Annotated in this window: 98 protein-coding genes, 1 tRNA gene, 3 pseudogenes and 1 riboswitch (2 of these 103 only partly in view); of the genes and pseudogenes, 61 read left to right on the top strand and 41 right to left on the bottom strand. The window is 57.4% G+C overall.

The features are described from left to right. A protein-coding gene (locus GS612_RS01240; RefSeq protein WP_171638829.1) for an AAA family ATPase crosses the window boundary here: on the bottom strand, window positions 1–1,922 show its 5' portion. It extends 724 nt beyond the left edge of the window; 1,922 of the gene's 2,646 nt are visible here — the first part of the coding sequence; its start codon is at window positions 1,920–1,922; its stop codon lies beyond the left edge, outside the window. Between the two features lie 412 nt (window positions 1,923–2,334). Here GS612_RS01240 and GS612_RS01235 point away from each other — a divergent pair, with 412 nt between their 5' ends. The 4 genes and pseudogenes from GS612_RS01235 (at window position 2,335) to GS612_RS01225 (ending at window position 4,835) form a co-directional block, all read left to right on the top strand. Beyond that, the gene (locus GS612_RS01235) at window positions 2,335–2,856 is read left to right on the top strand and encodes a hypothetical protein (protein WP_171638828.1); all 522 of its coding nucleotides are present in this window, start codon (window positions 2,335–2,337) and stop codon (window positions 2,854–2,856) included. Between the two features lie 81 nt (window positions 2,857–2,937). Continuing rightward, a complete protein-coding gene (locus GS612_RS01230) occupies window positions 2,938–3,528 on the top strand; it encodes a hypothetical protein (RefSeq protein WP_171638827.1) in 591 nt (196 codons plus the stop codon). Window positions 3,529–3,699: 171 nt separating this feature from the next. Then, window positions 3,700–3,834: pseudogene (locus tag GS612_RS20675) on the top strand (helix-turn-helix domain-containing protein); the annotation flags it as partial. A 17-nt stretch (window positions 3,835–3,851) separates the two neighbouring features. After that, window positions 3,852–4,835: a tyrosine-type recombinase/integrase gene (locus GS612_RS01225; protein ID WP_171638826.1), complete on the top strand. Its 984-nt coding sequence runs from the start codon at window positions 3,852–3,854 to the stop codon at window positions 4,833–4,835. Between the two features lie 70 nt (window positions 4,836–4,905). On the opposite strand, the gene GS612_RS01220 is transcribed toward GS612_RS01225, so the two are convergent. Next, window positions 4,906–4,982, bottom strand: a tRNA-Pro gene (locus GS612_RS01220). Window positions 4,983–5,373: 391 nt separating this feature from the next. Further along, complete coding sequence (locus GS612_RS01210) at window positions 5,374–6,489, bottom strand: class I SAM-dependent RNA methyltransferase (RefSeq protein ID WP_171638824.1); 1,116 nt, start codon at window positions 6,487–6,489, stop codon at window positions 5,374–5,376. 297 nt (window positions 6,490–6,786) lie between these two features. Here GS612_RS01210 and GS612_RS01205 point away from each other — a divergent pair, with 297 nt between their 5' ends. The 6 genes from GS612_RS01205 to nqrF are packed head-to-tail and all read left to right on the top strand — an operon-like array spanning window position 6,787 to window position 12,659. Further along, window positions 6,787–8,130, top strand: coding sequence for a Na(+)-translocating NADH-quinone reductase subunit A (locus tag GS612_RS01205; protein WP_171638823.1), 1,344 nt, complete (start codon window positions 6,787–6,789; stop codon window positions 8,128–8,130). A gap of 5 nt (window positions 8,131–8,135) precedes the next feature. Then, window positions 8,136–9,344 (top strand): NADH:ubiquinone reductase (Na(+)-transporting) subunit B, encoded by a 1,209-nt coding sequence (locus GS612_RS01200; RefSeq protein WP_171169456.1) that lies wholly within the window; start codon window positions 8,136–8,138, stop codon window positions 9,342–9,344. Further along, window positions 9,337–10,164, top strand: a complete 828-nt coding sequence (locus GS612_RS01195) for a Na(+)-translocating NADH-quinone reductase subunit C (protein WP_171230372.1) — start codon at window positions 9,337–9,339, stop codon at window positions 10,162–10,164. Before GS612_RS01200 ends, GS612_RS01195 begins: the two co-directional genes overlap by 8 nt. After that, window positions 10,164–10,817, top strand: a complete 654-nt coding sequence (locus GS612_RS01190) for an NADH:ubiquinone reductase (Na(+)-transporting) subunit D (protein WP_152460184.1) — start codon at window positions 10,164–10,166, stop codon at window positions 10,815–10,817. Before GS612_RS01195 ends, GS612_RS01190 begins: the two co-directional genes overlap by 1 nt. Continuing rightward, window positions 10,817–11,425, top strand: a complete 609-nt coding sequence (nqrE, locus tag GS612_RS01185) for an NADH:ubiquinone reductase (Na(+)-transporting) subunit E (RefSeq protein WP_050603817.1) — start codon at window positions 10,817–10,819, stop codon at window positions 11,423–11,425. The genes GS612_RS01190 and nqrE overlap by 1 nt, the downstream gene beginning before the upstream one ends. A gap of 10 nt (window positions 11,426–11,435) precedes the next feature. Continuing rightward, entirely contained in the window at window positions 11,436–12,659 is a 1,224-nt protein-coding gene (gene nqrF / locus GS612_RS01180; RefSeq protein ID WP_171638822.1) for an NADH:ubiquinone reductase (Na(+)-transporting) subunit F, read from the top strand. A gap of 59 nt (window positions 12,660–12,718) precedes the next feature. Here the strand turns inward: nqrF and GS612_RS01175 are convergent, their stop codons facing one another. After that, window positions 12,719–13,732 carry an NAD-dependent epimerase/dehydratase family protein gene (locus GS612_RS01175; protein ID WP_171638821.1) on the bottom strand — a complete coding sequence of 338 codons (1,014 nt, stop codon included), beginning with the start codon at window positions 13,730–13,732 and terminating at the stop codon, window positions 12,719–12,721. A gap of 184 nt (window positions 13,733–13,916) precedes the next feature. Here GS612_RS01175 and GS612_RS01170 point away from each other — a divergent pair, with 184 nt between their 5' ends. Beyond that, window positions 13,917–14,681, top strand: coding sequence for a metallophosphoesterase family protein (locus GS612_RS01170; protein WP_171638820.1), 765 nt, complete (start codon window positions 13,917–13,919; stop codon window positions 14,679–14,681). Between the two features lie 11 nt (window positions 14,682–14,692). On the opposite strand, the gene GS612_RS01165 is transcribed toward GS612_RS01170, so the two are convergent. Further along, window positions 14,693–15,217, bottom strand: coding sequence for a CBS domain-containing protein (locus GS612_RS01165; protein ID WP_171119143.1), 525 nt, complete (start codon window positions 15,215–15,217; stop codon window positions 14,693–14,695). Window positions 15,218–15,340: 123 nt separating this feature from the next. Here GS612_RS01165 and GS612_RS01160 point away from each other — a divergent pair, with 123 nt between their 5' ends. The 7 genes from GS612_RS01160 (at window position 15,341) to GS612_RS01130 (ending at window position 22,796) form a co-directional block, all read left to right on the top strand. Continuing rightward, window positions 15,341–15,526: a hypothetical protein gene (locus GS612_RS01160; RefSeq protein WP_152460190.1), complete on the top strand. Its 186-nt coding sequence runs from the start codon at window positions 15,341–15,343 to the stop codon at window positions 15,524–15,526. Window positions 15,527–15,592: 66 nt separating this feature from the next. Next, entirely contained in the window at window positions 15,593–16,618 is a 1,026-nt protein-coding gene (locus GS612_RS01155) for an FAD:protein FMN transferase (RefSeq protein WP_253286083.1), read from the top strand. Window positions 16,619–16,633: 15 nt separating this feature from the next. Beyond that, window positions 16,634–16,870, top strand: a complete 237-nt coding sequence (gene nqrM, locus GS612_RS01150; protein WP_152460192.1) for a (Na+)-NQR maturation NqrM — start codon at window positions 16,634–16,636, stop codon at window positions 16,868–16,870. Window positions 16,871–16,941: 71 nt separating this feature from the next. Next, window positions 16,942–18,612 (top strand): sulfatase-like hydrolase/transferase, encoded by a 1,671-nt coding sequence (locus tag GS612_RS01145; RefSeq protein ID WP_171638818.1) that lies wholly within the window; start codon window positions 16,942–16,944, stop codon window positions 18,610–18,612. A gap of 192 nt (window positions 18,613–18,804) precedes the next feature. After that, entirely contained in the window at window positions 18,805–20,322 is a 1,518-nt protein-coding gene (gpmI, locus tag GS612_RS01140) for a 2,3-bisphosphoglycerate-independent phosphoglycerate mutase (protein WP_171638817.1), read from the top strand. After that, window positions 20,319–21,449, top strand: a complete 1,131-nt coding sequence (locus GS612_RS01135; RefSeq protein WP_171232278.1) for a murein hydrolase activator EnvC — start codon at window positions 20,319–20,321, stop codon at window positions 21,447–21,449. Before gpmI ends, GS612_RS01135 begins: the two co-directional genes overlap by 4 nt. A gap of 6 nt (window positions 21,450–21,455) precedes the next feature. Further along, window positions 21,456–22,796, top strand: coding sequence for a S41 family peptidase (locus GS612_RS01130; protein ID WP_171119151.1), 1,341 nt, complete (start codon window positions 21,456–21,458; stop codon window positions 22,794–22,796). A gap of 42 nt (window positions 22,797–22,838) precedes the next feature. Here the strand turns inward: GS612_RS01130 and GS612_RS01125 are convergent, their stop codons facing one another. The 3 genes from GS612_RS01125 to GS612_RS01115 all read right to left on the bottom strand — a co-directional run bounded on the left by GS612_RS01125 (window position 22,839) and on the right by GS612_RS01115 (window position 25,576). Further along, entirely contained in the window at window positions 22,839–24,365 is a 1,527-nt protein-coding gene (locus tag GS612_RS01125; RefSeq protein WP_171638816.1) for an MFS transporter, read from the bottom strand. Window positions 24,366–24,443: 78 nt separating this feature from the next. Continuing rightward, complete coding sequence (locus GS612_RS01120) at window positions 24,444–24,803, bottom strand: hypothetical protein (RefSeq protein WP_152460198.1); 360 nt, start codon at window positions 24,801–24,803, stop codon at window positions 24,444–24,446. 11 nt (window positions 24,804–24,814) lie between these two features. Next, window positions 24,815–25,576, bottom strand: a complete 762-nt coding sequence (locus tag GS612_RS01115; protein ID WP_171638815.1) for a DUF6478 family protein — start codon at window positions 25,574–25,576, stop codon at window positions 24,815–24,817. Window positions 25,577–25,828: 252 nt separating this feature from the next. On the opposite strand from GS612_RS01115, the gene GS612_RS01110 reads away from it, so the two are divergent. The 4 genes from GS612_RS01110 to GS612_RS01095 are packed head-to-tail and all read left to right on the top strand — an operon-like array spanning window position 25,829 to window position 32,074. Next, window positions 25,829–28,936, top strand: a complete 3,108-nt coding sequence (locus tag GS612_RS01110; protein ID WP_171638814.1) for an ABC transporter transmembrane domain-containing protein — start codon at window positions 25,829–25,831, stop codon at window positions 28,934–28,936. Further along, window positions 28,929–29,813 (top strand): CPBP family intramembrane glutamic endopeptidase, encoded by an 885-nt coding sequence (locus tag GS612_RS01105; protein WP_171638813.1) that lies wholly within the window; start codon window positions 28,929–28,931, stop codon window positions 29,811–29,813. Before GS612_RS01110 ends, GS612_RS01105 begins: the two co-directional genes overlap by 8 nt. A 60-nt stretch (window positions 29,814–29,873) precedes the next feature. Beyond that, the gene (gene accD, locus GS612_RS01100) at window positions 29,874–30,803 is read left to right on the top strand and encodes an acetyl-CoA carboxylase, carboxyltransferase subunit beta (RefSeq protein ID WP_171205075.1); all 930 of its coding nucleotides are present in this window, start codon (window positions 29,874–29,876) and stop codon (window positions 30,801–30,803) included. After that, window positions 30,800–32,074, top strand: a complete 1,275-nt coding sequence (locus GS612_RS01095) for a folylpolyglutamate synthase/dihydrofolate synthase family protein (protein ID WP_171638812.1) — start codon at window positions 30,800–30,802, stop codon at window positions 32,072–32,074. Before accD ends, GS612_RS01095 begins: the two co-directional genes overlap by 4 nt. A gap of 13 nt (window positions 32,075–32,087) precedes the next feature. Here the strand turns inward: GS612_RS01095 and zapE are convergent, their stop codons facing one another. Next, window positions 32,088–33,203, bottom strand: a complete 1,116-nt coding sequence (gene zapE / locus GS612_RS01090; protein ID WP_171638811.1) for a cell division protein ZapE — start codon at window positions 33,201–33,203, stop codon at window positions 32,088–32,090. A gap of 148 nt (window positions 33,204–33,351) precedes the next feature. On the opposite strand from zapE, the pseudogene GS612_RS01085 reads away from it, so the two are divergent. Then, window positions 33,352–34,594: pseudogene (locus GS612_RS01085) on the top strand (MFS transporter). Window positions 34,595–34,639: 45 nt separating this feature from the next. Here GS612_RS01085 and GS612_RS01080 read toward each other — a convergent pair. From GS612_RS01080 to GS612_RS01055, 6 genes are all read right to left on the bottom strand, one after another. Then, window positions 34,640–36,679: a bifunctional aldolase/short-chain dehydrogenase gene (locus GS612_RS01080; protein ID WP_216603489.1), complete on the bottom strand. Its 2,040-nt coding sequence runs from the start codon at window positions 36,677–36,679 to the stop codon at window positions 34,640–34,642. Between the two features lie 75 nt (window positions 36,680–36,754). Continuing rightward, the gene (mtnA, locus tag GS612_RS01075; RefSeq protein ID WP_171638810.1) at window positions 36,755–37,849 is read right to left on the bottom strand and encodes an S-methyl-5-thioribose-1-phosphate isomerase; all 1,095 of its coding nucleotides are present in this window, start codon (window positions 37,847–37,849) and stop codon (window positions 36,755–36,757) included. Window positions 37,850–37,970: 121 nt separating this feature from the next. Next, entirely contained in the window at window positions 37,971–38,426 is a 456-nt protein-coding gene (locus GS612_RS01070; protein WP_171232267.1) for a YaiI/YqxD family protein, read from the bottom strand. Next, the gene (gene sthA / locus GS612_RS01065; RefSeq protein ID WP_171638809.1) at window positions 38,423–39,880 is read right to left on the bottom strand and encodes a Si-specific NAD(P)(+) transhydrogenase; all 1,458 of its coding nucleotides are present in this window, start codon (window positions 39,878–39,880) and stop codon (window positions 38,423–38,425) included. Before sthA ends, GS612_RS01070 begins: the two co-directional genes overlap by 4 nt. Before the next feature lie 3 nt (window positions 39,881–39,883). Then, on the bottom strand, window positions 39,884–40,717 hold the full coding sequence (gene fghA / locus GS612_RS01060; protein WP_171638807.1) for an S-formylglutathione hydrolase: 834 nt from the start codon (window positions 40,715–40,717) through the stop codon (window positions 39,884–39,886). Window positions 40,718–40,820: 103 nt separating this feature from the next. After that, window positions 40,821–41,750 carry an AEC family transporter gene (locus tag GS612_RS01055; RefSeq protein ID WP_171638806.1) on the bottom strand — a complete coding sequence of 310 codons (930 nt, stop codon included), beginning with the start codon at window positions 41,748–41,750 and terminating at the stop codon, window positions 40,821–40,823. Between the two features lie 145 nt (window positions 41,751–41,895). On the opposite strand from GS612_RS01055, the gene GS612_RS01050 reads away from it, so the two are divergent. Beyond that, window positions 41,896–42,513, top strand: coding sequence for a TetR/AcrR family transcriptional regulator (locus tag GS612_RS01050; RefSeq protein ID WP_152460211.1), 618 nt, complete (start codon window positions 41,896–41,898; stop codon window positions 42,511–42,513). Between the two features lie 389 nt (window positions 42,514–42,902). Here GS612_RS01050 and GS612_RS01045 read toward each other — a convergent pair whose 3' ends face one another. After that, window positions 42,903–43,520 (bottom strand): CHRD domain-containing protein, encoded by a 618-nt coding sequence (locus GS612_RS01045; protein ID WP_171638804.1) that lies wholly within the window; start codon window positions 43,518–43,520, stop codon window positions 42,903–42,905. Between GS612_RS01045 and GS612_RS01040 the strand changes: the two genes are divergently transcribed. Beyond that, a complete protein-coding gene (locus tag GS612_RS01040; protein ID WP_171638802.1) occupies window positions 43,504–44,199 on the top strand; it encodes a LysR family transcriptional regulator in 696 nt (231 codons plus the stop codon). The two genes, GS612_RS01045 and GS612_RS01040, sit on opposite strands and share 17 nt — an antisense overlap. Before the next feature lie 91 nt (window positions 44,200–44,290). On the opposite strand, the gene GS612_RS01035 is transcribed toward GS612_RS01040, so the two are convergent. Both GS612_RS01035 and GS612_RS01030 read right to left on the bottom strand, forming a co-directional pair. Then, complete coding sequence (locus tag GS612_RS01035; RefSeq protein ID WP_171638801.1) at window positions 44,291–44,992, bottom strand: UTRA domain-containing protein; 702 nt, start codon at window positions 44,990–44,992, stop codon at window positions 44,291–44,293. Between the two features lie 78 nt (window positions 44,993–45,070). Next, entirely contained in the window at window positions 45,071–46,432 is a 1,362-nt protein-coding gene (locus GS612_RS01030) for a formimidoylglutamate deiminase (RefSeq protein WP_171638799.1), read from the bottom strand. A gap of 82 nt (window positions 46,433–46,514) precedes the next feature. Here GS612_RS01030 and hutI point away from each other — a divergent pair, with 82 nt between their 5' ends. From hutI to GS612_RS00965, 13 genes are all read left to right on the top strand, one after another. Further along, complete coding sequence (gene hutI, locus GS612_RS01025) at window positions 46,515–47,726, top strand: imidazolonepropionase (protein WP_171638797.1); 1,212 nt, start codon at window positions 46,515–46,517, stop codon at window positions 47,724–47,726. Next, window positions 47,723–49,261 carry a histidine ammonia-lyase gene (hutH, locus tag GS612_RS01020; protein WP_171638796.1) on the top strand — a complete coding sequence of 513 codons (1,539 nt, stop codon included), beginning with the start codon at window positions 47,723–47,725 and terminating at the stop codon, window positions 49,259–49,261. The genes hutI and hutH overlap by 4 nt, the downstream gene beginning before the upstream one ends. Continuing rightward, window positions 49,258–50,052: an N-formylglutamate deformylase gene (gene hutG / locus GS612_RS01015; RefSeq protein ID WP_171638795.1), complete on the top strand. Its 795-nt coding sequence runs from the start codon at window positions 49,258–49,260 to the stop codon at window positions 50,050–50,052. The genes hutH and hutG overlap by 4 nt, the downstream gene beginning before the upstream one ends. Then, the gene (gene hutU, locus GS612_RS01010; RefSeq protein ID WP_171638793.1) at window positions 50,049–51,731 is read left to right on the top strand and encodes a urocanate hydratase; all 1,683 of its coding nucleotides are present in this window, start codon (window positions 50,049–50,051) and stop codon (window positions 51,729–51,731) included. The genes hutG and hutU overlap by 4 nt, the downstream gene beginning before the upstream one ends. A gap of 142 nt (window positions 51,732–51,873) precedes the next feature. Beyond that, window positions 51,874–52,923 carry a quinolinate synthase NadA gene (nadA, locus tag GS612_RS01005; protein ID WP_171638792.1) on the top strand — a complete coding sequence of 350 codons (1,050 nt, stop codon included), beginning with the start codon at window positions 51,874–51,876 and terminating at the stop codon, window positions 52,921–52,923. Between the two features lie 6 nt (window positions 52,924–52,929). Further along, entirely contained in the window at window positions 52,930–54,498 is a 1,569-nt protein-coding gene (locus GS612_RS01000; protein ID WP_171638791.1) for an L-aspartate oxidase, read from the top strand. Continuing rightward, window positions 54,495–55,343 carry a carboxylating nicotinate-nucleotide diphosphorylase gene (gene nadC / locus GS612_RS00995; protein WP_171638790.1) on the top strand — a complete coding sequence of 283 codons (849 nt, stop codon included), beginning with the start codon at window positions 54,495–54,497 and terminating at the stop codon, window positions 55,341–55,343. The genes GS612_RS01000 and nadC overlap by 4 nt, the downstream gene beginning before the upstream one ends. 126 nt (window positions 55,344–55,469) lie before the next feature. After that, window positions 55,470–56,450 (top strand): biotin synthase BioB, encoded by a 981-nt coding sequence (bioB, locus tag GS612_RS00990; protein WP_171638789.1) that lies wholly within the window; start codon window positions 55,470–55,472, stop codon window positions 56,448–56,450. After that, window positions 56,447–57,580: an 8-amino-7-oxononanoate synthase gene (locus tag GS612_RS00985; protein ID WP_171638788.1), complete on the top strand. Its 1,134-nt coding sequence runs from the start codon at window positions 56,447–56,449 to the stop codon at window positions 57,578–57,580. The genes bioB and GS612_RS00985 overlap by 4 nt, the downstream gene beginning before the upstream one ends. Then, window positions 57,577–58,197: a dethiobiotin synthase gene (bioD, locus tag GS612_RS00980; protein ID WP_171638787.1), complete on the top strand. Its 621-nt coding sequence runs from the start codon at window positions 57,577–57,579 to the stop codon at window positions 58,195–58,197. Before GS612_RS00985 ends, bioD begins: the two co-directional genes overlap by 4 nt. After that, window positions 58,194–59,480 (top strand): adenosylmethionine--8-amino-7-oxononanoate transaminase, encoded by a 1,287-nt coding sequence (bioA, locus tag GS612_RS00975; RefSeq protein ID WP_171638786.1) that lies wholly within the window; start codon window positions 58,194–58,196, stop codon window positions 59,478–59,480. Before bioD ends, bioA begins: the two co-directional genes overlap by 4 nt. Beyond that, a complete protein-coding gene (locus GS612_RS00970) occupies window positions 59,477–60,097 on the top strand; it encodes a DUF452 family protein (protein ID WP_171638785.1) in 621 nt (206 codons plus the stop codon). The genes bioA and GS612_RS00970 overlap by 4 nt, the downstream gene beginning before the upstream one ends. Continuing rightward, on the top strand, window positions 60,094–60,849 hold the full coding sequence (locus GS612_RS00965) for a methyltransferase (RefSeq protein ID WP_171638784.1): 756 nt from the start codon (window positions 60,094–60,096) through the stop codon (window positions 60,847–60,849). Before GS612_RS00970 ends, GS612_RS00965 begins: the two co-directional genes overlap by 4 nt. A gap of 4 nt (window positions 60,850–60,853) precedes the next feature. Here GS612_RS00965 and GS612_RS00960 read toward each other — a convergent pair whose 3' ends face one another. Continuing rightward, window positions 60,854–61,627, bottom strand: coding sequence for a DeoR/GlpR family DNA-binding transcription regulator (locus GS612_RS00960; RefSeq protein ID WP_171638782.1), 774 nt, complete (start codon window positions 61,625–61,627; stop codon window positions 60,854–60,856). Window positions 61,628–61,855: 228 nt separating this feature from the next. Between GS612_RS00960 and GS612_RS00955 the strand changes: the two genes are divergently transcribed. The 6 genes from GS612_RS00955 (at window position 61,856) to GS612_RS00930 (ending at window position 70,256) form a co-directional block, all read left to right on the top strand. Then, window positions 61,856–62,788, top strand: a complete 933-nt coding sequence (locus tag GS612_RS00955; RefSeq protein ID WP_253286081.1) for an ABC transporter substrate-binding protein — start codon at window positions 61,856–61,858, stop codon at window positions 62,786–62,788. A 74-nt stretch (window positions 62,789–62,862) separates the two neighbouring features. Next, window positions 62,863–63,885, top strand: coding sequence for a glycine betaine/L-proline ABC transporter ATP-binding protein (locus tag GS612_RS00950; RefSeq protein WP_171639888.1), 1,023 nt, complete (start codon window positions 62,863–62,865; stop codon window positions 63,883–63,885). Beyond that, entirely contained in the window at window positions 63,882–65,873 is a 1,992-nt protein-coding gene (locus GS612_RS00945) for a proline/glycine betaine ABC transporter permease (protein ID WP_171638780.1), read from the top strand. Before GS612_RS00950 ends, GS612_RS00945 begins: the two co-directional genes overlap by 4 nt. A 1-nt stretch (window position 65,874) precedes the next feature. Then, window positions 65,875–66,756: a phosphotransferase gene (locus GS612_RS00940; RefSeq protein ID WP_152460234.1), complete on the top strand. Its 882-nt coding sequence runs from the start codon at window positions 65,875–65,877 to the stop codon at window positions 66,754–66,756. A gap of 8 nt (window positions 66,757–66,764) precedes the next feature. Beyond that, window positions 66,765–69,209, top strand: a complete 2,445-nt coding sequence (locus GS612_RS00935) for an FAD-dependent oxidoreductase (protein ID WP_171638779.1) — start codon at window positions 66,765–66,767, stop codon at window positions 69,207–69,209. Between the two features lie 267 nt (window positions 69,210–69,476). Beyond that, on the top strand, window positions 69,477–70,256 hold the full coding sequence (locus GS612_RS00930; RefSeq protein ID WP_171638778.1) for an inositol monophosphatase family protein: 780 nt from the start codon (window positions 69,477–69,479) through the stop codon (window positions 70,254–70,256). 23 nt (window positions 70,257–70,279) lie between these two features. Here GS612_RS00930 and GS612_RS00925 read toward each other — a convergent pair whose 3' ends face one another. The 9 genes and pseudogenes from GS612_RS00925 to GS612_RS00890 all read right to left on the bottom strand — a co-directional run bounded on the left by GS612_RS00925 (window position 70,280) and on the right by GS612_RS00890 (window position 78,789). Continuing rightward, window positions 70,280–71,290, bottom strand: coding sequence for an iron ABC transporter permease (locus tag GS612_RS00925; protein ID WP_152460237.1), 1,011 nt, complete (start codon window positions 71,288–71,290; stop codon window positions 70,280–70,282). A gap of 1 nt (window position 71,291) precedes the next feature. After that, complete coding sequence (locus GS612_RS00920; protein ID WP_253286080.1) at window positions 71,292–72,242, bottom strand: ABC transporter substrate-binding protein; 951 nt, start codon at window positions 72,240–72,242, stop codon at window positions 71,292–71,294. Window positions 72,243–72,258: 16 nt separating this feature from the next. Beyond that, complete coding sequence (locus GS612_RS00915; RefSeq protein ID WP_170345324.1) at window positions 72,259–73,032, bottom strand: ABC transporter ATP-binding protein; 774 nt, start codon at window positions 73,030–73,032, stop codon at window positions 72,259–72,261. Continuing rightward, a complete protein-coding gene (locus tag GS612_RS00910) occupies window positions 73,029–73,385 on the bottom strand; it encodes a DUF1636 domain-containing protein (RefSeq protein ID WP_170345325.1) in 357 nt (118 codons plus the stop codon). Before GS612_RS00910 ends, GS612_RS00915 begins: the two co-directional genes overlap by 4 nt. Before the next feature lie 96 nt (window positions 73,386–73,481). Beyond that, window positions 73,482–73,679: riboswitch (cobalamin riboswitch) on the bottom strand. Between the two features lie 99 nt (window positions 73,680–73,778). Further along, window positions 73,779–74,444, bottom strand: a complete 666-nt coding sequence (locus GS612_RS00905; RefSeq protein WP_170345326.1) for a D-lyxose/D-mannose family sugar isomerase — start codon at window positions 74,442–74,444, stop codon at window positions 73,779–73,781. A 16-nt stretch (window positions 74,445–74,460) separates the two neighbouring features. After that, window positions 74,461–75,387 carry a carbohydrate kinase gene (locus GS612_RS00900; RefSeq protein WP_171638777.1) on the bottom strand — a complete coding sequence of 309 codons (927 nt, stop codon included), beginning with the start codon at window positions 75,385–75,387 and terminating at the stop codon, window positions 74,461–74,463. A gap of 40 nt (window positions 75,388–75,427) precedes the next feature. Then, window positions 75,428–76,477, bottom strand: a complete 1,050-nt coding sequence (locus GS612_RS20465) for an ROK family protein (RefSeq protein ID WP_253286121.1) — start codon at window positions 76,475–76,477, stop codon at window positions 75,428–75,430. Further along, window positions 76,454–77,755, bottom strand: a pseudogene (locus GS612_RS20460) (GH1 family beta-glucosidase); the annotation flags it as partial. The gene GS612_RS20465 and the pseudogene GS612_RS20460, both read right to left, overlap by 24 nt. Beyond that, window positions 77,752–78,789 (bottom strand): LacI family DNA-binding transcriptional regulator, encoded by a 1,038-nt coding sequence (locus tag GS612_RS00890; RefSeq protein WP_171638775.1) that lies wholly within the window; start codon window positions 78,787–78,789, stop codon window positions 77,752–77,754. The gene GS612_RS00890 and the pseudogene GS612_RS20460, both read right to left, overlap by 4 nt. Before the next feature lie 220 nt (window positions 78,790–79,009). On the opposite strand from GS612_RS00890, the gene GS612_RS00885 reads away from it, so the two are divergent. The 14 genes from GS612_RS00885 to GS612_RS00820 all read left to right on the top strand — a co-directional run bounded on the left by GS612_RS00885 (window position 79,010) and on the right by GS612_RS00820 (window position 96,347). Continuing rightward, window positions 79,010–80,368, top strand: a complete 1,359-nt coding sequence (locus GS612_RS00885) for an ABC transporter substrate-binding protein (protein ID WP_171638774.1) — start codon at window positions 79,010–79,012, stop codon at window positions 80,366–80,368. A 55-nt stretch (window positions 80,369–80,423) separates the two neighbouring features. Continuing rightward, window positions 80,424–81,431 (top strand): carbohydrate ABC transporter permease, encoded by a 1,008-nt coding sequence (locus tag GS612_RS00880; RefSeq protein WP_171638772.1) that lies wholly within the window; start codon window positions 80,424–80,426, stop codon window positions 81,429–81,431. Window positions 81,432–81,434: 3 nt separating this feature from the next. Further along, entirely contained in the window at window positions 81,435–82,583 is a 1,149-nt protein-coding gene (locus tag GS612_RS00875; RefSeq protein WP_171638771.1) for a carbohydrate ABC transporter permease, read from the top strand. Window positions 82,584–82,592: 9 nt separating this feature from the next. After that, entirely contained in the window at window positions 82,593–84,248 is a 1,656-nt protein-coding gene (locus GS612_RS00870; RefSeq protein ID WP_171638770.1) for an alpha-glucosidase, read from the top strand. A gap of 3 nt (window positions 84,249–84,251) precedes the next feature. After that, window positions 84,252–85,334, top strand: coding sequence for an ABC transporter ATP-binding protein (locus tag GS612_RS00865; protein WP_171169562.1), 1,083 nt, complete (start codon window positions 84,252–84,254; stop codon window positions 85,332–85,334). Between the two features lie 71 nt (window positions 85,335–85,405). After that, window positions 85,406–86,155, top strand: coding sequence for a sugar phosphate isomerase/epimerase (locus GS612_RS00860; protein WP_171638769.1), 750 nt, complete (start codon window positions 85,406–85,408; stop codon window positions 86,153–86,155). Next, on the top strand, window positions 86,155–87,201 hold the full coding sequence (locus GS612_RS00855) for a LacI family DNA-binding transcriptional regulator (protein WP_171169566.1): 1,047 nt from the start codon (window positions 86,155–86,157) through the stop codon (window positions 87,199–87,201). The genes GS612_RS00860 and GS612_RS00855 overlap by 1 nt, the downstream gene beginning before the upstream one ends. A gap of 22 nt (window positions 87,202–87,223) precedes the next feature. Continuing rightward, window positions 87,224–87,973, top strand: coding sequence for a basic amino acid ABC transporter substrate-binding protein (locus GS612_RS00850; protein ID WP_171638768.1), 750 nt, complete (start codon window positions 87,224–87,226; stop codon window positions 87,971–87,973). A 64-nt stretch (window positions 87,974–88,037) separates the two neighbouring features. Further along, on the top strand, window positions 88,038–89,684 hold the full coding sequence (locus GS612_RS00845) for an amino acid ABC transporter permease (RefSeq protein ID WP_171638767.1): 1,647 nt from the start codon (window positions 88,038–88,040) through the stop codon (window positions 89,682–89,684). Next, window positions 89,681–91,645, top strand: a complete 1,965-nt coding sequence (locus GS612_RS00840) for a beta-galactosidase (protein ID WP_171638766.1) — start codon at window positions 89,681–89,683, stop codon at window positions 91,643–91,645. Before GS612_RS00845 ends, GS612_RS00840 begins: the two co-directional genes overlap by 4 nt. A 147-nt stretch (window positions 91,646–91,792) precedes the next feature. Further along, a complete protein-coding gene (locus GS612_RS00835) occupies window positions 91,793–92,917 on the top strand; it encodes an extracellular solute-binding protein (RefSeq protein ID WP_152460253.1) in 1,125 nt (374 codons plus the stop codon). A gap of 116 nt (window positions 92,918–93,033) precedes the next feature. Further along, window positions 93,034–94,146: an ABC transporter ATP-binding protein gene (locus GS612_RS00830; RefSeq protein ID WP_171638765.1), complete on the top strand. Its 1,113-nt coding sequence runs from the start codon at window positions 93,034–93,036 to the stop codon at window positions 94,144–94,146. Window positions 94,147–94,158: 12 nt separating this feature from the next. Then, a complete protein-coding gene (locus GS612_RS00825; RefSeq protein WP_171119259.1) occupies window positions 94,159–95,079 on the top strand; it encodes an ABC transporter permease in 921 nt (306 codons plus the stop codon). Further along, complete coding sequence (locus GS612_RS00820; protein ID WP_171638764.1) at window positions 95,076–96,347, top strand: ABC transporter permease; 1,272 nt, start codon at window positions 95,076–95,078, stop codon at window positions 96,345–96,347. The genes GS612_RS00825 and GS612_RS00820 overlap by 4 nt, the downstream gene beginning before the upstream one ends. A gap of 40 nt (window positions 96,348–96,387) precedes the next feature. Here GS612_RS00820 and GS612_RS00815 read toward each other — a convergent pair whose 3' ends face one another. From GS612_RS00815 to GS612_RS00770, 10 genes are all read right to left on the bottom strand, one after another. Further along, entirely contained in the window at window positions 96,388–98,304 is a 1,917-nt protein-coding gene (locus tag GS612_RS00815) for a beta-galactosidase (RefSeq protein ID WP_171638763.1), read from the bottom strand. Continuing rightward, a complete protein-coding gene (locus tag GS612_RS00810) occupies window positions 98,301–99,161 on the bottom strand; it encodes an SMP-30/gluconolactonase/LRE family protein (RefSeq protein WP_171638762.1) in 861 nt (286 codons plus the stop codon). The genes GS612_RS00815 and GS612_RS00810 overlap by 4 nt, the downstream gene beginning before the upstream one ends. Continuing rightward, complete coding sequence (locus GS612_RS00805; RefSeq protein ID WP_171638761.1) at window positions 99,158–99,763, bottom strand: 2-dehydro-3-deoxy-6-phosphogalactonate aldolase; 606 nt, start codon at window positions 99,761–99,763, stop codon at window positions 99,158–99,160. Before GS612_RS00805 ends, GS612_RS00810 begins: the two co-directional genes overlap by 4 nt. Beyond that, window positions 99,760–100,653, bottom strand: coding sequence for a 2-dehydro-3-deoxygalactonokinase (locus GS612_RS00800; protein WP_171638760.1), 894 nt, complete (start codon window positions 100,651–100,653; stop codon window positions 99,760–99,762). The genes GS612_RS00805 and GS612_RS00800 overlap by 4 nt, the downstream gene beginning before the upstream one ends. A gap of 4 nt (window positions 100,654–100,657) precedes the next feature. After that, a complete protein-coding gene (locus GS612_RS00795; protein ID WP_171638759.1) occupies window positions 100,658–101,422 on the bottom strand; it encodes an SDR family NAD(P)-dependent oxidoreductase in 765 nt (254 codons plus the stop codon). Continuing rightward, on the bottom strand, window positions 101,422–103,128 hold the full coding sequence (locus GS612_RS00790) for an IlvD/Edd family dehydratase (RefSeq protein ID WP_171638758.1): 1,707 nt from the start codon (window positions 103,126–103,128) through the stop codon (window positions 101,422–101,424). The genes GS612_RS00795 and GS612_RS00790 overlap by 1 nt, the downstream gene beginning before the upstream one ends. Window positions 103,129–103,186: 58 nt before the next feature. Next, window positions 103,187–104,527 (bottom strand): alpha-glucosidase/alpha-galactosidase, encoded by a 1,341-nt coding sequence (locus GS612_RS00785; RefSeq protein ID WP_171638757.1) that lies wholly within the window; start codon window positions 104,525–104,527, stop codon window positions 103,187–103,189. Continuing rightward, a complete protein-coding gene (locus tag GS612_RS00780; RefSeq protein WP_152460264.1) occupies window positions 104,524–105,372 on the bottom strand; it encodes a carbohydrate ABC transporter permease in 849 nt (282 codons plus the stop codon). Before GS612_RS00780 ends, GS612_RS00785 begins: the two co-directional genes overlap by 4 nt. Window position 105,373: 1 nt before the next feature. Beyond that, on the bottom strand, window positions 105,374–106,300 hold the full coding sequence (locus GS612_RS00775) for a carbohydrate ABC transporter permease (protein WP_171119269.1): 927 nt from the start codon (window positions 106,298–106,300) through the stop codon (window positions 105,374–105,376). A gap of 92 nt (window positions 106,301–106,392) precedes the next feature. Next, window positions 106,393–107,652, bottom strand: coding sequence for an ABC transporter substrate-binding protein (locus GS612_RS00770; protein ID WP_171638756.1), 1,260 nt, complete (start codon window positions 107,650–107,652; stop codon window positions 106,393–106,395). Between the two features lie 141 nt (window positions 107,653–107,793). Between GS612_RS00770 and GS612_RS00765 the strand changes: the two genes are divergently transcribed. The 3 genes from GS612_RS00765 to GS612_RS00755 all read left to right on the top strand — a co-directional run bounded on the left by GS612_RS00765 (window position 107,794) and on the right by GS612_RS00755 (window position 112,187). Beyond that, a complete protein-coding gene (locus GS612_RS00765; RefSeq protein WP_152460267.1) occupies window positions 107,794–108,600 on the top strand; it encodes an IclR family transcriptional regulator in 807 nt (268 codons plus the stop codon). Then, complete coding sequence (locus tag GS612_RS00760) at window positions 108,597–109,655, top strand: ABC transporter ATP-binding protein (RefSeq protein ID WP_171364331.1); 1,059 nt, start codon at window positions 108,597–108,599, stop codon at window positions 109,653–109,655. Before GS612_RS00765 ends, GS612_RS00760 begins: the two co-directional genes overlap by 4 nt. 318 nt (window positions 109,656–109,973) lie before the next feature. After that, a complete protein-coding gene (locus tag GS612_RS00755; RefSeq protein ID WP_171638755.1) occupies window positions 109,974–112,187 on the top strand; it encodes an NADP-dependent isocitrate dehydrogenase in 2,214 nt (737 codons plus the stop codon). A gap of 574 nt (window positions 112,188–112,761) precedes the next feature. Here GS612_RS00755 and GS612_RS00750 read toward each other — a convergent pair. The 3 genes from GS612_RS00750 to GS612_RS00740 all read right to left on the bottom strand — a co-directional run. Then, window positions 112,762–113,796: a glycosyltransferase family 2 protein gene (locus GS612_RS00750; protein WP_171639884.1), complete on the bottom strand. Its 1,035-nt coding sequence runs from the start codon at window positions 113,794–113,796 to the stop codon at window positions 112,762–112,764. A 193-nt stretch (window positions 113,797–113,989) separates the two neighbouring features. After that, entirely contained in the window at window positions 113,990–115,099 is a 1,110-nt protein-coding gene (locus GS612_RS00745; RefSeq protein WP_152460270.1) for a LysM peptidoglycan-binding domain-containing protein, read from the bottom strand. A gap of 44 nt (window positions 115,100–115,143) precedes the next feature. Continuing rightward, window positions 115,144–115,343: the final stretch of a transporter substrate-binding domain-containing protein gene (locus GS612_RS00740; protein ID WP_171638754.1), read on the bottom strand. Its footprint extends 1,063 nt past the window's final position; the window shows 200 of its 1,263 coding nt (coding positions 1,064–1,263); the start codon falls outside the window, past its right edge; it ends in the stop codon at window positions 115,144–115,146.

The raw sequence follows: 115,343 nt of genomic DNA, 5'->3' as shown, positions 1-115,343 counted from the left end.
TGCTCGCCCTCGCTTAGAATTTTCGAGGTTACATTCGTTAACGTGGTCTGGGTGTCGACCTCATATTCAGCTTTTGTTTGCCCACTTTTGCGGGCAAGACCCACTTTCAAATGCTTTATGTCGAATTTTCCGCGCTCAGCTTCAAATCGATCTACAACAGCGGTTGTCAGGTGTTTGTCTAACAACTTATTAGCCTGCTGAGTGATACCTCTTGTCTGCACTTCAGCGAGCGCCGCTGTATACGCCGCATCGAGCTTGAGCAAATCTCTGCGCTTAAAAAGTGTGCTGCGATTTTCAGAGATAAGCTTGCGATCTTCGAGTTCAGCCTTTTCTGCCGCGAGTTCTTCCCGTTCTTTTTCACCATGCGCACTTTCCAATTTATCTTTCTCGAGTTCGAGAGCACGGGCCAATGCTTGCAATTCGGCGTGTGGCGAAACCGCTTCTGGTTCTGCTGCATGGTCATTTCCGTCAAGTCTAGCCTGTGCTGATAAACGACGTTCTTGAACTGCCTTCTTAAAGGCCACGATTTTGGCGGCGAGATTGGCTTCACGTTTTCGGATTTGCTCAAGATGACCCGGAAATTCAGCTGCTCGTAGTAACTTCAACTCGGGGATTTCAGTTTTAGCTTCACTTACTGCCATTTCAGCAGCCGAGGCTGTGCGATCAAGAGTGCCATCCATATAGTCTTGAAAACGCTGCATTCGGTTAACTCCGTCTTCAAGCAGCGGTTGTTGGCAAAGGACGCACGCAGCAACTTTTTCACCGTTAGCAACTTTGGGGAACTCCTCCCCGAAATATGCCTCTTTTACAGAATAGTCGCGGGCGGCGTGCCAAAGCGCTCGCCATGTTTCGCTACCTATTCCTTCTAGGGGTTCGTCATTGAAGAGCTCGCTTGCTGATAGCTCTGCTGCTTTGCGGGCGGCCTTGGCTCTTTCCTTTAACCTTGTCATTGAAGCAAGAGCTACATCGTCGAAAGATTTGAGTGCGGCCTCACATTCGGCTGCAATCGAGTTAATCCACGTCATCAAAGCCGTCAGATCTGCTGAAGCGGCTGCGCTCGATGAAAGAACCTTTACAAGTTGATTGAGCTTTTCTTGATCTTCCTGTGAAAAATTGGTCGCATTTTGAATTTCTGTGTCCGATGTATCTTTGGTTAAGTTCCGGTCGAACAATTGCGAGTTCGTCTCCCGTTGCACAGGGAGTGAAATCGAAGCCAACTCCACCTTGCTGCCGACTGCGGTTTCACGTTCAGCTTCAATGCGTTCCTTGAGCGTAAGGCATACTGTGTTTAGTCTGTGCGGTAGGGCGAGGCCAAATGGCAGAAAGCGAATTTGATTACCACCATCGACATATAGCTGCGCTGACATTGTGTCGAAAACTGTAACTTGGGAAAGCTGTGGAAGCGCTGACTTGCCCGATTGCCAAGCAATAGCAACGTCACCACTACCTTCATCAATGATAATTTCAGCGGTTTGCGGACCATCGCTGCCGCCATACACGTCTCTTAGGATCTCCAGTTTTGCCGAGTGCTCGATCCGCGTGCGGCAAGCGGTCCTGAGAATTCGCACGAAGCCGCTTTTTCCACTACCGTTTCGACCGTAAACCACGGTCAACGCTTTTGGACAAAACTCTAGGGACGCATTCGAAGCCAATCGGTTTACGTTCTCAACCTTGCCGATACCCTTGAGAACGATAGGTTTGTGTTTGCTGCCACCAAAGTGAGCCTTTTCGAACACAACCGGTTCTTTTGCGGGACTATCCAGTTCAAAACCCACTTGGTGTTTGATCATAGCTAAGAGCTCAGAAATGTCGGTCTCTTCCAGCTCTGTGCTCACTGCCAATCGACGGAGGCAGTCCTGTCGCCAAGGTGACTGTTTCTTAGACCAAGCTTCAATTTCGTCTATTGGTGTTGAAATCGTCATAGTTCCCATCTCAAATTCTTAATAAGGTCGCCAACGGCCCAAAGCTCGATTTTCTAGTTTCTCAAAATCATTGAACAAGATCAGATTTTCGGTTTCGATGAAAAACACTACCCTGTTCGAGCTACTGTTTTGCTCAAATGCCAAGGTGGCGTATGCACGTATTAGTTGCAACGACTAACCTTCTTCCAGAGCTTTTTTCACCGGACTAATTGCCCTCGGCATACTAGCGATATTTTGACAACACAACTTTGATTAATCGACGCAAAATGGGTCATTCCGTAGCGATTTTTGTTTGGCTTGACCGGCCACCGGTAAGGTTTGCGGTTTCCTGAATCTTTGAAGCAAAAAACCATTGTAACGGTAACGTGTATGTGTTACTTTAGTAAAAGATTGACGCATTTGAGGATATAAAATGCCGCTAACACCCGCAGAAAAGCAAAAGGCTTATCGGGAGAGAAAAAAGGCTCGCCAAAAAGCCGCGCAGGAGGGCACCGCGCCATACCTAGAAACGCCGTTTAGTGAACTTTGGAACGAGAGCGCCGGGTTCACAGATTTTGAACAGGCGTTGCAGCTCGCGGGAATCGAACCACCGAGTTTCGAAGATGAGCGCAATCCGGAAGATGTGACCTTGGAAGCCGAAGCAATAGGCATTGACCAGTATGGCGTCGATGCAATCTACGGCAACCGCAAAGGTGCCATCGGGCGCGCTGAGGTGATCATCGGGAGCTTGATCGACGCCGCAGTCGAGCTTTCTTCCATCGTCAATCGCTACAAGAGAACAGAAATCGAAACGCGTCTAGCGGAGTTGGAGAACTCCGACGAAACCGATGTAGCGACTGCAATGGAACAAGCGGTGAAGCTCAACAAATTACTCGATCAGCTTAACAAACAGGTTCGCAGAAGTTTCCCTCAGTGGGAAGTAACGAGCGTTTAGAAGCTCTAGGTTGCGGCGTGGCCCCGGTCGGCAAACTGAAACCACGCCGCAGTTCAATGTTCGAAAAAGGAGAACATCATCATGGACACTAACATTATTGAACTGGCTACGGCAAATTCGGACTGGGCAGCCATAGAGCTTTCCAAACCCTATTGGCACGAAGCAGGTCACGCTGTGATTGCTCGGCTGATTGGATTCCCTGTGGCGTGGGTTTCGGTAGATCAGAAATTCATCAGATCGAACGATTTGGCGATCAAGAATGAAAGCTCTGAATGCCCGGCAGTCTGTATGACCATCTCGTCCGATCGTTTGACACCCATTCTTGAGAAACGCTCAATTCTTTCGAAGAAAGAAAAAGAAACCGTCGTCGGTTACTGCATGCATGTGTTGGCAGGGCCTTATGTGGAAGAGTGTTTGGATCCGGAGTCATTTAACCCTGATCTGTCGGTGCGCGACTACCATCAGGTAGGGATGGTTTTGAGGATGGTGGACCCGAGATTTGCGGGAAGAAAAAAGCTCTATGTGGCTGCAAGGCGTCGTTTGAAAAAAATGGTGAACCAGAATTGGGACAAGATCCATCTCGTCGCCGATGCTCTATTTCATAGACAGACTGTGATGCGCGACGAGCTTGATGAACTGTTGCTTGCTACCCCGCTCAAAGTGGCCGCGTAGCACCCAAAGGTAGCGAGCAAGCGTTTCTTTGCGGGACCAGGAAGGGTCGTTCACGGTGGCCTGTGTCCATTGCATCTTTGCAGCCTGAAGTTTCGAGGAGCTTTCCCTCGAAGCTTACCCGTTCATCGAAACGCTATAATTGAAGAAATCAATTGAGAAGGAGGGTGAACCATGTCCCCGCCCTATACTCCCAAGACCCTTGCAGATCGCTGGAATTGTAGTTCTGAAACCGTTCGTCAGCTCTGTAAGTCCGGCCAGCTCGAATGCTTCAGAGTTGGCCGTCAGTTTCGCATACCGGCACACAAAGTAGAGGAGTTCGAGCAGTGCAGGAATACAACATTGGCCGTCTCAACGGCCGCTTCGTCGTTGTCTGGTATGAGGAGGATGGACGCAGACGCCGGTATCGTCTTGACGCGGAAACCCTCGAATGCGCCGAGGCGGAAGCCCGTGACGTCCTCCTCGCCCAGGCAGCTGGAAAGGGCGAACTGACGGTGGAGACGATCTGGAAATCCTACAGCGCGACAGTAGAGGGTCGGCCGGTGCATGAAAGCATGGAATACACCGGCCGTTCCGTGCTGCCCTGGTTTGGCGCCCTTCGCCCGGATCAGATCGGCGCGCACGACTGCAAGGCCTACATCTCGGATCGACGGCAGGCTGGCATTCAGGACGGCACGATCTGGACACAGCTCGGTAAGTTGAGGACTTGTTTGAATTGGGCCGAGAAGACCGGGTTGATCGACAGGGCACCCTTCATCGAGCGCCCAAGTAAGCCGGCTCCCAAAGAGAGGTATCTAACACGCCAGGAGATCGCACAGCTCCTTGCGGTCGAGTGTGCTCCTCATACCAAGCTGGCGATCCGACTGATGTTGTCTACGGCTGCCCGGGTGACTGCAGTTCTGGAGCTGACCTGGGAGCGTGTGGACTTTGAGCGTGGTCAGATCAACCTCCGCACGGACGAAGGGCAGAGAAAGGGCCGCGCCATCGTTCCTATGACTAAGGGTCTGCGCACCGCACTCGTTGAAGCGCGAAAGGCCGCGTTGTCCAACTACGTCATAGAATGGGCTGGAGGGCCTGTGAAATCTATCAAGAAGGGCTTCAAGGCGGCAGCAATCGCGGCGGGCCTGCCTGATGTGTCACCGCACGTGCTGCGGCACACAGCGGCGGTCCACATGGCCGAGGCAGGCATCTCGATGGAGGAAATCGCACAATTTCTCGGTCATTCTGACTCGCGGATCACAGCGTCCGTATATGCGCGTTACAGCCCGGAACACCTCCGTAAGGCCGCTAGCGCGTTGGAGTTCGACTAGACTCAGGTTCAACGAACCTCGGATCACTGTCTTGAAAACAACAAAGGCGTCCTTGGACGCCTTGTTTTATTGGTCGGAGTGAGAGGATTCGAACCTCCGACCCCTGCCTCCCGAAGACAGTGCTCTACCAGGCTGAGCTACACTCCGACCGTGGCGGGTGATCTATACGCGGCGTGTCTGATGCGCAAGAGGATTCTGTATTTCGATCACTCGAATCTTTCGAACGCAACAACCAAAAAAGGGCGGCGCACCGATAAGGTCGGAACCCGGTAATTCGAGCAGGTCTTCACGATTCGAAAAAATCGAGCGGTTGCTTGTCTGCGTTCTTCTGGTTGACCAGCGCGCAAGGGTGTCCGCCAACCTGTTCGCCCCTGCCGGGCAGGTCACGATTGCGCCGGCGCCAAGATGTCGAGAGGTTCACAGGCACGTTGAGAAATAAGGGTATCGCCCCCCTTTGAAGCGGAAACCCTGTGGTTTTCTTGCCCGCTCTTGCCCGCGCAGCCATCGTCATGAATTGGTTGTGAAGCGTCCCAGGCAATCACGGCAAGGGGTCTGTTTTGTACAGACGAATTTTGGTTCCACCATGGTCGACGACCGGTCCTGGCGCCAGCAAAGGCAGACGTGTGGCCCGGGCAAGCCCCGGAGCGCTGGTGATCACGCCGACCCGCCATCCCCGGAACCGGTTCATCAAGGTCTTGCCCATCGCACCATAGACCGAACGCAAGCGTCTTTCGTCACCAATCCGCGCCCCGTAGGGCGGATTCACAATGACCAGCCCCGCAGGACCTTCGGGGGGTTTTATGTCACTGACGGAACGCTGTTGAAACCGCGTCACAGCAGCGACTTGCGCCCTTTCGGCATTGGCAGTCGCCGCATCGACTGCGCCCGAGTTGCGATCCGAGCCGTAGAAGGTAAGCGCGCATTCCGCCGTCTTCGTTTCCTGCCGCATTTCCAGCCACTGATCAGCGTCAAAGCCCGCGAGGTCCTCGAATGCAAAACTGCGGGAGCGGCCGGGGCGCAGGCCCAGAGCGATCTCGGCGGCCTCGATCACGAAGGTACCGGATCCACACATCGGGTCCAGTACAGGTTCATCGCCCGAGTAGCCACACTCTCTGAGGAACATGGCGGCCATTGTTTCGCGCATTGGGGCCTTGGCAATGGCTTCCTTGTGACCGCGTTTGTGCAACGGCTCGCCGGAGCTGTCGACCGAGATGGTGCAGATGTCTTTCTCGATTCGAAGCAAGACCCGAAGGGTTGCGTCGGGTGATATCGAGGCGCCCAATGTTTCGGATATTGCCCGCTCGATCCTCTGACGAGCTGCACCGGCGTGATAAATTCTGGATTTGCGGCTGATGGCTTCGACCTTGACCGGCACGTCAGGACGCAAAACGGTGCCCCAGGGAAATTTCCGGGCACGTTTGTCCAATTGGGCAAGGTGCACGGCGGGGAAACTGCCCAGCCGCACCAGAACCTTGTTGGCGCCGCGCAGTGTCAGGTTGGCGCGCCAGACCTCGGGCCATGTCCCCCGGCATGTCACGCCGCCCGGTACAGTTCTGACCTGTGCGAATCCGTTGAATCGCGCCTCGTCAGCAAGAGGCGCTTCGAGGCCCGGCGTGGCAACCAGAAAGATTTCCAAATCTGTGTCTTTTTCCATTCCGGTTGCTTACACTGGAACCTTGGTGGGCGCGATATGCAATAATACGGCATGGTTTCAGAGGAAATGACCGATCAATCGCAGGTTTGTGTGGTTCATCCTCAAGTTTTGGCGGTAACAGGTTTGCGTTTGTGACCTTCCCCGCGTAAAGGGTCCTTGATCGGAAATACGCCTGCGGATTTTGGACCGTTTTCGACGCTTTTGCGACGGAGGTTCGAAAAAACCGCGCTATTGCATGACCCCGAAAGGGCGTTGGCAGAGCTGGCGCAGAAAAGAGGCTTGGAAGAACGTAGCAACATGCAAACTTTCAAACTGAAAAAGGGGCTGGATCTGCCGGTGGAAGGCGCTCCTGACCAGACCATTCACCCGGGCCCGGAATACTCGACCGTGGGCGTTTTGGGCGGTGACTACATCGGCCTGAAACCCAAGATGCTGGTGCAGGAAGGCGACAGCGTCGTACGTGGCGCGCCGCTGTTCTGTCACAAGGACGCGCCTGACGCGATGATGGTCGCACCGGTAAGTGGCAGGGTCGTCGCGATCAACCGTGGTGCCCGTCGGGTGCTGCAAAGCGTCGTGATCGAAGTGACAGATGCCAATGACGCCGGTGTCGATTTCTCGGGCATAGGGGATGCCGACAGCGCCGAAGGCGTGACGGCCAAGCTGTGCGCCGCCGGCCTGTGGACGTCATTCCGCACGCGGCCCTATTCGAAAATGCCGAACCCCGGCGTCAAACCGGATGCGATCTTTGTCACCGCCATGGACAGTGACCCGCTGGCCGCTGACGCTGCCACGATCATTGCCGAGGCGGCCGAAGAATTTACCGCCGGTTTGGCGGCAGTCAGCACATTGACCGAGGGCAAAACCTATCTTTGCCAGAAAGAGGGTGACACGATACCCGGCGCAGATGTCGCCGGTGTCGAAACTGCATCTTTCGCAGGCCCGCACCCATCGGGGCTGGCCGGAACGCATATTCACTTCCTCGAACCCCTTGCAGGCGACAAGCAGGTCTGGACCATCGGGTATCAAGATGTCATCGCCATTGGCCGCCTGATGCTGACCGGCCATCTGGATCCGAATGTCGTGATTGCCCTGACGGGGCCGGGTGCGCGTCGACCACGTTTGATCCGTACCGTGATGGGCGCATCAACTGACGATCTGACCCGCGACGAAGTCGAATTGGACGGTACGCCCCGTGTCATTTCGGGTTCGATCCTGTCGGGCCGGCACGCTGAGGGTCCGACCGCCTATCTGGGCCGGTTCGCGCGCCAGATCAGCATCATCCGTGAAGATCCCGATCAAATCCCGTTGGGCTGGATTCGTCCGATGCCGTCGAAATACGCGGTCCAGCCTGTATTAGGTTCGGCATTCGCCAAGAAGCTGTATGCCTTCACGTCCAACCTGAACGGCGGGCGTCGGGCCATGGTGCCCACAGGTGTTTTCGAAGACCTGATGCCGCAGGACTATCTGCCCACTCAGTTGCTGCGGGCGCTGCTGGTAATGGATACGGACACTGCCCAAGCCCTGGGTGCGCTGGAGCTGGACGAAGAGGATCTGGGCCTTGTGGGCTTTGCCTGTCCGGCAAAATATGAATACGGGCTGGCGCTGCGCGACTGCCTGAGCAAAATTGAAAAGGAGGGCTGAGCCGAATGGGTTTGCGCAGCTTCTTTGACAGAATCGAGCCGAACTTCACCAAGGGCGGCAAGTACGAAAAGTACTTCCCCATCTACGAGATGGTGGAAAGCTTCATCTACACTCCAAAAACCGTGACCACGGTGGCGCCGCACGCGCGGTCTTATGTGGATATGAAGCGGATCATGACCTATGTCGTGATCGCGACGATCCCCTGCATCCTGTGGGGGATGTGGAACACCGGCTATCAGGCAAACTCGGCGATTGCTTTGCTGGGGCCGGAATCGGCCACCGGCTGGCGGATTGCTTTGTTGCAGATGTTCGGGATTTCGCTGGACCCGTCCAGCATCTTTGCCAACGTCATGCATGGTCTGATGTATTTCCTTCCGATCTACATCGTCACGCTTGTCGCGGGCGGTATCTTCGAGGTCATCTTTGCCACCGTGCGCGGCCATGAGGTGAACGAAGGCTTCCTTGTTACATCAATGCTTTACACGCTGATCATGCCTGCTTCGACGCCCCTGTGGCAGGTGGCATTGGGCATCATCTTCGGCGTCGTGATCGGTAAGGAAGTGTTCGGGGGCACCGGCAAGAACTTTCTCAACCCCGCGCTTGTGGGGCGGGCGTTTTTGTATTTCGCCTATCCGGCGCAGATGTCGGGGGATGCAGTCTGGACACCCGTTGACGGGTTCTCGGGCGCAACTGCATTGGGCGTGTCTGCGGCCGAAGGTGTGCAGGCACTGGCCGCCGAAGGCATCACTTGGTCGAGCGCGTTTTTCGGCACCATTCAGGGCAGCTTTGGCGAAACATCGACACTGGCCTGCATGATCGGTCTGGCTTTCCTTCTGATGACCAGGATCGCCAACTACCGCCTGATTGTGGGCTGCCTAGCGGGCACCATCGGCTTTACCCTGCTGTTGAACCTGATCGGATCGGATACCAACCCGATGTTCGCGATGCCGTGGTACTGGCATATCGTGTTGGGCGGTTACGCTTTCGGGCTGGCCTTTATGGTGACGGAACCGGTTTCGGCCAGCCACACCAATGTAGGGCGTTATATCTACGGCGCTCTGATCGGTGTCATGGTCGTGATGATCCGCGTGATCAACCCGGCCTTCCCCGAAGGGATGATGCTGGCAATCCTGTTCGGCAACGTCTTTGCACCGCTGATCGATTATTTCGTCGTGCAAGCCAACATCAAACGGAGGGCGCGTCGCCATGTCTGATACGCAATCCCCAGATAAAAACGAGGCACCCAAGGGCGCATTGGCCAAATTCCTGGCGGCGTCGCCGGATTCTGTTGGCAAGACGATCTTCATCGCCGTTGCCGTCTGTCTGGTCGCCTCGATGGTTGTGTCCGCAGCCGCAGTCAGCCTGCGCCCGGTGCAAGAAGCCAACCGGCTGAAGGACAAACAGGTAAACGTTCTGCAAGTTGCGGGCGTGTTTGAGCCGGGCATCGACGTGACAGAGGCTTTTGCCGCCTTCGAACCACATGTGCTGGAGCTGTCCACAGGCACCTTCGTCGATGATCAGTTTGATCCGACCACGTTTGACGACATCACCGCCGCCAGCGATCCAGAGCTGAGCGTCGCGCTGGACAATGACCCAGCCGGTATCGGCCGCAAATCCAAGTACCGTGTTATCTATCTGCTGCGCGATGATGCGGGTGATCTGGACAAGGTGATCCTGCCTCTGCACGGATACGGCCTGTGGTCGACGCTCTATGGATTTATCGCGCTTGAAAACAACGGCAACGATATCTACGGCCTGCAATTCTATCAGCATGGTGAAACTCCGGGTCTTGGGGCCGAGGTGGACAACCCGCGCTGGAAAGCCTTGTGGAACGGGAAAAAGCTGCGCGACGAAGCAGGTGATCTGCAAATCACCGTTGCCAAATCGCAGCCCGCAGCCGGGCCAGATTTCTACGTGGATGCGTTGGCGGGGGCCACGCTGACCTCGGTCGGCGTCGATAACCTTGTGAAATTCTGGATGGGCGATGCGGGCTATGGTCCCTTCCTGGCCAAACTTCAAGCAGGAGAGATTTGATGTCCCAGACCAAGAAAGAGATGCTGGTCGACCCGCTTGTCGACAACAATCCGATCACATTGCAGGTGCTGGGCATCTGTTCAGCACTTGCGGTGACATCATCGTTGCAAGTGTCGATGGTGATGGCGCTGGCGGTGATCTTCGTGACCTCGTTTTCGTCCTTCTTCATTTCATGCCTGCGCAACCAGATCCCCGGTTCGATCCGGATCATCGTTCAGATGGTGATCATCGCGTCGTTGGTGATCCTGGTGGACCAGATCCTGAAAGCCTATGCTTTCGAGATTTCGAAAACCCTGTCGGTTTTCGTCGGCCTGATCATCACCAACTGCATCGTGATGGGCCGCGCCGAGGCGTTTGCGATGAAGAACCCCCCGGTTGCGTCCTTCATCGACGGCATGGGCAACGGCATGGGCTATGGCCTGATCCTGCTGCTGGTCGGCTTCATTCGCGAGCTGTTCGGCGCGGGGTCGCTGTTCGGGGTCACCATTCTGGAAACCGTCAACAATGGCGGCTGGTACGTGCCCAACGGCATGCTGCTGCTGCCGCCTTCGGCGTTCTTCATCATCGGTCTGATCATCTGGGCCTTCCGCACCTGGAAACCGAACCAGGTGGAAGAGCGTGAATACAAAATTCAGCAGGTAGAGGCCCACTGATGGAAGGTCTGATTTCACTGGCCGTAAAGGCCATCTTTGTCGAAAACCTTGCGCTAAGCTTTTTTCTTGGCATGTGCACTTTCATCGCCGTGTCCAAGAAGATTTCGACAGCGCTGGGGCTGGGGATTTCGGTCATGGTCGTGCAGGCCATCACCGTGCCTGCCAACAACCTGCTGCTGAATTACCTGCTGAAACCGGGCGCGCTGGCCTGGGCCGGGTTCCCGGATGTGGACCTGACCTTCCTTGGCCTGATTTCCTATATCGGCGTGATCGCGGCGATGGTGCAGATACTCGAGATGGTTTTGGACAAGTATTTCCCACCGCTTTACAACGCGCTGGGGATCTTTCTGCCACTGATCACGGTGAACTGCGCCATCCTTGGCGGGTCGCTGTTCATGGTGGAGCGTGACTATAACTTTGCCGAGGCGGCGACTTATGGCTTGTCTTCCGGTTTTGGCTGGGCACTGGCAATCACCGCAATGGCCGGAGTTCGGGAAAAGCTGAAATATTCGGACATTCCCGATGGTCTGCAAGGTCTGGGCATCACTTTCATTACCGCGGGTCTGATGGCTATGGCCTTCATGTCCTTCTCGGGCGTGAAACTGTAAGGGGGCGTTGATGGAAACCTTTACCTTAGGCGTAGCTCTTTTCACCTTAATCGTTCTGGCATTGGTGGCCATCATCATGGCCGCCCGATCCAAGCTGGTATCGACTGGAAACGTCAACATTACGATCAACGGCGAAAAGACCATTTCCGTTCCGGCAGGTGGCAAGCTGCTACAGACGCTGGCTGCCGAGAAGCTGTTTGTCCCTTCGGCCTGCGGTGGCGGCGGCACCTGTGCGCAGTGCCGGGTGCGGGTGCATTCGGGGGGCGGATCGATCCTGCCAACCGAAGAAAGCCATATCACGAAACGTGAAGCGTCATGTGGTGATCGCCTGTCTTGCCAGGTGGCCGTCAAGCAGGACATGGATATCGAAGTTCCGGAAGAAGTCTTCGGCGTCAAGAAATGGGAATGTACCGTTCGGTCGAACGAAAACGTAGCGACCTTCATCAAGGCGTTGATCCTGGACCTGCCCGAGGGCGAGGATGTGAACTTCCGCGCCGGTGGCTACATCCAGATCGAAGCACCAGCACACCAGTTGAAATACACGGACTTCGACATTGAAGAGGAATATCGCGAGGATTGGGATCGCTTCAATCTGTGGCAATATGAATCGGTGGTGACCGAACCCATCGAGCGCGCCTATTCGATGGCCAACTATCCGGACGAAAAAGGCATGATCATGCTGAACGTCCGCGTGGCCTCGCCGCCGCCGGGGTCCGAGGGCATTCCGCCGGGTCAGATGTCGTCCTACATCTTCAACTTGAAGCCGGGCGACAAGGTCACCATTTCAGGCCCATTCGGCGAGTTCTTTGCCCGTGAAACTGACAAAGAGATGGTCTTCATTGGCGGCGGCGCCGGTATGGCACCGATGCGCAGCCATATCTTTGATCAGCTCAAGCGTCTTCAGAACCGCAACCGCAAGATCAGCTTCTGGTACGGTGCGCGGTCGAAGAAAGAGATGTTCTTTGTCGAAGACTTCGACAGTCTGGCTGAAGAATTCGACAATTTCGAATGGCATGTGGCCTTGTCGGACGCGCAGCCCGAGGACAATTGGAAAGGCTATACCGGCTTCATCCACAACGTATTGTTCGAAGAGTACCTCAAGAACCACCCCGCGCCTGAGGATTGCGAATACTACATGTGTGGTCCGCCAATCATGAACCAGTCGGTCATCAACATGCTGCTGGATCTGGGCGTGGACCGCGAAGACATCATGCTCGACGATTTCGGCGGGTAAGGAACAAAAAAGAACCGGCGTTGAAGACGCCGGTTCTTTCATTTGGCGATAGGCCTGCGTTATTTTCCGTAATAATCTCGGTACCACGCAACGAACTGGGTGATGCCGTCTTTCAGGTCTGTCCGGGGACGATAGTTCGTCAGTCTTTGTAGCAGCCGATTGTCCGCCCAGGTGGCATGAACATCACCCATCTGCATCGGCATGAAGTTCTTGATCGCCTTCTGCCCCACTGCCTGTTCGATGGCTTCGATGAAATCCATCAGGCGCACTTTTTCTCCGTTGCCGATATTCACGATGCGGTAGGGCGCGACGGGGGACAGGCTGTCTCCGTCCTCGATATCCTCACGGTTGGCTGGCCGTACCGGAGGCACATCGATCAGCAATCTGACGCCGCGTACAAGGTCTTGGACATGGGTGAAATCCCGGCACATGTCGCCGTGATTGTAAATGTCGATCGGGCGGCCATCCAGGATGGCGGCGACAAATTTGAAATACGCCAGATCCGGCCGTCCCCAGGTGCCGTAGACGGTAAAGAAGCGGAACATGGTCGTCGGCAAATCCCACAGATGCGCATAGGAATGCCCCATCACCTCATTCGCCTTCTTTGTCGCGGAATAGATGGTCAGTTGGGTGTCGGCTTTTTCCGTCTCGGTAAACGGCATGTCTTCGTTGGCACCGTATATCGAAGAGGTCGATGCCATCAAAAGGTGATCCACCTTATGCTGACGTGCAATTTCCATCACGTTGAATGTTCCAACGACATTCGATTCAACATAGCTGCGGGGATGTTCCAAACTGTGTCTCACACCGGCCTGAGCCGCCAGATGAACGATGACTTCCGGCTGAAATTCCTCGGCGACCTGCATCAACCGATCAAAATTTTCCAACCGATCCTCGGTTGCCGTGAACCCGGGTGTCTGAAGCAGAATTTGATGCCGACGCTGTTTCAAGACCACATCATAGTAATCCGTCATCCCGTCGTATCCATGCACGCGGAACCCTTCCTGTAACAGCAGCTTTGCCAGATGGAACCCGATGAACCCCGCAGAGCCCGTAATCAAAACCCGTTTCATAGAACCCTCAAAACGCCCTGCACGATCATCGCCGAACAAAAGGTTCTGCCGCTGTTGCCGGGTCAAACATTTTGAACTGCGCCGAAGGTCATATCGAACATCCAGACGTCATTGGTCAACTCTTTGCTGATTCAATCAGATGCTCATTGCCGCCAATGGGCGAGAAGGATAGGGATCAACGTGTATGATTACGAACTGGATCAGACGGTGGTTCGACCGCAGGGCGGAGCGAACAACGAACGCGGTGTCTTGCGACATCGCTCCGGCCGAGAAAGTGACGGCCGTGGGCGATATCCATGGTCGTCTGGACTTGTTGCAGGCGTTGTTGCCCAGACTGGACGATCAGAGCTTGCTGGTGTTTGTCGGAGATTACATCGACCGAGGGCCATACAGCGCGCAGGTGCTGCGCCACCTGTTTCACCTGAGCGAGACGTCAGGAGGACGCGTTCAATGTCTTCTTGGAAACCACGAAGAGTTTCTGTTGCAATTCTTGGAGGCGCCGGAAGGCAACGCTCGGCTCTGGTTTCAAAATGGGGGCGTGCAAACGCTGGCGTCTTTCGGGTTGAAGCCGCCCGGGGATATCGACAACAACCAGCAGGTTCGAAAACTGGCGGATGATCTTCGCCTGAAGATGGGCGAAAGCCTGATCAACTGGCTAGCCGACCGGCCATTGACCTGGACCACCGGCAACGTCACTTTCGTTCATGCGGCGCTGGACCCCCGACTGCCGATTGAGGCCCAAGATCGCCAGATTTGTCTTTGGGGACATCCCATGTTTCCCAGGCTGGCCCGCAGCGATGGCCAATGGGTGGTACACGGCCACACCATCGTGGACCTGCCCCGGATCAGGAACCGGGTGGTATCGATTGACACGGGCGCTTTCGCTTCGGGTCGATTGACAGCCGCCGAGATCAACGCCGGTTGTGTTCGGTTCACCTCGACCGGATGAACAGTGGGCCTTTAACCGACGATCATTTGCTTCATGCGAAGCGCTTCATATTCCAACTCTTTGAGACGGAAGTGGACAACGTCTCCGATCGTGATGACGCCGCACAAGTGACCGTCGCGCAGCACCGGCATATGGCGAAAACGACCCTCGGTCATTGTTTTCAGAACTTCATTCAGCAGATCATCCGGTGTGCAGGTCTTAACATCCCTGGTCATGAGGTCTTCGACGGATTGCGGAAGGGTCTGGCCGGGTGTGTCTGCCATGCGCCGAACGATGTCGCGTTCTGACAAAATCCCCTGCAACGCCCCGTTCTGATCCGTCACGAGAACAGCACCGATCCGCTTTTCCTTCAGCGTGTTGACCACAGAATGGATGGTGTCATTTGGCCGCACCGAAAACACCGCGTCCCCTTTCCCTTCAAGCAGCTTGGCCACGGTTGTCTGCGAATGCGACAGGTTCGATTCCGCAGACTGGCTGTACGTCGTCTTGTCAGCCTTGTCGCCACGCGAAGGCGACTGGTAAGAGGTTGGAGCCATGGGCAATCTCCTTGTGGTTCTTGCAAAGTCTTTCCCTTTTACCTTAGCGCAGCTAAACGACCTGTATAGGGTGCAATTGCGCCGATCGGCAAAAACGCGGGCCCGGAAAGGACGTTCAAGCCATTGAGTGAACTCTATCTTACGCCACCCATAGCGGCATTGATCTTCTTTGCCGTTGTTGTTTGTGGCCACAATTTCCGCATGGCGTGGAAGCAACAGCCGCCGGGTTGGCAAAAACGTGCGTGGTTGTTCGGCGTGCCGGCGGGGGTCGGCCTTTTGATGCTGGGTTTCCTGCCGCTGAAGATGTGATCGCAGTTTGACTCTGGCCGGGGCCACTGGCATATGCCGGGCACAGAATTTCCCGGAGATCGCCCGATGCGTCTTATGCCTTTACTGGCCGTTGCCACCCTTCTTTCCGGCTGTTTGTTCGACAAAGAACCCGAGGTGGTTCGTCTGTCGGGCGAAACGATGGGCACGACCTTCAACATAACCGCGATCGGCGAAGATCTTGATGAGGCCGCATTGGCCGCAGCCGTCGAAGAGACGCTGGCCGAGGTGAACGCCAAAATGTCCAACTGGGATCCAGAATCCGAGGTGTCCGTCTTTTCGGCGTCAACCAGCACAGCCCCCGTTCCGGTCTCGGACGAACTCGCATTGGTCCTTTCGGCCGCCAATGACGTGCACGAAAAAACCGGTGGGACTTTTGATGTAACTCTGGGCCCGCTGATCGAACTTTGGGGCTTTGGCCCACGCAAGCCCGAGGATCCGGTGCCCTCGGATGCTGAAATCGAGGCCGCGTTGAGCGGCGTCGGGCAAGCCCGTTTGCTGACGCTCGACACCGCAGCCGGCACGCTGTCGAAGGCTGATCCGCAGGTGGGCATCAACCTGTCGGCGATTGCGAAGGGCTATGGCATCGATGCGGTTGCCGGCGCTTTGCAGGATGCCGGTATCGACGATTACCTTGTCGAGATTGGAGGTGATCTTGTCGCCAAAGGCAAGAATGAGCAGGGCGAAGCCTGGCGCATTGGCATCGAAAAGCCTGAAACGGGCGCTCAGAGCATTCAACTGATCGTTTCCCTGGATGATCGCGGCATGGCCAGCTCGGGCGATTACAAGAATTTCTTCGAACAGGACGGTGTGCGGTATTCGCATATCATCGATCCGACAACGGGACGCCCGATCACACATCGCACGACCTCTGTCACGGTCCTGGCGGAAAACGCAATGTTGGCGGATGCCTGGGCAACGGCCATGCTGGCTTTGGGTCAGGAAAAGGGAATGGATATTGCGGAAAAGCATAAACTTGCCGTGTACTTCATCTCGCGGGATGTGACAGGCGGCGAAGATGCCTATATTACGTCGCACAGCACCGCGTTCAAAGACGCTTTGGGAACCAACTGACAGGCAGGAACCGAGATGAGCACTTTTATTCTGGCCTTTATACTTTTGGCGCTTGTCATGGTCGGTATGTCATTGGGTGTCATGCTGATGGGCAAGACCATCAAAGGCAGCTGCGGTGGCCTGAATGCGATCTCGGGCGCCGATAAATGCGTTGTGTGTCAAAAGGATGTCGATCCGGACAGCCCGCTGCGCGATCAGTTGCAGTGCAAACGTGCCAGGAAGATGTTGGAACAGATGGAGCATCAGGCCTGAAGCAAGTTTTGCTTCGCTCTGCGAACGGAAGTGGCTAACTAGGTCCCCATGACTTTCGGGGAGGCACCGCGTTGGCCAAGGCAAAAAATATCCTGTTCATCATGTTCGACCAGCTGCGCTGGGATTATCTGAGCTGTTACGGGCATCCACATCTGCATACTCCGAATATCGATCGTCTGGCCGCGCGCGGTGTCCGTTTTGACCGGGCCTATATCCAGTCACCGATTTGCGGCAGTTCCCGCATGTCGACCTATACCGGGCGCTATGTGCACTCCCATGGGGCCTCATGGAACAACATTCCCCTCAAAGTGGGTGAGATCACGTTGGGCGACCACCTGCGCAAGGCGGGAATGGATTGCTGGCTGGTCGGCAAGACCCATATGGCAGCCGATGCCGAGGGGATGGCCCGTCTTGGGCTGGAGCCCGACAGCATCATCGGGGCCCGCGTCGCGGAATGCGGGTTTGACGTGTTCGAACGCGATGACGGGTTGCGCGCAGAGGGTCCGGACGGATTCTATGACCCGGACGGGGCAAAGAAATACAACAATTACCTTGCAGACAAGGGATACGAGAGCGACAATCCGTGGCATGATTTTGCCAATTCCGGTCTGGATGCCGATGGCAACGTGCTGTCGGGGTGGTTCCTGAAGAATTCATCCGAACCTGCAAATATCGCGGAAGAGGACAGTGAAACACCATATCTGACCACCCGTGGAATCGAGTTCATTGACAGCCATGACGGACCATGGTGCTGTCACCTCAGCTACATCAAGCCTCACTGGCCTTACATCGTGCCGGAACCTTATGCCTCGATGTACGGGCCCGAACATGTCGTGCCCGTGGTCCGCTCGGAAGCTGAGCGAAAGAATGCCCACCCCGTCCTGAAGGCCTTCATGGACACCAAGGTCGGGCAGGCATTTTCGCGCGAGGATGTCCGCGAGGCGGTGATCCCGGCTTACATGGGGCTGATCAAACAAGCGGATGACCAGATGGGTCGTCTGTTCGACTGGATGGAGAAAACCGGGCGGATGGACGACACGATGATCGTGCTGACCTCGGATCACGGTGATTTTCTGGGCGACCACTGGATGGGTGAGAAGACTTTCTTCCACGATGCCTCCACCAAAATGCCGCTGATCATTTATGACCCGTCACCCGAAGCGGACGTCACGCGCGGTACCACCTGCGACGCGCTGGTCGAGTCGATCGATCTGGCGCCAACGTTTCTGGAACTGGCAGGCGGCGAAAAAGCCGGGCATATTCTCGAGGGGCATTCTCTGCTGCCGATCCTGCATGGTCAGTCCGACAAAACGCCCCGACAGGTCGCGATTTGCGAGTATGACTATTCCGCGTCCCCCATCGCGCAGCGACTGAATGCATCGGTTCGAGATGCGGTGATGTTCATGGTCGCGAATGAAAAGTGGAAGCTCATCCATTGCGAGGGCGGGTACAGGCCGATCCTGTTCGATCTGGAAAACGACCCCGATGAACTGGTGGATCTGGGTGACAGCGCGGATCATTCGGAAGTCATCGCGCAAATGTACGATCACCTGTTTGCCTGGGCGCGGCGCCCGTCACAGCGCACCACCCGGTCCGAACAGCAGTTGATCGATATGCGGACCCGAAGCGGGGGCACGGGCATCATGATCGGCATCTACGACGAAAACGACACGCCGCTGGAACTGACGGTCAAATATCGCAACCGCAAGGCGAAGCCATACACGCGTTACCTCAAAGACTAGTCTCGTCCGGGTTTTCCCCGATAAAACCATGATGGCTTTGCGTCGAAAAATGCAGCGGCTCATTGTCCGCCAGCGATGGGCCGAAGCCGCCAGGCCGTTTGATTAATTCTGCGTAAATTGCCGCAAAGATGGTTCACCCCTTGCCGGCCAGACGCTAGAAGAAGACCCAAGAGCAGTAATCGGAGATTTTCAATGCCAACCCCCAAACCCGTTGTTCTGTGCATTCTTGATGGGTGGGGCGTGTCAGACGACACACAGGCGAATGCGCCCTATCTGGCGAACACGCCGACCTTTGACGCGATCATGGCCAAATGCCCGCACGCCACGCTGACAACGCATGGCCCGGACGTAGGTCTGCCCAGTGGGCAGATGGGTAACTCCGAAGTCGGTCATACAAACATAGGTGCGGGCCGCGTTGTGGCCATGGATCTGGGTCAGATCGACCTGGCCATCGAAGACGGTTCGTTCTTTGACAATGAGGCATTGCAGGCATTCATTTCCAAGGTCAAATCCTCAGGGGGTACGGCTCATCTCATGGGGTTGGTCTCGGATGGTGGTGTTCACGGGCACCTGAACCACATCATCGCTGCAACCAAGGCCATTACGGATGCCGGTGTTCCGGTCGCCCTTCATGCGGTCACGGATGGGCGCGACGTGGCCCCAAAATCTGCGCTGACCTATTTTTCCCAGTTGGAAGAACGGCTGCCCGAGGGGGCACGTGTCGTCACGGTAAGCGGTCGCTATTTCGCCATGGATCGCGACAATCGCTGGGAACGGATCGCAGAAGCTTATGACGCGATGATCAACGGCAAGGGCAGGGCGGCCGACACCGCACATGGCGCTGTGGACTATGCCTACAACCAGTCTGAGTCTGACGAATTCATTACGCCGACCGTGTTGCAAGGATACAAGGGCGTATCCGACGGCGATGGCTTTTTCTGTCTAAATTTCCGTGCAGATCGTGCTCGCGAAATCCTGCGCGCGATTGGTGAACCGGGCTTTGCCGATTTCGAAACCGGGCCGCGGCCGAAACTGTCGGCGCTGCTGGGCATGGTAGAGTATTCGGACGGTCACAACGAATATATGACCGCGGTTTTTCCGAAACGGGCGATTGTGAACACGCTCGGGGAATGGGTCGCCAAGCAGGGGTTGCGTCAGTTCCGGCTGGCTGAAACCGAAAAATACCCCCATGTCACTTTTTTCCTGAACGGGGGCAAGGAGACCCCTGAAAAAGGTGAAGATCGCTATATGCCCAAATCACCCAAGGTTGCGACCTATGATTTGCAACCCGAGATGTCCTCGGCCGAGGTCACAGCCAAGTTTGTCGAGGCGATCGAACAAGGTTACGACCTGATCGTAACCAATTACGCCAACCCTGATATGGTCGGGCATACCGGCGACCTTCAAGCTGCGATTAAGGCATGCGAAGCCGTTGATGCAGGATTGGCTCAGGTCGTTGCTGCCTTGGAAAAAGCAGGCGGCGCAATGATCGTCACCGCCGATCACGGTAACTGTGAAGTGATGGTTGATCCGGAAACCGGCGGTCCGCATACGGCGCACACGCTGAACCCGGTGCCTATAGCTTTGGTCGGAGGGCCAGAAGGCGCGCAGGTACGTCAGGGGCGGTTGTCTGATCTGGCGCCGACCCTGCTTGATTTGATGAACCTGCCCAAACCGCCGGAAATGACCGGAGAAAGCCTGCTGTCATGAGGCTGACCGCCCTTGCGATTGTGCTGCTTTCAGCTTGTCAGGCCTTTGCTCAGGACGACGCTTCTCGGGCAGCACTGGATGCGGCAAGGATGCTGGAACAGGCGTCGATCTCGCTGAGCGAAGCAGACGGCGCAAGGGATCGGGTGCGGGCGCTGACCGAAACGATACAAGCCTATGAGGCCGGGCTGAGCGCGATGCGGACCGGTCTGCGCAAGGCTGCAACACGCGAAGCGCAACTGAGCGCGCAATTGAGCGCGCGTGAAAAGGACGTCAGGCAGTTGCTGGGCATTTTGCAGACCATCGAAACGACCGCACCGCCAGTGCTGATGCTGCACCCGTCAGGCCCATTGGGCGCGGCGCGGGCCGGAATGATGCTGTCCGAGGTGACGCCTGGGCTCAATGCAAAAGCGCAAGCGCTGGCACAGGACCTGCAAGAGGTTCAGACCCTGCGTCTGCTGCAACAAAGCGCCTCGGAAACTTTGACCGAAGGGCTGCGCGGTGTGCAGGATGCCCGCACGCGGTTGAGCGAAGCGATTGCCGACCGCACTGATTTGCCGCGTCGGTTTGTCGAAGACCCGGTGCGCACGGCCATTCTGATTTCTTCGACCGAGACTCTGGATGGTTTTGCAAGCGGTCTGTCAGAGATTTCAGAAGGCGAGATCATTGAAACCGACGCAAGCATCCTGGATCAGAAAGGACAGATTCCCTTGCCGGTGCAGGGCATCCTGCTGCACAAGGCCGGTGAACCGGACGCTGCAGGGGTCGCCCGCGCTGGTCTGGTCATCGGCACCCGTTCCCGTGCGCTTGTAACATCCCCCACTGCGGCCACGATCCGCTATCGCGGGCCATTGCTGGATTTGGGAAACCTTGTCATTCTGGAGCCGCAACCGGGCCTGTTGTTCGTGTTTTCGGGCTTGCAAGAGGTCTATGGTCAACCCGGGCAGGTGATCCCCAAAGGCACTCCGGTTGGCCTGATGCCGGGTGAAACGCCGGAAATCGGCGCAATATTGTCAACAAGCGGTGATGGCACTGGAACTGATCGCCCAGAAACGCTCTATATAGAGGTAAGAGAAGACAACACCCCGGTGGACCCGGAAACTTGGTTTCGGACCGACAAGGATGGATAAACGAGTATGAAGAAATTTGTGATGGCCGGTTTGGCCGGAACTGTGGCAGGCATTCTTGCGACAACGCAGATCGCAGGCCCCCTGCTGGCGCAAGAGGCTGTGAACAAGGCCAGCGTCTATGAGCAGCTTGACCTGTTCGGTGACATTTTCGAACGCATCCGTGCGCAATATGTCGAAGAGGTCGAGCCCGAAGAACTTATCGAGGCGGCAATCGATGGTATGCTGACCTCTCTTGATCCGCATTCCAGTTATCTTTCGCCCGATGATGCGGAACAGATGCGCGTGCAGACCCGGGGCGAGTTCGGTGGACTGGGTATCGAGGTCACGCAGGAAGACGGTTTTGTCAAAGTCGTGTCACCCATCGACGACACACCCGCTGACGAGGCCGGGATCGAAGCCGGAGATTTCATCACACATGTGGATGGCGAAAGCATTCTGGGCCTGACGCTGGACAAGGCGGTGGATCTGATGCGGGGTCCGGTCGGCTCCGAGATTGTTATTACCGTCGTGCGTGAAGGCGAACCTGATCCCTTCGATGTCACCATCATCCGTGACACGATCAAGCTGACCGCCGTTCGCGCCCGCACCGAGGGCACAAGTGTCGTGCTGCGGGTAACGACCTTCAATGATCAGACTTTCCCCAACCTACAGGAAGGGTTGAAGGAACAGATCGAAGAAGCTGGTGGCATCGACAAGGTCAATGGTGTCGTACTGGACCTGCGCAACAACCCGGGCGGCCTGTTAACACAGGCCATCAAAGTTTCGGATGCGTTCCTGAACGAAGGGGAAATCGTCTCGACCCGTGGACGGGACCCGGAAGAGGGTGAGCGTTTCAACGCCACCCCCGGCGATCTGGCGGAAGGCAAACCCATTGTCGTGTTGATCAATGGTGGTTCGGCCTCGGCATCTGAAATCGTCGCGGGCGCGCTTCAGGATCATCGCCGGGCCATCGTCGTCGGCACCAAAAGCTTCGGCAAGGGGTCGGTTCAGACGGTGATGCCGCTGCGGGGTGATGGTGCGATGCGCCTGACCACGTCCCGGTATTACACCCCATCAGGGCGGTCGATTCAGGCTCTGGGTGTCAGCCCTGATATCATCGTGGAACAACCCCGTCCGGCGCCAGAACCGGAAGAGGAAGAAACCAACGCCCGTTCGCGCTCCGAGGCCGATCTGCGCGGCAGCCTCAACAATGACAGCCTCAGCGAAGATGAGATTCGCCAGATCGAAGAAGATCGCGCCAAGGCCGAGGCAACCGCAGAGCTGAGGGAAGAGGATTATCAGTTGGCCTATGCTATCGATATCCTGAAGGGGCTGTCGGCTTTCAACCCCAACGGGCCGTCACAGTAAAACAGTAAGGGCTGCGGATGTCGCAGCCCTTGGCTCCCGACTTCAGCTTTCGATCCGGTGCAGTTTTTTTTCGTCGAGAAGCAGCGCCAGAACGAGACCGACCGAGACGGACAAGGCCGAAAAGACGAAAGCCATACTCATCCCGCTGTCAAACGCCGCCGACAATGCCCGTTGAACCGTCTCTGCCTCGCTGGATGACAACCGGCTGATGACCGCGTGGGCGGACGGCGTATCAAGTGTTCCGCCGTTGATCGTGCGAAGCTCTGCTTCGGTCAACTTGATACCCGAAGCGGCCACATTCTGGCGAAGCTCAGACAGGCTGACGACGTACATGATGGCCGTGGCACAGGCGACAGAGATTGCGCCGTAAACCAGGTGGGTCATGAAGCTCAGGCCGCCAACCAGACCAGCCCGTTCCGGCTTTACGGCGCACATAGCAGCAGTGCCGGACGGCCCAACCGTCAAAGTTGCGCCCAGTCCGATCATCGCCATGCCGGGCAGGATGCGAAAGTACCCCAGATCACCGGGCAGCACGACAATGGTCGCAGCGCCGATCGTTGCGATCAGATATCCCCAGAACAGCAGCCGCTTGGGGCCGAAATCATTGTAAAGCGTGCCCGAAACAATTGATCCCACGGCAAGCAACACGGTCAGCGGCGCCAAGCCCAGTGCCGATTCAAACGTCGACCAGCCCAGCACCTTTTGCATGTATTGGGGAAAATACAGCAGCCCCACAAATGCTGCGGACACGTTGAACATGTTAAGGCCAAGGGTGATGCGAAACTCGCGGTTTTGCATCATCTGCGGCAAAAGCAGCGGCTCTGTTACGCGTTTTTCGACTTTGGGGAACAGAATGAAAAGCGCAGCGCTGGTGAAAAACAGCATCAACAACGGAACGGATGTCCATCCCCAGTCCGCGCCCACATCCAAACCGTAAAGCAGCAGCAAAACGGCAAAGGACAACACACCCATTCCGGCGAGGTCGAGGTGTTCATCCGGTTTGTGCTGTGTTTCGCGCTCCATCAGGATCAGCGCGGTGGCCATCGAAATGCAAGAAAAGACCACATTGGCAAGGAAAAAGTAGCGCCACTCTCCCAGGTTCACGGCCAATCCGCTGATCATCGGACCAAACACATTGCCGGTGGTCACACCTGCCAGAATTAGCCCCATCACCAAGGCTCGATGCTCTGGTTTTGACACTTTGGTTGCCCCGAAGGCCAGTGTGCAGGGCCATACACAACCCGCGCCGATGCCTTGCAGCGCACGCGCAATGACAAGAAAATCAAGACTGGGCGAAACAAAGCACATGACTGAGGAAAACAGAAAGATCGACAGGCCAAAAAGCATCATTCGGCGGTGGCCATACATGTCGCCAAGCCGCCCGCCTGCGACCATGGTCATGGCGAAAAACAAGGCATAGATGTTCAGAACCCATTGGGTGCTGGTAATATCGGCGTCAAAGCTGCTTTCGATCGCAGGCACCAGCATCAGGGCGCCGGTAAAATCAATACCGATGCCAAATCCGGTAACCATCAAAGCGATGACTTTGACTATGCTGCTGCGATCCATGACAAGGCGCGATCCGCTCTGAAAACGCCAATGATGCACGAATCTGGCAAGATTGACAGGAAAACCAGCAGGAACGGATTAGGGGTCGTCTCGGCAAATCCGGCGGAAAGCGCGTTTCAGCATATCCAGTTCAGCCCGCAGCAAATCAATTTCGGCCCTTAGATCATCTGCGGCGGGCTCACCGGCAATCACCGTGAAGCTTCCCAGTTTTTCGGTTGTGGCTGCATCTGCAACGACGAACGTGTGCACGCCTTCGGATAGGGCTGCAACAGGCACCTGTATGCGCAAGTCCCATCCGTCTTCTGCGGGCGACAGGTCAACATCGCTCAGGGTTTCGCCCTGATAGCTTACCTCGGGGTTAGGCGTACTGCTGGCTTGAATGTGGCCTTGCCAGATTCCGTTTTCGAACCGTATGAAGGTTAGCTTGGTCTGCGTCATGACTGATCTTCTCACAAATCGGCACGATGAAAACGGCAAAACGTAAGATCCCGCACCACCATGCGATTCATCTCGGGCGTTTCAAAAATCAAATCCAGCCAGATTTTTTCGATCCTGCGCTCATTCAGGGGGAGATGCGCCAGATCAAAATCCACGGCCTTTGATACCTCGCTGGGATCAAGGCTTCGCAACACCTGTTCCATATTGGGCCCGTGCTGAATGTTGAGGCGCGCGAAAACGCCCGATGGCTTTTCACACTCGATCAGGGTTTCCAGCCTCACAAGATGCTCGCGCGTTAGATGAATTGCAGCATCCTCAGGCAATTCAACCGAAACGGACAGGAAGGACCCCCCAAAGCTGAAAACCTCGATCACGAGACTGAACGGAGCCAGATCTCTGTCCCCTCTGTTCCGGACTTGCCGAACGGCAATTTCAGAAAGCGGGCAGTCGTGGAACACGCTGACCTGACTGTCCAGAACGGTCTTTCGCGGGGCCGAAGCCACACCCGGTTGCGTCAGGGGCGCACGCCATAGGTCGGGGCGGCAGCTCCAGTCTGTTCCGACGGGTTTGGGAAACTGCGTTGACCCAATCGTTGGCCGGATCAGGCGACGGTCTGCCTGCTGTATCAAATGATCAAGATGCCTGCGCAAACCGCGGGCCTGATCCCGTAGCAAGCGCAAGTCTGCCTGGGTGGCATACGGCGCCTGATGCGCGGCCCGACGCCAGCGCCCCAGAATCTTGCGATGAAAATAGCGATCCAGAATCCTGCCCATGGCCACGTCGTCCAATAATGCCCGGCCTTAGTCAAGGACAACAGCAAGAACAAAACCGCAATAACGGAATTGCTAGCGAAGCCTTGTGTTTTCCTGTTGGGGTCCCTCCACAATTTGGTTAGGCGCAACATGCTGAAACTGAACTGGTCTATTCTTGCAATGTACCGGGTCAGTGCTTACCGTTTGGCTCCTGCAAAGTGGGTCATCCCAAGAACAGCCACACAACAGTTTAGCGCATGACAAGGCCGGGTTATGGAGTCCACTTTATTTGCCTTCATTTGGAAATATTCGAAGAAACAGCAACTTGTTCTTCTTCTGCTGACGGTCCTGTCGTTCCCGTTTCTTTACGCCTCGCTGGAATTGCCCAAACAAATCATCAACGACGCAATCGGCGCGCCGGGTGACACGGTAACCATCTGGAACTTCACCGTGACGCAGGTTCAGTATCTGATGCTACTGTGTGTTGCATTCCTGGCGACGGTGATCGCGAGCGGTGTCATGAAGATGCGCATCAACACGATGAAGGGCGTCCTTGCCGAGCGCATGCTGCGGCGCCTGCGCTATACGTTGATCCAACGGTCGATGCGGTTTCCGAAATCCTATTTTGCGACCACCAGCCAGGGTGAGCTGGTATCGATGATCACGTCCGAGGCCGAACCGATGGGTGGCCTGATGGGGGATGCCATCGCGCAGCCGGTTTTCCAGTTCGGCCAGATGATGACGATCGTCACGTTCCTGTTCATGCAAAGCGTTTGGTTCGGACTTGCCAGTATCGCGCTGATCCCGCTTCAGGCTTGGCTGATCCCCAAGCTTCAGCGGCAAATCAACCTTCTGAACAAGGACCGCATTCAGGAAGTTCGACGTCTGAGCTCAGAGATCGGCGAAACTGCGGCGGGTATCAGCGATCTGCGTACCAACGGAGGGTGGCGCTATCGCCTTGCGCAATTCAGCCATCGGCTGGGGAAACTGTTCGAGATCCGTTTTAAGATCTACAACAAAAAATTCTTCATGAAGTTCCTCAACAACCTGATAACTCAGATGACACCCTTCCTTTTTTATTCAGTGGGTGGATATCTGGCGATCACCGGCGAGGTGACCGTCGGTGCGCTGGTTGCCGCGTTGGGCGCCTACAAGGATCTGAGCGGCCCATGGAAGGATCTGCTGACCTATTACAATCAGGTACAGGACATGTCTTTGCGGTGGGAAATCGTCACCGAGAGATTTGCACCGGACAACATGATACCGGAAGAACTTTTCGAGGGTGAGCCTGAAACCATCCCGCGTCTGACTGGCGACATAGAGCTGCGAAATGTGACTGTTCGCGATAGCGATGGCAAAACCGTTCTCGAAGATCTCGATCTGACCATTCCGCGCGGCGCGCGCGTCGCAATTCAGTCTGGACAGGCGTCGGAACGCAGCGCGTTGGGTCAGCTTTTGACTCGTGAGGTGTTGCCGGCTCAGGGTGAGGTGATCATAGCCGGACATAATCTGCGCGGTCTGCATCAGGCCGTCATCGCGGCCCGGTTCGGCTATGCCTATTCGCGCCCTTACCTGTTTGACGGGACCTTGGGCGACAACCTCATGATGCCTTTGCGCACGCATCCACGACATCAAGCAGATACGCTCAAGGCCCCGACGCGGTGGCAAATCGAAGCTGTTCGTGCAGGCAATTCACCGGATTCTCTGGACGATGAATGGATTGACCCGGGCCTTGCCGGTCTTGACGATATCGACGACATACGTGACTGGTGGTTCCAGCTAGTGGAAGCGATGGGTATCGACGAGTTCATGTTCCGCCGCACTTTGCGTACGCAGTTCGACCCGGAAATTCACCCGGTTCTGGCACAGGAAGTTGTCAATTTACGAGGAACCATCGCCGAGCGCCTGGCAGAAAAGGGGCTTGATCGATATGTGTACCGGTTCGACCCTGATCGCTTTAACCCGGCAGTTCCGCTGGGCGGAAACTTGTTGTTCGCGGCGCCATCCAAGGACATTTCTCCGGATATATTGGCGGGTGACGAACGGTTCGTTCAGATGCTCAGCGCCCATGATCTGGTTGAAGACGTGATCAGCATCTCTCAGGCCGTCATGGACACGCTCAGCAAGACCTTCGGGCGGGACGGGGCGGATCACCCGCTTTTCCTTAGGCTTGGCATGTCCAAGGACATGTATCACAAATTGCTGGATATCGAAGAACGGCGCAAAGCCAAGGGTGATATGGCCGTGAGCGACCAGGAGCGCGCATTGCTACTGACGGTACCGTTCCTGTTGACGGCCGAGCAGATCGGCCCAAACTTCCCGGAAGAATACAAGGAAAAGATTCTTGCCATCCGCAAAAGTCAGGCCAAGCGGCTGCTGGATGCGATGAGCGGCATGTTCATGTCAGTTGCGCCGGACATCTATGTGCCACGTCTGACCGTGATGGAAAATGCGATCTACGGCCGGGTTTCGTTGATGGCCGGTGCACACGCGGACGAGATAGAAGACGTCGTGGCCGAAGCCATGAACGAAGCCGGCCTGCGACGCCGTGCAGCTGCCATCATCTACGATCTGCCAGCAGGCCTGGGCGGGAACAATCTGCCGACCGTCTTTCAGGAGCGTGCCGCATTCTCACGCGCGGGTATCAAACGGCCTGACGTCCTGATTCTGGACAGGGCTCTGGCAAGTCACGATTCCGAAAGCCGGTTGCGCACCCGCCTGAAACTGCGGGAATTGTTGCCGGATTCCATTATGATCTTTATGGAAGACCACTTTGCACATCCCGAAGCGTATGATCTGTTTGTGGAAATCAAGGATGGCCGTATCGATGGTGTGTCACGATCCAAATCCCCGCAAGAAGACAGCACGTCGGACGATCTGAGCCGCAAGCTCGAGATCATTTCGGCGACCGAGTTGTTTTCCGGCGTGGATGGCCGCAACCAGCGGTTGTTGGCGTTCTCAGCGCAATGGTACGAAGCAGCAGCGGGGCAAGTCATCTTCTCGCGTGGTCAGGCGCCCGACGCGGCGTATCTGTGCGTCTCAGGGCAGGCCAGGCTGGACTGGCCCACGGATGATGGACAAAAACGCCCGATCTCGATCATCGAACCCGGGCGGCTGATCGGTGATCTCTCGATCATAACAGGAGAGCCCAGACAACTGAATCTGGTCGCCACCGAAGATTGCTGTTTCCTGCGTATCGGCGCCGAGGAACTGCGTGCCGTGGTCGAAAGCGACGCTTCGGTTGCTACGCAATTGCTACAGACTGTTGCGGGATATCTGACTACGTTGTCCACAAGAATCAATGCGGCGCAGAACCCCGAGGAGCTGCTCCCGACCATTACGGATCAGGCGATTCAGGAAAGCACGGACAATAATGCCTAAAGCATATTCCGCTCATGACCATCTGGTCGAAACCGCACGCGGCAAACCGGAAATCTGGCGCCTGTTGCTGGGGCTCTTGCTGGTTGCCGTGCTGGTCAGCGTTCTGAACATGGTGTTTTTTACCGTGGTTGCCGGGATGGGTCCGGAAAGCTGGGCGCAGACGCTTCTGTTGGGCGGTTCACCCCTTGCGCTGCTGTTGCTGTTGGCCAGTTTCGGTTTCATCATTCTGGGCGTGGCCGTCGCCGCCCGGCAGGTTCAGCACAGGTCTTTGGTGTCCATCGTGGGCGGGTACCGATTGGCGGCGGGCCAATTCCTTAAAGTGTTGAAAGCACTTCTTATTCTGGGCGTTGTCGGGTTCCTGCTGCCGCCTTATGGCTTTGGCGGATCTCTGTCGCAGAACCTGCCATTGTCAACCTGGCTTCTTCTTTTGCCGGTTTCGGCCTTGGTTGTTCTGGTGCAGACCAGCGCCGAAGAGCTGTTGTTCAGAGGCTATATTCAGCAAACCCTGGCAGCCAGATTCCAATCGCCTGTCATCTGGATGGGGGTGCCATCCATCCTGTTTGCAATTGGACATTACACACCGGACATGGCTGGCGACAACGCGTTGCTGATTGCGCTGTGGGCTTGCGTTTTCGGTCTACTGACGTCGGACCTGACGGCACGGGCCGGAACATTGGGGCCAGCTATTGCCTTGCATTTTTTCAACAACATCATTGCGTTGCTGTTTATCTCGTTGCCCGACAACCTGAACGGGCTGGCGCTGTTCACCCTTCCGTTTGATGCATCCGACGCCGAACAGCTTCGCCCCTGGCTTCTGGTGGACCTTGCCGTGATGTTCGTTTGCTGGCTGGCTGCGCGACTTGCGCTCAGGCGTTGATTGCAATTCCTTCCGTGGCGTCCTATTTGACGTCAACACCGCACAAGCCAAGGTTCCGACATGAACTGGATCACAAACTACGTCCGCCCCCGGATCAACTCGATCTTCTCACGCCGCGAAGTGCCTGAAAACCTCTGGCACAAATGCGACGAATGCGGAACGATGCTGTTCCATCGCGAGCTGGCGGAAAACCAGAATGTCTGCACACAGTGCGACCACCACATGGCGATCACACCGCGTGAGCGGTTCAAGCACTTGTTTGACGGCGGCATCTTTACCGAACTTGAAGTGCCCGCGCCAAAAGACGACCCGTTGCAATTCCGCGATCAGAAGAAATACCCCGACCGCATGAAGGCAGCGCAGAAGAAGACCGGCGAAAAAGAAGCCATGCTGGTCGCCCTGGGTGAAATCGGCCGCACCCCCATTGTGGCCGCCGCGCAGGATTTTTCGTTCATGGGCGGATCGATGGGCATGTATGTCGGCAACGCGATCATCGCCGCCGCGCAGGAGGCGGTAAAACTCAAACGGCCGCTGATCCTATTCTCGGCCGCCGGTGGCGCCCGTATGCAGGAGGGTATCCTCAGCCTGATGCAGATGCCGCGCACCACTGTGGCAGTCGAGATGCTGAAAGAAGCCAACCTGCCATATATCGTGGTACTGACTCATCCGACAACCGGTGGCGTTACCGCGTCTTATGCGATGCTGGGCGATGTCCATATCTCGGAACCCAATGCGCTGATCTGCTTTGCCGGGCCTCGCGTGATCGAGCAGACGATCCGCGAAAAACTGCCCGAAGGCTTTCAACGCGCCGAATACCTGCTGGATCACGGGATGTTGGACCGTGTCACCAGACGTACCGAAATGCGCGATGAACTGATTACCATCACGCGGATGCTGATGAATCTGCCGCCAGCGATCAAGGGCGATCTGCCTGCACCGGAACCAACCGACGCAATCGAGGCCCCCGCCGAAGAGACAGATCAGAAATGACGGCTAAGACGTCCGACGCCATCCTCGACCGGATGATGGCGCTGCACCCCAAGATCATTGATCTGACCTTGGACCGTGTCTGGCGTCTGCTGGAGGCACTGGACAATCCGCAGCTGAAATTGCCGCCGGTCATCCATATTGCCGGGACCAACGGCAAGGGCTCAACTCAGGCGATGATCAGAGCGGGGCTGGAAGGGGCGGGGCGCTCGGTACATGCCTATACCTCGCCGCATCTGGCCCGTTTTCATGAACGTATTCGATTGGTCGGAGAGCTGATCTCGGAGCCAGAACTGAAGGCGGTTCTGGATGAATGCTACGCTGCGAATGGCGGCGAAAACATCACTTATTTCGAGATCACCACATGCGCCGCCCTGTTGGCCTTTGCCCGCGCCAAGGCAGATTTCACATTGCTCGAGGTCGGGCTGGGCGGGCGTCTGGACGCCACAAACGTGATTGAAAACCCAGCCGTCACGGTTATTACCCCCGTATCCATCGACCATGAACAGTTCCTGGGTGATACTTTGGGCAAGATCGCGGCGGAAAAAGCGGGCATCATCAAGCCCGGCGTTCCGTGCATTGTCGGCCCGCAACAGGACGAAGCGCTTGAGGTCATCGAATACACGGCCGCCCGATTGGGTGCGCCTTTGTTGGTTCATGGTCAGCACTGGCACGTGCAGGAAGAAAACGGGCGTCTGATCTATCAGGACGAAACCGGTTTGCGGGATGTGCCTCTGCCCAACCTTCTGGGCGCACATCAGATTCAGAATGCAGGCGCGGCGTTGGCGGTTCTGCGCCATCTGAACATGGGCGACGACGCATACGAAGCTGCCGTGACCAAGGCCGAATGGCCGGCGCGAATGCAGCGTCTGAAATCCGGCCCGCTCGTCGATCAGGCGCCGCAGGCCGAGATTTGGCTGGATGGTGGTCACAACGCCGCCGCCGGAATCGCGTTGGCGGACGTGCTGACGAACCTGCCGCAAAAACCCACGCACATGATCTGCGGCATGCTCAACACCAAGGATGTGACAGGGTATCTGGCACCTCTGGCCGAGAAAGCGACAAGTCTGACAGCCGTATCCATTCCGGGTGAGACCGCAACGCTCAGCGCGGAAGAAACCGCTGCGGCTGCGGCCAAGGTGAACCTTCCCGCATCCACCGCTGACAGCGTGGCGGACGCATTGAAAGTGATCACGGACACTGACCCGCAGGCGCGTGTTCTGATCTGCGGCTCGCTCTATCTGGCTGGAAAAATTCTGCAAGAAAACGCGTAGGTGCGTTCCGGCCTCATGATCTGGCTGACACACTGTCTTGGCGCGGGCGATACGGGCGGATCAGCGCCCCTGTCGCCCCCCAATCCTGATCCTGCATTTCCCGCAGGCGTGATGCCGTGCGTTCAAATTCGAAGGTTCCTTCGCCTTCGACGTACAGCATCTCGGGTTCGGCGGCAGCCGAGCAGATCAAACGCACCCTGGCTTCGTAAAGCGCATCAATCAGGGTGACAAAACGTTTGGCCTCGTTGAAATTGTTGCGTGACAGGCGTGGGATGTCCTCAAGCACCAGTACTTTTACCTCTTCGGCGATCGCCAGATAATCACCCGGCCCAAGCATGCGGCCACACAGATCATAGAATGAAGCCCGCGCCACCCCGTTGCGAAAGGCGGGCAATTCAACGGCCCGGCCTTTGACGTGCAACACAAGCGGATCAGCGGGTCCACCAGCAAGATCTGTCCAGACTTCTCTGATCTTCTGCCGGGCTTCTGGGCCAATCGGAGTGAAATAGACCGGGGCACCCTCCAACCGGTTCTGCCGATAGTCCGTGGGCGACACCAATTCCCACACCTGCAACTGCTCTTTGATATGGGCGATGAAGGGCAGGAACAGCTGCCGGTTCAGCCCATCCTTGTACAGATCGTCGGGATGCCTGTTCGACGTGGTAACCACGACCACGCCGCCCTCGTGCAACAAGTCAAACAGCCGCCCGACAATCATTGCGTCCGTAATGTCGGTGATCTGCATTTCGTCAAACGCGAGCAAGCGAACTGAATTGACCACCTCCTGCGCCACCGGTGCCAGGGCATCCTCGACATTCTGTTGCCGGGCCTTGTGCATTCCAGCGTGAATCTCCTGCATGAAAGCGTGAAAATGCACGCGCCGTGCTGGGATATTGCCCAGCGTATCGACGAACATGTCCATCAGCATGGATTTCCCACGCCCGACACCGCCCCACAGGTACAGTCCTTTAGGTGGCGGAGGCGCCTTGCGAAAGAGTCCTCGTTTTACCGGCTTGGACAGCGCCGCCCGGATGCGTTCGAATTGGGGCAGAACGGCCTCTTGCGCGTCGTCGCGTGTCAGCGTTCCGTCCGCAATGCGGGCCTCGTAAAGCGAAATAAGATCCGTCATGAATCCGAGCCTTACCCGTCGTCTCGGCCGTTGAAAAGAAGCCATTTTTGGCGACACATCAATTTTGTTTATCCGTGACCGCAAATCTGCTGAATTGACGGTGACACCAAAAGTAATACGGTCCTTCGGACGTAACGCCTGAGGTCCCATGTCTCAATCCGCCCGCTTGTTGAATCCGATTCTGATTGTCGGATGTATCATCATCACGGTCAGCTTCGCTATTCGTGCGTCGTTCGGCGTATTCCAGATTCCGATAGCCGATGAGTTCGGCTGGCTGCGGACCGGTTTCTCGATGGCGATTGCAATTCAGAATCTGGCCTGGGGCATCGGGCAGCCGATCTTTGCTGCGATTGCCGAAAAGGTGGGCGACCGCCGAGCCATCATCCTCGGCGCTCTCACTTACGCGGCTGGCATGGTGCTGACGGCGTGGTCCGTTACGCCGTTCGAGCATCAGATATACGCGTGGCTGGTGGGTTTCGGCATCGCCGGGACCGGGTTTGGTGTGGTTCTGGCGGTTGTCGGACGCGCGTCCACCGATGAAAACCGGTCCATGTCGCTGGCCATCGTTACCGCTGCGGGCAGCTTTGGGCAGGTTCTGGGGGCGCCGACCGCCGAATGGCTGCTGACTTTCCTGCCTTGGCAGCAGGTTTTTGTCCTGTTCGCCGCGGCAATTCTTGCCCTTGTGCTAACCTTGCCCTTAATGCGTGCACCACAGCCCGTTTCGAAGGCAGAGATGCAAGAAAGCATGAGCGAGATACTGGGAAAGGCGTTCCGCGACCCTTCCTATGCGCTGATATTTCTGGGTTTTTTCAGCTGCGGATACCAGCTGGGTTTCATCACCGCGCATTTCCCGGCTTTCGTGACCGAGATGTGTGGACCAATCCAGCCCGGAGGCGTACTGCATTCCATCGGGATCACCTCCACATCCGCACTTGGTGCGGTGTCGATTTCATTGATCGGTCTGGCCAATATCGGCGGTACGCTGCTGGCGGGTTGGGCCGGCAACCACTTTCCGAAAAAGTACCTTCTGGCCGCAGTTTATACGGGCCGGACGATTGCGGCGGCTTTGTTCATCGTGTTCCCGATCACACCCCTTACGGTTTACGGTAATCGTGTTCTCGCTGGTGATGGGATCGCTTTGGCTGGCCACCGTGCCGCTGACCTCCGGGCTCGTCGCGCATCTATACGGTCTGCGCTATATGGGAACGCTCTATGGCTTTATCTTCTTGAGCCACCAGATCGGCAGCTTCCTGGGCGTCTGGCTTGGCGGGCGCATGTATGACCAGTATGGAGACTACAACATGGTTTGGTGGATCGGGGTCGCGATCGGTGCTTTCAGCGCCATAGTCCACCTGCCGATCCGCGAGAACCGAACGGCAGTTCCTGCCTGAGGCACATCGATACGCCAAAGGCAGGGAACCAATCGGGCAAAGGCGTTACCGAAGTTCGGCCTCGGTATTGCCGCCATCCACCGTCACGACATGACCGGTGGTGCGTTCCATCAGCGCCAGCGCAACAAAGGCGTTTGCGACATGCTTCGCCTCGACTTCGCGGCCCAGCAGGTTGCCTGACATATAGATCTCCTGGGAAACGCCACGTGCGGCAGCGCGTTCCTGAATGAAACCATCCGTCAGCAGGCCAGACCGAATTCGATCTGCATTCACCCCGTTCACACGGATTCCATATTCGGCCAATTCAAGCGTCAGCTGGCGCAACAGGAACAGTGTGGCGGCTTTTGGCGTGCCATAAGCCCCCATGTTCCGGCCCGGGTTGATCGCCTGTTTGGAGATATTGAACAGGATCTGACCGCCGCGGCCCTGAGCTTGCATCACTCGGGCAGCCTGTGTCGCAAATGCCTTGTGCGCGAAGAAATTCAGTTCAAAAGCCGCGCGGAACTCGTCGTCACCAAGATCCATCAAAGCGCCCGAAGTCGCCGACCCGGCATTCGATACCATTACATCGATCCCACCAAACCGGTGTATCGCCGCCGCAATCGCGGCATCTGCGGCGCCTCTCTCGGTTACGTCGCAGGCATATGTCGAATGCCATGTGCCAAGTGTCGATTTGGCTTCGGCCAACGCCCGTTCATCTTGATCCACCAGAACGACATTTGCACCGGCGTCAGCAAAGGCCTTGGCGGTGGCCAGACCTATCGCCCCTGCACCGCCGGTCACCATCACAATCCTGCCCTGAAGCGGAGGTGGTGAGCTTTTGCCCAGCTTCGCCTGTTCCAATGACCAGTATTCACAATCAAAGCGATCTTTTTCATTGATGGGAAAAAAACCGCCCGCGTCTTCGCCCACTGTTCGAACGCGCAGGTTTTGTTCCGCAAGATCTGCCGCTGCCGAGGCAGCCTTTGCGTTCGGGCCCATTCCCAGGATCCCCACGCCCTCGATCCAGGCATGCTTGGGGTCTTGGGGCAGCAGTTTCTTGGGTTCGTCGGCCTGCGGCGACTGCCGTTCAAAATACGCCCGATAGTCTTTGGCAAACTCTTCGACCTTTGCCTTGATCCGCGCCCGCCCCCCAGACAAATCCGACGCGCGCAATACAAGCGGGCAGCCTTTTGTCCGCAACACGTGATCCGGCGACGCCATGCCCCGCTGGGCCAATGAGTCAATATCCGGACGATCGAAAAACTGCATGACATCCGGCCCGTTGCGGAGGTCAAAAACCGGCATCGGGTCATCCCGTTGGGCCGCCACTTCGGCGATGACCCCGCGCAGGATCGGCAACACCTCAAGATTCTCAGCCGGATCGCGACGACCAATTGTCGTCAGGTCCTTCATTCCGAAATAGGCAGCAACCTCGTTGGTATGCGCCACGATCCGGTCATAACTTTCCTGCGCCGTCGCGCCGAACGTGAAATGCCCGTGCTGAAGCAGCAGAAGCCCTTCGACATTCGGGTTTTCGTCAAATACCTCGGCCGCCTTTTTGGCCAACCCGAAGCCAGGCATGATATAGGGCACAATGCCCAGTCGGTCGCCAAAAATCTCGCGGCAGACGTCCTTGGCATTTGGCAGATTGGCGAGCACCAGAAAGGGTGTCGCATGCGTATGATCCACATATTTGTGCGGCAGAAATGCATGCAACAGAGTTTCCACAGAGGGGTTCGGAGAACCCGAATCCAACAGATTGGCGCGCTGAACATTGACCATCTGCGCATCTGACAGATGGTCCAATGCGCGCAGTTTCATCAAAGGATCAAGCCACACGCCCGGCAGGCCCGGTGCCTCGATGCTGTCCAGATCCCACCCAGATCCCTTGACATGCAGAACGCGCTGCGGATCACCGAACAGATCAGGGCGTTCCAGTTTGACCGACGTGTTGCCTCCTCCGTGCATCAGGAGGTCCGGGTTCTGACCGATCAGCCGCGAGGTATAGACACGTTCGCCCAGTTCCTGATCTGCGGGGTCTGTTCCGGCCCGATCACGCCATTTACGTGCCTCGTCGGCCCTGTACCAGTTTTCAATCATCATTCATTCTCAGCAAGTTAAGCGGGTGCATGATCCGCGGGGGCGATTGCACAATTCAGGACTGTGATAAACAAAGTGTTAACCAGCCCGTTCGGGAAACAACCGGGCAAGCCCGTCAGCAGACGCCTCGCTGACGCCGCGCTCGGTGATAAGCCCCGTCACCAGCCGGTTTGGGGTGACATCAAAGGCAGGATTGCCACCTTCCGTGCCATCTGGCGTCACGCGTACATCCGAGATGTTCCCCTGCCCATCAACCCCCATGACATGGGAGACTTCCCTGGAATCACGTTCTTCGATCGGGATTTCGGCCACACCGTCGCGAACGGTCCAGTCAATCGTAGGGGAGGGCAGGGCGACGTAAAATGGCACACCGTTGTCCCGCGCAGCCAAAGCTTTCAGATAGGTCCCGATCTTGTTGCAAACATCACCTTGGGCCGTGGTTCGGTCCGTGCCCGTAATCACCAAATCAACCAGGCCGTGCTGCATCAAATGACCGCCGGCATTGTCCACGATGTAACGATGTGGAATGCCATGTTCGCCCAATTCCCAGGATGTCAGCGCGCCCTGGTTGCGCGGTCTGGTTTCATCCACCCAGACGTGCAAGGGGATGCCAACGTCATGTGCGTGATACATCGGGCTTGTGGCCGTGCCCCAATCCACAGTCGCCAGCCATCCCGCATTGCAATGCGTCAGCAACCGAACCGGCTCACCGGCGGGTTTTCGGGCCGCGATATCCTTGATCAGTTCCAACCCGTGCCGGCCGATTGAGGCGTTGATCTCGACATCTTCGTCTGCAATCTCCTGCGCCAGCGACCAGGCGCGCTCGACACGGTCACCCGGAGCAAGCGGCATCAGCGCTTCTCGGCATCTGTCCAATGCCCAGCGCAGGTTGATTGCCGTGGGTCGGGTTGCATGCAAAACGTCATACGCGGCATCAAAGGAGGCTTCGGAGCTGTCCCGAGACATCTGCTCGGCAATCCCAAACGCAGCGGTCGCGCCTATCAAGGGTGCGCCCCTGACCCACATATCCCGTATCGCAGCTGCAAATTCATCAAGCGTTTTCAGGGTTACGACCCGAAAATCATGCGGCAACCACCTTTGGTCGATGATCCGAACCACGCCTGCCGGTTTGTCCCACCAAATAGACCGATAATGGGTGCCTTGTACTTTCATAACGCAGTCTCCGTGTTCGAAAAGCCTGATCGGAATTCAAGCACAGGGTGCGTTCTAATGAGGTACTTGTAAACGGGCGTTTCTGAATTCGGGTCAGTATTTGATCTGGCAAAAGGAATGATCATCCCTTTCTGGCGGCACGTATTTCCCGTTCCAAGGCGTCCAGAAACCGCGAGCGGTCGGCTTTGCCGAAGGGTCGCCCACCGCCGCCGGTTCCCAACGGATTGGCCGCGCGCAGATCGGCCATCAAGTCACGCATTGCCAGTTGTTGGCCAATATTTGCCGCAGTGAAGGTTTCACCATTCGGGCGCAGCACGCGTGCGCCCGCTTCGACGCATTTTGCGGCCAAAGGGATGTCAGACGTTATGACGACATCCCCTTCTCCACAGCGTTCGGCAATCCATTTGTCGGCCTCATCCGCGCCTTCGGAAACGACAATGACCTGTACCAGCGGGTTGGCCGATGGACGAAGCCCGCCATTGGACACCAGCGCCATCGGCACTTTGTGCCGCGTAGCGACCCGTTCGGCCTCGGTTTTTACGGGACAGGCATCGCCATCGACATACAGCGTCGTCACGTCTTTTTTGCCTCTTTCTTTGCTGGTTCCACCGGTTTCTTTTTGACCTTGAATTCCTCGGGTATAGGCATGCGGTTGAACGCATCTAGGCCCGCGATTTTATACGCTTCGGCAAGGGTCGGGTAGTTGAACGTGTTCTGAACGAAGTAGTCCACCGTACCTTTCAGGTTCAGCACGGCCTGCGCGATATGGATCAACTCCGTCGCGCCTTCACCAACGATCTGGACACCCAACACTCTGCGGGTCTTGAGCGAGAACAGCATTTTCAACATGCCGTGTTCCAGCCCCATGATATGCCCGCGTGACGTCTCGCGGAATCGCGCGACACCGACCTCGTAGGGGATGTTGCGCTCCTGCAATTCTTCTTCCGACATTCCGCAGGTTGATATTTCAGGCACTGAATAGATGCCATAGGGGTACCACGGGCTTTCCGGCAGCGTGGGCGTTTCAAGCGCGTGACAGGCAGCCACGCGCCCCTGCTGCAAAGAGGTCGATGCCAGCGACGGATGTCCGATCACATCGCCCGTGGCATAGATATGCGGCACCGCCGTTTGATATGTCTTGCGGTCTACCTTGATCCGGTTGCGGTGGTCTGTTTCCAGCCCGACGGCATCCAGATTGAGTTTGGACGTCGCCCCCATGCGTCCGGCCGCAAACAGAAGCATTTCAGCGCGAACGTGGCGACCGTTTTCAAGGGTCACTTCCACATGTTCACCGGCGTCTTCAATTTTCTCGACAGCCGAGCCCAAACGCAGGTCGACACCGTTTTCCCGGATCTGATGGGTAAAGTCGTGGATCAACCGGCTGTCGATGAAATCCAGAAACGTGTCGCGGGGTTCAATCAGCGTCACACGCACGTCCAGGGCTGAAAACATCGTGGCATATTCTACGCCAATGACCCCGGCACCGATAACGACCAACGAGCGCGGAATCTCTGCCATTTCCAGAAATTCGTCACCATCCACCACCGTCTTGCCGTTGAACGGGACATAATCCGGGCGATAGGTTTTCGTGCCTGTCGCAATCAGGAACTTCGCGGCCGTCACACGCGTTGTTTCCCCGGCATCGGTTGCGACCTCTACTTCGTGCGGCCCGACAAATCTGGCCAGACCGTCCAAGGTTTCGACGTGGTTCCTGTTGAACTGATGCTCCAACACATCGACTTCATGGTCGAGGGTCATATGCAGGCGGGCTTTCAAGTCTTCTGCCCGGATCTGATCCTTTACCCGGTATGAACGCCCGTAAAAGCTGCGCTCGCGCCAGCCCGACAGGTTTAGAACCGTTTCGCGCAGGGTCTTGGACGGAATCGTACCGGTGTGGACAGAGACGCCACCAAAACGGTCTTTGCGGTCGATGACCAGCACACGCCGTTTCAGTTTGCCTGCCTGAATCGCCGCAGAACGCCCTGAAGGCCCCGACCCTATGATGATCAGGTCATAATCGTAGCTGCTCATCCCTCAATCTCCGTATAGTGCCTCGGCATGGAAGATGACGTGATCTTCCATAAACGTGGACACAAAGAAGTACGAATGATCGTAACCCGGCTGGAAGCGATACGTCGCTTGCTGGCGACGTTCGGCGATGGCTTGCGCCAACGCTTCGGGGCGCAGAAAATCCATGTACTGATCGTTTGCACCGGTGTCGATCAGGATCGGACCGTCGAAGCCGGTTTTCTTCATCAACAAGGACGCATCGTGTTTTGACCAAAGCGCTTCGTCGTCACCAAGGTAGGCGCTCAGCTGTTTGCGGCCCCAATCCGCTCCGGTCGGGTTCGAGATCGGCGCAAAGGCTGACACCGAACGGAAGCGTCCGGGCAGGTTCATGGCAAGTGTCAGGGCGCCGTGCCCCCCCATGGAATGGCCCGTTATGGCCTGGCGTTCGCTGTCGATGGCGAAGTTTTCGAACAGCAGGGCGGGCAGCTCTTCGGCGACATAGTCCCACATCCGGAAATGCGGCGCCCAGGGTTCCTGTGTCGCATTCACATAGAACCCCGCGCCCTGACCCAGGTCGTAATCTTCGTGATCTGCGACGCCGTCACCACGCGGTGACGTATCCGGAAACACCACGGCAATTCCCTGTTCCGCAGCCCACGCCTGAGCCCCGGCTTTGGTCATCGCGTTTTCATGGGTGCAGGTCAATCCCGACAAATACCAAAGAACCGGGACCGGGCCGTCCCTGGCCTCGGCTGGAAGAAACAGGCCAAAAGTCATGTCACATTTGCACGACGAGGAGGCGTGGCGGTACACGCCCTGCACACCGCCGAAACAGGCATTTTCCGAAAGGGTTTCCATCAGGCACCGTCCTTGTTTTCGAGTCGCAACATGGCTAACGATCCGCGGACCCGGCGTAAAGTCTGGGCGCCTTCGTTGAGAGTATTTTTCGAAAAGGTGAAGGTCAGAATGTGCCCGCCCAGGCGATCACCGTCGGCACGGTGAGAATACTGACGACAGTGGATAGAAGGATTGCCGCCGACGCGCGATGCGGGGCAATGCCGTAATGCGCGGCCAGCATGTAAACATTGCCCGCCACAGGCAAAGCAGCGGCAGAGATGGCAACAGTTGCGGGAAAAGTTTCAATCGGTATCAGCCATAACAGAGCGACCGTAACGCAGGCCGGGTGGATCACCAGTTTGCAGAAGCTCAACCATGCCGCGATCTGGACACGTTCAGCCGACTTGTCCGCCAATGACGCGCCAATGGCGAACAATGCACCCGGAGTTGCTGCCCCACCGAGAATGATAAGAAAATCGCCAAGAGGTTCAGGAACAGGCAATTGCAGCGAGGACCAGATGAGACCGGCCGAGATGGATACGATCATGGGATTGCGGACCAAACCCAGTCCGATCAGCTTGAAGGTGGTCGGGGTCAATCTACCGTCACGGCCGCCGTTGATCAGGATCACGATCAGGGAAGAGAACACGACCAGATCGACGGTCAGGACCAGCATCACAGGCCCGATCGCAGCCTCGGAAAACAAAAGGGAAAGCATGGGCAGCCCGAGGAACCCGACATTGCCGATGGCCGCGCACTGAGCCTCGACCGCAGCCGTCGGAATATCGAGCCCGCGAAGCCAGGCGATGGCCGACGCCAGAACGTAAACGGTCATGGTTCCCAGTAGATATCCAAGGATGAGCCGGGCATTGAAAATCTCGGCAAAGGGAAGGGTGGCGGCAAAGCGAAACAGCATCGCCGACAATGCAAAGAAAAAGACGAACTTGGTCAGATATGCCGTGGCTTCAGCCGTGAAGAACCGCGTGCGCCCCGCCCAAAAGCCCAGGCCGATAATCGCGAAAAAGGGAAGGGTGCGCAGAAAGATTTCGACCATGGGCCAGTCCTAGCACGGTTTGAACGCGCTGCAAGTCCTCGGCATCAAAGCAAATGCAACCTCCGCTTCGCTGAAATATTCGAGAATCGTTGTATCTAAACCGAACGGTTTATAAACTGGCGCGGCTATCGATCGAGGAGAAGACATGACCCAGACCGCCACCATCCTGCGCACCGGCCGGAAATTCGACCAGGTTCTGCGCGGGGCTCGAGAGGTTTTCATGGCGGATGGGTTTGAAGGGGCAAGTGTGGATGACATTGCCCGCGCGGCTGGCGTGTCAAAAGCAACGCTTTACAGCTATTTCCCGGACAAGCGCCTTTTGTTCATGGAAGTGGCCCAGACAGAATGTTGCCTGATGGCCGAGCGGGTCCTCTCGATGATCGACGAAACCAAGCCTGCCCGCGAAGTGCTTCAGATCACGGCGACGCAGTTGACGGCCTTCCTCGTGTCGGATTTCGCGCAGCAGGTTTTCAGGATCTGCGTTGCCGAACGCGACCGGTTTCCCGAGCTTGGTCGTGCGTTTTACGAGGCAGGGCCGCAAAACGGCCAGCGACAGATGGCCGAGTATCTGGAAAAAGCCGTGGCCAAGGGTGAATTGGCCATTGATGATGTACATATCGCTGCCGAGCAGTTTTCCGAACTGTGCAAAGTGCGGATCTGGACCCGGGCGGCTTTTGGCATTCAGAACACGTTTACCCAGGAAGAAATAGATCAGGTCGCTGCTCAGGCTGTTGACATGTTTCTTGCCCGTTACGGGGTCTGATCCACAAAAGTGATGGCCCGCGCCCGGAACAGGGGCGCAGACCATCGCTCACTCACCAAAACACTCGATACACAACAGTTTAAAGCTGTAAGTCTTGTAAAACCCTTTACTCGATGAAAGTGCTGGCCAGACCCTCGCTGACAGGCTGTGCCAGATACGCAATCACCGCGCGTTCGCCTGTGTTGACGAACAGGTCTTCGGGCTGGCCGGGGACCAAGTCCAAAGCCGCCACTTCGTCTGATTGCTGATCGTTCAGTTTGATCCAGGTCTTGAATTAGCTCTGGCCCGTGCGTTCATCCTTGAATGCGTCGGCTGAGATATCAAAGAGGGAACCCCGGGCCTCGGGCACATCGGCCTGCGCAAAAGCCGAGAAACGAATCCGTGTGGCCTTACCGATTTTCAGCTTGTTGATGTCGCCGGGATTGATCCGGGCCGAAATAGCCGAATTGCAACTGATCCAGCCCGGTTTCAAAATCCTCAACGACGTCGTTGCCGAAATTTACGCCAAACTGGAACGTATCTGCGCCCGAGCCACCGACAAGGGTGTCGTCGCCGCCTTTACCGATCAGCGCATTGGTCAGATCGCTGCCGACAATCACGTCGCCATCATCCGAGCCAATGACGTTCTCAATTGAAAACAGACCATCGGTTTCGACCTGGTTCGAGATCACGTCCTGACCGATGACACCGGTGCCCCCTGATGCGTTCACATTCAGCGTGGCGCCTGCCTCCACCAGCGTGTCCTGTACAACCGGGCCGTTTGGGCCGGCCGGCCCATTGTGCAGATGGATGGCCGAAACCGCGCCGGGGATGGGCGTGTTCAGGTCAGCTTCGTTCCACCCGACAACGCTCAGTTCGCTGGAATACGAGACTTCTCCGGCCGCCGGATTCTGGGTGATGACTACGGTCGCGTGGCCGGTGACCTTGCTGTCCAAGGCCGGTCCGGGCTCTTGCTCCGCGTTCAGGCTGCCGCTCAGGGTGACGGTGAGAATGTCACCCTTGGCCAACCAGATCGAAAAGCTTGAACAGGAATTGGGAACCGGTCTGTTCCTGCGCCTCAACAACGAGGTGCGCCCGACACTGTACGGTGCCCGTGTCGTTGAACGGGCTGGGCGCCTTCTGAACAATGCGCAGAAAATCCGTGACACCGCGACCGAGTTCCGCGACCCCGAAACAGTTCCTTTGACTGTCGGAATGAATCCAACTCTGGCCCCTTATCTGACCGGGTATCTCTCTGAACCCTTCAGCTCGCTGTTTCCGTGGATGCGGGTCACGCTGGTCGAGGGTCTGCCTGAAAACATGTTGCGTATGGTCGATGATCACTTGCTGGACATGGCGCTTGCGGCGAAGATTAACAGCAGCGCAACTTTGGATTTCACTTCAATCTGGTCTGAACCATTGTTTCTGGCCCTTCGAAAAGGGCACCCGCTTTGCACCTTGCCATCCATCACCCCAGAGGATGCTCCGCCGTATGATTTCATCCGGCTTACACACTGTTTCGGATACGAACTTGAGGTGAGGCTTCCCAAACAAGATGGATCAAGCCGCATCAGCAAAGGTTTCGACCTGACCACGCTGAGGTTCGAGTCGATCTGCCGCCATATTTGCCGTTCCGACGATTGTACAATTGTCTCTGCCCTGGCCGCTGAACAAAGAGAACCAAATCTCTGCTGCTTCGGAAGCTGAGCGGGCAAAGGTGACTGCCACGACAGTCAGGAAGGTGGGATCGAAGCGATGAGGTTTTGCTCATATGTCAAACCTGTTCGGTGCTCTGGCCTCAATACGTGGTGCGCATCTGGTATCCCTGGTGGAAAGTCATGCGCACGAAAGTAACCGGATCGCTGCGAAACCAAGTCGTGCGTTCCAGCTGAAACAACGGTGTTCCGGGCGGTACCGCCAGAAACTCCTGCAAATGCCCTGTTGCCGGGACGGCAGAGAAGGCAATTTCAGCGTTTGAAAACGGCACCTCGGACAGCAGCCACTCATTCGGCCCGGTGGTCAGGAAATCTTCGTCGAGAACCTGAGGCACGGTGCTGACGTTGATCCAGCGTTCCTCGAACTGGAACGGGCGGTTGTCGGCGTGGTGCATGCATTGCAGATGGACGACCTGCGCACCTTCCGGGATGTTCAGCTTTGCCTGCAACCACGCGGGGCAATCGATCAGTGTTCGGCTGACCAGAGCATAGCGGTATTCGGCGTTCATTTCTTCGATGGTCTGCCGAACGACAGTGATCGGCAATTTCGCCTGCTTTACCGGTGTGGTCACGACACGCGTGCCACCTTTGCGTTTGCGGGTGACAATTCCCTGTTCGGCAAGTTCCCGCAGCGCCCGATTGACCGTTGCCCGCGCAACACCGAATTCGGCTGCCAGTTCCATCTCGGTGGGCAACAGGCTGCCCTGTGGCCAGACACGGGTTTGAATGCGGTTCACGACTTCGTCCCGAATGTCCTGAAAGCCGAGATGTTTTTGATCGGTCACTTGGTGTTCATCCAATTACGTACAAACATATTGCTATTATGAGGCCATTTTTGTCAGCCCGTAAAGGCGACAGCAAGCTCAAAGCTTCGGCATGAGATCAGCCATGGCCTGCCGATAGCCAGATACGATCCGATCCCGAGCAATATGGCGGCCCTGGCGTACCTGATGGCGGCCAGCCGACCACAGATCGGTCACTACGTGATCCTTCGCGGCAAAGACCAACCCGTCGAGCAATTGTTCAGGACGCAGGGCGCACAGCGCGGGATCCTGGCTGTCAATGGCAACAAGATCCGCCAGCATTCCTTCTGCGATCTGGCCCGCCGCGCGCCCCAGGGCCTGCGCACCGCCCAAAGCCGCGTTGCAATACAGTGTCTGCCCAACCGAACCGTCCCCTTCGACCAGGACATTGCGCGACAGGTCTCGCAGGCGTTGGGAATACTCCAGCGTACGCAGTTCCTCTGTCATCGAAACCAACACGTTTGAATCCGACCCGACCCCGAAACGACCACCGGCTTCAAGAAAGGCGGCGCCATTGAAGGGGCCATCCCCCAAATTGGCCTCGGTGATCGGGCAAAGCCCCGCGACCGCGCCCGTTGCGGCCATATCGCGGGTTTCCTTTTCCGTCATATGAGTGGCGTGGATGAGGCACCAGCGATGGTTTACCGTTGCATTGCTCAGCAGCCATTCCACCGGGCGGGCGCCCAGACCCTCGTGAACCTGCTCGACTTCCATGGGTTGTTCCGCAATGTGAATATGGACAGGTCCCGTCTTTTTTGCGTCCAGAACCCGGGCAAGATCTTGCGGTGATGTCGCGCGCAAGGAATGCGGGGCAATGCCTATCTGGCAGTCATCCGGCAGTTCGCCCAGTGCCGCCTGCGCCTGTTCGACCAACGCCAGATAGCGGTCCACATCATTGCCAAATCGTTGCTGTCCCGATTCCAACGGTTGTTCGCCGACCCCTGCGTAAGAATAAAGTACGGGCAGATGCGTCAGCCCGATTCCCGTCTCGGCCGCAGCAGCCATGATCCGCTGGGACAGCTCTGCAAGATCGTCATAAGGTGTGCCGTCTGGCTGGTGATGCAGATAATGGAATTCACCAACCGAGGCATAGCCGGCTTCCTGCATCTCCATATAGACCAGAGCGGCAATCGCCTGCATCTGATCAGGCATCAGATGGGCGGTGAAACGATACATCAGTTCCCGCCACGTCCAGAAACTGTCGCGACCGGCCTTTCGATATTCGGTCATACCCGCCATCGCGCGCTGAAATGCGTGGCTGTGCAGATTGGCCAATGCGGGCAGCAAGGTGTCGACGCAAGTGTCACCCTCTTGCGCCGTCGCGCCCTGTTGCAGCGACACTATCAGCCCTTGCCTGATTTCTACCCGCAGGTTCGTAGCCCAACCGGTGCTCAGTAAAGCGCGATTAGCGAAGATAGCCATTTTTCACCTCATTTTATGCATAGACATATAAATGATAGAAATGTACTAGAAAAGTAGGAAATGCACGGAGGGTGCGTGTCACATGCAGACGCAAACGCGGGTTTTGACGGATCTTGATGCCGCAACGATGACCGAAGGCGGTGGGCCATACGGTTTGGTCCCGGATGCCGCGATCGCGTTGCAGGACGGGCGCATCGCATGGGTCGGCCCTGTTGTGGATCTTCCATCACGTTTCGCCGACCAGCCAAGGGCTCGAATGGGTGGGCGCCTGGTTACGCCCGCCTTGATCGATTGCCACACCCATGTGGTTCACGGTGGCCATCGCGCGGCAGAGTTCGAAATGCGCCTGAACGGCGCGAGCTATGAAGAGGTCGCGCGCGCCGGTGGCGGGATCATCTCGACGGTAAGGGCCACGCGCGCAGCCGGAGTGGAGGAGTTGGTCGCACAGGCATTGCCGCGAGTTGATGCGATGCTGGCCGAAGGGGTATCGGTCATCGAAGTGAAGTCCGGTTACGGATTGGATGACGACACCGAATTGAACATGTTGCGCGCGGCTCGTGCGTTGCCGGATCATCGTCCCGTCCGCGTTCTGACCAGCTTTTTGGGGGCTCATGCGGTGCCTCGGGACTATGAGGGCAGGGCGTCGGACTACATTCATCAGGTCTGCATTCCCACGCTTCGCGCTGCTTATGCCGAGGGATTGGTCGACGCGGTCGATGCCTTCTGTGAAGGCATCGCTTTTCAACCGGAAGAGTTGATCCCGCTTTTTGATGTCGCGACAGAGCTTGGCCTGCCGATCAAGATCCACGCCGAACAATTGTCGAATTTGGGCGGCGCAAAACTGGCTGCCAGATACGGCGCGCTGTCGGCTGATCATATTGAGTACCTTGATGAAGCGGGTGTTCTGGATATGGCGCAGGCCGGTACCGTCGGTGTTATTCTGCCGGGGGCGTTCTACACCTTGCGCGAAACACAGGCGCCACCGATTGACCTGTTGCGCCGGCATGCTGTGCCCATGGCCCTTGCCACGGATTGCAATCCCGGTTCGGCGCCGATGACCTCGCTGTTGCTGGCGATGAACATGGGATGCACCCTGTTTCGCATGACGCCAGAGGAGGCCCTGCAAGGCGTGACGGTTCACGCGGCTCGTGCTCTCGGGTTGGCTGACTGCGGTCAGATCTCAGTCGGGCGGCGCGCTGATCTGGCGGTTTGGAATGTCGAACACCCCGCGGAATTGGCCTATCGCATCGGCTTCAACCCTCTTCATACCCGCATATTCGGAGGTATATTTTGACGACCCTCACCCTTACCCCGGGCACCGTTACCCTGTCGCAGCTGGAACAGGTCTTTCGCGAAGAGTGCGCAGTTCGGTTGGACCCCGCCTGCCGCCCGGCCGTCGAAGAAGCGCACAAGCGCATCGCCGATGCGGCGGCGGGAGAGGCCGCCGTATATGGCGTGAATACAGGGTTCGGGAAACTGGCAAGCGTCAAAATCGCGGCCGAGGACACGGCAACCTTGCAGCGCAACCTGATCCTCAGCCATTGCTGCGGCGTGGGCCCTGCGATCCCGCGCGCCCTTGCCAGATTGATGATGGTTCTGAAATTGCTGAGCCTGGGGCGCGGGGCCTCGGGGGTTCGGCCAGAAGTGATCACCCTGCTGGAAGGGATGTTGTCCAAGGGTGTGACCCCGGTGATCCCGGCGCAGGGTTCGGTCGGTGCTTCGGGTGATCTTGCGCCCTTGTCCCACATGGCTGCCGTCATGATGGGCGCTGGTGAGGCCGAGTTTGGCGGCGATGTGATGCCCGGGGACGCTGCGCTGTCCAAAGCGGGTCTGCGCCCGATCGAACTGGGCCCCAAAGAAGGGCTGGCGCTGATCAATGGCACCCAGTTTTCGACGGCCTTTGCACTGTCCGGCTTGTTTGGCGCATGGCAGGCGGCGCAAAGCGCGCTGGTTACCTCGGCGCTGACGACGGATGCGATCATGGGTTCGACCGCCCCGTTGCAACCGGAAATCCACACGTTGCGCGGGCATCGCGGGCAGATCGAGGCCGGCGTGACCATGCGGGCGCTGCTGGCCGGGTCTGTCATTCGTGAAAGCCATCGGGATGGCGATACCCGGGTTCAGGATCCGTATTGTATCCGCTGCCAGCCTCAGGTGGTGGGGGCCGCGATGGATGTGCTGAGGCAGGCCGCTACAACGCTGGAAATCGAGGCCAACGCGGCGACGGACAATCCTCTGGTTCTATCGGAAACCGGCCTGATCGTTTCGGGCGGGAATTTTCACGCCGAACCCGTTGGGTTTGCCGCAGACATGATCGCGCTTGCCGTGGCCGAGATCGGGGCAATTGCGCAACGCCGCATTGCGTTGATCGTCGATCCGGCGCTCAGCTTTGATCTACCGCCATTTCTGACGCCCAATCCGGGCCTGAATTCGGGCTATATGATCGCTGAGGTGACGACTGCCGCACTGATGAGCGAAAACAAGCATCTGGCCAATCCATGCGTGACGGACTCGACGCCCACATCGGCTAATCAGGAAGATCACGTTTCGATGGCGGCCCATGGTGCGCGGCGATTGGGGCAGATGGTTACCAATCTGGAACGCATTCTAGGGGTCGAACTGCTGTGTGCCACACAAGGGGTCGAGTTCCGTGCGCCGCTGCCTACGAGCGAAACGTTGCAGGCCGTGATGGCACGGCTGCGCGCCGTGGTGCCGGCCTTGGGTGACGATCGCTATATGGCACCCGAGATCGAAGCAGCCTCGGCCCTGATTGCCAGTGGTGAGATTGCCCGTGGCACGGGCATCGCCATGCCGGAACTTGGCGCATGAGCGGCCCGGTCGAGATTTCGCGCGGTGACGGTCCGATCGTGCTGGGTCTGCCGCATACCGGCACCCATGTTCCGGCCACGATCGAGGCCAAGTTGAATGCGCGGGGCAAGGCTCTGGCGGATACGGATTGGCATGTTCACACCTTGTATGAAGGACTTCTGCCCGGTGCGACGACGGTTCGGGCGACCTTCCACCGATATGTGATCGACGCCAACCGGGACCCGACGGGCGTGTCGCTTTATCCCGGCCAGAACACGACCTCTCTTGTGCCGCTGACGGATTTTGACGGCCAGGGCATCTGGGACATCCCGCCTTCGGAAAAGGATATCCTCGAACGACGGGAAGCTTTTCATGCACCGTATCATGCCGCCCTGAAGGCCGAGCTGGAACGCGTGAAGGCGGCGCATGGGGTTGCGGTGCTGTATGATTGCCACTCGATCCGCAGCCATATTCCTTTTCTGTTCGAAGATACTCTGCCCGATATGAGCATCGGCACGAACAATGGGGCGACCTGCGCGCCGGAAATCGAAGCCATAGCGCATGAATTCGCGGCGTCCTCGCCCTGTGCGGCTGTTCTGAATGGGCGGTTCAAGGGCGGATGGACAACGCGCCATTATGGGCGCCCCTCGGAAGGGGTTCACGCGATCCAGATGGAGCTGGCTCAGTCGACCTACCTGAAAACTGAAGCGCCGCCCTGGGCTTTTGACACCGACAAAGCCGACCGCCTGCGCCGGTGGCTCAAAGACATTCTTGACGCTATCCATGACACTGCATTGGAGCTTGCCGGATGACCGATCCTCGCAAAAATACCCGTGACATCTATCCCCCGACAGGGCCCGAACTGAACGCCAAAAGCTGGATGACCGAAGCCCCGATGCGGATGCTGATGAACAATCTGCACCCGGATGTGGCCGAGAACCCGCATGAGCTGGTTGTCTATGGCGGCATCGGCCGCGCCGCGCGGACATGGAAAGATTTTGACACCATCGTTGCCAGCCTCAAGGACCTGGAGGAAGATGAAACTCTGGTGGTGCAATCCGGCAAACCGGTCGCCATCGTTCGGACGCATGCGGATGCACCTCGGGTGCTGATCGCGAACTCGAACCTCGTGCCGCATTGGGCCAACTGGGACCACTTCAACGAGCTCGATAAGAAGGGCCTGATGATGTACGGCCAGATGACTGCCGGTTCGTGGATCTATATCGGGACGCAAGGCATCGTTCAGGGCACCTACGAAACCTTCGCCGAGGCGGGACGCCAACACTATGACGGGGACCTGAACGGCAAGTGGATTCTGACTGGCGGTCTGGGCGGCATGGGTGGTGCGCAACCTCTGGCGGCGGTCTTTGCAGGGGCGTGTTGCCTGGCTGTCGAGTGCAATCCAGACAGCATCGATTTCCGCCTGCGTACCAAGTATCTCGACGAAAAGGCCGAGTCGCTGGACGAAGCGCTGGAAATGATCGACCGCTGGACCAGGGCGGGCGAGGCGAAATCGGTCGGTTTGCTGGGCAATGCGGCCGAGATTTTCCCCGAAATCTACCGGCGGATGCAGGCGGGCGGGATGCGCCCTGACATCGTGACCGACCAGACCAGCGCCCATGATCCGGTCAACGGCTATCTGCCATTGGGCTGGGGCATGGCGCAGTGGAAAGACAAGAGGGAAAGCGACCCCAAGGCCGTGGAAAAGGCAGCCCGAGCGTCGATGAAGCAACACGTGGCCGCCATGGTCGATTTCTGGAACGCGGGTGTGCCAACCCTGGACTATGGCAACAACATCCGGCAGGTGGCGCAGGACGAAGGCTTGGAAAACGCCTTTGCCTTCCCCGGTTTCGTGCCCGCCTATATCCGCCCGTTGTTCTGCCGCGGCATTGGCCCGTTCCGCTGGTGTGCGCTGTCGGGTGATCCCGAGGATATCTACAAAACTGACGCAAAGATGAAGGAACTGTTCCCCGAAAATACCCATCTGCACAATTGGCTCGACATGGCGCAGGAGCGCATCGCCTTTCAGGGCCTGCCCGCGCGCATCTGCTGGATCGGACTGGGTGACCGCCACAAGGCTGGGCTGGCATTCAACGAGATGGTCAAAACCGGAGAATTGAAGGCGCCGGTCGTCATCGGTCGCGACCACCTCGACAGCGGCTCGGTCGCGTCGCCGAACCGCGAAACCGAGGCGATGAAGGACGGCTCGGACGCGGTGTCGGATTGGCCGCTGCTGAATGCGCTGGTCAATACCGCCTCGGGCGCGACATGGGTCTCGCTGCACCACGGAGGCGGCGTTGGCATGGGTTTCAGTCAACATGCGGGTGTCGTGATTTGTGCCGACGGAACCGATGCAGCGGCCAGACGTCTCGAACGGGTTCTGTGGAACGATCCGGCTTCTGGCGTCTGGCGTCACGCAGATGCGGGTTATGCGGATGCCAAGGCCTGCGCACGTAAACACGGGCTGCGTCTGCCGGGGATTCTGGGCTGATTTGCCATTCATCTTTGAATTTGTCTGCATGGCTTAGCGCTAACGTCTCATTTTCCGGTTTCGAACCGGGGATGTTTCCGCTAGGGCTAAGCCGTTAAGCAGCCCGCCAGGCTAACGACAACTGACAAAGGTGGCTCGCCCGTTGCTCGATATTGCACAAGTCCGCACTGTTCTTTCGGACGTCTATGACCTCGCCCCATCGGCCACGTTGGCCAATGAGATGAAAGACACGTTTGCCCGTATGGATCGTGTGATCAGCCCGCCGGATTGGGCGATCTATGCGCCCTATGTGCGGGCGATCAACGCGCTCAAGAAAGAGCGTAACGCCGTGATCCTTGGGCACAATTACATGACACCGGAAATCTATCATGGTGTGTCCGATTTCGTGGGTGACAGCCTGCAACTGGCGATCAAGGCCAGCGAGGTGGAAGAGGATGTGATCGTTCAGGCCGGGGTTCATTTCATGGCCGAGACATCGAAAATTCTGAGCCCCGGGAAAACTGTTCTGATGCCCGACATGGATGCCGGCTGTTCTTTGGCAGAATCGATTACTGCCGAAGGAATCGACGAAATGCGGGCCAAATACCCAGGTGCGCCGGTTGTGTCTTACGTGAACACCACTGCCGAGGTCAAAGCGGCCTCGGATATCTGCTGCACCTCGTCGAACGCCTTGCAGATCGTGAATGCCATGGAGAGCGACACGGTCATCATGACGCCGGATCAATATCTGGCTCAAAACGTGGCGAATGAAAGCCACAAGAACGTGGTGTACTGGCCCGGTTCCTGCATCGTGCATGAACAATACACCGCACAGGACCTGCGCGACTTCCGGGAATGGAACCCCGGAACACGCCTGATTGCGCACCCGGAATGCCCGCCGGATGTGGTGGCCGAGGCGGATTTTTCCGGTTCAACCAGCGGGATCATCAAATATGTGCATGATGAGAAACCCGAAAAAGCGATGCTGATCACCGAATGTTCGATGGCGTCGAACATCGCGGATGAACTGCCCGAGGTCGATTTCGTAGGGCCGTGCAATATGTGCCCGTACATGAAAAAGATCACGCTGGAAAAGATCCTCTATGCGTTGCACACGATGGAAGGCCAGGTCGAGGTCGCCGAAGACGTGGCAAAGAAGGCGCGCAAATCTGTTCAGGCGATGATTGATCTGTCCCGCAAGCTCGGCATCTGATCGGCAATGACCGACATCACCACGGATCGCGTCGTTATTGTCGGGGCCGGGATTGGCGCGCTTTATGCTGCGCTGAAACTGGCGCCGCGCCCGGTGGTGATCATCTCGCCTGATCCTTTGGGCGAAGGTGCAAGTTCGGCATGGGCGCAGGGCGGCGTGGCGGCAGCGATGGACCTGGCCGACAGCCCGGAAAGCCACGCCGTTGATACCGTCAATGCCGGGGCAGGCACTGTCGAGCCTGACGTTGCGGATTTGGTGACGCGAGAGGCGCGGGATTATATTCTGGACCTGACCACTTTGGGCACACCATTTGATCGCACCGAGGGTGGCGGGTATGTCCTGTCCCGAGAAGCCGCGCACAGTTTTGCCCGTGTCGTGCGGGTAAAGGGCGATCAGGCCGGCAGTGAAATCATGGCCGCCCTGATCGAACGAGTGCGCGAAACTCCGTCAGTGCAGGTGTTGGAAGGGGTCCTTGCCGTTGCGCTAGAAGTGACGGATGGGCGCGTGGTGGGCGTGGTTTTGCAGGAGGCCTCGGAAAGCGGATCCGCGCCCGTGACGCTTCGTGCACCTGCCGTATTGTTGGCGGGTGGCGGTTCTGGCGGGCTTTATGCCCTGACGACCAATCCGGCCCGCATCCGGGGGCAGGTTATCGGAATGGCCGCACGGGCGGGGGCGCTGATCGCCGATGCCGAATTCGTGCAGTTCCACCCCACCGCCATGGACGTGGGTGAAGATCCGGCCCCGCTGGCGACCGAGGCCCTGCGCGGAGAAGGGGCAATACTGATAAACAAGCACGGCGAGCGTTTCATGCAGGCCGTTCACCCTGATGCCGAGCTTGCCCCGCGCGACGTTGTGGCCCGGGCGATATTTGCCGAGGTACAGGCCGGCAACCGCCCGATGCTGGACACCCGCAAGGCTTTGGGCGCGCAAATCAATGAACTTTTCCCGGCGGTTGCCGCATATTGCGCGCGCAACGGAATCGATCCGGTCCGGGATGCGATCCCGGTTGCTCCAGCAGCGCATTACCACATGGGCGGGATTGCCACAGGCACTGATGGCCGCGCGACGCTGGATCGGTTGTGGGTGTGCGGCGAGGCGTCTTCGACCGGCCTTCACGGCGCCAACCGGCTGGCCTCGAACGGTTTGCTCGAAGCGTTGGTGTTTGCACGCATCTGTGCCCAGAACATTGCGCGTTCGATACCGGACACTTCCGCGTCGGAACCTGTGGCCCTTCGATTTGATCAAGCTGACATCCCTGATACGTCCGATGCGGTCAGTATGTTGCGCACGACCATGTCGCGCGATGTTGGCGTTGTCCGGGACCGCGCCGGGTTATGCCGGGCATTGCGCAGGATTGCCACGCTCGAAGAGCAGCATGGCACATGCCCGTCCTTCAGAAACATGTGTGCCACAGCAACCTTGATCGCCGCGGCGGCATTGCAGCGCGAAGAAAGCCGCGGCGCGCATGAGCGATCCGACTTTCCGGAAGCTGCCGATGGCCCCGGCAAACGATCCCAGATATATCTTAGCGACGCGCTGCACATTCGCGCCGAAGCCTGCAAGGAAATATCATGAGTTTTGCGACCCTGCCCGATCTGATCCTCGAACCCGTCATCCGCGCGGCGCTGATGGAGGATCTGGGAGCATACGGTGATGTGACCACCCGCGCCGTGATCCCACCGAACGCGACCTATACGGCCCGGCTGAATGCGCGTGAGGATGCCGTCGTTTCGGGCATGCAGGTGGCGACGATAGCGTTCCGGCTGGTCGACCCGACGCTTGAGGTTGAGGTGCATGTCAAGGATGGCCAGCCTTGTCGGCGCGGCGACACGCTGATGACCATCAAAGGTTCTGCGGCCTCGATCCTGTCGGGTGAGCGGGTCGCGCTGAATTTTGCCGGTCGTCTGACCGGTATTGCCACAAAAACAGCCAGCTTTGTTCAGCAGACAAAGGGCACGAATGCCCGCATGACCTGTACCCGCAAAACCACGCCCGGACTTCGCATCGTGGAAAAACAGGCCGTGCTGCATGGCGGCGGTTTCAATCATCGCTACTCTTTGTCCGACGCGATCCTGATCAAGGACAACCACATCGCCGCCGCCGGGGGTGTGCGTCAGGTTCTTGAGGCCGCCAAAGCGCAAGCCAGCCACATGATGGCCGTCGAGATCGAAGTCGATCGACCGGACCAGCTGGCCGAAGTCCTCAGGATTGGCGGCGCGTCCGTCGTATTGCTGGACAACATGGATGACGAGATGCTGCGCGAAGCGGTTGCCATGGTGGACGGGCGGATGAAGACCGAAGCCAGCGGTAATGTGACGTTGGATCGGGTTGCATCAATTGCGGCGACCGGGGTCGATTACATCTCGTCCGGGGCGCTGACGCATTCCGCCCGAACCGTTGATCTGGGTCTTGATTTCTGAAAAATTTCTGAAAAGCGCGGCATTTCTGCTTGATTTGAGATCGTTTGCGCCAACACGGTTGCGCCTTCAGGTTTTATCGATAATAAATCCTCGGCAACGCAAGATGCAGGAAGTTTTATAGATAAAATGATCATCCCTCATTCCGGCTGGACCCGAAAGTCTGCGCAAGCTGTTCATGACCTCCCGTTGATGGACCTTCTGTTCCGGGCACAGACCGTGCACCGCGAGAACTTTGATCCGAACAAGGTCCAGACCTCTAAGCTGCTGTCGATCAAAACCGGCGGGTGCGCCGAGGATTGCGCCTATTGCTCGCAATCGGCCCGCAACGGATCCACCCTGCCTGCATCGAAGCTGATCGAAGTTCAGCGTGTACTGGCCGAGGCCAAAAAGGCCCGCGACGGTGGCGCGACCCGGTTCTGCATGGGGGCCGCCTGGCGCGAGCCCAAGCCGCGCGATATGCCTGCCCTGATTGCCATGGTGGAAGGCGTCAAGGCGATGGGCATGGAAACCTGCATGACGCTGGGCATGCTGGATGACACCCAGGTGGTTCAACTGCGCGATGCCGGGTTGGACTATTACAACCACAATATCGACACGTCCGAACGCTATTATTCCGAAGTGATCACCACCCGTACTTTCGCGGACCGGATCGACACGATGAACCGGGTGCAGGAAGCCGGAATCAAGGTCTGCTCGGGTGGTATTCTGGGGATGGGTGAACACACTGGTGACCGTATCGATATGTTGCTGACTTTGGCCAACATGACCCCGCCGCCAGATTCGGTGCCGATCAACATGCTGATGCCACAGGCTGATACCCCGCTGGCTGATGCGGAACCTGTTGATCCAATCGACTTTGTGCGGATCATCGCAACCGCTCGCATCCTGATGCCTAAAGCCTATGTTCGGTTGTCCGCCGGGCGCAGCGACATGAGCGACGAGATGCAGGCGATGTGCTTCTTCGCCGGAGCAAATTCCATCTTTGTCGGTGAAACTCTTTTGACGGCGGAAAACCCCGAAGAAGACACCGACTCGATCCTGTTTGCAAAACTTGGCCTTCAGGCCGAAACGGCTGAAGACCATAAGCGCACGGAAGCCGCCGAATGAAAGCAGTCGAACGACTGGAATCCATGCTGGGTGCGCTGGAAGCCCGGCACCGCCGCCGGGTTTTGATCCCGGCGCGCGGGCTGGATTTTGCGTCCAACGACTATTTGGGGTTGGCCGGGTCAAGCCTGTTGCAAGTGGCCGCACAGGCGGCGCTGGCGCGCGGCGTGCCCGTAGGCTCGGGCGGCTCGCGGCTGCTGCGGGGAAATCACCCAGAGCATGAGGCGCTGGAACACGAAGCAGCTGTGTACTTTGGGGCCGAGGCCGCATTGTTCATGGGTGGAGGGTTTCAGGCCAATCAGGCAATCTTTTCCACCCTGCCGGCTGCCGAGGATCTGGTTTTGTATGATGAACTGGTTCACGCCAGCGCCCACGAGGGGATGCGCGCCAGCCGAGCGGATCTGCGCGCTTTTCGTCACAACGACGTCGCGGATGCGCGAAACGTTCTGACCGAATGGCGATCCGCTGGTGGGCAGGGTCAGGTTTGGATTGCTGTTGAAAGCGTCTATTCCATGGAGGGCGATCTGGCTCCGCTGGAAGATTTGTCATGTTTGGCGCGTGAAGCCCAAGCTGTTCTGATCGTGGATGAGGCGCACGCCACCGGCGTTTTCGGGGCAAATGGCAAAGGTTTGGCGCATGATCTGAACGCTGACCTTCTGACCCTGCACACCTGCGGCAAGGGACTTGGAGTTTCCGGCGGGCTGATCTGTGGCCCGCGGGCGATGATCGATACCCTGATCAACCGCGCACGGCCCTTTATCTTTGCAACGGCGCCGTCCCCTCTGAATGCTGCGCTGGTACGGGCTGTCCTGCGTGAACTGGCCGGGAATGATGATTTGGTCACTGCTGCACGCAAACGTCTGCGCCATGCACATAAGGCGGCCCGCGAAACAGGGTTGCCTGACGCGGCCTTGAACAGCCAGATCATTCCCGTCGTTCTTGGGGACGAGGTCCGCACGATGGCGATGGCACAGGCATTGCAACATCAGGGGTTCGACATTCGCGGCATTCGCCCGCCCACCGTTCCAAAAGGCACATCCCGTCTGCGCGTCTCGATCACCGGGAATGTCAGTCCTGAGGACATTTCGGCCCTGTTTGCAACCATCTCCAGCCATCAGTCGGAGGCCGCATGAGCGCTCTGGTCATTGTCGGAACCGACACGGGCGTCGGAAAAACAGTTTTTTCGGCTGGCCTGACGGCGGCCCTGAACGCCACTTACTGGAAGCCGGTTCAATCGGGGCTCGAGGATGCGACGGACACGGAAACCGTCTGCACCTTGTCCGGTGTGGACGTGTTGCCCGAGGCGTATCGCCTGAACATGCCTGCCTCACCCCATCTTTCTGCCGAGGATATGGGCATAGAGATCGATCTGTCCCGGCTCGCGCTGCCGCAAGTTGACGGGCCGCTGGTTGTGGAAGGGGCAGGGGGGCTGATGGTGCCTCTGAACCGCAAATCCTACTATCTGGATCTGATTGCCCAATGGCAGGCCCCGGTCGTTCTGGTCGCACGCACGGCGTTGGGAACGATCAACCACACCACGTTGTCCTTGATGGCGCTTCGAAGCGCTGGGTGCGAGGTGGTCGGCGTTGCCTTTGTCGGAGATCCGGAGCCCGACGTGGAACAAACCATCGTCGAAATGAGCAAGGTGCGACACCTCGGACGTTTGCCTTATCTTGGCGACCTGACGCAGCAAAGCTTGTTAGAAGCTTTCTCGTCCATAGACGTGGCGACCATACGGAGGTTTCTGTGACCCCGCTGGAGTTTGACGCCCACCACCTTTGGCATCCCTATACCAACGTGGCCGATCCCGGTGCGATGCATCTTATCGACCGGGCCGAGGGCGTGTATCTTTATCGGGAGGACGGCGCAAAGATGATAGACGCCATGTCGTCATGGTGGTGCGCCATCCACGGCCACAAGCATCCCGAAATTACGTCCGCCATGCAGTCCCAGCTGGAAAAGATGCCTCATGTGATGTTCGGGGGGATGACACACCATCCGGCCATTGATCTGGGGCGCAGGATGGTCGACATGTTGCCCGAGGGGCTGGACCGCATTTTCTATTGCGACAGTGGGTCTGTCTCGGTCGAAGTGTCGATGAAGATGGCGGTGCAGTATCAAATGGCCCATGGCCGCACCCGCAAATTCGAATTTGCCACAATTCGGGGCGGCTATCACGGTGACACGTGGAAAGCGATGAGCGTCTGTGACCCTGTGACGGGTATGCACGGGCTGTTCCGAGGGGCTTTGTCGATCCAGCACTTCCTGCCGCGTCCCCAGGTTCGGTTGGGGGATGACTGGCCCGAAGACCCGGCGTTGAACGGATTGGAGGCGCTGGAACGACTGTTGGCCGACAAGGGCGATCACCTCGCGGCCCTGATCCTTGAGCCCGTGGTTCAAGGCGCCGGGGGCATGTATTTCTATCATCCCCAATGGCTGCGCGCGGCACGCGCCATGTGCGATGCTCATGACGTGCTGATCATTTTTGACGAGATCGCAACCGGGTTTGGCCGAACCGGCAAGCTGTTTGCCACCGATCATGCGGGCATCACCCCGGATATAATGTGTTTGGGCAAGGCATTGACCGGTGGGCATATCTCGTTTGCTGCTACCGTGACCAGCAAGCAGGTGGCGTATGGCATTGGCAACAGTGAGGCCGGAGTGTTCATGCACGGCCCGACCTTTATGGCCAACCCTCTGGCCTGTGCCGCTGGTTCGGCCAGCCTCAGACTGCTTGCCGAGGGGGACTGGCAGCGCCAGGTGGCCGATATCGAAGACCAGATGCGGACCGAACTGGAGCCAGCGCGCAGTTTGCCGGGCGTTGCAGATGTCAGGGTTCTTGGCGCTATTGGCGTTATTGAAATGAAGGAATCGGTTGATCCTTCGGTTGCTCATCGGCTGGCACCTGAAACCGGAGTGTGGCTGCGCCCCTTTGCGCGAAACATCTATTGCATGCCGCCTTACATTGTTTCGCCTGATGAACTCAGCCGGATCACCAGCGCGATGGTCGCTTTGGCCGCGGGGCAGCAATGAGACACCAGTGGCTGGCGCAATCGGATGACAGCAAGCTGACACTGGTTTTCGGGGGGTGGGCGCTGGGTGCTGCCCCGTTCCGCGGGCTGACCGGAAGCGGATCTGTTCTGCTGGTGGGTGACTATACCCGGCTTGATGATCCCTTGCCCGATCTGACCGGGTTTGACCGCGTCGAAATGCTTGCGTTTTCCTTCGGTGTCGCATCCGCGGCCCATTGGCTGGCCAGCACAGGGTTTCGCCCTGACCGGCTGGTTGCCGTCAGTGGTACGTTGCATCCTGCCTGCGCAGACCGGGGCATCGCGCCCGATATTGTCCGGGCCACGGCGGATCAGCTGTCATCGGCAAGTTTCGTCAAATTTTGCCGACGCGCCGGACTGTCTGCTGACATACCTGAACTGGACATCGAGCAGGCAAGAAAGGAACTTCACGCGGTCATCGAACGTGGCTCGGCGCCTGATCCCGGCTTTGATCGGGTTTGGATATCAGAGCGGGACCGGATCATTCCGACCAATGCTCAGAGGGCGGCCTGGGCCGCAACCCCGGATGTGGTCAAGGGCGTTGCCGCTCCGCACGTGCCATTTGAACCGGGCCAAAGCTGGGCGGAGTGGATGTCATGACGGCGCAATTGGCGGACAAGGTTCAGCGAAGCTTCAGCCGAAGCTTCCAGACTTACAACGATACAGCCAGCCAGCAGGCCTGGGTTGCCCGCAAGCTGGTTTCCGAGATGCACCGGGTTGGCGCGCCGAACCGGTTTGATGTGGCCTTCGAGCTGGGATGCGGCACTGGCCATCTGACCCGGTTGCTGCGGCAGAACTTTGACCTTCCCGATTTTCACGTGAACGATATAGCGCCGCAGGCTCGGGCGACGGCAGATGCGGAAAATGCGGCCTTCATTGCCGGAGACGTCCGCCTGGTCGAATGGCCCGCAAAGTTGGATTTGGTCGCGTCGGCCTCGATGATCCAATGGATGGAGGATCCGGCCGGTTTGCTGCAACAGGTTGCCGAAGCGCTTGAACCCGGAGGGTGGCTGGCCGTTTCCGGGTTTGGCCCAATGCAATATCAAGAGCTTGCGCAAATCGGTTCGACAGCCCGTGCACCGGGCCTATGCCTGCCTGACACCCTTGCAACCGCCATAGATAGGCCGTTCAAGATTCTGACGGTTGGCCAAAGCGTTCGGCCATCCTACTTTGACACGCCGAGAGAAGTGCTGAAACATTTGCGCAGTACAGGGGTAAATGGCCGGGCTCAGGGTGCATGGACCCGGTCCACCTTGGCCCGGTTCGAAGCTGACTACGTGCAGAAGTTCGCAGAAGACGGCAGGGTTCCTCTGACTTACCATCCGGTGTGGGTCATTGCCGAAAAGCGCTAGGCACTTATTCGGCAATGACAAGGTCGATTTCATTCGCCGACAGCATCTGGCAGATGCCCTCGGGCGGGTTCACATCGGTAAAGAACAGATTGATCTTGTCGGCAGGTTCCAATGTGACCGGCGCGCGCTTTCCCAGCTTTTCGCCATCGGCCACGACAATGCGGACCTGTGCGTTTTGAATGGCGACGCGGGCCAAGTTTGCTTCTTGCAGGTCGTGCAGCATAAAGCCCGGGTCCGCATTGACCGCCCCGACTGAAAGAACGGCGAAACGGACGTTCAAACGTTTGATCAGGTCCTGAGCTTCAACGCCGAATGCGCCCCCATCGTGCGACCGCAGCTCGCCACCAGCCATGAAGACCCGGTTGTTGTTTCGTGAAGCCAATGCCTGCGCCACAAAAACCGAGTTCGTTACGACAAAGAGATCGCTGTGGTTGCCAAGCGCCTGCGCCACATAAGCGGTAGTAGAGCCGATATCGAGGAAAACGGAGTCGCCGTCACTGATGACCTCGGCAACCGCCTTCGCCAGCTTCTCTTTCGCGTCAACCTTCTTGTCCAGGCGGCTTTGCAGCGACGGTTCCAGAATGTCTTCGAGAAGATGAACCCCGCCATGGACCTTGCGCACGATGCCGCGTTCTTCCAGATTGCGGACGTTTCGCCGAATGGTTTCCAGGCTGACCCCAAGTTCATTCGCCAGAACGCTTACGCGGCACGAACCGCCCGCGCGAAAAAGGGCGCGCAGGATTTCTTCTTCTCGTTGGTTTGTGGTTGGCAGGTTCATGTTTCGCGCTCTGATGGCATTGTCATAAGGGACGTTAAGCCATACCACAATACCCACATAAAGCAACGTTACCCAAGGGTATGGCTTTAGAAATTTGCTTCAAACAGGAAATAATGTGGCTTTACGTGGTTTTTATTGACACAAAAGCCCACGATGTGGTCGTCTGTATTCAATACCACCGATTCATCGAAAAAATCACGACAGGGAGAAGGTGTTATGAATTGTAAAATGGGAATTTCTGCGCTGGCCATCATGGCCGCCGGAGCCGCAACAACTGCATGGGCTGTTGAGTCCACGGACCCAATCAAACTGACGCTGCACGACTGGTCGGGGCAGTTGATCAATACCAAGATCATGGGTTCGATCCTGGAAGAAGCCGGGTACAACGTTGAATATGTTCAGGCGGATTACATTGCTCAGTTCGCCGGTCTGAAAACGGGTGACCTGCATCTGGCAATGGAAATCTGGGAAACCACCGGACGCGAAGCGCTGGACGAGGCAACCGGCACCGGCAAGGTCGTCAGTGTTGGCGAAACCGGCCTGATGGCGATCGAAGAATGGTGGTATCCCAGCTACATGAAGGAACGGTGCCCGGGATTGCCGAATTGGGAGGCGCTGAAAGACTGCGCCGAGGAATTCGCGACGGCGGAAACTGCTCCGAACGGGCGTTATGTCGGCGGCCCGGTGACCTGGGGTGGCTTCGATGACGAACGTGTCGAAGCGCTTGAACTGGATTTCGAAGTCGTCCATGCGGGCACCGACGCGGCCCTGTTTGCAGAATTGGAATCCGCTTATCAAAGGCAGGATCCAATTGTTCTGTGGGTCTACGTCCCGCACTGGGCACCGGCGAAATACGAAGGCGAGTTCGTCGAGTTCCCGCCATTTACGCCAGAGTGTTACAGCGACCCTTCTGTCGGTGTGAACCCGAACATGGCCTATGATTGCGGCAAGCCGCGTGGCCCGATCTGGAAAGCCGCCTGGTCTGGCCTGCAAGAAAAATGGCCGGGCGCTTATGACATCATCGAAGCCTACAAAATCAACAATGATGAAATGAGCGCCATGGTCGGCAAGGCAGACCTGGACGGCGTGGAAATCGACAGCGTTGTTGCAGAGTGGATGGAGACCAACAAAGACCGCTGGTCTGGCTGGATCTCGAAGTAATCCACTGGCCAGAGCGGGCCTGTCGCTCTCTCGGACCGCTCTGGCCTTTTTCGCGAATGAACCGGACCACCCTGATGCCCCCCAAGACCAAACTGTCGTGCCGAAACGTCTGGAAGCTTTATGGCCCCAACGCAGATCGGTTGCTGCGGACAACCCCCGAACCTACGGCAGAAGAAATTCGCAAGGCAGGCGTGATCGGCGCAGTGCGCAACGCCAATATCGAGATCTTGGAAGGTGAGATTTTCGTCATCATGGGCCTGTCGGGGTCCGGCAAATCCACTCTGGTACGGTGTTTGTCCCGGTTGATCGAGCCAACCGCCGGAGAAGTTCTGTTCGACGATGCTGACCTTTTGCGCGCCAGCGAGAATGAGCTGATCGAAATCCGGCGTCACAAGATGGGCATGGTGTTCCAGCATTTCGCGTTGCTGCCGCATCTGACCGTTTTGCAGAATGTGATGTTTCCGTTGACGATTCAGGCCACACCCAAACCCGAAGCCGACGCCAAGGCCCGCGAGGTGGTGGAACTGGTCGGTTTGAAGGGGCGCGAGGATTATTACCCGCGTGAGCTGTCCGGCGGCCAGCAGCAGCGCGTCGGCATTGCCCGCTCCTTGGTGACCGAGCCTGATCTATGGTTTCTGGACGAGCCGTTCTCGGCCCTCGACCCGCTGATCCGGCGCGAGATGCAGGATGAGTTCCTTAGGTTGCAGGAGCGGTTGCACAAGACCATCGTTTTCATCACCCATGATTTCGAAGAGGCCGTTCGCCTGGCCGACCGCATCGCCATCATGAAGGACGGAGAGGTGATCCAGATCGCCACGCCGGAAGAGTTGGTGATGCACCCGGCCACAGACTATGTGGCTGAATTTACGAAACATATCCCCCGTTCCAAGGTCCTGACTGTCGGCGGTGTCATGGCCCCCGGCGCTGTTGGCGAGGGCAATCCGATCTCTCAATCCACGCGCATCTCGGACGTGGCGGAACGGATTATCGCGGCAGATGCGCCGATCCCTGTCGTGGATGCAGAGGGCCAACCCGTCGGAGCGATTGACCGCAAGGCCGTTGCGCATGTGCTGTTCGGCGGCGGAGACACGGCATGATCCGCCTGACCCGCAGCCAGATGGCAATTCTGCTGCTTGTTCTGATCACCATCGTGCTTGGCTATTTCGGTCGTGATTTGAGCAAGGCGCTGGATGCGCGCTGGTTGACCAAGTTCCCTTCGGCCTGGGTGATCCCGTTCAAAACCTACATTTCCTCGGCGATGACATGGCTGATCGAGGATGCCGCCATCGGGCCGGTGTCCTTCACCGATGTCACCCGCGCCATCGCGTGGTTGATCGAGCAGCCCTACAATCTGGTATTGGCTCTGCTGGCCGACGGCTTTGTCAGCGGTCAGGGAAATGACGCGCAGGTCATCCTGCCTGCGATCAGCTGGATCGTGGTCATCACCGCCGTTGTCGCCTTGGGTCAATATTGCCGTGACTGGGGATTGGCCGTTCTGGTCGGGGCTTGCTTCGTCTATCTTGCAGTTTTCGGACAATGGGACAGTGCTATGGTGACGCTGGCCTCGGTCCTGATCGCGGTGCCGATTGGAGCGGGCGGCGGGTTGCTGTTGGGCATTCTCGCCTATCGCCATCCGCTTTTTGAAAAGATCATCTCACCAATACTGGACCTGATGCAGACGATCCCGATCTTTGCCTATCTGGTGCCGATCCTGTTCATGTTTGGCTTTGGCCCGATCTCTGCCTTGGTCGCGACGATCATCTATGCGACCCCGCCGATGGTGCGGATCACAACGTTGGCGCTGAAAGGTGTGGATCCTGAGATCCTGGATTTCGGACGCATGGCGGGCACGACCCGTCGGCAGTTGATGTGGCGCGTGCTTGTGCCCTCGGCCAGCCACAGCCTGATGGTGGGCGTCAATCAGGTGATCATGCTGACCCTGAACATGGTCATCATCGCCTCGATGATCGGGGCTGGGGGGCTGGGCTTTGACGTCCTCGCCGCGCTGCGCCGTCTGGACATTGGGGCAGGGTTCGAAGCCGGCATCGCCATCGTGGTACTGGCCATCGCCATCGACCGTCTGAGCCAGGCCTTTGCCGAACGGATGGGGCAGGTGCATCATGAGGTCCCCGGCTCGTGGATCGCGCGTCATCGCCGGACGTTTCTGGTCGTGGTCCTGATGCTGCTGACCTGGGTGCTGGGACAGTTCTCGCCTCTGTTGCTGGAATATCCTGAAAGTCAAACCATCACCACCGGCGCGTTCTGGGACAACACGGTCGAATACCTGAACGTCAACTATTTCGACGCGTTCGAGGCCATCAAAGTTTTCTTCCTGACCTGGTTCATGATCCCGATCAAAACGGTTCTGCTGGGCATCCCGTGGCCATGGGCCATCGCGATGCTGTTCCTGTTGGGCTGGCACGCAGGCGGTTGGCGGCTGGCGTTGCTGTGTGGCGGAATGGCGTCGCTGATACTTGTGTCGGGCCTGTGGTCAAAGGCGATGGTGACAGTGTATCTGTGCGGCGCATCTGTCATTCTGGCGACGCTGATCGGGGTGCCTCTGGGTGTTCTGGCGGCACTGAACAAACGCGCTGGAACGGCCATCAACCTGCTGATCGACACGCTGCAAACCCTGCCCAGCTTTGTTTATCTGATCCCTGTCGTCATGCTGTTCCGGGTCGGCGATTTCACCGCCCTGATTGCCATCGTTCTCTATGCGCTGGCCCCGGCGGTCCGTTATGCCGCCCATGGTGTGCGCTCGGTAAGTGAGGAACTGATCGAGGCGGGTCTGGTTTCGGGCTGCACCCGCAAACAACTGCTGCGCCATATCCGCCTGCCGATGGCGTTGCCTGAAATCCTGCTGGGCGTCAATCAGACGATCATGCTGGCGCTGTCGATGCTGGTGATCACCGCCCTCGTCGGCACCCGCGATCTGGGGCAGGAGGTCTATATCGCCCTGACCAAGGCCGATACCGGCCGCGGTCTGGTGGCCGGCCTGTCGATTGCCTTCATCGCCATCATCGCTGATCGGTTGATCAATGCCAGTGCCCGCCAGGCCCGCATCCGCTTTGGACTGGAGAGTTGATATGAGCCATCCCGACCTGATGACCCGCATCCGCGCTCTGCCGATCTGGCAGGGAGAGATCGAGGCCACTCCGCTGACCGGTGGCATCACCAATGTGAACTACAAGGTCACGGACGGCAGCGGGTCTTATGTGGTTCGTGTGGGCGACGACATCCCCCTGCATCAGGTGATGCGGTTCAATGAGCTGGCCGCCAGCAAAGCAGCCAATGCGGCGGGTCTGTCGCCTGCCGTGCTGCATTCCTCGGGCGATTTGACAGTGCTGGAATTCATCGAAAGCCGCACATTGACGGAAGAAGATGTACGCCACCCGAACATGCTGCCCCGAGTTCTGGAATTGGTGAAGGCCTGTCATGTCGAAGTGCCGAAACACCTGCGCGGGCCGTCGCTGGTATTCTGGGTGTTCCATGTCATCCAGGACTATGCCGCAACGCTAACCGAGAATGACAGCGCCCATGCAAAGCTGATCCCCGATCTGATAGACGCAGGCACGCTGCTGGAACGTGAGGCAAGGCCGTATGACATCGTGTTCGGCCATAACGACCTGCTCTGCGGCAATTTTCTGGACGACGGCAACCGCCTTTGGCTGATCGATTTCGACTATGCCGGGTTCAATTCTCCGCTGTTCGATCTGGGCGGGCTGGCGTCGAACAATGGCCTGTCGTCTGAACAGGAAGACTGGGTGTTGGAGAGCTATTTTGAAGCCCCGGTCACCGACGATCTGCGCCACCGCTATGCGGCGATGAAATGTGCCTCGCTGCTGCGGGAAACCATGTGGAGCATGGTGTCCGAGATCACCTCGGATATCGACTTTGATTACGCAGCCTACACAGCTGAAAATCTGGCGCGGTTCCGCGCGGCCCTTACCGATTTCAAAAATACCTGAGGACAGACATGACCGACCTTCCGACAACAGCCAAAGCCGTCATTATCGGTGGCGGGATCATCGGCTGCTCGACCGCGTATCACCTGGCCAAGCTGGGCTGGACGGATACGGTGCTGCTGGAGCGCAAGAAGCTGACCTCGGGCACCACTTTCCACGCCGCGGGTCTGGTGGGGCAGTTGCGTTCGAACGCCAATATCACGCAATTGCTGGGTTATTCCGTCGATCTGTACAACAAGATCGAAGAGGAAACAGGGCTTGGCACTGGCTGGAAGATGAACGGCGGCTTGCGTCTGGCCTGCAACGAAGAGCGCTGGACCGAGGTGAAACGCCAGGCCACTACGGCGCATTCCTTTGGTCTGGACATGCAGCTTCTGACCCCATCCGAGGCGCAGGAGCTGTGGCCCTTGATGGATGTCTCTGACGTGATCGGCGCGGCTTACCTGCCGACTGACGGTCAGGCGAACCCGTCAGATATCACGCAGGCATTGGCCAAGGGCGCCCGCATGGCCGGGGCGAAGATATTCGAAGATACCAAAGTCACCGATATCGAGATCGAAGATGGCAAAATTCGCGCGGTGATTACTGAACATGGTCGGATCGAGTGTGAAAAGGTGATCTGCTGCGCCGGGCAATGGTCCCGCACCTTTGCCAGCCGCTTTGGCGTCAACGTTCCTCTGGTTCCGATGGAGCACCAGTACATGGTGACTGAACCTTTCGGCGTGCCCGGCAATCTGCCCACTCTGCGCGATCCCGACCGGCTGACCTACTACAAGGAAGAAGTCGGAGGTCTGGTCATGGGCGGCTATGAGCCGAACCCGATCCCCTGGGCCTCCAAGGGTATTCCGCAAGGCTTCCACTATACCCTGCTTGACAGCAACTTCGATCATTTCGAACAGCTTATGGAACTTGCGCTGGGTCGCGTGCCCGCGTTGGAGAACGCTGGCGTCAAGACGCTGACCAACGGGCCGGAAAGCTTCACGCCCGACGGCAATTTCATCATCGGCGAAGCGCCCGAGTTGAGGAACTTCTTCGTCGGTGCTGGCTTCAATGCCTTTGGCATCGCGGCTGGCGGTGGTGCGGGCATGGCGCTGGCGGAATGGGTGCATAAGGGCGAGCCGCCCTTCGATTTGTGGTCTGCCGATATCCGTCGCTTTGGCCGCCCGCATTTCGACACCGACTGGGTTCGCACCCGTACTGTCGAGGCATATGGCAAACACTACACGATGGGTTGGCCGCATGAGGAACATGACTCGGGCCGCCCCTGCCGAAAATCGCCGCTTTATGACACGCTGAAAAAGCAGGGCGCGTGTTTTGGCGAGAAACTGGGCTGGGAACGCCCCAACTGGTACGCGGACGCGTCAAAGGGCGAGGTGCCCAAGGATGAATACAGCTTTGGCCGCCAGAACTGGTTCGATGCCGTCGGGCGGGAACATAAAGCGGCACGTGAAGCGGCTGTGTTGTTCGATCAGACCTCTTTCGCCAAATTCGCCCTCAAGGGTCCGGATGCTTTGGCAGCGTTGAACTGGATCTGCGCCAATGATGTGGACAAGCCGGTTGGCGCGCTTGCCTACACCCAGATGCTGAACGACAAGGGCGGGATCGAGTGTGACCTGACCGTTGGGCGCGTGGCCCATGATGAGTTCTATATCGTCACCGGCACCGGCTATGCCACCCATGACTTCGACTGGATCAACCGCAGCATTCCCGAGGGCATGAATTGCCAGCTTTTCGATATCACCTCATCGAATGCGGTTCTGTCATTGATGGGGCCAAAATCACGTGAGATTCTGGCGCCGGTGACGCGCGATGACGTCTCGAACAGCGGGTTCAAGTTTGGCACGATCCGCACCATCGGCATCGCCGGGTGCCCGGTCAAGGCGCTGCGCGTGACTTATGTGGGTGAACTGGGCTGGGAACTGCACCTGCCGGTGGAATATGCACAAACCGTGTATGACGCCTTGATGGAGGCAGGGCGCCCGCATGGTTTGATCAATGCGGGCTACAGGGCGATTGAATCGCTGCGTCTTGAAAAAGGCTATCGCGCCTGGGGCTCGGATATCGGGCCGGATCATACGCCGTTCGAAAGCGGCTTGGGCTGGGCCGTAAAACTCCGGAAAAATATTGATTTCAAAGGGCGCGCCGCATCTGAGGCGCAAAAAACCGGCGGCGTAAAGAAGATGCTGGCATGTTTCACGGTTGACCCCGAGGTTGTTCTTCTGGGGCGTGAAACGATCTATCGGAATGGCGAAAGGGTCGGATGGCTGACTTCGGGCGGCTATGGTTACACCGTCGAAAAGTCGATCGGCTACGGTTACATCCGAAACGCCAACGGTGTCGACGCACAATACGTCACATCAGGGACATATGAATTGGATGTCGCCACTCAGAGGGTTCCTTGCGAAGTGACGCTGAAACCGCTTTACGACCCGCAGATGAGCCGGGTGAAGACCTGACCCGAGGGTGCAAGAGCAGATCTACCGACACACGCACGGCGATCGGAACACATGGGGAAAGCATGCAAACAGGGCAAATCCGCCCCGAGTGTCCGAATGTTCGTCGAATCTGACGGATTTCGATCCATAAGCCATTGATAAAGTTTCAGTATTGTCACACCTCATGCCCATCTGAAAACTGAACTGCAAGACTTCTCATTCAGCTTTCAGGGCAAACAACCTTTCATCCGTCGGAGATTGGATGACTTCAGCCGAAAAGGACCGAAAATGGTAACCCCAGATGCGTTGACTGAACACGCGATGAAGATTGCTGATATTGCCACGGAGTCCGCGATGCGGTTTTTTCGGGGGTCTTTGGGCATTGAATTCAAACAGGATGAAAGCCCGGTGACGCAGGCCGACAAGGCAGTTGAGGCGGAAGTTCGCACCTACCTGAAACAGCATTTTCCCGGACACGGCATCTTTGGCGAAGAGCACGGTCAAGAGGCAGGCGACGGGCTTCATATGTGGGTGATTGACCCGATTGACGGAACCCGTTCGTTTCTGTCCGGCCATCCTTTGTTCGGGTTCCTTTTGGCGCACCTTGTGGATGGGCGCCCTCGGTTGGGGCTGGTCGGAATGCCGGCCTTACATGAGACCTATTTGGGTGTGGTTGATAGCGGGGCCAGCCTGAACGGGCGACCGATAAAAGTGTCGCACACCACGCGTCTGGATCAATCGGTTCTTTACGTGAATGAAGGCGACAAAATTTATCGCGATCATCCTGACCTGTTCAGCCGGCTGATGAATGCAGGGCAGACGCGCCGATTTGCCTATGATTGTTATCCCCATGCCTTGCTTGCTTCGGGGCATATCGATGCTGTGGTGGATTACGATCTGCAACCTTATGACTATCTGGCGCTCTCACCTCTGATCACGGCTGCTGGCGGAGTGATGACCGATTGGCACGGGCATGCGTTGACCCTCGATTCAGATGGCGCGGTCGTTTCCGCCGCAACCCCTGAATTGCATGCTGAACTGCTTGACCTCATCAATGTCGAAAAATGACGGTGTTGCGCAACCTTGGAAAACTATCTCCCGCGATCAGATTTGAACAAATACAAAAAGACAAAAAGTGATCCTATCGACGTTGTGACGATTCCCACGGGCAACTCCTGCGGAGCCAGAAGAAGGCGTGACAAGATATCGGACAGTGTCAGCAGAATCGCGCCCACGATCGCCGAGACGATCAGAAGGTTTCGGTGCAGAGTTCCGGCGATGCCGCGTGCAATATGAGGCACCATCAGCCCGACAAAGCCGATGACACCGGCAACGGAAACGAAACTGGCCGTCGCCAATGCGGCAACGAAAAACATGCTGAACCGCAGTCCTTGAACGGGAATACCCAGTGACGAGGCTGTGAAATCCCCGGTCAGCAGCGCGTCAAGCCACCGGCTGCGGTAAAGTGAATAGCTCAGGATCAGGCCCAGTCCGATCAGGACAAGCGGGAATGTTTCCCATCTTGCCAGTCCCAGGCCGCCAAGCATCCAGAATATCACCGAATGAGCAGCGCGATTGTCGCCAGAGAAAATCAGGTAGTTGGTGATCGCGGAAAACAGAAAGGACACCGCCAGGCCAGCCAGGATCAGTTTTTCGGGTGCGCTTGTACGCAAGCCCTGAACCAGCGCCAGAACAATGCCGGAGGCGATCAGACCACCGCAAAATGCTGCCAACGGTAACGTCCAGATTCCCAGAACATCACCCGTGACGGTGATCACCAGAACGGCGCCGGCAGCAGCACCCGAGGACAGACCGAACAGAAACGGATCTGCCAGGTCGTTTCGCGTCGTTGTTTGCAAAACGACACCAACGACGCCCAGTCCCGCACCAATCACGGCGGCAAACAAGGCACGGGGCAGGCGAAGGTCGAAGACGATCCGGTGCAAGGGCGACATGTCTCCTTCCACCAGACCGGTTCCGAGGCCGATGGCCGAAAAAACTTCGCGTATGGGGATTGGGGTGGTCCCGTAGACGATCGACAACAGCAAAAGGGCGGTCAGAACAACCGCCCCCAGCACTATCAAACGGCCCAATCGGACCATATCAGTTGGTCTCCGGGTGCATCGCCTTCGCCATCTTCTCGATCGCCTCGATATTTGCCGGGCCGGGCGTCAGTTCCTCGTAACGCAGGCCAATCCAGCGCTCGTTCTTTACCGCGTCCGTTTGTGACATCACCGGGTGATCCTTGAGGAACTGAAAGGTGTCCTCTGCGCCGTTGCCGGACTGATAATCGAGCAGCACCAGAAATTCCGGGTTGGCCGCTGCCACGGCCTCCCACGACGTGCGGCCCCAGCTGGTATCCAGATCATGCGTCACGTTCGCGCCACCCGCCGCTGTGATCATCGCATCGGGAATGGCGAACTTGCCGGCGGTGAATGGAGCATCGGCCGGTCCGTCCAACAGGAATACGCGGGGCTTTGCCAGATCGGCTGTTTTTGCTTCGATGGCTGACAATTTGTCTTTCCAGCCGGCAACCAGCGCCTCGGCCTTGTCTTCGACCTGCATGACCTTGCCCAGACGCAGAACGTCATCAATCAACAGGTTCATGCTGGCCTCGGGGCGATCCTTGTCCAGATGCACGCAGCTTTCGGTCAGGATCATGGTCTTGATACCAAAGGGTTCCAGCGTGTCGGGCGTGACATCTCCGCCGGGTTTCATGCCATAGTACCAACCGGCAAAAAACAGATCGGGTTCGACGGCCACAAGGTTTTCGATCGTCGGGTATTTAGGGGCAAGCTCTGGGATGTCGCCACGCTGAGCATCAAAATCAGGGCTTGTTTTGTACCAGCCGGTAATTCCGGTAAGCCCCACGATCTTGTCCTGAAGGCCGAGCGCAAAGGCCATATCCGTCATGTTCATGTCATGCACGACCAGACGTTCCGGCGCCGAGTCAAAAGCCAGCGGTTCGCCGCAATTGTCCACGGTGACGCCCTCTGCTGCCACCCCACTTGCCAAGCCAGCGAAGACGACCACTGGCCAGAGTTTCTGCATCATATGTAAGCTCCTGTTATTATGACAGTTTCCGTTTTCGGATATCCAGTGCGGGGATCATGCGGCCTTCGTGCTGAAAGCACAGATAATCCACGCCGAATGTCTCACGCACCCGGTCTGGGGTCAGAACTTCGCCAACAGGCCCGAACCCTGTCAGACGCGTGGCTTTCATCAACGCCACATGGCTGGCGAATTCCGGGATCATGACCAGATCATGGACGATCATGACGACCGTTACCCCCAGATCAGCGACCAGAGACAGCATGTGCCCCTTGGCATCGGGGTCCAGATGGTTGGTTGGCTCGTCCAGAAACAGCAACGACGGATTCTGGGCCAGCGCGCGCGCGATATGTGCGCGCTGACGTTCTCCGCCCGACAGTTGACCCATCGTCTTGTTGGCAAAATGCGACAGCTCGGTCGTCGTCAGCACCCGTTCAAGATCAGCCTTGTGCTGAGCCACCGAACGTTCGCCCTGAATCGGGATTTGTCCCAGCGCAACGTAGTCTTGCAGGCGCATCCGTCCGTCGGGCATTTCCTGCTGTCCGACCACAGCAATGGAGCGGGCGCGTTGGCGGGCGGACAGGGTACGAAGGCTTTGGCCTTCTATCCAAACATCACCCAAGGCAATCCGTTCAATCCCGCACAGCAGTTTCAATAGAGTGGTCTTACCGGCGCCGTTCGGCCCGGCGATTGCCAGAATTGATCCTTCTTCCAGACGAAAGGATACATCCTGCAACAGGATATCACCATTGAGCGCGTAGTACTCCAGATCCTCGGCAACCAGAAAGCTCATGATGTCCCTCGGGATGGCAAAGCGGGTATTCGCGACAGGGTCTTTGCGAAAAGGGCAGGAGGGCGGTCCGAAGCGCTGGTCCAGCCATCGTCGCTGTCGCCGAACTGGGTCGCGAATTCGACCAGGGCATCCAGGTCGTGTGATGTCTTAATGTCGCCGAACAGGTACTGCGCTTTGCCTGCGGCCTGAAATCCGACGGTCATGGCCCGTTCACAACCTGCCATGCAGGCCACCATTCGGGTTTCAAAACCGTCAGGCAGCTGAGCATCCAGCGCGTCTTGCGCAGCCTCGGCAGGCATCGTCCCCTGACATGTTGAACAGATCAGAACGTAGTGATCAGAATAGCAGGTCATTGCCGTCTCCGTCGTTTGCCAGATGCAGACAGAGGGCACATACCCAGATATTACGCAAACGCGCCATCAAGCCTCCTTCGGGGACGCCCCGCCCCGGGTTGGTTACCATGCGATGGCAGGTCTCCTGACTTGCGGGTCAAGGCTCGGCCCACCTTCCCAACCCATACGGGTCAGTGGTGAAGTGGCGTCGCTCTCCGCTTACAGTTGCGGGGGCAGTCACGGACTTGGCACATTCCAGCGCCGCACCGTGTTCCCATTTTCATCCCTTACGGAACCATCCCGCTCAGCTAGTCCGGCTATGCCAGACTTGTCAAGCGGCAGGCGAAAGGGTGGTGGATGGAATTGCAACAGTTGAGCCAGCGATCCTGCTGCGCCAGCCCGGACCGAACGGTGTCAATAGTCTGATACAAGAAGAAAATCCGGATCGGTATCTTCCTCGACCTTCGAAAACCGTGGGATCGGCTCTTCGAACACATTGTCCGTACGGTCGTCATTCACGGTCGATACCTCGCCAATAAGGCAATCGCCGCGCTCGGCCCAGAAAGCGTGCCAGATGCCGGGCATCAAAGTTACGCTTTGCCCCGGCTTCAGCCGCAAGTGTTCTCCGGGTTGCAAGGTTACAGGGCAGGCATCGCTTGGGACCGTCACCGGGTTGTCGCGGTCGACGCCACCGTTTGGATCCGAGGCATGGATTTCCAGAACGAGGTCGCCGCCGCCCCGGTTTATGATGTCTTCTGCCTTGACGATATGCCGGTGCATCGGAGAAAGCTGATTGTCTTTCGAGATCAGTAGTTTCTCCGCATAGAGCATCCCGCGCCCGGATTTCAGATCCTTCGCCTCGCCATTGCGCAGAGTGAACAGAAACAGTCCAAGTTCGTCGAAACGGCCTTGTGCGTAATCGGTTATGTCCCATCCCAGCCCGCGGCCGCGGATCGTTTCCGCCAGAGGGCTGCGCATTTTCTCGGGCGACCAATCCGCAAAGGGTGGCAACACGGCACCGAAGGACTGAATGAATGCTTGTGCCTGGGTCTTGATACGGTTGATTTCGGATCGTTTCATCATGCCATCCCGCAGGTCAAAGCTCGTGCGCCCAGGGGGGTTCCGCCCCGGCTCGGGAAACGGTCACGGCCGCCACGTCAGCGCCCAGCTCCATGGCTGCTTGCAGGCTTTCAGCCGTCAATCCGCGCAGACCTGATTTGGTCAGATGCCCTGCACGGCTGAGACCGGTCAGGACGCCGGCGTTGAACGTGTCACCTGCGCCGATCGTGTCGACCACTTCAACGGGCTTCACAGGAACCGAGACTTCGGAACCATCCGCCAGATAGCCGTGCGCCCCGTCGCTGCCACGCGTGACGATGACAACGGAAGGACCCGCCTGCAACAGCACAGACGCCTTCGCGGCTTCGGATTCAGCGCCCGGAATGATCCAGTCCAGGTCCTCGTCTGAAACCTTGACGATATCCGCTTGTGAGATCATGCGGTTCAAACGCGCTCTGAACCGGGTTTGATCCTTGATGAAACCCGGGCGGATATTCGGATCCAGCATCACCGCCCGGTCGGAACCGTGGCGGTCCAGAAGGGCGGCATAGGCATCTGCGCAAGGTTCACAGGCAAGGCTGATTCCGCCGAGATACAGGGCTGAGACAGCAGGAAGCTGATCGGGCATGTCTTCTGGCAGCAACATCCGGCCCGCGGTGTTTTCATCAACAAAGCTGTAAGTCGCGTGCCCTTCCGAGAGCTGCACAAAGGCAAGCGTGGTAGGACGGTCCGAGATGATCACATGTGTCGTGTCCACATGACTGGCTTTCAGCGCATCGATCAATTGCTGGCCGAACATGTCCGATGACAAACCTGTCAGCATCCCAACCGGAACACCCAGACGTCCCATCGCGACGGCTGTGTTCAGAACTGCACCACCGGTATGTGGCACAAAGCCCAGTGCACCCGACACGGTCGGTTCTGAGATCATATCTATCAGCGCTTCACCACAGCACAGGATCATGTCTTGGTCCTTCTCGGAATAGAAATTTCGGTTTGGCTGGTTACTGTCGCAGCGCGTTCTTGCAAAAGTTGTTTGCGCCGATGATCCCGAACTCTGCCTGTTCAGATACGTATAGGTTCAGGGAGCGGCGCAAGTCGCTGAAGCGGCCGCCGCCGTTGAACGCATCCTTGAAGTCGTCACTGAATAGCCAGCGGTTTTTCTCGGCAACGCCGCCGACAAGGAAAACGCCCCCCTCCGGCATCAAGGTGACCGCCAGATCACCCATCAAAGCACCCAGATGGGTGGTAAAAATCTGCGCGGCTTTTTCGGCGACCAGATCGGTGCCGTTACGGGCATCGTTCAGAATGTCCTTTGCAGAGCGCGCCTGAGTTCGCGCTTGACCGGCTGCAAATTCAACCGCCTGATACAGGATCGGCAGGCCGGTTCCGCTTAGGAACATTTCTGCTTCCAGCGCTAGGCTGTCCCCAAAGAAACAGCTCGGTGCGATGCGACGTGCCGCCTCAAAGATATCAACTTCGTCGCGATGGCGCGGGTACAGGCCCACGTGCCCGCCTTCGCCGGAAACCGTGTGATACCTGCCTTCGGAATATAGCAACGCACCAACGCCAAGCCCGGTTCCGGGCCCTACAACCAGCCGTGTGCCTGCGGGCGGCGTTGCCTGACCCTGCAAGACCGCAACATCCGACCGGGTCACCTCGGCCACCGACCACGCCGCAGCGGTGAAATCATTTATGACAAAGGTGCGCTCTGCTCCTGTTGCTTTCGCCAACTCGGTTTCCGAAAGATCCAGGTTTGCGTTTGTCAGCTGAATCGTTCCGTCCCTGACCGGCCCGGCTCCGGCTGCTACGACGGCCTGTGGGTTGGTTCCGATCTCGTCCCTGAGATCATGAAACGCCTCCAGCAGATCTTCCAATGTCCCCGTCGGGTGTTTCCGAAGATCTGCCAATTCTCCGTTCGTGACGACGCCCAGACGTGTGTTCGTACCGCCGATATCCGCAACCAGGTTCCAATGCTCATGCACGGCACCGAATGGTTGCGCTAACGGCTGAGAGACGCTCTGACCCCCGGACAGGGCGGATTTCAGCGCCATGAAAGACGCTTTGGGCGTTCTCGCAAGTGTTTCGAAATCCACGTCCACCAGTCCAAACCTCTTCTCGTACCCGAAGGCCCATTCATAATTGTCCAGCAGCGACCAGACAAAATAGCCATTCACCGGAACACCTTGTGCCAAAGCGTCCAGCACGGCCGCAAGGTGCTTGTCGAGATAATCGATACGATCATCGTCCTGCACGCGCTCCTCACTCGCCATACCGTTTTCGGTGATATAGATTGGCAGCGCGCCCGTATAGTCTTTCCTTGTTCTGACAAGAAAGCGGGTAAGGGCAGAGGGATCGATTTCCCATCGCATCTGCGTTTTGGGTAACGGTCCGGGAACCTCTTGCAGGCTGGGCCAGGCGGCGTCCGCCGGGGCAATCAATTTTCGGGTATAGTAGTTCAACCCGCACCAATCGACCTGTGTGCCGATGGTTTCAAAGTCGTTCTGCCAGCCCTTGGGCAAGTGCGGCTCCAACCCCTCCAGGGCTGTTTGGGGATATTCCTTGTTGAAAACACCGCCAAGGAAGAACCGGTTGTAGATCGCATCGTAGCGATCTGCCGCAAGCCGCGCTTCCGCGCTGTCATCTACTGGCTCGGACCATTCGAGGTTGAACACGGCACCCAGATTGCCCATCCCAAGACTGCGCATGGCCTGAATCGCCCGCCCGTGGGCCAACAAAACGTGATGCATCGCCCGGGCGGCGGCGCGGATATCGCGCAGACCGGGCGCATGGTGGCCTTCAAAATGGCTCAGCCAACTGACACACCAGGGTTCGTTGATCGGCGCGGCACTGAACATCCGGTCTCCGATCCGACCCATGATGACCTGCGTATAATCCGCGAACCAATCGGCGATATCGCGATTGCACCATCCCCCCTGATCCGCAAGCGCTGACGGCAGTTCCCAATGATAAAGCGTCACGCAGGGGCGGATACCGCGTTCCAGCAGGGCGTCCGCCAATCGGTCATAATAATCCAGCCCGGCCTGATTGACCTGACCACGCCCGTCCGGCAGCACGCGTGCCCAGCTGGTCGAAAAACGATAACAGTCAAACCCGGCCTCGCGCACCAGATCGAAATCCTGCTCGAACCGGTTCAGGTGATCGCAGGCGACGTCTCCGTTTTCCCCGCGCACCACGTTGCCTGGCGACGCCGCAAAGGTATCCCAATGAGTTCGCCCCGCCCCGCCCTGTGCGTGGCCTTCAATCTGGTACGCAGAAGTGGCAACACCAAAGAGAAAATCTTTGGGAAAATCAGCGCGTGCGTGTTTCATGGTTGCACCCTGTTGGTCGCAGGGCCGGTTGACCTGCCAACGACCAGTTCGGCCTCCAGCAGCCTGGTTTTGACGGGATCATTCGGGGATTTGATGCGCTGGATCAACATGTCAGCCGCCATTTCACCCGCCTGACGGACGGATGAGCGTGTTGCCGTGAAAATCGGAACATCCTGCCCGTTCTTCAAATAGGACAGGTCGTCGTCATGGGCGATCACTGACACATCCGTACCCATCTCAAGCCCGTTTTCGGACAGCGCACGCCGTACGCCGATGGCAGAGATCATCGATGAGCACAAAATAGCGGTCGGAGGGGAATCGAGGCGCAACATGTTCTGCGTTTCGTGATGGCCGTAGACCTCTGTCATTTCAGCGCTGCGCATAAGATTTGCATCGGGCGCAAGCCCGGCCTGACCAAGCGCCTCAAGATATCCGTCGCGGCGGCGTTGGGCAAAATCCATATCTTCCAGTCCGTTGATCAGAGCGATACGGCGATGGCCAAGGTCAATCAGAAAGCGCGTGGCGCGCATGAACGAACTTTTGTTGTTCACGTCGATCCAGTCATATTGAGCGTCGACGCCGGTCGAGCGCCCGTGCACGATGAATGGGACGCCCATGCGGGTCAGGACTTCGATCCGTGGTTCGTTCACTTTGGGGCCTTGCAGCACGACACCGTCCACCGCGCCGCGCTGAAAAAGACTCCGATACGCTTCTTCAATCGAAGTGTCGTCGGCATTGGTGAACATCATGTCATAGCCATGTTCAGCGTATTTCCTTGCGGCACCGGCGACGAAATCCCCGAAGATCGGGTTGACCATTTCATGCCGGGACGAGCTGGGAATGACGTGGCCGATCACCATCGATCGTCCGGTCGCAAGCCCTTTGGCGCGACTGTTCGGCCGGTACCCGTGTTTGCGCGCCGCGGCTTGAACGCGCGCACGTGTGTCCTCGCTCACTTCGGGGTACCCGTTCAGCGCCCGGCTGACCGTAGTTTGCGAAAGGCCCAGAACTTCCGAGAGCTGCTTCAGGTTCATTTTATGATTCAAAGCGCCTTAAATTGAGTGGCTCTTTTTTGTTTTGTGAGCAAATACGGCATCCGTCAACTTGTTTTGCGTTGAAAGCAGAAAATATAATTTATTTCGGCGCTGGGAAGCAAAATATTGACAGGGCGCCAGTGTTAGCGGATAACACACGGCATCCAAAGCGCTTTGAAAGTGAGTCTTTGAATACATGAAAGCTTGGGAGGAGGATTTGATGAAACACGGGCTTTACGCAGGTGCGGCGGCACTCGCCCTGATGGCCGGATCAGTTCAGGCAGAGGGTGAGATGATCCACGCCGTCGGCGAGGGCAGTTTTGACTGGGACGGGTTTCAGGCCTTTGCCGAAGCGAATGATCTGTCCGGCGAAAGCCTGACCATTTTCGGCCCGTGGCTGGCTGGCGAGGGCAAGTCCTTCGAAAACCTCGTGGCCTATTTCGATGAGGCAACAGGCGCGAATTCCAGCTATGTGGGTTCGGATTCTCTGGAACAGCAGATCCTGATTGATGCGGCCGCGGGCTCGGCGCCGAATCTGACTGTTTTCCCGCAGCCTGGTCTGGCGGCAAACCTCGCAAAACAGGGCTATCTGACGCCATTGGCCGAAGGGACTGCGGACTGGATCAAGGAAAACTTCGCCGCGGGTCAATCCTGGGTCGATCTGGGTACGTTTGAGAACGCGGAAGGGTCTGACGATTTTTACGGGTTCTTCTTTAATGTGAACGTCAAATCGCTGGTTTGGTACGTGCCCGAAAATTTCGAAGATTTTGGGTATGAAGTGCCCGAAACCATGGAAGAGTTCAAAGCTCTGATGGATCAGATGGTCGAGGACGGCGAAACGCCCTTGTGCGTCGGTCTGGCCTCGGGCGGCGCAACGGGTTGGCCTGCGACGGACTGGGTCGAGGATCTTATGCTGCGTACGCAACCACCTGAAGTCTATGACCAATGGGTGTCGAACGAAATGAAGTTCGATGATCCCCGCGTCATAGCCGCGATTGAGGAATATGGCAGCTTTACCCGCAATGACGACTATGTCGTAGGTGACGCAGACGACACAGCGGCAATCGATTTCCGTGACAGCCCCAAAGGTCTTTTCGATAGCCCGCCCGCTTGCATGATGCATCGTCAGGCTTCGTTTATTCCCGCCTATTTTCCGGAAGGCACCGAATTGGGGGTGGATGCTGATTTCTTCTACTTCCCGGCTTATGCCGAAAAAGATTTGGGGACACCGGTACTTGGGGCCGGGACATTGTTCACAATCACCAACCCAAACCCCGCAGCCGTAGCCTTTCTGGAGTTCCTCAAGACACCTTTCGCCCATGAGATCATGATGTCGCAGGATGGTTTCCTGACGCCCCATCTGGGTGCAGACCCGGCGAACTATTCGAATGATGCACAGCGGGGACAGGGCGAAATTCTGACCAACGCAACGACCTTCCGCTTTGACGGGTCCGACCTGATGCCCGGTGCGGTCGGGGCAGGTACGTTCTGGACCGGGATGGTCGATTACTCGTCAGGTGCAAAAGATGCAGCCACCGTGGCACGTGAAATCCAGGCGTCCTGGGACGCAATCAAGTGACCAACTCATGGGGCGGCCCTGAGGCCGCCCCGTTTGCCAAACGGATGGGCGCACCATGACACCCGCACTACAAGGCCTGCTGACGATCGCCATCGGCGTGTCGGGTTGCGTGGGCTACTTCTATCTTTCCAACCAGTTTCTGGACAAAGTCCTGTTTCCGCCGCGCGGGCCAAATGCGGGCCGAAACATCAACCGCGCGAACGTGATCCGCCCGTGGTTGTTCCTGTTCCCGGCGCTTGCTGCATTGGGGCTGTATCTGGCGTATCCGGTGGTTGAAACCTTGCGCCTTTCGCTTACGGAACGCGTGCCCAGTGGCGGATACCGCTGGGTTGGCCTGGACAACTATACCCAAATGGCGGCCGAGCCGAAGTTTTGGGAAGCCATGCGCAACAACATGTTCTGGCTGATCGTCGTGCCGGCCATGTCAACGGCTTTTGGTCTTCTTGTGGCGCAACTGACCGACCGCATCCGCTGGGGGAACTTTGCCAAATCCCTGATTTTCATGCCGATGGCCATTTCATTTGTTGGTGCATCGGTGATCTGGAAACTGGTTTATGATGCGCGACCAGCGGAACAAGACCAGATAGGCATCCTGAACGCGCTGTACATCTTCTTCGGCGGAACCGAACCCAACACGTGGTTAACAATCCCTTTCTGGAACAGTTTCTTTCTGATGGTTGTCCTGATCTGGATACAGACGGGTTTCGCGATGGTCATCCTGTCGGCGGCCTTGCGCGGTATTCCCGAAGAAACCATCGAGGCGGCCATTTTGGATGGGGCCAATCCCTTTCAGATCTTCTTCAAGATCAAGGTGCCGCAGATCAAAACCACGATCCTTGTTGTTTGGACGACGATCACGATCACCGTTCTCAAAGTGTTTGACATCGTCTTTGCCATGACCAACGGCCAGTGGGAGACACAGGTGCTGGCAAACTACATGTACGACAAGCTTTTCCGCGCCAATGACTGGGGCGTCGGATCCGCCTCGGCCATGGTGATCATGTTGCTCGTTACGCCGATCCTCGTCTGGAACGTGCGCAACGCGCGCAAGGAGATGGAGTAAGCCATGAGCGATATCGCCGGAACCAAACCCGCGCTCAGATGGGTGGTGCATCTGTCAGTCATCTTCCTGGTGGCTCTTTGGGTCATTCCTACACTTGGCTTGCTGATTTCGTCCTTTCGGACGGCAGATCAGATTTCGTCCAGCGGCTGGTGGCGGTCGCTGTTTCCCTCTGAACAAAACCTGACGCTTCGCAGTGCCGCGCCCGAGACGCAGGTGCTGGAAAACGGAGTGTATGTCATTCAGGGGGCGCTGTTCGGCGAGGATGAGCAAGCAACGATTTCCAGATGGGGTATCAGTTCGCGCGAGGTTGATGCATTTGAACCGGGCCAAACAGCCGAACTGCGCCGAGGTGGTACGATCACGGTGGATGCGACGGGCAACTATCGGATGGAAAACACCGAGGAATTCACAGGGAAACGTGGCGCGCGCATCTTCGTAACAGCGGAACTGCCACCCGAGTTCACTTTGGAAAACTACCGAAAGGTTCTTCTGGATCAAAGCAGTACGGACAGCATGGCCAAGGCGTTCTTCAACACGCTGACGGTGACCATCCCTGCAACAATCATCCCGATCCTGGTTGCTGCCTTCGCGGCTTATGCGCTGGCATGGATGGAGTTTCCCGGGCGCGCCCTGCTGATCGCGGCCGTTGTTGGCCTTTTGGTCGTTCCGCTTCAATTGGCCTTGATCCCGTTGCTGAAATTTCACCTCAATATCGGGATCGGCAAAGGCTATCTGGGAGTCTGGCTTGCGCATACAGGGTTTGGGATGCCACTGGCGATTTACCTGCTGCGCAACTACATGGCCGGATTGCCGCGTGATCTGATCGAAAACGCCCGCGTCGATGGCGCCACCGAGTTTCAGATCTTTACCAAACTGATCCTGCCACTCAGCTTCCCGGCGCTGGCGTCTTTCGCGATCTTCCAGTTCCTGTGGACATGGAATGACCTTCTTGTTGCCAAGGTTTTCCTGATCGACGCGACCGGCCAGACAACCGTGATGACGAACCGCATCGTCGAGCTGCTGGGTACACGTGGCGGCAATTGGGAAATCCTTGCGACCGCTGCCTTTGTCTCGATCTTCGTGCCGCTGGTCGTCTTCTTCGCAATGCAAAAATACCTGGTCCGGGGCCTGCTGGCCGGATCTGTCAAATAGAGGCGTCTGATGAACGTGCAGAACAACTTTGTACGCAGCAATGCAACGAAACTGTCTTCGGATTGGTGGCGCGGTGGTGTGATCTATCAGATCTATCCACGCAGTTTTCAGGACAGCAACGGGGATGGAATCGGTGATCTGAAGGGCATCACTGCGCGACTGGACTACATCGCCTCGCTGGGCGTTGATGCAATCTGGATCTCGCCGTTTTTCAAATCGCCGATGAAGGATTTTGGTTACGACGTCAGCGATTACCGCGATGTCGACCCCATGTTCGGGTCGCTGGCGGATTTCAAAGAGCTTTTGGATCAGGCCCATGCCAAGGGTCTGAGGATCATGATTGATCTGGTTCTGTCGCATACATCCGATCAGCACCCTTGGTTCATCGAAAGCCGCAGCAGTCGTGAAAACCCGAAATCCGACTGGTATGTTTGGGCGGATCCCAAACCGGATGGCACGCCACCGAACAACTGGCTTTCGATCTTCGGAGGCTCGGCCTGGCAATGGGATGCCCGACGGCTGCAATATTATCTGCACAACTTCCTGACATCGCAGCCGGATCTGAATTTCCACTGCCCGGATGTTCAGGATGCGTTGCTGGATGTGGCGCGGTTCTGGCTTGATCTGGGGGTGGATGGCTTTCGGCTGGATACCATCAATTTCTATTTCCACGACAAGGCGCTTCGCGACAATCCTGCGCTGCCGATGGATCAACGCAACGCCACGATCGCACCGGCCGTGAACCCCTACAACCATCAGGACCACCTGTTTTCAAAAAGCCAGCCCGAGAACATCGCCTTCCTCGAAAGACTGCGGGCCTTGACGGACGAATATGAAGGCCGGGCTTGTCTGGGCGAGGTCGGAGATGCGCAGCGTGGGCTAGAGATCATGGGCGAATACACATCCGGGGATAAGCGGATGCACATGTGTTATGCCTTCGAGTTCCTGGAAAAACGTGCATTGACAGCCACTTACACAAAGCACGTTTTTGACCAGCTGGAAGCGAAGGCAGGTGACGCATGGCCATGTTGGGCATTTTCCAACCACGACGTGCAACGTCACGTCTCGCGCTGGAATTTGGATGTCGCGGCAGCCCGCCAGCACGCGGTTCTCATGATGTGCCTGCGCGGCTCTGCCTGCCTGTATCAGGGCGAGGAGTTGGGCCTGCACGAAGCGGATGTGCCGTTCGAGAAACTGCAAGACCCCTATGGCATCGAGTTCTGGCCCGAATACAAGGGCCGCGACGGCTGCCGCACACCGATGGTTTGGGCAGCACAAGATGAACAATCGGGTTTCAGCACCGCAGAGCCCTGGCTGCCGGTAAGCGCACAGCAGGCCGGGCAGGCGGTGGACCGATCGGAGGCGGATCCAAGCTCGATGTTGAACCACTACCGTCGCGCCATCGCCTTGCGGCATGCGCATCCTGCTTTGGCAAAGGGGGCGCAGACCGGCATGACGGAAACGGGTTCGATTCTGTCTTTTGTGCGTGAGGATTCGCATGAGCAGATATTCTGCGCCTTCAATCTGGGCACGGATTCTGCCGCGTTCAAGCTGCCCGAAGGCAGTTGGCAGGTGATGGGTCAGGACCTAGGCGGTGTCGAAGGAAGCGGCAACGTTGTCCTGAACGCGGCGCAGTTCATCCTGATGTACAGGAAAAAGGGATAAAGCATGTCTGAACTCAACCTCACGGACGTCGCCAAGTCCTATGGCCCTGTCGATGTTTTGAAGAACATCAACCTCGACATCGAACAAGGCGAACTGATCGTTTTTGTCGGTCCTTCCGGATGCGGCAAGTCCACCCTGCTGCGGATGATTGCCGGGTTGGAGAAGATTACAGGCGGCACGCTGGAAATCGAAGGGCAGGTCATGAACGATGTTCCGCCTGCACAGCGGGGCATCGCGATGGTGTTTCAAAGCTATGCTTTGTATCCCCACATGACCGTTCGCGAGAACATGGCCTTTGCCCTGAAAATCGCGAAGATGCCCACGGCCGAGATTGATGCTGCCGTAGACCGTGCCGCTCAAATCCTTCAGCTGGAACCATTCCTGGACCGCCTGCCAAAAGCTCTTTCCGGAGGGCAGCGTCAACGGGTTGCCATCGGGCGCGCGATCGTACGTGACCCAAAGGTGTATCTGTTCGACGAACCCCTCTCGAATCTCGACGCGGCACTTCGGGTGGCCACGCGGATCGAGATCGCGCGTCTGAAAGAGGCCATGCCTGACAGCACCATGATCTACGTGACCCACGATCAGGTCGAGGCGATGACACTGGCCAGTCGGATCGTGGTATTGGCCAACAAGGGCATCGCGCAGGTCGGGACACCGCTTGAACTGTATGAGGCGCCTGACAACGAGTTTGTTGCGCAGTTCATCGGTTCGCCTTCCATGAACCTGCTGTCCGGCACAATCACCGGAACCGGCGAAATGACCACCGTCGAACTGTCATCAGGCGGGATTGCAAGATCCGCGGTTCCAACCGAAGACAGTGACCTGGGGAAAAAGGTCAATATCGGGGTGCGCCCCGAAGACTTGGCCATGACGGAAGAATCCGCGATTCTGTCCGGCAAGGTGGATTTCACCGAAGCCCTGGGCGAAGTCACGCTGCTGTATTTTGAGAAAACCAATGGTGCGGATGCAGTCATTGCAAAGCTGCCGGGGGTTCAGCGGAACCTGCGCGGCCAGACGGTCTCGGTCACGGCCGCACCGGACAAGGTGCATCTGTTCCACAATGGATTGTCCATGCGTAAATAGCAGCGAAACGCAGTTCTTGACAGAATTGCGTTTTGTGTTTCACCATAATTGAAACGTTTCAATGGTGAAAAATGCGGGTATCGGCGCAGCTTTACACGGTTCGGCAATGCGGTGACCTCACGGACCAACTGAAGTTGGTTTCTGCTTGCGGGTTTTCGGATATCGAAACCACCGGTCTGCATGACATGACACCGCAAGAGATGGCGCGCATCGTCCATCAATCAGGTCTTATCCTTCGCTCTGCACATTTCGATTGGGAGGAGTTCCACGAGCGTTTCGATGACATCGTTGAAGTACTTCACCTTTTGGAATGCCAGGTGGCGGTCATGCCTTGGCTGGCGCCACAGGCGCGGCCCGGCACTGTCGAGGGATGGAAGGCAGTGTCGGGCCAGTTGTCCGATTGGGCGGATCGACTGAGGGATCACGGCGTAAGTCTTGCCTATCACAACCACGATTTTGATCTGTTCGGGGCGCCGGGAAAAACGCCTCTTGAACAGATTCTGGCGCAAGAAAACATCTATTGGCAGCCTGATATCGGTTGGATCGTCGCGGCTGGTCAGGACGCGGCTGACCTGCTGGCGCGCCATGCGGATCGCATCCTGTCTGTTCATGCAAAGGACGTGGACCCGCAGGGCGGATCAGGCGACAGGCGCTGGCGCAATCCGGGTGAGGGTGTTGTCGATTGGGACGCCACGATACGAGCCCTTTCAACCACCAAGTGCACCGACCTTTTCGTCGAGCATGATGAAACCGCCGATCACAGGCGCACCTTGCAAACGGGGCGGTCGTTTTTGACTGAACGGCTTGGGGGTATCGGCTGATGGCGCGGGCAACGATCAAATCGATCGCCCGTATGACCGGCTATTCAGTCGGCACGGTTTCAAACGCACTGCGCGGCGCTTCTTCGGTAAAACGGGAAACGCGGGAGGAGATCCAAAAGGCGGCGTCCGAGCTTGGGTATCGGGTCAATCTGGATGGCCTGAAACTGCGCACCAATAAATCCTACAGGATTGCGGTATTGGTCAGCGTTTCGGGCAGTGCCGCTGAAGAGTGGGAGGGTGTGGAGTTTACCCGGATTCTGGCCGGAATATCCGACGCGGTTCAAGGGTCACGCTATGAGTTGAGCGTCTTCAGTGTACGAGATGTTGAAGCCGCATTGCAGACCCTACATTCCATCGTGCAGGAAGGGTTGGCAGACGGCGTGATCTTTTCCGGAACTCGCGTGAATGACCCGCGTATCGCTTATCTGCAAGATAAAGGTTTTCCGTTTGTCACATACGGGATGAGTGACAGTGCCCAACCACATCCTTACGTGGATCTCGACAGTCAGGCCGCTGCTTTTGATGCAACGGCTCGGCTGCTGGCATTGGGCCATAAGCGGATTGCGCTTATCAACCCGCCGGATGACCTGATCTATGCCCGTCAACGTCGCCAGGGGTATTCAGATGCTCTGACAGCAGGTAGCATGGAGTTTGACCCGGCCCTTGTTTATCCCGGCCCGACCACGGCGAAGACCGGGCAAAGGGCCTTTGCGGCGCTCATGCGAATGCACAACCGGCCAAGCGCCATCATTTGCGCGAACGAGGCGATGACCCTTGGCGCCTTGTCCGCTGCGGCCGACATGGGCGTTCAGGTCGGCAGGGATGTCGTTGTTATTTCAAACGACGATCTGAAGCTTAGCCAGTATTTCATACCCCCGCCCAGCACCTACTATTTGCCGATAGGCGAGACCAGCCGCATGCTGGGGGAATTCATGCTTAAAGCACTGGACGGCGTTGATCCGTCGGAAACGCAAAAAAAGATCAGGGCCACATTGATCGAGCGGCAACCTGACACCCCGGCGCCGGGCATGGCGCAGACCAACTGAGCCAACAGAGGAGAAACCGAACATGTTCAAAAACCTACTTGCCGTTGCAACGCTTGCAATGCTGACAGCGCCGGCGGCTTTTGCCGCCGATCTGGAAGGTCGCGTTCTCAAGATCGGAACGGATGCAACCTATCCCCCGATGGAAACCGTCGACGAAACAACCGGTGAAATCGTAGGCTTTGATGTCGATGTGATGAATGCAATCTGTGAAAAGATCAATTGCGTTCCGAATTTCGTAAACACCGCTTGGGACGGCATCTTTGCGGCGCTTCAACAGGGTGAGTTCGACCTGGTCATCTCGGGCGTGTCGATCACGCCCGAACGTGAAGAGACTATGGACTTTTCCGAACCGTACATCGTTGTCAGCCAGGCCATTCTGCTGCAAGTCGACAACGCGGATCTGACGCTTGAGGATTTCAAAGCGGGTGGCCAGAAACTGGCGGCACAAACCGCGACGACCAACGCCCAACTGGCGGAAGAGCTTGTAGGGCGCGAGAATGTCAGCCTCTACGACAACTTCTCGGCAGCTATTCTGGCGCTTCAGAACGCAGATGTGCAAGGGGTGATCATCGATGGCACCTCTGCCGCGGCCTACGAGCAGGAGTTTGCCGGAGAACTGACCGTGGGCATCACAGGCCTGCAATCGGATCCATTGGGTATCGTGTTTCAGGAAGGTGACCCGACGGTGGATGCAATCAATACCGGTCTTGCCGCCATTCAGGAAGACGGCACGCTGGACGCGCTGAAGGCCAAATACTGGGGCACAAACTGATCCTTCAAGCCCTTCCGGGCCCGGCGGCAGTCGTTGCCGGGCCATGTTTCAGCGGAGAAGTTCCATGTCGCGTTTCAGCACGATCCGCCCGAGCAATCTTGTATTGCTCGCAGCCGCTCCCTTCATCATCTATCTGTTTGCCACGTCCTCGAAGTATCTGCGATCTCTGATTGCAATTCTGGGGGTCGGCAACAATGCAGGGCCGATTTTCGTCGGCTTTCTGCTGATCGTCTCGGTTGCAATCCTTGGATATCTCTGCGCCCGGTATGCACGTTTTACCAATCACGCCCCCGGCTGGTTGCGGGTTTCGGCCCTTGCGGCGCTGCCCGCGTCAATTGCGCTTTTGGTCATAAGCTTTTTAACTCCACAGCTTTTGATGCCCTTCGCGGAATCCGTTTTCTTTCATGCGCTCAGCGAGAACACATCAACCCTGATCGACCGGTCCAGTCAGACGTGGGTGTTGTATCCCGAAGTCGTGACCCAGATTCAAACAGGACTGCAAGTTCTTCTGGCCGCATACACAGCTGTTGTCGCCTTGAGCCTGCTGTCCGCAGGGTTGCAACCCCCTTGGCGCGGGCGCGTTCTTTTGGGGCTGGAATGCCTTACAGGTGCGGTTTTGTTCTATCTGATGTTCATGGCCCACTGGCAGTTCGCGACGGGCGTTGCCATTACGTTCCGCGCAGCCATCTTCGCCTATATCTTCTCGGCCATTCTGGGCCTGATCTGGGTGGGGCTGCAATCGTTCAAACCACGGGCGCGCACCACGATCCTGTATGGTTCCATCAGCCTGTCATTGCTTGCGATATCAGCCTTTTTCTTCGTGCAGCCGCAGGTCAGTTACGTTCTGGTCGGAAGCACCGAAGGGCGCATCGCCATTGTGCGCGGCACGCCACAGGCGCAGGCTGAAATCATCCGGTTTGGAGAGTTCGACGGTGCCGGCGAACAACAATACCGCATACGCAGCGCCACTGATGCAGCGGCCGCCCTGGAGCAGATTGAAACCGTAGACAGCGTTTCCGGAGCGTTTGTTCCCGTGGACGTTCATTCACAAGGCTATCCGGTTCTGTGGCAGACCAGTTTCTTGCCTGACAAATACCGGAATCCCGCTCTGGCTTTTGCTGTTTTCGGCTTTCTGCTGCTGACGCTGACCATTGGCGGCGCACAGCACAAGCTGCATCCCTTGGCCGTCGGGGCTGAATTTTTCGTGGACACGATACGCGGCATTCCGATGTTGGTGATCATTCTTTACATCGGCCTGCCCTTGGCGGGCGCGGTCAAGGATGCCACGGGAGGCGGCATTGACATGACCAACATGACACGCGGGATCATCGCGATTTCGGTCGGGTATTCGGCCTATATGGCCGAAATCTTCCGATCTGGGATCGAGGCCATCCCGAAAGGGCAGCTGGAAGCAGGCAGTTCGCTGGGCTTGTCGCGCTGGCAGACGGCGCGGCTGATCGTTCTGCCACAAGCCCTGCGGATCGTCACCCCGCCATTGGGCAACGAATTTATCGCGATGATCAAGGATACCTCGTTGCTGTCCATCCTGTCCGTCCGCGACATGACCCAAAGGATGCGAGAGTTTCAGGCAGCAAGCTTTCTGCCCTTTGCGCCGTTCAATACGGCAGCAATTCTGTACGTGGTCCTCACCCTCGGTTGCGCAAGCTTCCTGAAATGGATCGAACGGCGCACGGCAAAGGACAACCGATGAGCAAACTGGAGCTTGGGGTTTGCTACTACCCCGAACAATGGGACCCGTCCCAGTGGCGCAGTGACGCCGCGCGGATGGCCGGGATGGGTTTGGATTGGGTTCGGATCGCCGAGTTCACCTGGGGTCTGATTGAACCGGAACGCGGGCGGTTTCACTGGGACTGGTTGGATGACGTCATCGAGATTCTGGGGCGGGCCGGTCTGCGGATTATGATGTCGACTCCAACGGCTGCGCCACCCAAGTGGCTGATTGATGAGCACCCCGAAATTCTGCCGGTTGGCCCGGACGGCCGGGTCAGGGGTTATGGTTCCCGCAGACATTATTGTTTTTCCAGTGACGTGTACCTGGCCGAGGCGCAAAGGATCGCCACGGAATATGCCGCCAGGTATGGCCAGAACCCTCATGTCCATGCCTGGCAGATCGACAATGAGTACAATGACCACGACACCGTTCTCAGCTATTCCGATGCCGCACGGGCGGGATTTCGGCGATGGCTGGCAAAACGATACGGTACAATTGACGCATTGAACGAGGCCTGGGGGACCGTGTTCTGGGGGAGCCTCTATTCCGGCTTTGACCAGATTGAACTGCCCAATGGTTTGGTTGCTACACCCAACCCCGCCCATGCCCTTGATTTCAGGCGCTATTCTTCGGACCGGGTGCGGTTGTTCAACAAGACACAGGTGGACGTGCTGCGCGAACATGCGCCGGGTCGAGATATCACGCACAACTTCATGGCCGGTAGTTTCGAATTTGATCACCACGCAGTGGCCGCCGATCTGGATATCGTCGGCTTTGACAGCTACCCGCTGGGTAATCTGATGGGCTCAACCCTGTCAGAGAAGGAAAAGCGCCGTTATCTGCGAACCGGCGCGCCTGATTATCAGGGGTTTCATTGCGACTTGTATCGCAGTCAGGGGCGGGGGCGGGTATGGGTGTTGGAACAGCAGCCGGGGCCGGTGGACTGGGCGGCACAAAACCCTTCCCCAGCCGAAGGGATGGTTCGGCTTTGGACCTGGGCCGCATATGCACACGGCGCGCAAGCTGTGATGTTTTTTCGATGGCGCCAGGCAAAGTTCGCGCAGGAACAATACCATACAGCCTTGCTGCGCTCGGATGACAGTCTGGATCAAGCCGCGCTCGAACTGGCTCAGATTGTGAAGGATCGCGAAAACCTGCCGTCAACGACGCGCGTTAAAGCCTCGGTGGCGATGATGCTGGATTACGCTTCGATCTGGGCGGCCGATATTCTGCCGCATGATGATGACTTCCCCAATTCCCATATCTTCCGCGAATGGTACACCGCCTTGCGCTGTCTGGGGGTGGACATTGATTTTGTGGGTCCCGAGGATGGTTTGGAAGGTTACGCACTGATCGTGCTGCCGCAAAGCATGATCGTGACCCCGGATCTGGCCGCAAGACTTGAGGTTTCGGGGGCAAAGCTTTTGATTGGTGCCCGATCCGGCAGCACGACAGCTCAAATGCAGACCCCTTCGAATCTGGCGCCGGGTGCGTTGGCGGATCTGACCGGCGTCCGTATCGCCCGTGTCGAATCGCTGCCGGATATTGCAAGGGAATCCGTGCAGTTGCAGAACGGTCAGCTTTTTGACTTTGCTGGTTGGCGCGAAATCGTCGAGACCGAGGCAAATGTCCTGGCGCGCTTCAAAAGTGCCTATTGCGACGCCAGCCCAGCGGTCGTCCGGTCGGATCGTGCGACATATCTGGCCATGGTACCCGGCGGTGCGCTCGTGCACGAGATTATGCGCGCTGTCTTGGAATGGGCAGGGCTGAAGCCTCTGGACTGCGATCCAGACCTACGCGTAACCCGACTCGGTACGTTGCATTTTGCTTTCAATTTTGGTGACATGTCCAAACCCCTGCCTAGTGGTGGATCACGACGAATTTTGATCGGCTCGGATCCGGTTGGCGCGCGCGATTTTACCGTATGGCAGGTAAACTAACGCTCTGAAATTCAACCGAAACGTGTCAAGAACAAAAACTGGACATAAGAATTCCGTAAACTGTCACTTTTGGACTGACGAACGGGCACAGAAAGTCCTATGAATAAAAATACAAAAACAAACTCATCCAACAATGGGAGATCACCTATGGCTAAACATTCTTCATTTTCGAGACGCTCTGTGTTGAAAGGCGCAGGTGCCGCGGCACTTGCGGCACCCCTTTACAGCAAGAGCGCTCTGGCTTCGTCGGGCGAAATCAACATTCTGATGTGGTCGGACTACCTGCCGCCCAGCTTCATCGAAGAGTTTGAGACGCTTACTGGAATCAAGGTGAACTATACCGGTATCGGCTCGAACGAAGAGATCATCAACAAGATGAAGGCCACCAAGGGCCAGGGTTTTGATATCGTTTCACCGACCAACAACCGGTCGTTGCAGTGGGAACCGCTGGAGCTGCTCCAGCCTTTCGACATGAACAAGGTTCCGATCGATCTGGTGAACCCTGCCATGGCCAAGATTGGTACTGATGCGTGGAACTTTGGCGATTCAGGTGCGCACTGGCTGCCGCATATCTGGGGTACAGAAGGTATCGCTTACCGTACTGACCTGTGGCTGCCGGATGGTGATGCGCCGTCCTATGGCGACGTGTGGTCGGAAGCGAACGCTGGGAAAACCATGGGCCGCGCGCATTCCATGATGCTGGGTGCCGGCCTTTACATGGAACGCGCTGGCGAGATGGAGCCGGGTTCGGTCTGGGCGGCATATGGTGATGAAGACACCATGCGCAAGGTTTGGGGCCAGATCACCGACTGGTGCGTTGCACGCAAGGACCGCATCAAATTGATCTGGAACGACGCCGACACACAGAAGAACGGTCTTCTGAACGAAGGCGTTATTGTTGGCCAAACTTGGGACGGCCCACCCCTTGCACTGAAATCCGCAGGCGAGCCAGTACACTATCAGGCGCCTGTCGAAGGTGCTATGGCTTGGGTGGATGGTATGTCCATGCCGACTGGTGCCGCGAATATCGATCAGGTTTACGCTTTCATCGACTTTGCCTATCAGGCCAAGCCGGCCGGTGTTGCGATTGACAGCCACGGCTACAACTCGCCGGTATTGGGAGCCGACCAGTATTCCGGCGACACCTACAAGAAGAACTTTGCCGAGGCCTATCCGGGTGACTCGCTGGCCAATCTCAATCCGTGGCCGGCAGAAGCGCCGTGGTATGCTGAAACCCGGACCGAGTTCGTCAACAAGTTCAAGAGCGCTTAAGCGTTCCGAACCTTCGCCCTCCGCATCCTGCGGGGGGCACCCATCTGCGCGCCGTCCCGGCGTGGCGGACAGTAATACTGTGTGGTGACAACACGCACCTCAGGGAGAAACCAAAAATGAGTGCAGGGGTCGGAGTCGATCTGGAAAACCTGTGGATCCGTTTCGGCGACTTCGTCGCCGTGCGCGATGCAAACGTCAACATCAACGGGGGCGATTTCTTTTCTTTCCTCGGGCCATCGGGCTGCGGAAAAACAACTATTCTGAGGGCAGTGTCCGGCTTTCTTGAACCAAGCGAAGGCAACGTCCTCATTGGTGGCAACAATATGCGTGGCATCGGGCCCAACAAGCGTCCGACGGCGCTGATCTTTCAGAACCTCGCATTGTTCCCGCTGATGAAGGTCTGGGAAAACATCACGTTTTCTATGGAAATCAAAGGGGCCAGTGCTGCCGAACGCCGCAGGCGCGCCGATGAGCTTCTGGACATGATTGCGTTACCGGGGCAGGGGGACAAGCTGCCAAGCGAATTGTCAGGCGGTCAACGTCAGCGTGTTGCGATTGCCCGGGCACTGTGCGCCGAACCGGACGTGCTGTTGCTGGACGAGCCCCTTTCGGCACTTGACCTGAAGCTGCGCCAGCACATGCGGACCGAGTTGCGTGAAATTCAGCAGCGCGTGGGCATTACCTTCATCTACATCACGCACGACCAGGGCGAAGCGCTGACCATGTCGGACAATATCGCCGTCATGCGTGCCGGTGTGATTGATCAAATCGCCGACGGGAAGACGATTTACAACGATCCCAACACGGCTTTTGCGGCTTCATTCGTCGGCGAAAACAATGTGTTCCGCGGTAAAATCAAGCAAGTGATGGGCCAGGAAGCTTTGATCGCGACCAACCGTTCTGGTGATCTGGTCGCAAGGATTTCGACGGCCAATCAGGGCAAGATGAAAGAAGGTGATGACGCGATGATGTTCATCCGTCCCGAGGCCTTTGCAATTGCCCCCGATGGCGCAACGGGCGATCACTTCGTCACTGCCCGGGTCAATCATGAAGAGTTCGAGGGCAACGTCTTCAACATCTTCACAGAAGGTGAAGGCGGAAAAGAAATCAAGGTCTCGATCCCCAACCATGGGCAGTCTTTCGAGGACCACACCGGACAGAACATCACGCTGGAATACGAGACGCATAACGCGGTCATCGTTCCCGCCGGTGAACTGGCAGCGGAATAGGGGGACGATCTCATGCCCCGATTTCTGAAAGAATTCTTCAATCGCAACGGCACCGGTATGGGCTTGGCGATCCTTGGTCTGGTTCTGTTCTGGACCATCGGCCTTATCATCCTGCCGCAGCTGTCGATGCTGGATTTCTCGTTCCGTCCAAACCTCCCGCCTCCAGAGATCGGCGGGCCGAAGGACGTCTATACGCTGGAGAACTACAAGTACCTGATATACGGCCCTGAAGGCGGCAGTCAGGATTACAACACGGTTGACCTGCGGGTGTTCTTCCGCACCCTCGTGGCGGCTGTTTGCGTCACGATTTTCAACCTGATCATCTGCTATCCGATCGCCTACTATCTGGGGCAGTCCGAAGGCAGCCATATCCGCATCTTCGCGATCATGCTGATCATTCCTTACTGGATCAACGAAATCCTGCGCGCCTTTGCGTTGCGCATTATCTTCGGTGAAACCGGTGTTCTGAACACGCTGTTCGTGGGGCTGGGGGTCTGGGATACGCCGTTCGACTTCATCCGGAACGATATCGCGCTCTATGCCGGGCTGGGCTATGCCTATATTCTGCTGATGATCTTCCCAATGTATAACGTCATAGAAAGCCTAGACAAAAATCAGATCGAAGCCGCGCGCGACCTTGGTGCGCCGTGGTGGCGGATACATTGGCGTGTGGTCATTCCATATGCCAAGCCAGGGATCAGCTCGGGCTGTACGATGGTGTTCATGCTGTCTGCGGGCGCGCTGGCGGCACCGCAGATCCTGGGCGGGCCGTCGTCGCTGTGGTTCACTCAGCTGATCTATCAGCAGTTCAACGATAACAACGACTGGCCGCAAGGGGCTGCTTACGCGATCGTCCTGCTGGTGACCTGTATCCTGTTCGTGCTGGCCATGATGCGCCTGTTCAAAGTGAACATGGGGGATATCGGGAAATGAACAATTCCTTTCTCCGCATAAGCATCTGGGTCTATCTGGCGATCTTCTTCCTGTATCTGCTGGGCCCGCTTGTGATCATGTCGATCACCGCGTTCAACTCGTCCGGCTTCCCACGGATGAGCCCGTGGGAATGTCTGACCTTCCAGTGGTTTGGCGAGCTGTTTCAGGATCAGCGCATCCTGAACGGCATCAAGAACTCACTGATCATCGGGATCGGCACGGTCATCCTGTCAGTGGCCATGGGTCTGGCAGGTGCACTGATGCTGACCCAGATCTGGCCAAAGCTGCGGGCGACTTACTATACGATCATTATCGCTCCGATCCTGATCCCGGGTGTTGTTCTGGGTATCTCGACGCTGGTGTTCTGGGATCGTATCAACCGGATGCTGGGGCTGGGGGCGGACAGCTTCCTGTCAAATGGCATTTTTCTGACGGTGATCGGCCAATCAACCTTTATCGCCAGCTACTGCATGCTGGTGTTGGTGGCACGCTTGCAGCGCTACGACGTTGCCTTGACCGAGGCTGCGCTGGACCTTGGTGCCAGCCACGCACAGGCCTTCCGCAAGATCCTGTTGCCGTTCATGCGCCCGGCGATTGCATCGGCAGCGGTGTTGGCGTTCCTCGCATCGTTCGAAAACTACAACACCACCACCTTCACCTTCGGTGAATACCCGACGTTGACGATCGAGCTGGCCCAAAAGGTCCGTTATGGCATCACACCCGCTATCTCGGCGCTGGCCTTCATCATCGTGGCGCTCACGGTGTTCTTCGCCCTGCTGAACGAAGCCAAGCTGAAACGTCAGGAACTGGTGGCAACAGCGCGCAAGAACGCGACGGTTGAGGAGCTGGCCGGCAAGATCAAACTGCCCAGCTTCTTTTCCGGCAACATGGCAGCGGTTCTGTTGGTTGTATTCGCCGTCGCAACGATCACAGTTGTAGGCACTGCGGCCACCTACAATCCGGCGCAGTGTATTGCCGATGTCCGCGAGCAGAAGAAGCTGGAAGCGGAACAGCGTATTCAAGAGTTGCGCAAACAGCGTGAAGAACGCCGCAAGCAACGCGAAGCTGAAGAAGCGGAACAGGGCGGTGTTCAAACCACCCCGAAACCGTCGAACAACAGCGGCTTTGGCAATGTTTTTGCACCGAACTCTTTAGGGGGTGACGAAAACGAAGGCGCAGATGGTGGGTCTGACTCCGAAAGCGCTCCGTCCAACAACAGTGGTTTCGGCGGGGTGTTTGACCCCAATAGCCTGCAAAGCGACGAATAGCGGCGCAGCTTCGTAACCTCGGCACCCGCCCGGACTGACCTCAGGTCGGTTCGGGCGGATTGCGTTTCAGGATTTTGACGTTACAACCTTCGACGGTGAGCCCGTTCCAATCCACCGGCCCCGCGTTGTAGTTGATCAGGAAGTCATGATTGGCGGTCTCGCGCAGTCGCAGGCCTTGCGGCATCCGGCGCAATGTCAATTCGGCTTCTTCCGCCGCCATGGCTATCACGCGGTCCCAAAGGTCTGCATCGGGAAAGCCTGCCAAGTACCAGATTCCGTCCCCTGCCTTGAGAGCAGCTGTTCCGTCTTCGAAACTCAGCAGGTCTTTGGCCGTTCCTGACAATCGGTCGATCCAATGCCGCGCCGCGCCGCCACCCTTGACCGTGCGTTCTACCGTGGGCGGCAGTGTTTCGACCAGATCAACATCGCAATCGATCCTGCTCAGACCGGGTCTGCCCTTTTCAGGAATTTGAAAATCGCGGGTGATCGCGCCGCTGCGCGGTCCCAGAATGGCAAGATCGCATCTTTCTGCCAGGCGTTGTTCCAAATCAGGATCCGTTGTGGCCAAACCGAGGGCAAAGATCACCGAGTAATCGGCAGGAATGTCCTTTGCCGAAACAAAGTCTACCGACAGACCGGCCCGTCGCAGCGCGCGATAAGCCGAAAAAACCAATCGGAAATAGTCAAATCCCGCGCCTTGTGGTTGTGTGGTCCACGCCCAGTCCGAGGCGTAATCAAACAGAATGGCCACTTTGGCCTGTATCTGTTGCACCGCACCCAACGTGTTCAGGTCATCTGCGGTCTGGCGGGCTTCTGCCAGTGCAGCAGCAGGTTGATTGTTCGACGTCAGCAAGCCCGCATGCATTTGCTCTTGCGCAAACGGGGCTTGCCGCCATCGAAAATAACTCACCACCTCGGCACCATGAGCAACGGCCTCCAATGACCAAAGCCGCACCATTCCGGGCAGCGGCGCCGGATTATACGGTGCCCAATTCACCGGGCCGGGTTGTTGCTCCATCACCCACCAACGGCCGCGCCCGACCGCCCTGTAGAGATCATGGTGAAACGCCTGCATGTCCGGATCGCCCTGTTGCAAAAAGGCGGTCTTGTGCGCGTCGTCGGCGTCCAGCCGGTCCGACAGAAAACCGATCGGATAACTGTCCCAGGTGGCGATATCCAGATCCGCGCCAACCTTGAAATGGTCGAAGTCCAGAATACGGCCCATGTAATTGTGCAAAAGCGGCGCGTCGGTCAACGGGCGCAGCGTATCCACCTGTGCTTTGTTGAAGGCCGCGACCTGATCCGAACTGAAGCGCCGGAATGCCAGCACATGAGCCGGGTTCGGCTCGGTCACGGTTTGATTGGGCAGGTCGATTTCGCTGAAGTTGCTATATTCCATCGACCAGAACACATTGCCCCACGCCTGGTTCAGCGTCTCAATTGTTCCATACCGTTCGACCAGCCAATGGCGAAACGCCTGTTGGGCAGCAGCGCTGTAGCTGAGAGTGGTGTCGTGACACCCATATTCATTGTCAATTTGCCACGCGACCACATGCGGGTTCTTACCGTACCGTTCACCCAATATCCGAGCGATGCGGGTAGATTCGTCGATATAGCCTTGATGGCTAAAGCAGTAATGCCGCCGGGATCCGAACTTGCGCGGGTTGCCGTTTTCATCGGCGGCCAGCATGTCCGGGTGTTTGTCCAATATCCAGCGCGGCGGCGTTGCTGTTGGCGTGCCCAGCACGACCTTCAACCCGGCTGCTCCGAGTGTCTCAATCGCGCGATCCAGCCATTCGAATTGCAATACGCCGGATTGCGGCTCGATGCGGCTCCACGCGAATTCGCCAATGCGCACCCATGCCAGGCCTGTTTCGACCATTTGCGCGGCATCGTCGGCCCACATCGCCTCTGGCCAATGTTCAGGATAATAACAAACGCCCAGTTCCGGCTTCATAAGATGACCTTGTGTTCTGCCTGACCCTGACCTGCATTTCGCGCGGCAAAGGTCATGCCGTTGGTCGGTTGGCTGTCTATTGTTTCTGCGCTCAATCCCTGACGGGCCGTTGTGCAGAAAAGCGTATTCAGTTCATCGCCCCCGAAAGCGGGACATGACGTATGGGATGCGTCAAATGCAACGGCCTTCAGAAACATGCCGTCGGCCGTGTATGCCGCAATCCGGCTGGCACCCCATTGTGCAATCCAGATATTCCCCTGGGCATCGATGACCGCACCATCCGGGTTCAGACCTTCTTTGCGCAAATCCAGGAAAACTGCGCTGTCGCCTTCCGGCCACCCGGTTTCGGCGTTCAGACGCCAGCGCCTGACTTGTTTCGTTGCGGTGTCGCAGAAATAGGCCACCGAACGATCGGGGGCAAAACAGATCGCGTTTGAGATTGTCACATCCGGAACCAATCGTCTCAACTCACCTTTCCAGAAGCGATAGATTGATCCGGCGCCGGGTTCCGCTTGCTTGCCCATCGTGCCGACCCAAAACCCACCCCACGGATCGGCGCGGCCATCGTTGGAACGGGTGACGGGGTTTTCGGCTTCCAGAGGCGTGATCAAGTTCCGCTTTCCGGATTGCAAATCGAAACGCCACAGCCCCGTTTCCGACGCCAAAAGAAGCGTATCGCGATCCACCCAGCCCGCGGCCGAAACATGTTCATCGAAGCTCCAGCTTTTGGGCGCTTCCCGCTCGCGGGTCATCAGACGTTTGCCGATGATATCGAACCAGAAAAGCTGACGCCTTTCAGGATGCCACAACGGGCCTTCGCCCAACTCGCAGGGGCGGTCGTCAAAGATGGTGCTCATCCGGCGGCCTCGTCATAGGCCGTAACGATATGCCGGGCGCGCTCGGCGATTTCGGCGACATCCATTCCGGGTTTGAAAAGTGCAGAGCCTATCCCAAAGCCATCTGCGCCCGCTTTGATCCATTGCCCGAAATTGTCGGGTCCGGCACCGCCAACGGCAAAAACAAGCGAGCCTATGGGCAAAACCGGACGTAAGGCGGCCAAACCCGCCGGACCAGCCATCACCCCCGGGAACAGCTTCAACCCGGTGGCCCCGGCCTTGAGGGCCGCAAAGGCTTCGGTTGGGGTGTAAACCCCCGGCCAGCTTTGCAGGCCCAACGCGACGGAACGCTTGATGACCTCGGCGTCATAGTTGGGCGATACGATCAACTTGCCTCCGGCGGTCGACACAGCGTCCACTTGATCGACTGTCAAAACCGTGCCCGCGCCGATCAGGGCCTGATTTCCAAACGCATCAACCAAAGTGCTGATACTGTCGAGCGGGTCCGGAGAATTGAGCGGCACTTCGATCCGGTCGATGCCAGCATCGATAATGGCGCGGCCAACGGCTTTGGCTTCGTGCGGTTGCAAGCCACGCAATATGGCGATGATGGGACGGCTCATGCGGTTTGCCTTGTCATGTTTCGGGCCAGCGCAAGCCCGGCCAGAGTTGCCTCGGTGGCGTTTGCGGTTTCCACGAATGCGCCTTGCCGATGCAGGGCTGTTGCATATGTCTGCGACACGCCTTCTGCTCCGATAATGGCCAGTTGCTGCCCCAGCCAATAGGGCCGTGTCGCGGCCAGTTCGGCCCCGATCAACATTCCGGAAAGGCACGCACGCGCGGTGGATTTGGCCTGACCTTGCAGCAAGTCCGCCGCTCGCAAGTTGAAAAGACGCGCAGCCAATTGTTCGGGCTTTGACAACGTATCCGCAACCGCCTCGGCGAAGGCGTCTTCGTCCCAGCCCGGGCCTACAGAGTGCCGCAGCACGGACTGACCACATAGCAGGTCGAACAACTCACCCGTCATGAAGGTACGAAAGCTTATAACCTCGCCAGCGCTTACCTGAACCCATTTCGTGTGGGTTCCGGGCAGGCAGATGACGCCGTCCCAATTCTGGCGCGTGCCCAGAAATCCGGCAATCTGGGTTTCCTCACCCCGCATCACATCCGGCGGAGTTGTCTGTTTCAGACCGGGTATGACAAAGGCCCGAATGCGCGGGTCTGATCCGGGTACGCGGATCGGGACATCCGGCAAGGGGTCCGAGGGCACGGTCGAATAAGGGGCTTCCACCCAGCCCTGTCGTGCGCCGACCATTCCGCAAGCGACCACATCTACTGGCGCGCCGGGCAACCAGTTTTCGATCAAATCCAGCAGGGCGGCTTGAAACCCGTCAGGCCCTACATGCGCCATGCCCTTGTCGGATTGCGCATGGTCCAGCGCAGTCGAACCCTGCATGGCCCAGGCCCGTAAATGAGATGTTCCCCAGTCGACGGCGATCCATTCAGTATTCATAACATCACCCCGAAACCACAACGCCGCCATCAACAGCCATACATTGCCCGGTCATCGCATGGCTGGCCCTGGACGCCAGAAAAAGTGTTGGTGCTATCATATCCTCGGGCTTCAGGTGCTCTTTCAGACATTGCCGGTCCAAATGGGCCGCCAGATCCTCGGGCGTGGCCCATTTATCCAACTGTTTTTGCGTCAGAACCCAGCCGGGGGCCAGAGCGTTTACGCGGATTTTCCTCGGCCCAAGTTCTCGTGCCAATGACCGTGTCATCCCCGTGATCCCGGCATTCGAGGTCGTATAGATCGGATAGCCAGCATTGCCCATCATGTAACTGATCGAGCTGAAATTGATGATTGCCCCGCCATCTTTCATTTGCCGGGCGGCTTCCTGACACGCGAAATAATAGGCTTTCAGGTTCACCTCGATCATCCAGTCCCAGAATTCCGTCTTGGTTTCCTCGAGCGTATGACGTTGGTCGTTGGCTGCATTGTTTACCAAGACGTTCAAAGGGCCATGAGCCTCGGCAGCTTTGGCCATCGTCGCGTGCAGCAGTTCGGTATCCGTCATGTCGCCTTGCAGGAACAGCGGCGCGCGGCCGTGCTTGTCGCGCATCTCTTCGACAAACGCACTGGCATCCGACCGACCAATGAAGGCCACATTGGATCCCTGTGCCATGAACCCATCTGTCAGCGCCGCACCAACGCCCGAGCCCCCGCCGGTGATATAGACGGAGGCCCCGTTCAGATCGTGGAATGTAGCTGGTTGGGTCATCAGTGGCTCTCTCTGGTCACGAGGCGGGTGTCTTTGCCAACAAGAAAATCCAGATCCGCCCCCTGATCCGCTTGCAGTACGTGGTCGATGTAAAGTTTTGCATATCCGCGTGTGTAGTGCGGATCATCCGGTTGCCACGCGGCGCGGCGGGCGTTCAGTTCGTTTTCGTCCACAAGCAGTTCCAGTTCGCCGCTGCTGGCTGAAACACGGATGCGGTCTCCGGTTTTGACCAGCGCCAGCGTGCCACCCGCCTGTGCTTCGGGGCTGACATGCAAAATGACGGTGCCATATGCTGTTCCCGACATGCGGGCATCCGAGATCCGGATCATGTCTCGCACACCCTCTTTCACCAATTTCGCCGGAATTGGCATGTTGCCAACCTCGGGCATGCCCGGATACCCTTTGGGGCCACACCCTTTGAGCACCAGGATGCTCTTGGCCGTGACCGGCAGGTCTTCACGGTCTATATTGGCCTTCAGGTCTTCGATGTTGTCGAACACAAAAGCCTCGCCCTCGGTTTCAAGAAGCGCGTCAGTGGCCGCCGAAGGCTTGACGATTGCTCCATTCGGCGCAAGGTTGCCGCGCAGAACACGCAGGCCCGCTGCGGGCTTTACAGGATCATCGAAGGGACGGATGACGTCGGTGTTGAAACACTCGGCCCCTTCGTAATGTGCCGAGATATCCTTGTTCAGAACCGTCTTTGCCGGGCGCAGGAACGATTTGAGTTCATTCAGTACAACCGGCATGCCGCCTGCGTAGCAGAAGTCTTCCATCAGGTATTTGCCCGACGGCATGCAGTTGACCAGAAGCGGTATTTCGGATCCGATTTCAAAGTCTTTCAAGGTCAGGTCAACCCCGACACGTCCCGCCAGCGCCAGCAGGTGAACCACCGCATTGGTCGAGCCTCCTACGGCGGCATTGGCGAGGATGGCGTTCTCAAACGCCTCTTTGGTCAGGATGTCCGAGGGCTTGAGGTCTTCTTCCACCATCTCGACGATGCGCCTGCCTGTCATGTGCGCCAGCGTCATGCGGCGGGCGTCGACCGCCGGAAGCGCGGCATTGGTGGGCAGGCTCATGCCCATCGCCTCGACCAGCGACGCCATGGTGGACGCGGTGCCCATGGTCATGCAGACCCCGGCGCTGCGCGACATGCCGGATTCGGCGTTCATGAAGTCCTGCAAGGTCATTTCGCCGGCCCGAACCGCTTCGGAAAATTTCCAGACATCGGTGCCGGATCCGATATCCTGCCCGCGATATTTACCGTTCAGCATCGGGCCGGAACTGACGACGATCGAAGGCAGATCGACTGACGCGGCCCCCATCAACTGACCCGGCGTGGTCTTGTCGCAGCCGCCCAACAGAACGACCCCGTCAATACCATAGGCGCGGATCGATTCTTCGACATCCATGGCCAGCAGGTTGCGGAACAGCATCGCGGTGGGTTTCATCTGGGTTTCACCCAGCGACATGACGGGGAATTCTACCGGAAAGCCGCCCGCCTCCCACACGCCGCGTTTTACGCCCTCGGCCAGATCGCGCAGGCCCGAGTTGCAGGGGGTCAGTTCCGACCAGGTGTTGCAGATGCCAATTATGGGTCGCCCGTCGAAAGCGTGGTCGGGAAAGCCCTGGTTTTTCATCCACGACCGGTGGATGAAGCCGTCCTTGTCGAGTTTTCCATACCAATGCTGTGAGCGGCGTTTTGTCATTTCTGGCTTTGTTTTTCTTGGCGGAAGTTGGATCTGAGTATTTGTGAAAAGATGAAGATCAGGCGGCGCGGGCCGGCCGGCACCAGTCGGGCAGCCAATCGTTGTGGGCCGTCAGCAGATCCGTGACAAGGTTGCGGATCTGGCGCAGGTCCAGTTCGGCGGCGGTGTGCGGATCCATCATCGCGGCGTGATAGATATATTCGGGGTTCTGTTCTGTCAGGGCCCGAACAGTCAGTTCCTGTACATTGATCTGGGTGCGCATCAGGGCAATCAACTGCGGCGGGATGTCGGTCACGACAGAAGGCTGTACGCCGTTGCTGTCGACCAGGCAGGGGGTTTCGACCGCCGCGCCCATGGGAAGTTGCGGGATCTGGCCGGTATTGGGCAGGTTGCCATAGGCCATGTAAGGCGTGTTCGTAACGATCGCGTTCATCAGGTCGGCGGCGAATTCGTGGCTGCGCGTGACATCGATATTGCGCCCGTCGGTCAGGGTCTTGGCCTGTTCCTTCCACATCTCGACCTGCTCGACGCAGCGGGTGGGGTATTCGTCCAGCGGGATGGAAAATTCCTCGATCAGGTCCTGTCGCCCTTCCTTGATGAACCACGGCACGTATTCGGCCAGGTGTTCCGAGCTTTCCGTGCAGAAATAGCCCAGGTGATCCATCACCTCGTAGCGCACCTTGTTGGGGCAGCGCGGCATCAGCAGCGGCGCCTTCGGGAATTTCCCCGTGTGATAGCCCTGGCGCAGTGCCGGATACAGGTCGCGGCCCTGATGTTCCAGTTTCAGAAAGAATGCGACGTGATTGACGCCGGCGACTTTGTAGCGGAACTCTGCATTTGGCAGATCCAGATCATGGGCCAGTTCCTCGACCGTATTTTGAACCGAGTGGCAAAGGCCTACATGTTTCAGGGTCGGGAAGCGTTCGGCCAGTGCCCAGGTGTTGATGGCCATCGGATTTACGTATTGCAGCAATGTCGCGTTCGGGCAGAGTTGCATCATGTCCCCTGCGACATCCCAAAGCACCGGAACCGTGCGCAGGCCTCGCATGATCCCTCCGACGCCCAGTGTATCAGCGATGGTTTGACGCAAGCCATACTGCTTGGGGATCTCGAAATCGGTGATCGTGCAGGGATTGTATCCCCCCACCTGAAACGCGGTGATGACGAAATCGGCCCCGTCCAGCGCCGCGCGGCGGTCGGTATGGGTCGAGACGGTCGCCCCGGCCCCGACCGAGCGGATCATGGAGCGCGCAACGGTTTCGCTTTCCGCAAGGCGCTGGGGGTCGATATCCATAAGCGCAAAGTGACTGTCGGCCAGCGCAGGGGTCAACAGAGCATCCCCAACGATGTTCTGCATGAATATTGTGGACCCGGCACCGATAAAGGTAATTTTGGTCATTTCACAGCTCCGAGGGTCAAACCCGCAATGAAGTGTTTCTGCATCAGGAAGAACATGGCCACCGGTGGCAGAGCCGCCACGATGGAGCCCGCGCTCATCAATTGATAAGCGGCGCGGAATTGTGCGTTGAAACTGGTGATTCCGGCAGTTACGGGCTGGCTTTCCGCGCCTTGCGTCAGGACGACGGCCCAGAAATAGTCGTTCCAGATGAATGTGAAGATCAGCACGCTGAGCGCGGCGATCGCGGGCTTCATCAGCGGCAGGACCACGTACCAGAAGATGCGCCATTCGCTGATGCCCTCGACCCGTGCGGCCTCGATCAGTTCAAAGGGCAGGGCGCGGATGAAGTTGCGCATGAACAGGGTGCAGAACCCGGTCTGGAACGCAATGTGGAACAGGACCAGCCCGGTCTTGGTGTTGTAGAGCCCAAGTTGCAGGGTCAGATCCCGAACCGGCACCATCAGGATCTGGAAGGGCACGAAGTTCCCGGCCACGAACATGAAAAATATCCAGAGGTTCGACTTGAACTTGTAGATGCCAAGCGCGAAGCCGGTCATGCAACTGAGGGCCACCGCTCCGATCACGGTAGGGACGGTGATCATAAATGAATTCAGCAGGTATCGCGGCATGTCCGAATTGAAGAACACCTGACCATAGTTGAAGGCGCCCTCAAAGCTGGACGGCATTCCCCAGTAATTCGCGTTGGTGAAGTCAGCAGCTGGTTTTACCGAGAAAAGAGCAACCGCCAGCAGGGGCCCCAGCCAAAACAGAAGGGCCAATGGAAGCATGGCTTGATACGTGATCTGCGCCGCGCGGGGTTGTTTTTCGATGGGTTTGGGAAACATCTTAGCGCCCCTTCTCTTCACGGTACATCGACCACAGGAAGTAGGCGATGAAGCACAACATGATCAGGAAAAGGATCACGGCGATGGCTGCGCCATAACCCATGCGGAAGCCATATTCGGACAGGGCGACCTCGAACATGTAATAGGCCAGCACGCGGGAGGATCCGAAAGGTCCGCCTTGTGTCATGATTGAGATCAGGTCGAAAGACCGTAATGCGCCGATGATCGTCACGACAAACGCGATAAAGGTTGCGGGCCGCAATTGTGGAATGATGATGTGCCAAAGCATCTTCCAACCCTTGGCCCCGTCCAGGCGTCCTGCTTCGATCTGTTCCGGGTCTACAGCGTTCAGGCCGGTAAGGTACAGGATCATGCAATAGGCGGTTTGTGGCCAGAGGCCGGCGAAGATGATGCCATAGGTCACGAAACGCTCATCGCCCAACACGTTTACCGGGCCGAGGCCGAAGAAGCCGAGGAATTCGTTCAGCAACCCGAAGGTCGGATCGTAGAACCAGGTGAACACCAGCCCCACCACGACCTGAGAAATCACGAAAGGAAAGAAAAACAGGGACTTATACAGGCGGATGCCCCAAACGGTCTGATTCAGGAACAGGGCGATGAACAAACCTGCCGGAATCGCAGCCAGGTAAAGGATCAGCCAGATCAGGTTGTTTTTCATCGAGATGTAGAAAGCATCCCGATCCACCCACTCCCAATAGAGGTCTTCGTAGTTACGAAAGCCAACGTATTCGGCAGCGCCCAGGCCGTCCCACTCGTAAAGAGACAGATTAAAGGACTGGAATACCGGGATAATCACATAGACCAAAAAGAACAGCATCCCGGGGGCCAGAAACAGCCAGGGTGCGATGCGTTGTTGGTTGCGATGGAACCAGCTTTCCTGTTCTGAGGCGTCGGCAGCAACTGTCATGGGAAACTCGGGTCTGTTGGAGCAAGGCGGGTCGGAACCCGCCCTACGATTCAAAGGAGCGTGGGCCGGGCTTTGGCCCGACCCTGGACTGGTCAGTTATCGTAAATACGCGCGCGCGCGCGTTCGAGCTTGGCCAGTATCCGGTCCAAGTTGTCGGGTTTGACCATGAATTCCTGGAAACCTTCCATGGACACTTTGGCCATTTCCGCAGGCGCGTCGCGGTCCCAGAACTGGGCTACCCCACCGGGGCTGTTGGACGAAAGCATTTCAAAGCCCTGTTGCAGGAACTTGTCGTCATCCACAGTTGATTGCGCGTTGACCGGCAATTGGCCGAGATTCGCGCCGTTGTTGATTTCGGTCTGTTCGTCAGCAGAGACCACGAAACGCAGGAATTCGCGCGCAGCTTCCTTGTTCGAAGCATTGGCCGGGATGTGGAACGTGTCGGTCGGGGCGTCTTCGGCCAGCTCAACATCGGGATTGATCGCGACGAACTGGTAGAAATCCAGCTGGTCATCTGTCAGGCCCGCATCGCGCAACGGTGCCACTGCGAAGTTGCCCATCAGATAGGCTGCTGCCTCACCATTGACCATGAAGGGCAGGGCTTCCTGCCAGCTATACGTCTGGTGATTGTCGATGAAGGCGCCCATGTCGATCAACTGTTTCCAGTTGGCGAAAGTCTGTTTTACCCGATCATCTTCCCAGCTGACTTCGCCGTTGGCGAGTTGCTGGTGGAAGTCGAAACCATTGGTCCGCATGTTCAGATAATCAAACCAGCCACCGGCGGTCCAAAGGAACTTGGTGCCAATGGTATAGCAGGCGCGTCCAGAATCGACGATTTTCTGGCAGTTGGACAGTTCTTCTTCCCAAGTGGTCGGCTCGCTCAGGCCTAGCTCGTCAAAGATGTCTTTGCGGTAGTAAACACCCCACTGATAGTAGGTATAGGGTACGCCCCATTGCTTGCCGTCGATTGTCAACGCGCCCTTGGTCGAAGCGAGGTTTTCGGCGATCTCGGGCTCGGCCCATAAATCTGAAACATCCTCGAACAGACCCGCCTCGACATATGGTTTCATACGGTTGGCCGCGTACCACGTGGCCACATCCGGTGTGTCAGCTGTCAGGAAATTTCGAATCTGCGTCTTGTACGCCTCGCGGTCGATAACGGTTGTTTCGATTTCCAACCCCGGATGCTGTGCCCCAAAACGCTCGATCATCGCCTCCATCGTCGCGCGTGGCGCCGGGTTCGATGTGTCCAGAAAAATCCGCAGATCTCCGGTGAGTTCCGCAGCAGCTGGCGTCGCCATCGCGACACCAAGCGCCAGCGCAGCCGTCGTGCGCTTGAAAGTTGAATACATGGTTTCCTCCCTGTTGGTCTCCTGCAAAGTTCCAAATAATGAAACCTTGTTTTATATATTGAAAACTACACATCGACTCGGTTACTGTTGTCAAGACCCTCGTGAGGATGGCGAGGGATAATCGGAGGAGAATGATGGCCCGTGTCAGGTGACGGAACTATAGGCAAAGCATGTGATGTGCTGGATCATGTAGCGTCGTTCGAGCGCCCAGTTCGATTCGCTGAACTTTTGGAAAACAGCGATTTTCCAAAGGCGACCCTGTACCGATTTCTGCAATCCCTGACCAACCAGGGAATGCTGTCTTATGACCGCGACAGGCAGACCTATGCGCCCGGGATGCGGTTGGTTCGGTTGGCCCATGCGGCATGGACGCAAAGCTCATTGGCCCCGATAGCGCGGCCTTTTCTGGATGCCCTCAGCCAAGAAACCGGTGAAACCGTGCATCTGGCGCAGCTTGATTCCAGTCAGGTTCTTTACGTCGACAAACGCAACGCCGCACAACCGATCGAGATGTACTCTCAGGCTGGAAAAGTTGGCCCGGCCTACTGCACGGGGGTCGGCAAGGCGATGCTGGCCTTCTTGGACGAAGATGCGCTGAACAAGGCGGTGTCGCAGCAAAGCTATCACCGCTTCACCGACAAAACTCTGACATCCGAAAAGATGTTGCGGGCTGATCTTGACAGAATTCGCAGCCGGGGATTTGCCGTCGATGATGAAGAGCACGAGCCTGGCATCATATGCATCGCCTGCCCAGTTCTGACGTCGAACGGTCGGATGCTTGGGGCGATTTCGATAACCGGGTCCACCGAACGAATGGATTTCGATCAACTCGAAGCCTGGGTGCCGCGCCTGCGGCGTGTAGCCGAACAAATTGGAACCGAGGCACAAGCCTGGCGGTTTCCCGAAACAGGCCAAAGTTCCAAAAACGACAGGATGCTGATGACATGACAGGTGTAACTCTGAATCGGGCAATCAAACGGTATGGTCAGACACAGGTCATTCATGGGATCGATCTGCAAATCGAAGATGGAGAGTTCTGCGTTTTTGTAGGGCCTTCAGGGTGCGGAAAATCCACGTTGTTGCGGATGATCGCAGGGCTGGAAGAAACCTCGGAAGGTGAGATTCACATCGGATCGCGCGAGGTGACACATATGGACCCGGCCAAGCGCGGCGTGGCGATGGTGTTTCAGACTTATGCGCTCTACCCGCACATGTCAGTGGCGGAAAACATGGGATTTGGCCTGCGCATGAACGGTGTCCCAAAAGCCGAGATCGACCAGAAGGTGCAGGAGGCTTCGAGCATTCTGAAGCTAGATCCTTATCTCAAGCGCAAACCCAAGGCCCTGTCCGGGGGGCAACGGCAAAGGGTCGCGATCGGGCGGGCGATTGTACGCGGGCCCGAGGTTTTTCTGTTCGACGAACCCCTATCCAACCTGGATGCTGAATTGCGTGTCGAGATGCGCGTCGAAATCGCGCGTCTGCATCAGGAAATCGGTGCAACCATGATCTATGTGACCCATGATCAGGTCGAAGCCATGACGATGGCCGACAAGATTGTGGTGCTGCGCGATGGCCGGATCGAACAGGTCGGCGCCCCGATGGATCTGTACCGTGATCCTGACAACCGGTTTGTTGCAGGTTTCATCGGTTCGCCCGCGATGAACTTTCTTGATTGCGAATATACTGACGGCCATGTCACCCATCCCGCTTTGGGCCAGCCATTACCGATCTCGGCAACCGTTCCTGCCGGAACGGACAAGGTGACATTGGGGATGCGCCCTGAACATATTCACATCGACCGGTCAGCGGACACCTGCACCGTGGACCTGACCGAAGCGCTTGGGGGTGTATCCTACTCGTATTTGCTGACGCCAAATGGCGACAAACTGATCGTCGAAGAGCGAGATGACCAGCGCAGCAAAACCGGCGACCGGATTGGCATATCCATTCAACCTGACCGTGCCATGGTATTTGATCCCGAGACAGGGCAGAGATTTCGGTAATCCTTGGCCGCAACCCGAAAAACTTCGTGGGACAAGCCGTACAGTTTCATGGAAAACACTTGGCGTGACCTGAAGGGGAACGCCAGAGACAGGTGGGTGAAACGTTGAGCTGATGACATCAAAAGCCATCCACGCCCAGCCCGTGGCAAAACGCGCGGGCACAGATCATTGATTCCCAGCGCAACGTGATTTAAGGGAGGCCCTGTCAAAACAGAGTCACCCAGGGGCGGTATCGTGATCGCGCCCCTCCCGTGCCACGCTGAAGTGGCTTCAACTCTTGGATCGCACGCCCCGAAAGGCTTAAAAAGGTAAAAGAATATGGCAGATAAATCGAACTTCGACATATTGTATACCATTGTAGACGAAGCGCCCGAACTGGCCAGCGCCTCGTTCCTGCCCATCATTCGCAAGTTCGCTTCGGCTGCTGGCGTCAGCGTGGGCACCAAGGACATTTCACTGGCCGGGCGCATCTTGGCAGCCTTCCCCGAGAACCTGACGGATGAGCAGCGTGTCTCGGACGATCTGGCCGCATTGGGTGAGCTGGTAAAGACCCCGGACGCCAATGTGATCAAGCTGCCGAACATCTCGGCATCGGTTCCGCAACTGGTGGCCGCCATCGAAGAGTTGCAGTCGCAAGGCTATGATATCCCGGCCTATCCCGAAGAACCTTCGACCGACGAAGAAAAGGCGATCCGCGCGCGTTATGATGCCATCAAAGGCTCGGCCGTGAACCCGGTTCTGCGTGAAGGTAACAGTGACCGCCGCGCGGCGCGGGCTGTCAAAAACTATGCCCGCAACAACCCGCATTCCATGGGTGAATGGACCTCGGACAGCAAAACTAAAGTCTCGTCCATGTCGGGCAACGATTTTTACGCCAATGAGAAATCGGCCACCATCACCGCTGCCCAGGCAGGCGATGCAAGGATCGAGTTTGTCGGCAAAGACGGCAGTGTGACTGTCCTGAAGGACGCGTGGCCGCTGGAAGAAGGCACCGTGGCTGATGCGACCTTCATGTCGGTCAAAGCACTGTCATCCTTCCTTGCAGAGGCCATCGAGGACACCAAGAAAGACGGCACAATGTTCTCGTTGCACCTGAAAGCCACGATGATGAAGGTCTCGGACCCGATCATCTTTGGCTATGCGGTCAAGGCCTGGTTGGCGCCGGTTTTCGAAAAATTCGGTGCGGAACTGGATGCGCTGGGTGTGAATCCGAACTCGGGTCTTGGCGACTTGCTTGAGCGGGTACAAAACAATGCCGAGATCGTCGCCGCAATAAACGCGATCAAGGCTGATCGTCCATCCATGTATATGGTGGATAGCGACAAGGGTATCACCAACCTGCATGTTCCTTCCGACGTGATCATTGATGCTTCGATGCCAGCGGTGATCCGTGCGGGCGGCAAGGGTTGGGATGAGACCGGTGCCAAGGGTGACACAAATTGCGTCATCCCCGACCGGTGCTATGCGACTGTTTATGATGAAAGCATCAAGTTCTTCAAAGCCAACGGTGCATTGAATCCGGCCACTGCCGGTGCGGTCGCAAACGTTGGTCTTATGGCGCAGAAAGCCGAGGAATACGGCAGCCACCCGACCACCTTCGAGGCACCCGCCGACGGCACAATGCGCATCGTTCTGGCCAACGGCGAGACCCTGCATTCGCACGACGTCGAAAAGGGTGACATCTGGCGGGCCTGCACCGTCAAGAAGGCGCCGATCGAGAACTGGATCCAACTGGCGATGGACCGTCAGCGCCTGACCGGATCCGAGGCGATCTTCTGGCTGGATGCGAACCGCGCCCATGACGCCGAGCTGATCAAATACGTGGAACCGGCGCTCGAGGCTGCGGGCGTGGCTGACAAGTTCCAGATCATGGCCCCGCGCGAGGCAACCCGCCAGACGCTGGAAACCATCACCGCCGGAAAGGACAGCATCGCCATCACTGGCAACGTGCTGCGTGACTATCTGACAGACCTGTTCCCGATCCTCGAACTGGGCACCTCGGCCAAGATGCTGTCGATCGTCAAGCTTATGAATGGCGGCGGCCTGTTCGAAACCGGGGCAGGGGGCTCAGCACCGAAACACGTGCAGCAACTGGTCGAGGAAAATCACCTGCGCTGGGATTCGATGGGCGAATTCTGCGCGCTTGGGGAATCCCTGAACTTCCTGGCCGACGCCAAAGGAAACGCGAAGGCAGGTGTTCTTGGCGCTGCGGCAGAGGCCGCAACTCAGGGCATTCTGGACAACAACCGGTCGCCAAGTCGAAAAGTCGGGGAACCGGACAACCGCGACAGCCACTACTGGTTCGCGCGCTACTGGGCCGAAGCCTTGGCTGCCCAATCTGACGATGCCGATCTGGCAGCTGAAATGGCACCACTTGCAAAAGCGCTGGCAGACAAAGAAGAGCAGATCTTGGCGGAACTGGCCGCAGTCCAAGGACCGTTGGTGGATTTGGGCGGATACTATCACACTGACCCGGTCAAAACAGCCGCTGTGATGCGCCCCAGCGCTACGCTGAACGCAATCATCGGCTGATCGCCGTCAAACAGGCGGGCGAGTTTCGTCCGACATCAAAACACGAAGGGACCGCCTTTGCGCGGTCCTTTTCATGGAACGCGGGATTGCCAAAAGACCCGCGCCGAAGCTTGCGCCTGACGATCTGTAGCTTGCTGTTGCTGCGCCGCTAAAACCTACCTTGTCAGGGTCTATGAACGGCTTGCGCAATGTGTGCCCGGTAAACATCTGGGCATCAGTTTGGATTTCAGCGCGTGGGCGTCCGGACGCCAGGCGCAAATTTCGATCGCTTTCCCGAAACTGCGAACAGGGCGGTCAGCAAGGATCGAAAGATCCTGATTTTTGGAAAAAATTTAAGATTTACGGGATTCCCCCAATAGCGCCGGTTTTCAGTCCGCGTTAGGTATTTGGGGACAAAGAATTTCACTGGTGAGGCCTTAGGGCTATATCACTCACTCAGAAAAATGGCCAGCATTTGGGGTGCTGGCCATTTGCGTATCTGGTTCACCAAATCCTTGAACAACCAGCGTGTTCAGACGCTTACGCGCGAACAGGCCGTTCATTTGCCTAGCATTGAACTGGGGGGTGGTTCTGATCAGCCAAATCGACGGGTTTGAGCCTCGACAAGCGATGGCTTGATTTGGTCAGCGCCTGACGCAGCTACACCTTTGTGCTGCAAATATGACAGACGACGCGCTTCCCTCCGGGCAAGAGCCAGAGATTCCAGAATCAAAGCGCAGACGATGGACAGCATTGTCGCAACAAAACCGGATACTGCAACGACAACAGACGGAATTCTATCGACAAGCCCCGTTTCCAAAAATTCCCGGAACACGGATACAAACACAAAGAGCGAAGGCAAAAACATCAACACGGCCAATGACAGGAAAAACGCAACGGGCTTTTCATCCTTGATCAACAAGCCGATCATTTTGAGAATCCGCCAGCCGTCAGAAAACGTTGCCAGCTTGGAGTTCGAATCCGGCAGGCGTGACGAGTATCTTGTTTGAACCTCACCGATTGGCATGCGCATCTGCATCGCATGAACTGTCAGCTCAGTTTCAATCTCGAACCCGTTTGATACCGCGGGGAAGCTTTTGACAAAGCGTCTGCTGAAAACGCGGTAACCCGAAAGCAGGTCGTTGATTTTGCTGTTGAAGAAGAATTTCACAAGCCAACTGAACAACGCGTTGCCAAATTTGTGGCCGCGCCGATAGGCTTCGGTTTCTTCATTCACCCGGGCGCCGTTGACCATATCCAGATTCTGCGAAACGAGCAGGTCGATCAATTCCGGCGCCGCCGCGCTGTCATAGGTCACATCCCCGTCCGCCATAACGTAGACATCCGCATCAACGTCGGCAAACATTCGACGGACCACGTTGCCTTTGCCCTGGTATGTTTCGGAATACACCCGCGCGCCTGCCTCAAGCGCGACCTTGACGGAGTCGTCGGTGGAATTGTTGTCATATACGTAAATCGTCGCGTCGGGCAGGGCCGCGCGGAATTGCCGAACGGTTTCACCTATGGCAACGGCCTCGTTGTAGCAGGGCAAGATCACTGCAACGTCCAAATCCGATCTGGTCGCGGACGACGGTGAGTTTTTCTGAATATCGAAGGCGCCCTGTATCATATGCAAATCACGCTCTTTCATTGACATCAATTGAATGATGATCGTGCTTGGGGTTAGAAGGTGCTGCGCATTTGAGGCTGTTATGAAGCAGATAAGAGGCCAAAATTTGTCATTCTGAAAAACCTCGTGTTTGCGCTTACAAAAAAGGGGCCGATCGAAGAACCGGCCCCAAAGTTTCAGCTGAACCGAGGGATCAGTTCGACGCTGCCATCAGTTTTTCGTTGTGCTCGCGCAGCGTGTCGGAGACGATCGCATACCATTCCCCGGTTTCGCGCATCTCGTTCAGGCCTTTGTTCAACATCGCCAGGTATTGCTTGCCGAACGGATTGCTGCGGTGGCTGATAAAGCGCAGCGAGGAAAGCGAGGTCACGTACGGGTTCTCAACCAGGTCGTTCTGGTTCAGTCCCATTTCAACCATTGTGTCCGAAAACAGCTGAACTTCAAAAGTTGCAACATCTGCGGTGCCGGTAAGGACCGCGTCCAGGCATTCACGTGCGGTGATCGGCTGCATCAGCGTAATGGTTTCACCATTGTGCAGCCCTTCCTGTTCCAGATCATGGATGAACCAGCCATCCATACGGCAGATGGTGGCGCCCTTCAGTTCTTCAAAGGTTGTCGCATTCGCATACTGGCTTTCCGGAATGGTGTAGAACCCGACGACAATGTCATAGACCGGAACAGATGAATCGAACTGTGTGCAGCGCACCTCGGTTTCCCAGGACCATTCGTAAGTGCGGTTGGTGCAATCCGGCATGTTCCACGCCATGGACACGTCAAAGGCGCCAAGAGGCAGAAGAGTTTCCAAGTGCGAGTTCCAGTCATCCACGAAGCTTACGGAATAGTCGCGCGCGTTGCCACCACGCTGCAAAGCCGTGGTGCCCAGACGGGTGATTGCTCCGCCACCGTTCAGCGATTCATCTGCGAAAGGTGCCCAGCCATTGCCCGTCACCAGCTTGATCGGCGGCTGGTAGACGCTCGAACGTTTGACGCTGGCTGCACGTTGTTCTTCAGCTGCGATGATTTCCTGCGCACTCTGACCATTGGGCAGGCTGCCGTCTTCACAGGGAAGGGCCAAAACCAGACCTGGCTCCAGAGCGTTGGGGTTGGTGATTTCGTTCCGGTTCGCGTTGAAAATCGGCTGATAGTTCGACGTGCCGTAGGCTGCGATTGCAATGGTCGCCATGGTGTCGCCGTCTTGGACGGTATAGTTGGTACAAGCTTCCTGCGCCGCAGCTGCGCCCGCACTCAGCGCGGTGATTGCGGTTGCTGAAAGCGCTACCTTCTTTATCTTCTCGTTAAACATGTCCACTTCCTCCAGACTTTAGTTTGTCAGGCCAGATCGGGGCCTTATCCATTTTCCATTTGATGACGCAGGGCGGTTGACACGATGTCGCGCCATTCGCCCGATTGCTGCATGATTGCCAGACCCTGATTCAGCGTCTCAAGGATCGCTTCCCCATCAGGATTATCTTTGTGGGTCATGACGTTAAGCGACTTGATGGCCGCAAGGTTGGGGTTTTCGATAATCCGGTGCTTGTACCCAAGCC

Origin of the sequence: Ruegeria sp. HKCCD6157, from assembly GCF_013110685.1 — a bacterium.
Lineage (GTDB): Bacteria > Pseudomonadota > Alphaproteobacteria > Rhodobacterales > Rhodobacteraceae > Ruegeria.
This window is presented reverse-complemented; position numbering and strand designations above follow the sequence as displayed.

Excerpts from the sequence above, each read along its gene's own strand:
- GS612_RS01235 (WP_171638828.1), top strand. The coding sequence starts at position 2,335 with ATGCCGCTAACACCCGCAGAAAAGCAAAAGGCTTATCGGGAGAGAAAA.
- GS612_RS01230 (WP_171638827.1), top strand. The coding sequence starts at position 2,938 with ATGGACACTAACATTATTGAACTGGCTACGGCAAATTCGGACTGGGCA.
- GS612_RS01210 (WP_171638824.1), bottom strand. The coding sequence starts at position 6,489 with ATGGAAAAAGACACAGATTTGGAAATCTTTCTGGTTGCCACGCCGGGC.
- GS612_RS01205 (WP_171638823.1), top strand. The coding sequence starts at position 6,787 with ATGCAAACTTTCAAACTGAAAAAGGGGCTGGATCTGCCGGTGGAAGGC.
- GS612_RS01200 (WP_171169456.1), top strand. The coding sequence starts at position 8,136 with ATGGGTTTGCGCAGCTTCTTTGACAGAATCGAGCCGAACTTCACCAAG.
- GS612_RS01195 (WP_171230372.1), top strand. The coding sequence starts at position 9,337 with ATGTCTGATACGCAATCCCCAGATAAAAACGAGGCACCCAAGGGCGCA.
- GS612_RS01190 (WP_152460184.1), top strand. The coding sequence starts at position 10,164 with ATGTCCCAGACCAAGAAAGAGATGCTGGTCGACCCGCTTGTCGACAAC.
- nqrE (WP_050603817.1), top strand. The coding sequence starts at position 10,817 with ATGGAAGGTCTGATTTCACTGGCCGTAAAGGCCATCTTTGTCGAAAAC.
- nqrF (WP_171638822.1), top strand. The coding sequence starts at position 11,436 with ATGGAAACCTTTACCTTAGGCGTAGCTCTTTTCACCTTAATCGTTCTG.
- GS612_RS01175 (WP_171638821.1), bottom strand. The coding sequence starts at position 13,732 with ATGAAACGGGTTTTGATTACGGGCTCTGCGGGGTTCATCGGGTTCCAT.
- GS612_RS01170 (WP_171638820.1), top strand. The coding sequence starts at position 13,917 with ATGATTACGAACTGGATCAGACGGTGGTTCGACCGCAGGGCGGAGCGA.
- GS612_RS01165 (WP_171119143.1), bottom strand. The coding sequence starts at position 15,217 with ATGGCTCCAACCTCTTACCAGTCGCCTTCGCGTGGCGACAAGGCTGAC.
- GS612_RS01155 (WP_253286083.1), top strand. The coding sequence starts at position 15,593 with ATGCGTCTTATGCCTTTACTGGCCGTTGCCACCCTTCTTTCCGGCTGT.
- nqrM (WP_152460192.1), top strand. The coding sequence starts at position 16,634 with ATGAGCACTTTTATTCTGGCCTTTATACTTTTGGCGCTTGTCATGGTC.
- gpmI (WP_171638817.1), top strand. The coding sequence starts at position 18,805 with ATGCCAACCCCCAAACCCGTTGTTCTGTGCATTCTTGATGGGTGGGGC.
- GS612_RS01135 (WP_171232278.1), top strand. The coding sequence starts at position 20,319 with ATGAGGCTGACCGCCCTTGCGATTGTGCTGCTTTCAGCTTGTCAGGCC.
- GS612_RS01130 (WP_171119151.1), top strand. The coding sequence starts at position 21,456 with ATGAAGAAATTTGTGATGGCCGGTTTGGCCGGAACTGTGGCAGGCATT.
- GS612_RS01125 (WP_171638816.1), bottom strand. The coding sequence starts at position 24,365 with ATGGATCGCAGCAGCATAGTCAAAGTCATCGCTTTGATGGTTACCGGA.
- GS612_RS01120 (WP_152460198.1), bottom strand. The coding sequence starts at position 24,803 with ATGACGCAGACCAAGCTAACCTTCATACGGTTCGAAAACGGAATCTGG.
- GS612_RS01115 (WP_171638815.1), bottom strand. The coding sequence starts at position 25,576 with ATGGGCAGGATTCTGGATCGCTATTTTCATCGCAAGATTCTGGGGCGC.
- GS612_RS01110 (WP_171638814.1), top strand. The coding sequence starts at position 25,829 with ATGGAGTCCACTTTATTTGCCTTCATTTGGAAATATTCGAAGAAACAG.
- GS612_RS01105 (WP_171638813.1), top strand. The coding sequence starts at position 28,929 with ATGCCTAAAGCATATTCCGCTCATGACCATCTGGTCGAAACCGCACGC.
- accD (WP_171205075.1), top strand. The coding sequence starts at position 29,874 with ATGAACTGGATCACAAACTACGTCCGCCCCCGGATCAACTCGATCTTC.
- GS612_RS01095 (WP_171638812.1), top strand. The coding sequence starts at position 30,800 with ATGACGGCTAAGACGTCCGACGCCATCCTCGACCGGATGATGGCGCTG.
- zapE (WP_171638811.1), bottom strand. The coding sequence starts at position 33,203 with ATGACGGATCTTATTTCGCTTTACGAGGCCCGCATTGCGGACGGAACG.
- GS612_RS01080 (WP_216603489.1), bottom strand. The coding sequence starts at position 36,679 with ATGATGATTGAAAACTGGTACAGGGCCGACGAGGCACGTAAATGGCGT.
- mtnA (WP_171638810.1), bottom strand. The coding sequence starts at position 37,849 with ATGAAAGTACAAGGCACCCATTATCGGTCTATTTGGTGGGACAAACCG.
- sthA (WP_171638809.1), bottom strand. The coding sequence starts at position 39,880 with ATGAGCAGCTACGATTATGACCTGATCATCATAGGGTCGGGGCCTTCA.
- fghA (WP_171638807.1), bottom strand. The coding sequence starts at position 40,717 with ATGGAAACCCTTTCGGAAAATGCCTGTTTCGGCGGTGTGCAGGGCGTG.
- GS612_RS01055 (WP_171638806.1), bottom strand. The coding sequence starts at position 41,750 with ATGGTCGAAATCTTTCTGCGCACCCTTCCCTTTTTCGCGATTATCGGC.
- GS612_RS01050 (WP_152460211.1), top strand. The coding sequence starts at position 41,896 with ATGACCCAGACCGCCACCATCCTGCGCACCGGCCGGAAATTCGACCAG.
- GS612_RS01040 (WP_171638802.1), top strand. The coding sequence starts at position 43,504 with ATGTCACCCTTGGCCAACCAGATCGAAAAGCTTGAACAGGAATTGGGA.
- GS612_RS01030 (WP_171638799.1), bottom strand. The coding sequence starts at position 46,432 with ATGGCTATCTTCGCTAATCGCGCTTTACTGAGCACCGGTTGGGCTACG.
- hutI (WP_171638797.1), top strand. The coding sequence starts at position 46,515 with ATGCAGACGCAAACGCGGGTTTTGACGGATCTTGATGCCGCAACGATG.
- hutG (WP_171638795.1), top strand. The coding sequence starts at position 49,258 with ATGAGCGGCCCGGTCGAGATTTCGCGCGGTGACGGTCCGATCGTGCTG.
- hutU (WP_171638793.1), top strand. The coding sequence starts at position 50,049 with ATGACCGATCCTCGCAAAAATACCCGTGACATCTATCCCCCGACAGGG.
- GS612_RS01000 (WP_171638791.1), top strand. The coding sequence starts at position 52,930 with ATGACCGACATCACCACGGATCGCGTCGTTATTGTCGGGGCCGGGATT.
- nadC (WP_171638790.1), top strand. The coding sequence starts at position 54,495 with ATGAGTTTTGCGACCCTGCCCGATCTGATCCTCGAACCCGTCATCCGC.
- bioB (WP_171638789.1), top strand. The coding sequence starts at position 55,470 with ATGATCATCCCTCATTCCGGCTGGACCCGAAAGTCTGCGCAAGCTGTT.
- GS612_RS00985 (WP_171638788.1), top strand. The coding sequence starts at position 56,447 with ATGAAAGCAGTCGAACGACTGGAATCCATGCTGGGTGCGCTGGAAGCC.
- bioD (WP_171638787.1), top strand. The coding sequence starts at position 57,577 with ATGAGCGCTCTGGTCATTGTCGGAACCGACACGGGCGTCGGAAAAACA.
- GS612_RS00970 (WP_171638785.1), top strand. The coding sequence starts at position 59,477 with ATGAGACACCAGTGGCTGGCGCAATCGGATGACAGCAAGCTGACACTG.
- GS612_RS00965 (WP_171638784.1), top strand. The coding sequence starts at position 60,094 with ATGACGGCGCAATTGGCGGACAAGGTTCAGCGAAGCTTCAGCCGAAGC.
- GS612_RS00960 (WP_171638782.1), bottom strand. The coding sequence starts at position 61,627 with ATGAACCTGCCAACCACAAACCAACGAGAAGAAGAAATCCTGCGCGCC.
- GS612_RS00955 (WP_253286081.1), top strand. The coding sequence starts at position 61,856 with ATGGGAATTTCTGCGCTGGCCATCATGGCCGCCGGAGCCGCAACAACT.
- GS612_RS00950 (WP_171639888.1), top strand. The coding sequence starts at position 62,863 with ATGCCCCCCAAGACCAAACTGTCGTGCCGAAACGTCTGGAAGCTTTAT.
- GS612_RS00945 (WP_171638780.1), top strand. The coding sequence starts at position 63,882 with ATGATCCGCCTGACCCGCAGCCAGATGGCAATTCTGCTGCTTGTTCTG.
- GS612_RS00940 (WP_152460234.1), top strand. The coding sequence starts at position 65,875 with ATGAGCCATCCCGACCTGATGACCCGCATCCGCGCTCTGCCGATCTGG.
- GS612_RS00935 (WP_171638779.1), top strand. The coding sequence starts at position 66,765 with ATGACCGACCTTCCGACAACAGCCAAAGCCGTCATTATCGGTGGCGGG.
- GS612_RS00930 (WP_171638778.1), top strand. The coding sequence starts at position 69,477 with ATGGTAACCCCAGATGCGTTGACTGAACACGCGATGAAGATTGCTGAT.
- GS612_RS00925 (WP_152460237.1), bottom strand. The coding sequence starts at position 71,290 with ATGGTCCGATTGGGCCGTTTGATAGTGCTGGGGGCGGTTGTTCTGACC.
- GS612_RS00920 (WP_253286080.1), bottom strand. The coding sequence starts at position 72,242 with ATGATGCAGAAACTCTGGCCAGTGGTCGTCTTCGCTGGCTTGGCAAGT.
- GS612_RS00915 (WP_170345324.1), bottom strand. The coding sequence starts at position 73,032 with ATGAGCTTTCTGGTTGCCGAGGATCTGGAGTACTACGCGCTCAATGGT.
- GS612_RS00910 (WP_170345325.1), bottom strand. The coding sequence starts at position 73,385 with ATGACCTGCTATTCTGATCACTACGTTCTGATCTGTTCAACATGTCAG.
- GS612_RS00905 (WP_170345326.1), bottom strand. The coding sequence starts at position 74,444 with ATGAAACGATCCGAAATCAACCGTATCAAGACCCAGGCACAAGCATTC.
- GS612_RS00900 (WP_171638777.1), bottom strand. The coding sequence starts at position 75,387 with ATGATCCTGTGCTGTGGTGAAGCGCTGATAGATATGATCTCAGAACCG.
- GS612_RS20465 (WP_253286121.1), bottom strand. The coding sequence starts at position 76,477 with ATGGCGCTGAAATCCGCCCTGTCCGGGGGTCAGAGCGTCTCTCAGCCG.
- GS612_RS00890 (WP_171638775.1), bottom strand. The coding sequence starts at position 78,789 with ATGAACCTGAAGCAGCTCTCGGAAGTTCTGGGCCTTTCGCAAACTACG.
- GS612_RS00885 (WP_171638774.1), top strand. The coding sequence starts at position 79,010 with ATGAAACACGGGCTTTACGCAGGTGCGGCGGCACTCGCCCTGATGGCC.
- GS612_RS00880 (WP_171638772.1), top strand. The coding sequence starts at position 80,424 with ATGACACCCGCACTACAAGGCCTGCTGACGATCGCCATCGGCGTGTCG.
- GS612_RS00875 (WP_171638771.1), top strand. The coding sequence starts at position 81,435 with ATGAGCGATATCGCCGGAACCAAACCCGCGCTCAGATGGGTGGTGCAT.
- GS612_RS00870 (WP_171638770.1), top strand. The coding sequence starts at position 82,593 with ATGAACGTGCAGAACAACTTTGTACGCAGCAATGCAACGAAACTGTCT.
- GS612_RS00865 (WP_171169562.1), top strand. The coding sequence starts at position 84,252 with ATGTCTGAACTCAACCTCACGGACGTCGCCAAGTCCTATGGCCCTGTC.
- GS612_RS00860 (WP_171638769.1), top strand. The coding sequence starts at position 85,406 with ATGCGGGTATCGGCGCAGCTTTACACGGTTCGGCAATGCGGTGACCTC.
- GS612_RS00855 (WP_171169566.1), top strand. The coding sequence starts at position 86,155 with ATGGCGCGGGCAACGATCAAATCGATCGCCCGTATGACCGGCTATTCA.
- GS612_RS00850 (WP_171638768.1), top strand. The coding sequence starts at position 87,224 with ATGTTCAAAAACCTACTTGCCGTTGCAACGCTTGCAATGCTGACAGCG.
- GS612_RS00845 (WP_171638767.1), top strand. The coding sequence starts at position 88,038 with ATGTCGCGTTTCAGCACGATCCGCCCGAGCAATCTTGTATTGCTCGCA.
- GS612_RS00840 (WP_171638766.1), top strand. The coding sequence starts at position 89,681 with ATGAGCAAACTGGAGCTTGGGGTTTGCTACTACCCCGAACAATGGGAC.
- GS612_RS00835 (WP_152460253.1), top strand. The coding sequence starts at position 91,793 with ATGGCTAAACATTCTTCATTTTCGAGACGCTCTGTGTTGAAAGGCGCA.
- GS612_RS00830 (WP_171638765.1), top strand. The coding sequence starts at position 93,034 with ATGAGTGCAGGGGTCGGAGTCGATCTGGAAAACCTGTGGATCCGTTTC.
- GS612_RS00825 (WP_171119259.1), top strand. The coding sequence starts at position 94,159 with ATGCCCCGATTTCTGAAAGAATTCTTCAATCGCAACGGCACCGGTATG.
- GS612_RS00820 (WP_171638764.1), top strand. The coding sequence starts at position 95,076 with ATGAACAATTCCTTTCTCCGCATAAGCATCTGGGTCTATCTGGCGATC.
- GS612_RS00815 (WP_171638763.1), bottom strand. The coding sequence starts at position 98,304 with ATGAAGCCGGAACTGGGCGTTTGTTATTATCCTGAACATTGGCCAGAG.
- GS612_RS00810 (WP_171638762.1), bottom strand. The coding sequence starts at position 99,161 with ATGAGCACCATCTTTGACGACCGCCCCTGCGAGTTGGGCGAAGGCCCG.
- GS612_RS00805 (WP_171638761.1), bottom strand. The coding sequence starts at position 99,763 with ATGAGCCGTCCCATCATCGCCATATTGCGTGGCTTGCAACCGCACGAA.
- GS612_RS00800 (WP_171638760.1), bottom strand. The coding sequence starts at position 100,653 with ATGAATACTGAATGGATCGCCGTCGACTGGGGAACATCTCATTTACGG.
- GS612_RS00795 (WP_171638759.1), bottom strand. The coding sequence starts at position 101,422 with ATGACCCAACCAGCTACATTCCACGATCTGAACGGGGCCTCCGTCTAT.
- GS612_RS00790 (WP_171638758.1), bottom strand. The coding sequence starts at position 103,128 with ATGACAAAACGCCGCTCACAGCATTGGTATGGAAAACTCGACAAGGAC.
- GS612_RS00785 (WP_171638757.1), bottom strand. The coding sequence starts at position 104,527 with ATGACCAAAATTACCTTTATCGGTGCCGGGTCCACAATATTCATGCAG.
- GS612_RS00780 (WP_152460264.1), bottom strand. The coding sequence starts at position 105,372 with ATGTTTCCCAAACCCATCGAAAAACAACCCCGCGCGGCGCAGATCACG.
- GS612_RS00775 (WP_171119269.1), bottom strand. The coding sequence starts at position 106,300 with ATGACAGTTGCTGCCGACGCCTCAGAACAGGAAAGCTGGTTCCATCGC.
- GS612_RS00770 (WP_171638756.1), bottom strand. The coding sequence starts at position 107,652 with ATGTATTCAACTTTCAAGCGCACGACGGCTGCGCTGGCGCTTGGTGTC.
- GS612_RS00760 (WP_171364331.1), top strand. The coding sequence starts at position 108,597 with ATGACAGGTGTAACTCTGAATCGGGCAATCAAACGGTATGGTCAGACA.
- GS612_RS00755 (WP_171638755.1), top strand. The coding sequence starts at position 109,974 with ATGGCAGATAAATCGAACTTCGACATATTGTATACCATTGTAGACGAA.
- GS612_RS00750 (WP_171639884.1), bottom strand. The coding sequence starts at position 113,796 with ATGATACAGGGCGCCTTCGATATTCAGAAAAACTCACCGTCGTCCGCG.
- GS612_RS00745 (WP_152460270.1), bottom strand. The coding sequence starts at position 115,099 with ATGTTTAACGAGAAGATAAAGAAGGTAGCGCTTTCAGCAACCGCAATC.